At 52.5% G+C, this 100014-nt stretch carries 42 protein-coding genes; 21 read left to right on the top strand and 21 right to left on the bottom strand.

The features are described 5' to 3' along the window. Window positions 1-223 precede the first annotated feature (223 nt). Complete coding sequence (locus P8N76_12535) at window positions 224-1891, top strand: formylmethanofuran dehydrogenase subunit A (GenBank protein ID MDG2382489.1); 1668 nt, start codon at window positions 224-226, stop codon at window positions 1889-1891. A gap of 5 nt (window positions 1892-1896) precedes the next feature. Here the strand turns inward: P8N76_12535 and P8N76_12540 are convergent, their stop codons facing one another. Then, entirely contained in the window at window positions 1897-2538 is a 642-nt protein-coding gene (locus tag P8N76_12540; protein MDG2382490.1) for a molybdenum cofactor guanylyltransferase, read from the bottom strand. Between the two features lie 172 nt (window positions 2539-2710). Here P8N76_12540 and P8N76_12545 point away from each other — a divergent pair, with 172 nt between their 5' ends. The 4 genes from P8N76_12545 (at window position 2711) to P8N76_12560 (ending at window position 8246) form a co-directional block, all read left to right on the top strand. Continuing rightward, a complete protein-coding gene (locus tag P8N76_12545; GenBank protein ID MDG2382491.1) occupies window positions 2711-3406 on the top strand; it encodes a hypothetical protein in 696 nt (231 codons plus the stop codon). A 612-nt stretch (window positions 3407-4018) separates the two neighbouring features. After that, complete coding sequence (locus tag P8N76_12550) at window positions 4019-4864, top strand: formylmethanofuran dehydrogenase subunit C (protein ID MDG2382492.1); 846 nt, start codon at window positions 4019-4021, stop codon at window positions 4862-4864. A gap of 155 nt (window positions 4865-5019) precedes the next feature. Next, window positions 5020-5976 (top strand): ABC transporter ATP-binding protein, encoded by a 957-nt coding sequence (locus P8N76_12555; protein MDG2382493.1) that lies wholly within the window; start codon window positions 5020-5022, stop codon window positions 5974-5976. After that, complete coding sequence (locus P8N76_12560; GenBank protein MDG2382494.1) at window positions 5973-8246, top strand: ABC transporter permease; 2274 nt, start codon at window positions 5973-5975, stop codon at window positions 8244-8246. The genes P8N76_12555 and P8N76_12560 overlap by 4 nt, the downstream gene beginning before the upstream one ends. 34 nt (window positions 8247-8280) lie before the next feature. Here the strand turns inward: P8N76_12560 and P8N76_12565 are convergent, their stop codons facing one another. From P8N76_12565 to P8N76_12580, 4 genes are all read right to left on the bottom strand, one after another. Continuing rightward, window positions 8281-10221: a molybdopterin biosynthesis protein gene (locus tag P8N76_12565; protein MDG2382495.1), complete on the bottom strand. Its 1941-nt coding sequence runs from the start codon at window positions 10219-10221 to the stop codon at window positions 8281-8283. Then, a complete protein-coding gene (locus P8N76_12570) occupies window positions 10211-11461 on the bottom strand; it encodes a molybdopterin molybdotransferase MoeA (protein ID MDG2382496.1) in 1251 nt (416 codons plus the stop codon). Before P8N76_12570 ends, P8N76_12565 begins: the two co-directional genes overlap by 11 nt. Continuing rightward, the gene (locus P8N76_12575) at window positions 11458-13011 is read right to left on the bottom strand and encodes an Hsp70 family protein (GenBank protein ID MDG2382497.1); all 1554 of its coding nucleotides are present in this window, start codon (window positions 13009-13011) and stop codon (window positions 11458-11460) included. Before P8N76_12575 ends, P8N76_12570 begins: the two co-directional genes overlap by 4 nt. A 537-nt stretch (window positions 13012-13548) precedes the next feature. Next, window positions 13549-19026 (bottom strand): tandem-95 repeat protein, encoded by a 5478-nt coding sequence (locus P8N76_12580; GenBank protein MDG2382498.1) that lies wholly within the window; start codon window positions 19024-19026, stop codon window positions 13549-13551. Between the two features lie 576 nt (window positions 19027-19602). Between P8N76_12580 and P8N76_12585 the strand changes: the two genes are divergently transcribed. The 4 genes from P8N76_12585 (at window position 19603) to P8N76_12600 (ending at window position 26151) form a co-directional block, all read left to right on the top strand. After that, on the top strand, window positions 19603-21351 hold the full coding sequence (locus tag P8N76_12585; protein MDG2382499.1) for a dockerin type I domain-containing protein: 1749 nt from the start codon (window positions 19603-19605) through the stop codon (window positions 21349-21351). Between the two features lie 24 nt (window positions 21352-21375). Then, window positions 21376-23223 carry an Ig-like domain-containing protein gene (locus P8N76_12590; protein ID MDG2382500.1) on the top strand — a complete coding sequence of 616 codons (1848 nt, stop codon included), beginning with the start codon at window positions 21376-21378 and terminating at the stop codon, window positions 23221-23223. A 268-nt stretch (window positions 23224-23491) separates the two neighbouring features. Further along, window positions 23492-25180 carry a BBP7 family outer membrane beta-barrel protein gene (locus tag P8N76_12595; protein ID MDG2382501.1) on the top strand — a complete coding sequence of 563 codons (1689 nt, stop codon included), beginning with the start codon at window positions 23492-23494 and terminating at the stop codon, window positions 25178-25180. 314 nt (window positions 25181-25494) lie between these two features. Then, window positions 25495-26151: a metallophosphoesterase family protein gene (locus P8N76_12600; protein MDG2382502.1), complete on the top strand. Its 657-nt coding sequence runs from the start codon at window positions 25495-25497 to the stop codon at window positions 26149-26151. Between the two features lie 59 nt (window positions 26152-26210). On the opposite strand, the gene P8N76_12605 is transcribed toward P8N76_12600, so the two are convergent. The 10 genes from P8N76_12605 to P8N76_12650 all read right to left on the bottom strand — a co-directional run bounded on the left by P8N76_12605 (window position 26211) and on the right by P8N76_12650 (window position 42643). After that, the gene (locus P8N76_12605) at window positions 26211-27677 is read right to left on the bottom strand and encodes a hypothetical protein (GenBank protein ID MDG2382503.1); all 1467 of its coding nucleotides are present in this window, start codon (window positions 27675-27677) and stop codon (window positions 26211-26213) included. Between the two features lie 5 nt (window positions 27678-27682). Beyond that, complete coding sequence (locus tag P8N76_12610; protein ID MDG2382504.1) at window positions 27683-30373, bottom strand: c-type cytochrome; 2691 nt, start codon at window positions 30371-30373, stop codon at window positions 27683-27685. 168 nt (window positions 30374-30541) lie between these two features. Further along, window positions 30542-31381: an amidohydrolase family protein gene (locus tag P8N76_12615; protein MDG2382505.1), complete on the bottom strand. Its 840-nt coding sequence runs from the start codon at window positions 31379-31381 to the stop codon at window positions 30542-30544. Window positions 31382-31427: 46 nt separating this feature from the next. Then, window positions 31428-32366 (bottom strand): aldo/keto reductase, encoded by a 939-nt coding sequence (locus P8N76_12620; GenBank protein ID MDG2382506.1) that lies wholly within the window; start codon window positions 32364-32366, stop codon window positions 31428-31430. 93 nt (window positions 32367-32459) lie between these two features. After that, complete coding sequence (locus P8N76_12625; protein MDG2382507.1) at window positions 32460-32909, bottom strand: RbsD/FucU family protein; 450 nt, start codon at window positions 32907-32909, stop codon at window positions 32460-32462. A 17-nt stretch (window positions 32910-32926) separates the two neighbouring features. Further along, window positions 32927-34210 (bottom strand): tagaturonate epimerase family protein, encoded by a 1284-nt coding sequence (locus P8N76_12630; protein ID MDG2382508.1) that lies wholly within the window; start codon window positions 34208-34210, stop codon window positions 32927-32929. Window positions 34211-34223: 13 nt separating this feature from the next. After that, window positions 34224-35036 carry a sugar phosphate isomerase/epimerase gene (locus P8N76_12635; protein ID MDG2382509.1) on the bottom strand — a complete coding sequence of 271 codons (813 nt, stop codon included), beginning with the start codon at window positions 35034-35036 and terminating at the stop codon, window positions 34224-34226. A 13-nt stretch (window positions 35037-35049) separates the two neighbouring features. Continuing rightward, complete coding sequence (locus P8N76_12640; protein MDG2382510.1) at window positions 35050-36072, bottom strand: zinc-binding alcohol dehydrogenase family protein; 1023 nt, start codon at window positions 36070-36072, stop codon at window positions 35050-35052. Window positions 36073-36470: 398 nt separating this feature from the next. Continuing rightward, window positions 36471-40487 (bottom strand): GEVED domain-containing protein, encoded by a 4017-nt coding sequence (locus P8N76_12645; protein ID MDG2382511.1) that lies wholly within the window; start codon window positions 40485-40487, stop codon window positions 36471-36473. Between the two features lie 551 nt (window positions 40488-41038). Next, window positions 41039-42643 carry a hypothetical protein gene (locus P8N76_12650; GenBank protein MDG2382512.1) on the bottom strand — a complete coding sequence of 535 codons (1605 nt, stop codon included), beginning with the start codon at window positions 42641-42643 and terminating at the stop codon, window positions 41039-41041. Between the two features lie 703 nt (window positions 42644-43346). Between P8N76_12650 and P8N76_12655 the strand changes: the two genes are divergently transcribed. From P8N76_12655 to P8N76_12665, 3 genes are all read left to right on the top strand, one after another. Continuing rightward, window positions 43347-57218, top strand: a complete 13872-nt coding sequence (locus P8N76_12655) for a DVUA0089 family protein (GenBank protein MDG2382513.1) — start codon at window positions 43347-43349, stop codon at window positions 57216-57218. Window positions 57219-57471: 253 nt separating this feature from the next. Next, on the top strand, window positions 57472-60894 hold the full coding sequence (locus P8N76_12660; GenBank protein ID MDG2382514.1) for an Ig-like domain-containing protein: 3423 nt from the start codon (window positions 57472-57474) through the stop codon (window positions 60892-60894). A 402-nt stretch (window positions 60895-61296) separates the two neighbouring features. Then, window positions 61297-63513, top strand: coding sequence for a hypothetical protein (locus P8N76_12665; protein ID MDG2382515.1), 2217 nt, complete (start codon window positions 61297-61299; stop codon window positions 63511-63513). 20 nt (window positions 63514-63533) lie between these two features. On the opposite strand, the gene P8N76_12670 is transcribed toward P8N76_12665, so the two are convergent. The 5 genes from P8N76_12670 to P8N76_12690 are packed head-to-tail and all read right to left on the bottom strand — an operon-like array spanning window position 63534 to window position 74004. Continuing rightward, window positions 63534-64118 (bottom strand): hypothetical protein, encoded by a 585-nt coding sequence (locus P8N76_12670; protein MDG2382516.1) that lies wholly within the window; start codon window positions 64116-64118, stop codon window positions 63534-63536. Window positions 64119-64133: 15 nt separating this feature from the next. Further along, complete coding sequence (locus P8N76_12675) at window positions 64134-65450, bottom strand: hypothetical protein (protein ID MDG2382517.1); 1317 nt, start codon at window positions 65448-65450, stop codon at window positions 64134-64136. Further along, window positions 65447-66934, bottom strand: coding sequence for a tripartite tricarboxylate transporter permease (locus P8N76_12680; protein ID MDG2382518.1), 1488 nt, complete (start codon window positions 66932-66934; stop codon window positions 65447-65449). Before P8N76_12680 ends, P8N76_12675 begins: the two co-directional genes overlap by 4 nt. Before the next feature lie 19 nt (window positions 66935-66953). After that, on the bottom strand, window positions 66954-68495 hold the full coding sequence (locus tag P8N76_12685; protein ID MDG2382519.1) for a tripartite tricarboxylate transporter substrate-binding protein: 1542 nt from the start codon (window positions 68493-68495) through the stop codon (window positions 66954-66956). 28 nt (window positions 68496-68523) lie between these two features. Continuing rightward, window positions 68524-74004, bottom strand: a complete 5481-nt coding sequence (locus P8N76_12690) for a CotH kinase family protein (protein ID MDG2382520.1) — start codon at window positions 74002-74004, stop codon at window positions 68524-68526. A 921-nt stretch (window positions 74005-74925) separates the two neighbouring features. Here P8N76_12690 and P8N76_12695 point away from each other — a divergent pair. Beyond that, window positions 74926-77457 (top strand): ATP-binding protein, encoded by a 2532-nt coding sequence (locus P8N76_12695; protein ID MDG2382521.1) that lies wholly within the window; start codon window positions 74926-74928, stop codon window positions 77455-77457. On the opposite strand, the gene P8N76_12700 is transcribed toward P8N76_12695, so the two are convergent. Next, window positions 77446-78930, bottom strand: a complete 1485-nt coding sequence (locus P8N76_12700; GenBank protein ID MDG2382522.1) for a sulfatase — start codon at window positions 78928-78930, stop codon at window positions 77446-77448. The two genes, P8N76_12695 and P8N76_12700, sit on opposite strands and share 12 nt — an antisense overlap. A gap of 146 nt (window positions 78931-79076) precedes the next feature. On the opposite strand from P8N76_12700, the gene P8N76_12705 reads away from it, so the two are divergent. From P8N76_12705 to P8N76_12740, 8 genes are all read left to right on the top strand, one after another. After that, window positions 79077-81317 (top strand): alpha/beta fold hydrolase, encoded by a 2241-nt coding sequence (locus tag P8N76_12705; GenBank protein MDG2382523.1) that lies wholly within the window; start codon window positions 79077-79079, stop codon window positions 81315-81317. Between the two features lie 380 nt (window positions 81318-81697). Beyond that, window positions 81698-82465: a hypothetical protein gene (locus tag P8N76_12710; protein ID MDG2382524.1), complete on the top strand. Its 768-nt coding sequence runs from the start codon at window positions 81698-81700 to the stop codon at window positions 82463-82465. A gap of 248 nt (window positions 82466-82713) precedes the next feature. Further along, the gene (locus P8N76_12715; GenBank protein ID MDG2382525.1) at window positions 82714-85722 is read left to right on the top strand and encodes an alkaline phosphatase family protein; all 3009 of its coding nucleotides are present in this window, start codon (window positions 82714-82716) and stop codon (window positions 85720-85722) included. A 41-nt stretch (window positions 85723-85763) separates the two neighbouring features. Next, window positions 85764-87854, top strand: a complete 2091-nt coding sequence (locus P8N76_12720) for an alkaline phosphatase family protein (GenBank protein MDG2382526.1) — start codon at window positions 85764-85766, stop codon at window positions 87852-87854. 324 nt (window positions 87855-88178) lie between these two features. After that, the gene (locus P8N76_12725; GenBank protein ID MDG2382527.1) at window positions 88179-91481 is read left to right on the top strand and encodes a tubulin-like doman-containing protein; all 3303 of its coding nucleotides are present in this window, start codon (window positions 88179-88181) and stop codon (window positions 91479-91481) included. 256 nt (window positions 91482-91737) lie between these two features. Then, window positions 91738-93126 (top strand): hypothetical protein, encoded by a 1389-nt coding sequence (locus tag P8N76_12730; GenBank protein ID MDG2382528.1) that lies wholly within the window; start codon window positions 91738-91740, stop codon window positions 93124-93126. Between the two features lie 331 nt (window positions 93127-93457). Then, window positions 93458-99505 (top strand): FG-GAP-like repeat-containing protein, encoded by a 6048-nt coding sequence (locus tag P8N76_12735; GenBank protein MDG2382529.1) that lies wholly within the window; start codon window positions 93458-93460, stop codon window positions 99503-99505. A gap of 310 nt (window positions 99506-99815) precedes the next feature. Continuing rightward, window positions 99816-100014, top strand: a 199-nt coding sequence (locus P8N76_12740) for a hypothetical protein (GenBank protein MDG2382530.1), incomplete at its 3' end; no start/stop codon positions are given.

A 100014-nucleotide genomic window follows, 5' to 3' on the forward strand; every position in this document is an offset into this window, starting at 1 on the left:
AGATTAAGATGAAGATGAAGATGAAGATGAAGATGAAGATGAAGATGAAGATGAAGATGAAGATGAAGATGAAGATGAAGATGAAGATGAAGATGAAGATGAAGATGAAGATGAAGATGAAGATTCTCGTTAGGATTTTCGCTTGACGATTGTGCTAATAAAGTAACTGATTCGCCTCTCGGTTGACCGAGAGGGATTCCTGGGATTGTGAATTGTTTCCACTATGAGTGATTCTCTTTTTAAGATTTCGGGTGGTTATGTCTATGACCCTGTCCACGGCATCGATGGCCAGGTAAAAGATATTTGGATCAAGGGGCGGAAGATTGTCGAACCACCGACGGATCCGCATGTACGACCGAATCGGACGTTGAACGCAACTGGCTTGGTGGTGATGCCCGGTGGCGTTGATATGCATTGCCACATTGCGGGTCCGAAAGTAAATGTAGCGCGCAAGATGCGGCCAGAGGAAAAGCGGCGAGACGAGCCTGTAAAGCGAACTTCAAAAACACACAGCGGTTCGATGGGCAGTGTTCCGAGCACTTTTGCGACCGGTTACAAATATGCCGCACTTGGCTATACGACCGCATTCGATGCAGCTGTGCCACCGTTGTCGGCCCGGCACGCCCATGAAGAATTCGCAGACACTCCCTGTATCGACAAGGGATTCTATGTTTTGATGGGCAACAACCATTTCGTGATGAATGCAATCCACGAGAAGGATCCCGAACGCTTAAAAGCCTTTGTCGCTTGGTTGCTTGGTGCGGCCAAGGGGTATGCTGCAAAGTTGGTGAATCCGGGCGGAGTCGAAGTCTGGAAGCAGCAGCAGGCAGGCAATGTTTCGACGATTGACTCAAATGTGGATTTCTTTGACGTTACGCCACGACAGATTATCCAATCGATGTCCAAAACGGTTGACCATTTGGGACTCCCTCATCCGGTCCACATACATTGCAACAATCTGGGGATGCCAGGTAACTGGTTGACAACTCAGCATTCTATGGAGGCTTTAGATGGTCATCGGGGGCACATGACCCATATTCAGTTTCATAGTTACGGTGGTGGCGATGGTGATGAGGATACCTTCAACAGTAAAGTGGCTCCGCTCGCCGACTACGTCAACTCGCACGAGAATGTGACGGTTGACGTCGGGCAGGTCATGTTCGGTGAAACGACGAGTATGACTGGCGATGGACCGCTTGGTTACTTTCTTTCCAATGTTTACGGTACGAAGTGGTTCAGTTCGGACACCGAACTCGAATCCGGTTGCGGTATCGCCCCCATCAAATATCGCAACAAAAGTTTGGTGCATTCATTGCAGTGGGCGATCGGGCTAGAGTGGTATTTGATGGTCGAGGATCCTTGGCGAGTCGTGATGAGTACGGATCATCCAAATGGTGGATCTTTTCTCGCCTATCCGCAGATTGTGCGATTACTCATGGACCGCACCTATCGCCAGGACATCATGAAAACCGTGCACCCTTTAATTCGCGAACGGTGTAATTTGGCGGATCTTGATCGAGAGTACTCACTCAATGAAATTGCCATCATTACGCGCGCCGGGCCTGCAAGAATTCTGGGCCTGCATCACAAGGGGCATCTGGGCCCTGGGGCGGATGCTGATATTACAATCTATACGCCCCACGAAAATAAAGAAACGATGTTTGAATTGCCCAGGTACGTGATTAAGGACGGCCAAATCCTTGTCGAAGAGGGAGATATTCGGGAGGAGCATTATGGCCGCACGTTACATGTTGGGCCTCAATACGATACCGACATTGAACCGCAGATTGCCGACTGGTTTGAACAGTATTACTCGGTTCGTTTCCGAAATTATCCGGTCGGTGCGCATTATCTACATGATGCAGAGCAGATTCCTTGCGACGGCAGCTGAGTTGTTCAGGACGGATCTCGTAGTTGTTTGTGCAGTTGCGATGGGAAAGGGTATTCCGCGCGCTCTAAGGCTTGGCGATATTCCTCAGCGTTGTTGATATTCACGAGCGAATCAAGTTCCGGGTCGACGCTCCGTAAATCGTTGACGTCGATTCTCCGAGTGCTTGCCTCCTCGAACAAAAAAAATGGCCGCAGGCGATTCTGGCAGAGCAGCGAAGTAGCCAGCGGGAGGACTCGCCGGCGGTAGAGTGCAGCCAGAGGGTGATGGTGGCGGCCATCGACCGGGACGACGATGTCATCCTCATCACGCATCAACTCCAGGAGGCGGTGAACCCAGGTAGGCTTGAGAAAGGGGACGTCGCAGCTGGTTGCATAACAGATCGTGTCGACATTGCTGATCGCCTTCATGCCCGCTGCCAACCCTTCGAGCGGACCTCGTTCGGGCTGTTCATCTCGGACAACTTGGACATCCGCCGGTAGGGTGGGTAAAGGCTGCCCGATCGCGGAAACCACGATTCGAGTGGTTACCGCTGATTCCAGTTGCCGAACTACTCGCTGAAGCATGGATTCTGGGCCAAAGGGCAGATTGGCCTTCGGAAAACCCATCCGCGAGCTTTGTCCTCCACAGAGAATAATTGCTGCAGTCATGGCTTCCTTACACAAAATTTGAATGTTGGACGAAACTGTAGCTTCTGTGCGGTGTTTCACGTCTAATATGCCAAATATTTGCCGAGCCCGCACGTGGGGAGGGGAGCGGCTGCCGTCTTACCCAAATTTGGCTCCACGAACCAATCAAATCAAGATGAACGGGAGAGTTTCGATGTCCATTTTCCGACTCCTGCCAGCTGCTTTGGCGGCCTTTTTGTTAATCGGTGATTTTTCAGTTGCCCAGCCCCCCGCGGCTCAAGATCGTGATGAGCGAGCGGGTCGTGGTGAACGCGGTGCGGGCCGTGGTGAACGCGGCGCGGGTCGTGGTGAGCGGGGTGCGGGCCGTGGTGAACGCGGAACCCGAGAAGGACGATCGATGATTATTATTGCCTTGGACATTGATAGCGATGGTGAGATTTCATCAGAAGAGCTGGCGAATGCCGTGGCGGTCCTCAAGAAACTTGACAAAAACGAGGATGGAAAATTGACGCGAGACGAATTCGCGGGCGAAAATCGTCGAGGTGGACCGCGGGGAAACGAATTCGGCGGCCGTCCTGATGGGCCGGGCCGGGAGCGATTCCAGGGGCCGGGGCGAGGAGGTCCAGGTGCAAGTCGTGGAGCTGAATTCATTGAACGGCTGATGGAAGCTGACACCAATGATGATGGTAAGCTCAGCCAGGACGAATTACCCGAGCGGATGCGGGAGCGAGCAGACCAAATCGATAGCGATGGGGATGGCTATGTCACAAAGAAAGAGTTGGAAGAGATGATCAAGGCCCGTTTCAGTGGAGGCCAAAGCGGGCGTCCTGGCGGTGCGGATCGTGGTAATCGTTCACGTCGTCCGCAGCGGCCCGAGCAGAGGGATTGAAAAGAGCGGTAGGTCTCGCCTTGGTCTGTGATCGCGGGGAACGTTGCTCAGCGGTAGTCTGTTTGGGGCGACATTCGTGAGGCTTCGGCGGCCCTTTTGATCTCCGGGAGAAAAGGTGTCCGCCGAGGTTTGCGGTTGTTCTCTGCAGTGGCAAGGAAGAGCGGAATGCCCTGGCATCGATGCGATTCGTGTCAGGCTGTTTGCACCTCAGTTTGAGAGGCTCAGATTAGCGGATCAGGCCTTTCGCATCGGTGAACCACCGTCTCAAGGAGTGACAACCGTATCGAAAGGTTGGCTATCTTTACTTGTTGCCAGCTTTGTTTGACGAAACGGTTCCGAGTGTTCATTACTAAGCAGCCGCCCCAGGGAGGGCTCACAGCACACTCCAGTTGACCGCACGCGGCCCCCGTTATTCTTTTTCAATCATGTGTGGGGATTCTCATTGGTTGTGACATTGGGCGTCTTTGGGAGCTGTTTAGAGGCCGAATCGCCATCGGGCAGGATTGGTTTTTTTGTCGGATGTTATCGGTGCATCAGATTCCAGCGCTCCGGAGCAGCCTTGCCATTGTTATACTCTTCTGTTTACCTCTGCACTCAAAATGATGGAATGTAATGGCGTTAGAAATTACTTATCGGAATAAGTGTTCTGTTCCCGTCGAGGTCGAGGGGATTGTTCCTGATCGACTGGTAGGAAAAGAGCTTGATGAAATTCGTCGTGAACCAATATTTGTCGGTAATGAGGAAACTACCCTGGGAGATCTATTCGATGTTGCAGGTGATGCTGCCGAACCCTGTATTGAATGGCATGGTGAGCTTGCGGGGGTTCACTGGATAGGTGCCAAAATGAAGTCAGGTACCGTCCGAATTCATGGTGATGTGGGCCGGCATGTTGGAAGTGAGATGGCTGGCGGTGAGATCCACATTTTCGGAGCTGCCGGTGATTGGTTGGGCGGCGAGTTAAAGGGAGGGCTTATTCACGCTCGCGGTGGCGCGGGTCATCTCGTTGGCGCCGCCTATCGAGGTAGTCGGCGTGGCATGACGGGAGGCACAATCTTGGTTGAAGGCGGCGTCGGCAACGAACTCGGGCATACCATGCGGCGAGGTTTGATTGTTGTCGGGGGTGGGGCCGGTGATTTGATCGGATTCAATATGTTGGCCGGCACAATTTTGGTCTTAGGTGAGGTTGGAATTCGGCATGGAGCTGGTATGAAACGCGGGACCATCGGATTTTTTGGGGACGATGCCCCGGAACTGTTGCCAACTTTTAAGTATGCTTGTCGATTTGATTCTCAAGCGCTGACCCTGGTTTATCGAGAGGTGGAACGGTTAGGATATTCACTTCCACCGGAAGTTGAGTTGGCGGAATTGTCACTTTACAACGGGGATTTTATCGAAGGTGGCCGAGGTGAGATCTTAATTCGTTCCAGCGCTGGGGAATCTTCTTGCATCGCAGGTTAGCAGGTTGTTCATGCCCTCGGTCCCTGTTGGCCTGGAAGACGGATGCCGGTTTGTTGGACCAATCAGGTTAAAACAGTTTCTTCGCAGTGTCCCGGCAGCGCGGTTGAAAAGTGAACGCGTTTGACGAGATTTTTGTGATAAAAGGGAGTGAGTCGTTGACTGATCGTCCAGCAATTGAGATCAATCATTTGGGGAAAGAGTATCGCCACGGTTGGTTTGGTAAACGCGTGAACGCGTTGCACGATGTGTCTTTTCAGGTCTTTCCCGGACAGGTTTTTGGTCTTTTGGGTCCCAACGGCGCTGGAAAGACAACACTCATCAAGATTCTTTTGGGCATTGTGCGTTCCACGGCGGGTTCTGCTCGCTTGTTGAATTACGCGGCCGGAGATCGTCGTGGGCGTCGCCGTGTTGGTTATTTGCCGGAACACCTCCGTCTTGCTCGGCACCAAAGTGCGCGAACTGCACTCGAACTCTATGGCAAGCTCAATGGATTGTCGAATCGCCAAATCTTAGAGAAACGCGATGATTTGCTAACGATGGTCGGCCTCGCAGGGCGTGATTGTGAATCGGTACGGCGATTTTCGAAAGGTATGCAGCAGCGATTAGGGTTGGCTCAGGCTCTGCTTCACGATCCGGATGTGTTGATTCTTGATGAGCCTACGGATGGACTCGATCCTGTGGGGCGACAGCAAATTCGGCAGCTATTGCATCATTTGCGAGATCAGGGACGGACCGTATTTTTGAACAGTCATTTGTTGCAGGAAGTTGAGCTGATATGTGACCAAGTTGCCATTTTAGACCACGGCCAGTTGAAATTCGTGGGGACAATCGGCGCGTTGACGCCGACTGCAGAGACCGACTTGAGAATTCAGGTATCGGGTGACGAAAAAGCAATTCATGAAGTGACGAACGGCTATCCGGACGTCACGGTTGTTCCCTTGCCGGACGGCCTTCACTCCATTCATTTGTCAGTACCGGACCAAGTCACTGCTGATTCGTTAGTCGATCAATTACGGCAACATAATGTCAGCATTGTTCAATTGAATCGGAACAAGAAAACACTCGAAAGTGCCTTCTTGGAACTGATTTCTGAGAAAGCTGAACTCGTATGAGACCCTACCTCGCGATTATCAAGGATTCATTTCGCGAAGCATTGGCGTCGCGAGTTTTGTGGATCCTTTTGCTCCTAATCACATTGGTCTTCGTGGCAATCTCTCCCATCGGTTGGCAACGTCAGTTAACGTCGCGCCTCGGGCCGAATGACTTGATGCGTTTGGAGGGGCTGGCGCGGCGATTGGATACGGATGATGGGCCGACTGAGACACCCGAGGGTCGTCTACGGGCAAGATTGAGTGATAATTTGTTGAGTAAACTGGCGGAACACGCGGCCAAATCGGATGACGAGGAACGCATGCGCGTGTTTAAGCTGCAACGAGAGCTTGCAGCCGAACTGGATGCCGAATTTGCGACCCTCGACTTTTATGATCAACAAGTCTGGCGAGGGGCCGAACTCAACGAAGAGGCACGGAAGTTGGCTGATCAGGGACTTGAGAATCTATCTGAAGGTGAGTTGCGACGGTTCAATCGTTTGTCGCTCGAAGCCGCCTTTCCTAGGCACATTCGTACACGCCCCAGTCGTTCTGTTCTGTTTACCTACTTCAACTGGGATGTGGGCTTTCCCTTGCCGATGACCGACGAGCAAGTGAGGGATCTCGTTGAGAATACATTGGCAACCTTTATGAATTTCTTCGTCGGTTTTGTCGGCGTATTTTGTGGCATTTTGGTGACCGCATCGATCATCCCGAGCATGTTTGATGCCGGGTCTATCAATTTGCTGCTCAGCAAACCCATTTCACGTTCGTTGTTGTACCTATCCAAATTCATTGGCGGATGTTCTTTTGTCTTGATCAATGCGACCTATCTCATTCTTGGGTTGTGGTTGATCGTTGGTTGGCGATTGGGGATCTGGAATCTCCGACTGTTATGTTGCATTCCTGTATTCCTGTTTCTCTTTGTCCTCTATTACTCCGTATCCGGATTGGCAGGTCTCATTTGGCGCAACACCGTGGTGTGTGTCACGATTACGATCGTTTTTTGGTTCATCTGTTTTATCGTCGGTAACGCGAAGTTGATGATTGACACGTTGGTACACAATCCGAATCGTATCGTCCGAATTATTCCCGCGGCTGAAGAGCTCTTCAGTAGGACCGACAATGGACAGGTGCGACGGTGGACGAGTGAAGCGACGAGTTGGACGGACGCGTTTTCGACCGATGGGCCATCTTTTGTGCCGCCATTCATTATCACGAAAATCGGGCCAATCTATGATCCAATCAACAAGAGGTTGATCCAGGTTGAGCGGGGTTGGCCAAAGTTTCGTTTGCTGACGGGAACGGCAGCAGATGGTTGGGCCGCTCTCGAAGTCGGTGACGCGCCGTCAGAAACATCTGCCTTGTTGAACGAACAGGATGGTCGGCCGATCGCTATCGCTTCGAGCGGCATCGTTCGATTTCGAGACTCTGTAACGCCTGTTGCCGATCGTCCGAAGATTTTCGGCTTTGAGATACCCTTGCCGGATCAGCAGGGTACATCGGAAGAGGTGGTGTTGGATCCGCGTATTTCGTTAGGCGGTGGCGCTCAGGTCGCAATTTCGCCAACGTCGGGCATGCTTTACGTTTGGAAAGACGGACAGCTTTATGCCTATCAGCGGGAGGGGGCAGATTACATGTTGAGGAATGAGGTTGCTCTGAGCGAAGTTTCGCAGCGCGCAGTGATGGCCGCCGCTGGAAAACTCATTGTTGTAGCGCGTGCCGATGGTTCTGTCGAGGTGATCGATGCAGACTCGTTGGAGGTGAAGCAACAGTATCATCCTGAGGCCAACAATGCGCCTCGCTATGTTGTGGCCTCGCCAGACGGCAGTTTTTTTGCGGTCGTTTTTCACACGCGGAATCTTTGGGTTTATGATGCGGCTGCAGCAGAGCCGCTTGAGAATTCCTGGGTCGGGCAGGGGGATATTTCCGCGGCCAATTTTCTTTCTGATCGGGAAATGGTGGTTGCGGACCGAGGGAATCGAGTCACGGAGTATGAGTTGCCGGCTGGTAAAGTGGTCCGGCAGTGGGCGCCGACTGGGTCACTGATGCAACGGCTGTCTTGGTATTTAATTGATCCGATTTACACCATTTTTCCGCGTCCGGGCGAGCTCCAGCAGACAACCACCTACATTTTGACGGGTAAAGAAGCCATGTCCGTTGGTCGCAGAGCTGATTCATTGGATACCATGTATTTGAAAGCGGATCCATGGGCTCCGGTCTGGAGTAGCCTTGCCTTCACAGGGGTTGTGCTAATCATCTCCTGTGTTTACATTTCCCGCGCTGAATTCTAGGAAACTACCTTAGAAGTCTCTCTCCATCGTGGAGTTATTGGGTGAGTCCCAAAGCTGCAAGACGTTGGATTATTTTATCGGATTGCAGCAGTTGCCGTAACTGCTTGACAGCCGGGCGTTCAAGTCGGCTTTCGGGGGCAACGAAGTCAAATCGTTCGTCCGTGAGGGGTAAGAACCCGAGATTCGCTTGATCGGCAACACGCTGGATCGCGATACCCCAATCGGCGCGTCGTTGAGCAATGGCTGCTGCCACGGCGTTGTGACTGCGAGCTTGGACAGCGTAACCGTCCGGTTGAAACCCAGCGAGCAATTGATCAATTAAGACTCGAGTGCCGCTGCCTTGATTTCGATTGACCATCAGCGTGTTGGCATCTTCTTTTGCCATTGCCACTGCGCTGGCGACTTGCTTTCCTTCGAAACGCGCATCGCCTTGACGAAATACAAGTCCTTGGGAGCGATGATAACCGGAAATGAGGCTCATCCCCGGCTTGAGAAAAGGACTATTGTATTCGCCTGACGCTTCATCCAGTAAATGAATACCTGCCACATCACATTCGCCTCGTTCAACGGCGTACAGACCTGCAGTTGATCCAACAGCTAAAAACTTACTGCGGAATCCGAGCTGCTGGAGTTCGCTCAATAACAAGTCCAGGCCGAGGCAATGGCTGCCAATCACGACCAGATCGGCGACTTCCAAGTCTCGGCCCAAGAGTCGTACTTCAACCGCTGAGCCTTGCTCGATTAGTTCTTCATGACGGTCGAGCGTCACAAAGCCATCCGCACGGCTGAAAGTGGTGACTGAACCAGAGCCTTTACCCATCGGATAAGCCGTGAGTTGTGCAGGTTCCTGCTGCGTGTCAGCACCAACCAATCCGACCAGCAGGTATTCTGTGCGGCCAATTTCTGAATTGATCTGCGTTGCCATATTTGCCTTCACCACTCCATGGCGTTGTGGGGGAAGTCCGGACATTTGCCGGATGACCGGGGCCACGAACTCATGAAAAGTAAACACGGCTGACGTCGGAAATCCAGGGAGGATGACGACGGGTTTTCCCTGGCTGGCTGCCAAGCAGATCGGTTTGCCCGGTTTGAGGGCGACGCCGTGAGCAACGATACCCGGGTCGTCCAGTTGTTGCACAACTTGATAAGAGATGTCGCCTGCGCCTTTGCTCGTGCCGCCTGAAAGCAGCACAACGTCGGCGGTCGCGATGGCGTGCTGAACGGTTTCTTCGAGTGCGGAGCGATCGTCGTGGATGATGCCCAAGTTGACCGGGACGCCCCCGAGTTCGCGAACCGCATCGGACAGAATTTGGGCGTTGGAATCGAATACCATTCCGGGACGCATGGCTTTGCCGGGAGCGATAATCTCGTCACCTGTGGAGGCGATGGCAACACGCGGACGCCTCCAGACAAAAACCTTGTCGGCACCGATTGCTGCCAGGACACCCGTTTCACGACTCGTCAGCAATTCGCCCGCACGGAGTACGGTTTCTCCCACGCCAATGTCAGTGCCAGCGAATGCGACTGCCGTTCCTGGCGTCAGTGAACGGTTGACCCGTACAAGTTTTCCTTCTGTCTCCGTGTGTTCCACCATGACAACCGCATTCGCGCCACGCGGCAGCATCGCTCCGGTGGCGATCGGCACAGCCGTTCCAGAAGTTACGGTGGACTGTGGCACGATGGCCGTTGCCAGCACCTCATCCAATAGGCGTAACGCGCGGGGTATCTCCTCCGTCGCACCAAACGTGTCTTCAGCCCGTAGGGCAAAGCCGTCCACGTTTGAACGATCAAAGGACGGTACATCAATTTGAGATGTCACGTCGCGAGAAAGGACGCGTCCCCAGGCTGTCTCTAGCGATACGACTTCCTCCGCACGAGGTGATCTGCTGATGGCCGCGTGGAAACGTCGCTCCGCTTCATCCCGATCGATCACATTGAGGAATTGTTGTTGTGATGTGCTTGATTTAGGCGTCATACAGGAAGACTTCGGTTTGATGTTCAGGGGGATAACCTTCACTGTCTGTCGGAATGATGACAAATCCATCGGCGCGAGTTGTCGAGCTAAGCAGCGAGGCGCCTGAAATAGCGAGGGGGTCAATGGCCTGATCGACAATTGATACTCGGGCATAGTCGACTCGTCCAACCTGTGATACAAGCTTACGCCGTAGTGGTAGGGTGGATTGCCGATAGGGCCAATCCAAAGAGCCACCCGCGAGGGTGCGAATTGCTCGGCCTGCGAAAAAGTCGTAGGCGCAGAGGCATGAGACGGGATTGCCTGGCAATAAAAATACGAGCCGATCATCCATGCGCCCCATGCCGGTGGGACTGCTGGGGCGCATTGCCACGCCATGGATTGCAAGTTCTCCGTTCTGTGCCAGCAAACGTGGAGCGTGGTCTTCTAGTCCCACGCTTGAACCACCAGAAACGATCACAATATCAACATCGTCCTGCATCGCTGTAAGAATACTTGATTCTGTGTCAGGTGTCAGGCCGTGTTCAACCACCACACCACCGTCTCGGCGGACCAATGCGCTGAGCATCGGACCATTGGCATCAGCGATTGTGTAACCCGTTGGTACGGTGCCACTGGCAACCAGTTCATTGCCGGTGATCACAAGACGAATTTTGGGTTGTCTGATCACCGAGACTTGTCCTACGCCAATCGACGATAAAACACCAAGGTCTTGAGGGCGAAGTCGTCGTCCACGTTCCAGGATACATGTGCCCGTTGGGATATCTTCCCCCCGATGCCCGACGTGCTTTTGTGGCGGAACCTCTCCCTGAGCCAGCAAATGTGACGCCTCGGTTTGTGTGCGTTCAGCAGGCAGCACAGCGTCGGCGCCGTTGGGCATTGGCGAGCCGGTCATAATGCGAACCGTTTGCCCCCGTTGCACATGACCTAGAAAAGGTTGGCCCGGGAATGCTTCGCCGGTAATGGTGAGTTTGAGTGGATTGTAGGGTGTCGCGCCCAAGGTATCCGCCGACTGAACGGCGAAGCCGTCCATCATCGCACGGCGAAAGCCAGGCACGTCAACTTGGCTCGTGATCGAATCGGCTAACACACGCCCAGATGCGTTGCCGAGAAAAACGGACTCGCTGTCAAGCCAACCGCTGTGTTGGTCAATCCACTGCCAGACCGTTGTGACCGTCGAGCGGCTTGTAAAGCCCCTCATACGAACGTCGGAAAAATTACGTGGTTGTTTGGAGTTGTTCATGACGTTGAGTCCAGCGGACGGTTGGCAGAGATTCCCGTGACGAATTCACGCCAAGTCCGAAGCTGTTCACTTGTGAGGCTGTTGACGCGTGTGATCTCGTGTTGTTCCCAGTTCTCTGCAGGGCCGACAAGAACGGTGACGGTTAATCGACCGTTTTCTAGATAGCAAAAGCGAACGTCGATTGGGCTTTGTGCCGGTAGGTCGGCAGGCAGGTTGCGAACTGTGCAACGTCCAAGTTGAACGCACTCATCGGCGGAAGCGCTTTCGCCTTCAACAATTTGCACCAAAACGGACTTCTGACCATCATTTTGAGTTTTGAAGATTCTTTTCGCCGTAATCGGCAAAGGGGTATTTCGGGGGATGATGATTGCGTTACGGGACTGTCGTGTCAGCGGATCGGAGGCAGCGACTCCGAGACTGTGGGAGTTCACATTTTTGACTGAAAATTTTGCCGGCTCTCCACGGCTTTCTGCCAAGAGGCGCTCGGCGTGGAGTGCTGCGCCGTGGGCGACAGCTTCATCCGCAGCGACAGAAGTGTCCGGTTCGATTTGTGACATTTGTTTCAGGAGACCTGCAACCGCTGGCATGCGGGTCGAGCCACCCACGAGCAAAATTCGATCGATGTCGTTCCATCCCAGCCCGGCCGCTTGCAACGTTTGCCGGGTGGTAAAACTGGTTCGATCCAAGAGGTCCTGGGTCGCTTCTTCGAATTGTTGACGGCTTACCTCAAGACGCAAAGCCTTGCCCTGATAATCACAGGGGATTGTCGCCTTTTGTCTCGCAGAAAGAGTGCGTTTCGCATCCTCGCTGTCGCGCCATAATCTGCCCATCGTGTTTGCATCTTCACGCGGGTCCAAATCGAATTGTCGGATGAATTCTTCAGCCACCAGATCGACCAATCGACCGTCCCAATCGAGTCCTCCGAGACGAACGTCTCCGTCGGTTGCTAAAGCTGTAAAATCCGTTCCGCTAATTTCCATGACGGTGACGTCGAAGGTGCCACCTCCCAGGTCATAGACCAATATTCGCAACGGCCGCGTGCGTGTGTGGTGTTCGCGCAGGAAACCTTGTTCGTAGCCAAAGGCGATTGCGGCCGCGGTCGGCTCGTTAATGATGTCAATCACCTCTAAGCCAGCGATGAATCCTGCATCCTGCGTTGCTTTTCGTCGAACCTCGTCGAAGTAGGCAGGAACCGTGATTACCGCTTTTGTGAAGTTACCGATCGCTTGAGCGGCGTCCGTGCGGATTTTGTGTAAGATCCAGGCCTCCAGTGCCTCTGGGGGATAGTGTCGACCGCCCAGTTGTTTGGCAAACGAGCGACTACCGAGTTCTCGTTTCATGCATTGGGCGACTTGTTCTGCATCAGTGGTAATCGCTTTGAGTGCTTCCTTGCCGATTACGACTTCATCGTTTTCAAATAACACGACACTGGGTGTTACTTTGTCGCCTTCGGCATTGGCTAACGTTTGCGGACGTCCGGTTGGGTCAACCCAGGCAATGGCCGAGTAGGTTGTTCCGAGATCGATTCCGATAGCAGGAGACTTTGACATGGCCGGACGTATGTTGGTTTGGTTAGAGAGTGTCTCGAATTGTCTCTGCAGATCGTGATGTGAGAAGACCAGTCCGGCGAGCGACCACGTTGACTCCAGGGAGTATTCGTGCCGGCGATCCTAAAGCTACTGCCTTACAATACGCAGAGTTGCCGCTTTTCGCAATTGGGCAGCTTGGCGAGAGAAGCTCGGCTGAAGGCCATGAGCTTGCTGGCTGCGGCTCAGGTAGAGCTTAACGTTCGAACCGGCCGTTGAATATTTTCCGCTTCCGGGGAGTGTTAGCCTTGAAACGTTCATAACTCGCCAACGGAAAAAAATGTTGCTGGATGTCCGGCTGAACCGAAGTTAGAGCCAGCACGGAAGGTCGGTCGTTCAAGGAGGACGTCGTTTGTTACCTTCAGCGAGTTCTCGCTATGCCTGTCGAAATTATGCACGCAATGATCGCGGCGGTCTTTGCTTTGGTTTGGTTTATGGTGTGGCAAATTCTGTCGGGCGGACAGCGGCCGCAAAAGCGACCGCTGCACCATTCGGAGGTCTCTACCACAGACCTTCCGCGAATACCTGATCCCGAGGTGCCTCACCCTCTCCGCCGCCATTCGTCGGCTGGAAGTCGAAGTCGCCACGCGATCCCTTGATTCGCACGAGTCGGTAATCATCTTCCTTGCCGATAATTCGAACCTGCTCTCGATTGCTCGAATCGATCGTTGTGGTCAATTCTTGGCCATCCTCTGAGATGGTTACTTGCAACGAAGACATGTTGTCGGTGAATTGGATGTCCACCATTTCAACGTCTTCCCAGCCGTCGTCGAACTGAGACCACTCATGGCCGTCGGTTTCGTTGACGGAAGTGTACAGGCCGGAATCGGAGTGGGATGACAAGGTTTCCCAGATGGCGAATTTTGGGTCTAAATTGCGATTGTCGAAATTGTATTCGGTGTCGCCGGTGCCGCTGGCGGTCAATTCGATATCGAAGGTTTCCGTCGAATTGTCCGCAGGTGTTGGATCTGTAAAGTGCGGGTCAGCGGTTCGCAATTTATAGCTGCCGGGTGTGATCGTCTCGAAGCTGAAGTTGCCATCTGAGTCAGTCGTGGTTTCATACGTGACATCGGCTCCGATGTTGTTGACACCGCTCAGATAGACCGGAATGCCTGCGAACTCGACATTTGCGTTCGAGAAGGAGCCTTTGATGCCACCTTCGACGAAGTTGACGACGGTCACGCTGACGGTCGCGGTACTCTGTCCGCCATTGCCATCGCTGATCGTGTAGGTGAAGGTTTCGGTGCCTTCCGTGAATTCTTCAGCCGGGGTGTATTCGATCGTGTCTCCGACGATGCTAACCGTGCCGGCGGCCGAACCATCGCTCACACTAATAATCGAAAGGACTTCATTTTTGTCGGGAGAAATCGTATCGTTCTCGAGTACGAGAATGGAAATCGAACCGGCACCAGTTTGGGCCGAGGCCGTATCCGCAACGGCCGTCGGAGCGTCGTTGACCTCATTGACGAATACTGTCACAACACCGCTTGCGGTGCGAGGGTCAGCCACGCCGTTCGTCGTGCCGTTGTCGGTGACCGTGTATTCGAAGGAGAGCGATCCGGCGAAATCTTGGGCTGGTGTGAAGGTGACGACGTCGCCATTTTTCTCCAGTGTGCCTCCCGATTCTTCGCCGACAGAGACGAGTGCGAGAGTTTGGTCAATCTCACCACCTCCCGGTAGAGCGTTTGCTAGTAGCTCCGCCGCGGTAAGCGTTAGTGTCGTGTCCTCGTTGATCTCCCGATTGACTTGGAAGACGATGGGAGTGTCGTTCACCTCGCTCACGCTGACGGTTACATTCGCGTTTGCCGTACCACCGTTTCCATCAGAAATGGTGTAGCTAAAGCTTGTGCTTCCTGCGAAATCTGGATCCGGAGTAAACAGTGCTGTGGTCCCGTTTCCTCCGATTTGCACGCTGCCGTTTGCCGGCTGAGTGACCTCTGTAATGCTGAGCGTCTCACCCACGTCTGGGCTGCTGCTGTCGTTATTGAGTAGCTCAATTTCAACATCCGTTTGATCTTCGCTGACTGTGAAACTGTCGTCGTTGGCGGTCGGGTCGTCATTCACATTGGAGACCTCTACCGTGACCGTCGCACTGGAAGTGTCGCCTTCATTGTCGATGATTTCGTAACTGAAGGTGTCGATACCCGTGAAATTTTCCTGAGGAGTGTAGACGATCTCTTGATTCTCGTTGATCGATACAGTTGCGTTGCTGGTGCCCGAGACGCTGTTGACTGCCAGCGTTCGCGTTTCCGGGACAGCAAAATCGTTGGCAAGTACATTGAGAATGTTGCCCGAACTGTCTTCGTCGACTTGGAACGTGTCATCGTTCGCAAAGGTCATGCTCGCGATTTCCAAGGATGTACCCTCAAAAACCATCTGGTCGGGTGAGAGTCCAACTCCCAGGCCATGCAGTGTGGTTTCTCGCGATGGTAGATTGTCAGCCGGGTCCGCAGCGAAAACTGCATTTCCGGATCCATCTGCAATCATCGGGATCGACATGAGTAGGAATTCACCTGACCCTAATGGAGTGGTGTCGGCGGTTGCACCCGTGTCGTCTATCAGCCCCGCTGTGTTAAGATCAGAGAATTGAACGTTTTGGAAGTTGCTGCTGAATTCCACGTCGCCATTGACTGACACAGCATTGTCGTCATAAGTGATATCCAGATAGGCCGAGAAGACACCCGCGTTGAGAGCGTCTGTTCGAAGATCTTCGATGTAAACCTGCAACAGGAATTCTTCACCAGCGATGGCTGCGTTGATCAAATTGCCATCGAGATCGGTGAGCTTCAAGCGATAGGTCATCAGTTGATTTTGTTCGACGTCAATGTCGACCGCTTGGGCACTCGTGTTGCCAGCAGCGTCCGTGGCTTGGATGTCGAACGACTGCGTGCCCGCTTCGCTGATCGTGGGCGTCCACGTGAGGAGACCATTGTTGGAGTCGATGTTAGCCGATGATGGTGCACCCGATAACGAATAAATGATGCTGCCCTCTTCCGTGTTCTCCGTATCGAATGTCACGGCAGTTCCCACGAGGGCCGTATTCGGTGGGGTGGCGGTGAAGCCGTCAGGACCTGTTTGGTCTAATTCGATCGTGAGACCATCTGACAGGGAGCTTGTCGTGTCTCCCACCGTTTGCGTCGCAGTGATCTCGTAGACCCCGTCACCAAAGCTGGCCAGATTCGCAGTTGTGATGGTCACTGAGTTGCCTACTGCGGTACCTTCGCCGATTTTGGTCCCATTGCCGAATAATTCGACAAGTGCACCGTCGGCCACATCACTGACCTCAAATTCTAACTCGGTTTGGTTCGTGAGGTTGTCGGAGCTCGAGGAACCGCTGTCGGATCTTGCGGATAAATCGAGACCCACCTTGCCAGGCAAGACGTTGACCGAAATGCGTTGACTGTCGTAGGTGTCTGCCGTATCCGATCCATTCAAGGCTCGAACGCGAACTGTTGCCGTTGCAATACCTACAAAACCTTGGTCAGGAACAATTGTGAGGAGTCCGTTTTCACTGTCGACGGTGAAGTCGGCGTTCGAACCACTGACAACCGAATAGGAAACCGCATCGCCTTCAACATCCTGGGAAGTCAATTGATAAGTTGCTTCTGTGTTCGCTTCCGTCGTGATGTCATTGATGTCATCGAGGAAGGGGCCACCATTCTCAGTGTCTGGCGATACGTTGACTGCGAACGAGTTCTGAGTTGAGTGTCCCTCGGCATCTGAGATAGTGACAGTGACGTTGGCCGTTCCCGACGCACCTTCTGGCGCGCTCAGCATCAACATGCTATTTTCGATGTCGTCAAAAATGTCGACGGATGTCATGGTGACGGTGTAAGTGGGGCGACCACCTGGTTCGACCGCCACGTTGCTGATGCTTTGACGATTACTTTCACCTTCGACAAGTTGTCCCCAGATCGAATGATTGAAGTCGAGGTGGCGTGTAGCGCCTTCGGTAATGAAGAACTGAGAGCCGTTCGTGTCATCTTGTGATTTCGCCATCGATAGCACGCCAGTTTGATTGTGCTGTAGATCGACGTGGTATTGGTCGGCGAAGTCGGGTCGGTCAGGTCCGCCTGTACCGTTACCGATCGGGTCTCCACCTTGAATTACGAAGTTATTCAGAATGCGATGGAAGGTAAGCCCATCGTAGAAACCGTCTTCCACAAGTGACGTAATTTGATCGGTGACACGTGGTGCTTTGTCATCGAACAATTCAAAGACCATTTTTCCATAGCCACTGACGTCAATCTCCATGCTGCGATTGCCTTCGAGGAGCGACGTCATGACGAGATCGGGGTTGTCTGTCGTCACGGTGTAAGTCAAAGGACCATCGTTGTTGGGGTCGTAGCCGTCTAAGGGAATGTTTAGAGGCGATCCCGAAAGTAAATTGACATCTTCAACGGGGAGAATGATTGGAGTGTTGGATTCAGGAATGGCGATGCCCGTTTGCTCGGAAAGTGTTTCCAGAGTTTGGAAGCCGCTTAACCTTGTTCCGTCGGTAAATACCCAGGTGGGAAATGTCGTGACGTCGTTGTCGATTGCTATTTCGTTCGGTGTTCGATCAGAAGATGTAACTTCGACGAATGGCAGATAGGATTGGCCTTCTTCGAAGAGTTCCTTCTGTGACGTGCAATGTCCGCACCAGTTGGCACCATAAAAGATCGCGCCAGAATCGGCGATGTCTTTGGCAAATTGCACTAAATCAGGAGCCGTTGGGGTGTCACTAATGGTTACCGATTGACTGTCAATAAATTCGATGTCGACCGCGTCGACACCAGCGGTTCCACCAAATACGAGTGTCTGATGATTGGGGAGTTCGTCAGCCGGATCGGCAATAAAGGTCAGCTCGCCACTGCCGGTGGCTCGCATGCGGATCTGTGCTACTTCGTATTCAGACTTATCCAAGGGACTGGTGCTCGTGCTGACCGCACCAATTTCGTCAATGAGTCCGGGAGTGATCGTGCCGCTGGTTGCATTCTTGTAATCATTCGAAAAGACAATGTTGCCGTCGGCGACTGCTAGGTTGGAGTCGAATGCGATGTCAAGATAGGCCGAGAAAACGCCTTCGTTGCCTGCTGGGAATAACCCGTAGCCCCGCTTGTCTTGGGTCAACACTCGGACCAAGAACTCATCGTCGAATGACAGTTCGCTGACGGGGGCACCGAAAACGTCGGTGACTTGCAGGCGAATCTTGACCATGTTGTCGCTGAGGGGCGCACCGAAAAGTCGGCCGGGATCGTTCGGGTCAGGAGCGAGAATCGATCCATTGATGGTCAAATCGCTGCGTAGAAATTCTTCGGTGAGTCCCGTTTGGGTTACCGTACCGAAGGACTGATCAAGGAATCCGTTTTGAGCTAACTTGAAAATCTTCGTATCCGTATCGATGTCAAATGATCCACCCAGATTGATGGCATCATCACCGGTGAAGATGCCACTCTTTGAGATCATTTCAAGCGTGGTGACGAGATTCGTGGTTTCAACCCGGAGCGATCCATTCAGCGAGTTGTAGAGCACAAACGTGTCAGCACCGACTTGGATTTCGATGTCGCCGGCCTCTCCCTCGGCGGTCGCCGCCACTGCAGGACTTGCAGCAACCGCATTCAGTGTCCGGATCACCTGATCGGCGTCGTCAATAGTGACCACCTCATCACCATTGACGTCGAAAACCTCAGGTTGTGCAGACAGTGTCCCCTCGTTCGTATAGGGAACGCCTGCGTGCGCCATTAATTCACTGCTGCCGCGACTAAGGGCATTCAGGATTGCCAGAGCGTCCATCGAGGCGAGGTGGCCGTCGCGATTCACGTCCGCAGCCTCTACGGAGTTGTCGATGGAGGCCATCGTGTCGGCAGCGAGCAACACACGAGATTCGAGGTGCTCGTTTGTTGTGAAGCGACACTGCGCGTCCCGATGAGATCGCGTTGAAGAGGCGCGTTTGAAGGGTGGAAAGCCAATTCGTCGCAGTAGCTGGATCATAGTCATTTCTGTTCCGGGTGAGTGAAGACCGAACGACTTCGGGTTGTCCTGCTGTAATTTGTCGATCCGTCATGCTCGCGGCTGGCCACGCCCATCTTTCATTGTGACGCTTGCCGTGATTTTTGTGTCGAATGTGGACTGGTGGTTTTTTAACTTGTCTTCCGGCTGCCAGCTCGTTTTGGGCTTGTGCTGACTTAGCGGCGGTAGGAGCGGGATCCGATTTTGTTTTGCTCTCGACTGAGCAGATAGGATTGGGGTGATTTGCCCCGCCTAATGTTTACACTAGTTACGTTAAGTTTTTTTTTCAAGCAAACCATTCTGACTTCGAGTCGACTGAGACTTGCCTGCCATGTCGTGGGTGGAAATACTGTCAGTAGACTCATAACCGCAATTTTCCGCTTTTGTGGAATGAAAGAAAGTCCCGTCTGCCAAACCACTTAAAACATTGATGTAAATCCAAACCAGTAGTAACCTAGACACTTAGAGATATAAGCGTTCTTTCACGCGACAACCCGCCAAATCTTCTACCTTTTCGGATAAGAATCGCCCCGGCAAGCTTCTCTGTGGATCAGTTTTTCTTCGATGATGCAACGACGACAACGCGCTAAAACTGCCTTTCAACGCCAAGCTGCTCTCGAGTCACTTGAGGAGCGTCGCTTGCTATCTTCAGTACCCTACGGCGCAGGGGCCGAGGATACGGCAGAATATATGCTGGGGGATGTGCTGGTTTCCGTGGTTCTGCTGGAATCGGACGGTACGCTGGATTCGAGTACGGAGAATTGGACGAGTCAGTCAATTCGAGAAACTAAGGAACGAATTGTTACAGGCATGGAATGGTGGTCGGATGCGCTTGACCAACAGTCCTCGGTGCACGATCTGAATTTTTATTTTGATTTCACCTTTGCGGATCAGCCGATTGCGACGCGATACGAGCCGATTTCGCGACCATCCAACGATTTTATCTTCTGGATCAATGATTTTTTCGCCGCAGCTGAGGTACCCAGTGCGACTGGTTTTGACGATCGAATCCTGGACTTCAATCATCGGCAACGGATTGAGTACGGAACCGATTGGGCATTCACAATCTTCGTCGTGAATGCCGAACAGGATTCGGATAGTCGTTTCGATGCGAGCGGCTCATTTCCTCGTGCCTTCGCCTTCGCCGGTGGTCGATTCTTTGTTGCGACCTCTGAGCGACCAGCGAGTACGTTTGCTCATGAAGCGGCTCACATGTTTTGGGCGATGGATGAGTATGCGGGGGGAAAGTCCTATGATGAGCACCGTGGCTATTACAACTCACAGAATACGAACGCCTACGATGGCAACCCGAATCCGGAAGGGCGCGTTCGTAGCATTATGGATTCTCATCTTACTGCTTTTTCAACCCACGCTATCTCGGACTCTGCGATGGAGATGATTGGCTGGAAGGATTCGGATCAGGATGGGATTTTTGACGTGTTAGATGTGCCCCATCACTTGGAAGGTCAAGGGGAGTTCATTTCACCAGAAAACCGCTTTTCCTTCTCCGGGATGACGCAAGTCGCGACGCTTTCCAACCATAATCCGGACGGTAATGGAAATGCCATTACCCTGAATAGGATCAGTCGGGTTGAAGTTCGCTTTGATCAGTCAACCTGGGAAACGGTTGGAACGTATGATGCCCATCAGGTTGATCTGGATTTTGATATTCCCGTTCCCCGAGCCGCACAACAGATCGAGATTCGTTCCGTTGATGACTCGACAGGTTTGACTTCCAATGCTTGGGTAGATTATTTCGATCACCCCTTGATTTCGTGGCAAAACGTGGAATTGCCGACGGATGTGAATGGTGACTCGGCTATCTCGCCGCTAGATGCGTTGATCGTGATCAACGAACTAAACCAAAATGGCTCCCGTGAATTGCTGCCAGCGCCTGCCCCTTCAGTAATCGCTTTTATCGACGTGAACGGGGATGGTTTTGTTTCCGCGATTGATGCGTTGTTTGTGATCAATCAATTAAACGAGGCATCGTCGGTGGTTGGGATGGAGCCCACGAACCAAATATCAGCGAGTCAAAACTCGGGGATCGGAGAAGGTGAATCGCCAGGCAGAAATGCTTTTGCCGCCGGGCGGCAGCAAAACCGTGGTTTTCCAAAACCGTGTCGAGAAGTGGTCGAATCGTTTGAACCTTCCAGCGATTATTTGCGTAAAGCTGCCAATATCGACCTGATCTTTCGGGATTCCTTTTATACTGAACAGGCGAGGGAGAATCCGGGTGGCAGATCTCGATGTTTGAAAAACGGGAACCAAAGCACATCATGGGATGCGTTGCATCTCGATTCCAAGCTCTAACTTTCGGCTAAAGGGTTGCCTAGCGTGTTTGGTACTAAAAGACGGAGATCGGCAAAACTGCAGAGTCGTCGCTTGACGGCGGAAGCTCTGGAAGCCCGTGAAATGCTGACCGCCGTCGATTTGACAGATCGAGACCAATTACTGTTAGAGTTGATCAATCGGGCACGGCGTGATCCGCTTGCTGAGGCGGCTCGTTTTGAAGTTGATTTGAACGAAGGTTTGAACCCTGACACGATCAATGGAGATCCGAAGCAGCCGCTCGCCCCGAGTCAAATTTTGACTGATACCGCTCGAGCCCACTCGTTAGACATGTTAGACCGGGAGTTTTTCGCTCACGTCAATCCGGATGGCCTCGGGCCGGCGGATCGGGCTTGGGCTCTCGGCTATCCCGGCACTGCAGGAGAAAATCTCGCTTGGTACGGGACGGATGCCTTCTTGGATCGTGACGGGGAAATCTACGAACGTCACAAAGCTTTGTTTCTCAGTGAAGATCATCGCGTCAACATGCTCGTCGGCGGTTACCGTGAAGTCGGTTTGGGAATTGAATTCGGATTCCTGTCGATGGGATCTCGAAGCTCGATTATGGTCACGGAGAATTTTGGGAATCCGGGCGGCCAGCATTTCATCACGGGTGTGGCCTACGATGACAGTGTTGAGGAAGACAAGTTCTACACGATGGGTGAGGGTTTGGGGGCGGTTACCGTGACCGCGGTACGCGAATCGGACGGGATGATATTTACGGCCGAAACGGGCGAAGCAGGTGGATACGGGATGCAAGTGCCCGATGGGGTTTACGCCGTGACGGCAACCAATCTCGGTGACAGAGACTCGATCACGTTTAAACAGATTGCGATCTTCGACTCCAATCAGAAAGTCGACTTCAATACCAACACGCCTGACGATTCAGCTCTAGCGGGTACGATTTTTCATGATTTAAATGGTGACGGAATGCAGGATGTTGAAGAGCCCTACTTGCCGGATCTCGATGTGTTTGTCGATGTGGATGGCGATGGTCGACTCGGTCCGAGTGAAGCATCGGTCGTCACCGACACAGAAGGGTTCTTCTATTTTGGCGACCTACGGGCCGGATCTTATGATGTGTTCGTTGATCTTCATCCGGGATGGGTTGTCAATTTTCCGGAAGACGGAAGTCATCTACTTGAACTGAATCCGTCACAACTTCGCTTGAATATCAATTTTGCCGTCCAACTGATCAATCAAATACCGATTGCTCAAGACGACCAGTATGAAGTTCAATCCGAGCAATCGACTGAGTTGGATATCTTTGCCAACGATAGTGATGATGGAACGCTTGTAATTCAAGATACTCGCTTGCTGGTTCAACCCCAACACGGAACGGTCAGTTTAGACGTTTCGTTGGAAAAACTGTTTTACCGACCGACTTCAGGCTTTTCCGGAAGTGACTTCTTCGAATATGCGGTCATCGATGATGAAGGCCTCATATCGGAGTCTGCCCGCGTTGATCTGGACGTGCAGCCGAGTGTCGGAACGGAGTGGCAGAATCCGGTGAATCCAATGGATGTGAACGGTGACTCGTACGTTTCTTCCATCGATGTGCTCTTGATCTTGAACGATTTGAACGCAAATTCTGCCCGTCAATTACCGTTGCCGACGGATGGTGAATCACCGCCTCCCTTTCTGGATGTGAGTGGCGACTCCTTCGTGACACCCATCGATGCCTTGTTAGTACTCAATGATCTTAATCGGGTCGCCATGGAGCAAAACCAGGCTGCGGAGGGTGAAGCCGATGAGGCGGTGTCCCTGCAGTTGTCGATGGCTCCATCATCCTTGGCAGCAGCAGCCATTGATATCGCCTTGGAAGACGATCTTAAAGCCAAGAAACGGCTTTGAGCCGAAATCTCGTCCGGCCGTGCTCCTGCTAGCTGCCAGTCGCGGTCGAAAGAGCTCCTCGGAGCGCTTGCCAGGAGCCACTCTTGTGCTCTTTTTTGCACTGCTGAACGCTTTTTTGCACTGCTGAACGCGCTTTTCGACTGCTTGTTAGGATGCGTAAGCTGCACTGATTTTATCGCTCGTATCGTATTGTCTGAAATTTCGGGTGGTATGCGTCGATCTGTCTCTACGGATCTTCCACATTGTATGGACCCAGCGAGTCATGACGATGAAGGTAAAAATCACACTCTTACTAACCAGCTTGGTGGCAATCACACAGCTTGCCACTGAGCTCCATTCCCAGCAGATTAATTCCGTTGGAGACTTTTCGGCAGGGCAGGCGTCCGTTCCGCCTCAGCCGGTGCCCGGGCCGGCTCACGGCCAGCCGGTGCAGCTCCAGACAGCAGCGGTTCCACCGCCAGCGATGCAGTATTGGCAAGACTCAAATAGGGCGCCAGCCACGCAGGTGTCTGCACCCCGCGACTTGAGCTCGATTGTGACGGCTCCCACATCCGCTCCGGCTGCCGTTTCCGCTCCGGCTGCCGTTTCGGCTCCGGCTGCCGTTTCGGCTCCGGCTGTGGCTTCGGCTCCGGCCTTTCGGGAGACTTCGGAACCGGCCGATAAAGCTGCGGGGCAGGGGTGCAGTGGTGATGCAGGATGCGACTCGTGTGATGCGTGTGATTCCTGCGGAACTGCTTCCTGTTCTTGTCGTTGTGACGGTGGTCTGTTGACAGGTTTTCTAAACGGTGGCATGGCCGCTAAGCTGCGTCACGGAAAGCTTGGGGGGCATCTTTTGGGTGACTTGTGCAACAGCTACTCGGGTTGTTTCGGGATTTCTGACAGCGGCTGTCCACGACCTTCATGGATTTGGGCAGACGGCGAGGCCATGTTGCTATGGACCAACGGATCTGGGAGTGTGCCTGCTTTGGCGACGACAAGCCCCGATGGAACGCCTTTCGATCAGGCTGGCGTTCTTGGTTTGAACACCACGAGTGTTCTCTTTGGGGGCGACTTGGATGACGACGCTGATTTGGGTTACCGCGGTATGATCGGTGTTTGGTTTGACCCGCAGCAAACTTGGGGCATTGCTGGACGCGGACTCTATTTCGATCACGATACGGCTAATTTCTCAGCCCAATCGAGCGGGTCGCCAATCTTGGCCCGACCCTTTTTCGATGTGGATTTAAATGTTCAAGATGCTCTAGTTGTAGCCTACCCGGGCATCAGCAGTGGGTCGATTAACATCGATGGTTCCACCGAGATTCAGGGTTTTGAGCTCTTCCTTCGTAAGATGCTCTATTACGGTTATGGAAATCGAATCGACTTCCTGGGTGGTTTTCATACGACTCGCGTCAATGACTCGTTGCGAATCAATGATGTGATCGTGGTTGAAGACACCGGCGGAGTGTTTCCTGTAGGAACAGAAATTGAAACTGATGATATTTTCAAAACTAGGAACGAATTCTACGGGGGTGAGCTTGGGCTCATGGCACAAGGCTTTGACGGCCGGTTGACCTGGAATCTTATTTCAAAGGTGAGTCTCGGAGCGACACAAGAAACCGTTTCGATCAAAGGCCAATCGACGACGACTATTCCTGGAGGTTCTACGAACACTCGACCCTCGGGGTTGTTGGCCTTGCCATCCAATATTGGTGTTTACGAGCGAGATGAATTTACCATCGTTCCTGAGTTGTCGCTGAATTTGGCCTATAGCCTGACCAGCCGATTTCAGGCAACGGTAGGTTATACATTCATGTACTGGTCGAATGCGGCGATGGCTGCCGAGGCAGTTGACACTAGCATCAACCCGACGCAGATTGATCCACCGATCGTCGGTCCCGAAGCTCCCGTCTATACATTGACGGATGAGAGTTTCTGGGTTCAAGGTTTGACATTTGGTCTCAATGCTCGCTTCTAAGCCGCGTTGATCGTTTTGACTCGCAATCATACGGCCGGCCGTGTCGCCCTGGTTTGGGGTGGCACGGCTGTTGTCGTTAAGTGCGATGTGAAATTAAGGTGTGTGAAATTAAGGTGTGCAAGTTGATCGAATCGATTGATCGGCGATGCTGAGCGAGTTCTCAAGTCAACGCCGACGGGTGCTGTGATTCAGAAAAAAAAGAGTCAAATCGGTCTGCCACCTTGCCAAAGTGAGTTTATTAGGTAGTAATTGTTGTATGAATTTTTCAGCGATCGACACGCTTGCGATTTGAAACCGTACATTTTGGACTCTTCATGCCCTCGAGAATTATAGCTATCGGTGACATTCATGGTTGTGCACAAGCGCTTAAACGCCTCTTACGGGAGCTACAGCCAAATCAAGATGATCTTGTGGTCCCACTTGGAGACTACATTGATCGCGGTCCCGATAGCAAAGGAGTCATTGATCAACTGCTTGTCTTGGAAAGTCAGACGACGCTAAAACCGATTCTGGGTAACCACGAAGAGATGATGATCGGTGTCGTTACTGGTGAAATGCAGCCAAGCTTGTGGACACGATATGGGGGAGTCGAAACCTTGGATTCCTATCAATTTGATGGTGACCTAAAAGTGATTCCACAGGCACATGTCGACTTTCTTAGCCGTTGTCTTGATTACGTCGAAACCGATTCGCACCTTTTCTTTCATGCGAATTACGAAGCCGATGTCAAGCCTGCCGAATTGGGGCCAATGGTTTTGCGTTGGCGATCTTTGGAAGAGGCCATGCCCGGTCCGCACAAAAGTGGAAAGGTGACCGTCGTGGGTCACACGCCGGACAAATATGGCGAGATCATGGATGTGGGCTACCTCAAATGTCTCGATACCTATTGCTATGGTGGTCAATGGCTGACCGCCATGGATCTGCTCTCTGGAAAAATCTGGCAGGCAAACGATCGGGGCGAATTGCGGTAAGCTACTTGATCCTACGATTGAACGGGTGTTATCGGATGCCCTCACTGGCATGATGATCGTTATTCAGGCAGGTAGTTGAGGGTGTAGTAGGCTTCTGCATGCAGCAGCTTTTTACCTGTTGCCGAGCGAACCCCATCCAAGTGCAGTTCGTGCACGTGACCCTCTTGTAGTCCGTCCACCGTCAATCGAACCGTTTTTCGGTCATCGGCGACTTCGATATTTGTGATTTGAGGCGTGGTGTGGTCGACCTCAGGGCTACCATAGCCGGATTGGTAAATGTAGGTGTAGGTACTCATCGCATAGGAAGCCGGATCAGCTGTTGTCACGGGGTCGGCAGGCAGAGTGAAGAGCAATTCAAAGCCGTCGGGTTTTGCTCGCATCTCCCGGACCTCAAAAGGGGTTTTTCCGGTCCAGTCGACGCGTTCCAGGGCATAAGGCTTGCGTCCCCGACTTCCCCAACCCCGATTGGTGCCTCCGACAAACATTTGTCCTTGCGGGCTCATCAGCAACGCGAGCGATCCGGAGCCAAACCCGGAGCGAAATGGAAAACAGGCACCTTGAAAATGTCCTTGGACTTTTTCGAGATAGACCCGCATCACGGTGCTGTGGGTTTGGTCACCAACAAACAATTGACCTTCGAAGGGACCAAAGCGACCCCCGCTTGTGTCACAAGTGATACCACTCGCTGATTGGCCCATTTTTTTATAGGGAAACAGAATTGCCGATGGTTCAAGGCTGGGGAATCGTTTGGCTTCGGTCATGATTCGACTGCCGCTTTTCGGCGAGGGTGGATTCGTACCCGCAGAGTCCGTCAGTTGCCAATACTTGTTGCCTGTCGGATTTCCTTGGAAGGAACCGGGCCGCAGGTGCTTTAAGCTACAGGTTCCATTCCAGGGACCTTGATTGTCTGTGTAGAAGACATCGCCATCCGCGTTCATGCCGATTCCCCCGGGGCTGCGGATGCCGCTGCAGGTAGGCAGAGTGGTGCCATCTTCTGAAACCCGCATGCACCAACCGCGGAATGGGCTGGCGTCTGCAGCGCTGCCAGAACCCGTCAGGCAGAGCACGACCCAAAGTTGTCCCTGCGGATCAAACTTGGAACCAAATGCGTATTCGTGGTAATCACCGTTGATGCCCCAGTTATCTGAAATCGTCTCGAATAGATCCGCTTTTCCGTCAGCGTTCTCGTCGGTCAGTCGTGTTATTTCTCCCCGTTGGGTTGCATAGAGTTTTCCATCACGTTTGGCTAAGCCCAGCACCTCGTGCAATCCGCCGGCGAATTTCTGGAAACGTATGTCTTCGTTGGGTTTATCTGAGAAAACGCCTTCGACCAGGTAGATGTCACCACGACGCGAGCTTACTGCTAAGCGTTCGTCTGGCATCATTTCCATGGCGCCGACTTCCAGGAAAACCGACTCTGGAATTGGCAATTCTGTAATCAGGTAGTATTGGTCTTCGTTGGTTTCGCACCGAGCAGTAGAAAAAGTGCCTAATGCGATGACTGCAAGGAGGATGATTTGTCGCATCGAAATCACCATGAGTATGTTTGAGTAAAGGTAGTGTCTTGATCAGTGAGAGGAATGTACAAGAGCAATTCCTGCTTGCCCTGGCGGTTGCGGATTTGCGGCTGGGTACTCGCTGGGAACTTGATTTGTAAAGTATCGTCGACCACGAACTGATGATCATTTTCCGCTTCGATCTTTTGTCCGACCGCAGCCCGATGCCAGATTCCGGGGGTTGAGCCGTCGGATTTGATCGTGAATGTTCGGGCGAGGCCGACCGATTGTTGATCCTCCATGACGTTGGGAGTGTCTTGGATCGATAGGTTCTTCAGTTGGTACAAAAAGGTGGGGCGGTTCTCGTCGCTGAGCCGATAGCCGCGAAATGTGAGTTCGGACTCGGATGGCCAAGTCGCATCTTGCGAGGCGAGGAGGGCAAATTCAGGGCCGTCCGCCAAAGTGATCAGATTTCCACCTGCCGGCGGTTCAAAGCCTTGTCCGCGACCCGTCCAATGGCGTTTGGCGTCGATGAATGAGCCTTGCCAGATAAGGGCCAGACGGCAGCCTTGGGCATCGAATGCCAAGCTGACCTGCTCGGGAAATCCGACTCCAATCGCACGCGGTCCGGCGCCTTGGATAAAGTTGCGGTAGATGATCGCTTCGTCGGTTGGAACGAGCTCCATCGAGTTAGTGACTAAGCCAGATGGGACACGCGCTCGGTCGCCGTCAGCGAGGTAGTTCCAGACGGCTTGGATTTGACGATCGCTGTTTCCACCCAAGATTTCTGGCAGTAAGCTCTCGCCCTCGGCTGGCCACGCGGAAGGCATGCGGGTGCCCCGGCGATAAATCTGGGGATTGCGGACGTATCTGCGAAACCAATCTTCCTGAAGCCGTTTGTTCATCGTGGTCATGCTGATCGCTTGGATGCCGGTTGCGTTGTATTTCCCAAAGGTATGACACTTAATGCAGGAGAAGCCCTTGTTGCCAACCATCTTCCGGCCCGCCTGCCGAGACTCTTTCCGAGTGAGTGGAATTTCAGGCAGTCCTTCGACGCGATCTAACGTCGCAAAAAGATTTCCCAATTCTTGCACTTCGGGTGCTTGGAATTGCGGCATGCGAGTTTTCATGGAGGGGCGATCTTTGGCCCCTTGGGTCAAGACCGTCGTTAGCCAGTCTGGTTTCAATTTCTCACCAATGTGATCGAGCGTTGGCGGAAGTCGCCCCTCGTCACCCATTTCCGGTTGGGTAGACACAAAGTGAGAGTTGCGGGCCTGTTCGACACCGCCAAGGCCATCTCGCTCATGACATGCGACGCAATTGAAGGTTTGAAGAGTGGAACTCAATTTCTCTGGAGCAGACAATGTTTGGGTGCCGACTCGTTTCCGGATTGCTTGATTGAGTGACTTCCGTTGTTGAGGGCTGAACGCAAAGAGAGGTGCGTTGACGCTCGGTTGTTCTGTCAGGCAGCCTCGTTCCGCATTCAGGGCCAAGAGGTCGGGCGCGGTCGAGGCGGTTTGCGATTTTCCAATCGGATGACAGTGAACGCATCCTTTCTTCTCAAATAACAGCCGACCGTTTGAGACCAAAGACGGATTGGGCAAGAGTGGTTTTTCTTGGTCAAGCACTCCAATTTCTTTCCGAACCAGCTCGTGAGCTTTCCTTCGTTTTAAACCGGGACCTTCGATTTCGAGTTCAAGTTCCTCGCCTCCACCAATTTCGATGTAGTCCAAAGTGATTTGGTGAATACCCGCATCCAGATCAATGGTTTTGCTCAGCCAATTCATGCTGTGCTCACCGTCGTTGTCGATCAGTAGATCTTTATCGACCCAGAGTTTGGATCCGTCATCCGAGCCGAGGTGAAAGTGATAAGTTCCGCTGCGTGGAATCTCCAACTGTGCTTCGAAACGTAGGCCGAAATGATCTCCTCCGCCTGCGGCCCGCGCGTTGAAGGTTTCCGTACCGCCTTGGCTCGTGGGTGTCATTTGACTAAAGTCTGGGATGCGTTTCCAACGACCACGGAACTCCGAAAACGCGATCCCTGCCTGTTCAGGGACGTCCGGCAGCAGATAGCTTGCCACGTCATCGGCCTGCTGTTGGCTCAGGTTGAAGCTTGGCATGCGGCCAGCAGGGCGCGCCTCATGCGGGGTTCGCAGGAAATTGGCCAGGCTCGAAAGGCTGTACTTTGCCGACAAGTCACCCTGTGGAACCGAGGTGGGCAGCGGCTTGCTGTCGGCCTGCTTGTCGTCATGGCAGGCAAGACAACCAACCGTTTCATAAATCGCTTTGCCCCTTGCTTTTGAGCCAATTCTGGCCGTTTGTTGAGTGGGGCGGACATCGGTCAGGGAGCCAAGGTAATGCACGATGGCTTCCACTTCTGCGGCCGTTTTTGTTGGCGATTGATGATGAAATAGATTCGGCATCGTCGTACCCGGTTTAATTCGATTCGGATTCGCGATGAATTGCTGCAGGTATTCATGGGCGATACGACCAGCAGCCGATTGCAGGTTGGGGGCCGGTTTTCCCTTAATCGTCGACGATTGGTGACAGGCCACGCAGTTGAGTTCACCGAGTAGCAGACGCCCAGCCGACAAGCCGTTTTGTTGGGAGGCAAATCGCTCATAGGCGGGGATGATCGGATGATTCAGCTGGCAAGTTGCGAACCGTGTGGAAGTGAGCAGCACAAGAGCAGGAAGGAAATACCAAACGGTTGCTTGGCATAGCATGTTGTGTTTCATGGCAGACTTTACTGGAGTGCGTTCGTCAAACGGTTGAGGAACGAACGGTTGCCAGACGACTCGAGGAGTTCCGATGGCGGGACAGTAATAGGCTAAGATTGTAACGCGCCTGTCGGCAGGCAACAAAGCAAACCTGGCCCGTTTTTCGCATCGTGTTTAAGAAGTGAGTTGATAGAAATGTTGTGCGGTTTTTCCCAAGATGGCCGCCTGTTCGCTTTCAGTTAGCGAGTTGATCGTCGATATGAGCGCTTCATGAACTTGTCGATAGCTGGCTGCCAACTCACAGACGGGCCAGTCTGATCCGAACATGCAACGTTCTGGACCAAAACATTCGATTGCCGTTTCGACATACGGCCGCAGATCTTCAGCCGTCCACGATTGCCAGTTGGCTTCTGTGACCATTCCAGACAGTTTGCAGTAGACGTTCGGGAAACGAGCGGCTGCTCGGAAATTATCGATCCAGTTGTCGAATCGCTGATGTTTGATTTCTGGCTTTGCGAGGTGATCAATCACCATCGGTAGTTCGGGGCAAGCGGTGGCTAACGTTGTGGCGTGCTTTAAGTGTTTGGTGAAAAACAATAGATCGAAGGGGACTCCATGTCGTTCCAAGACTTTCAGCCCCTTGATGACATCTGCTCGAATGATAAAGTCAACGTCGGACTCGTCGTGAGTGACATGACGAATACCGACGAACTTTTTTCGATCCTTAAACGCCAGTAACTGCTCCTCACATTGCTCGCTCGCTAAATCAACCCAGCCGACGACTCCGGCGATGAATTCATTTTGCTCAGCCAGGTTCAACACCCAGTGATTTTCTGCAACGTTGTGTTGGGTTTGTACGAAAATCGTTTTGTCGATGCCAACTTCGTCGATCAACGGTTTTAGATCATTTGGCAGGAAGCTTCGGCGGATGGGTGTTAGTGCTTCGTCATTTAGCCAGTCGTAGTCGAATCGACCGAGTTCCCAGAAATGTTGATGCGCGTCAATTCTTGTCATCTACGTTTCCTTCAGAGCGAAAGGTCGAACGCTGGATCCCAGTTCGTCAGAGTTCGTCATTGTTTTCTGGACGACCTTCGATGTAGAACCAATTGTGGATAGGGCGCAGTATTTCCAGCACTTCGGCCAACAGCTGTTGGTCGAGCGGTTGACTGGCCCAATCGACCCACTGAGCCACTCTTTGCGGGTTGGCAGAACCGGTGACGCAGGTTGTCATGTCCGGATTCGCGAGTGAGAACTGTAACGCCAATTGAGCGATGTCGATTCCCTGTGATCTACAGTGGTGTGCTGCTGATTGGCAGATTTGACGGACCTGATCGGTGGCCTTGTGCCAAGGTGGTAAGGCAGCATTTGTCAAAAGACGAGCTGAAAATGGGGCCGCGTTCATGATGCCTACACCCTTCTCTTTCAAAAAAGGTACCAAGTCCGCCAACATCGTGTTTTGAAGCGTGTAATGGTTGTAGGAAAGGATTACATCTAAGTCGGCGTGATCGAGCACATAGCGAAACATTTTCATCGGATATCCCGAAACGCCGATGAAACGCACCTTGCCTTGTTGTTGGACGCGTCGCAGGGCCGGTAAAGTTTCTTCGACGATCTGCGACATCTCCACGAATTCAAGATCGTGGCAGAGAATGATGTCTAAATGTTCGACCCCCATGCGATGGAGGCTAATGTCAACGCTTTCGATGACTCGACGAGCGGAAAAATCAAAGTGATTCACATCGTATCGGCCGAGCTTTGTCCCCAGGTAATAACTGTCGCGGGGGATGTCACGTAGTGCCAGCCCAAGTAAAACCTCGGACATGCCACGACCGTAAAAGGGTGACGTGTCGATAAAGTTCATACCCAGATCGAGAGCCGTATGCACAGAGCGTAAGGCTTCCGACACATCGACTTGTCGGAATTCCTGGCCAAGTGACGACGCGCCGAAGCTCAGTGTCGATAATTCGATTCCCGTGTTCCCAAGGCTTCGAAATTGCATCGTCAAGTCCTTCGTGTCGTTCTTTTTGCCGAGGGCTTTGTAGCGGTGACTTTACTCAGTGATCCAATGATGTTTGTAGTCTGATCGTCAAGTTCAGGAATCCATGCGGACACCGACCGCAAGTAGCAAGTTGGCAAACCGTTGTTGGTCGGCTGTTTGGATAGTCAAAACGAGATCTTTGGTGCAAACGGCATCATAGAATGCCCATTTTTCGATCGGTTCTAATTCAAGACGAAGGCCTGCTTCGGCGATCGCGGCTTTGTATTCCGCCCAAACGGGCGGATCCTCGCTCAAGGCATAGGGTCCGCTCGTTTCGTACATCATCGTATTAGCGATATCAATTGGAATGGCGCTCAGAATTGCTCGTAGTACCTGGGTGCAGGTGACGATTCCAGGCGATAGATTCAAGCTCACCAATTCGGCATTGGGACCGAGTGTCGTGGAGGCGGGGTAGTTGCCGTCCGCGATCAAGATGCGCGCATGATGGCCTGCGCGCCCGAGTACTTCATTGATTTTAGGGTGAATTAATTGATGATTTAACATCTTGCAACTCCCTGCAATTACAGACCGGCCTGTAAGGCGCGTAGGTGGCGAGCGAAGTGGTCTTCCAAGACTTCGGTGTACGTGTCGAGGTGATTTTCGAGAACGCTGCGGACGGCTGGCCCGTGTTGCTCGTGGGTCAGGACAGAGCCAAAGGTGCAGTGAAGGATTTGGCGTCCGGGAAAGGTGAATCCTTTGCCTTCGGGAACCTCTGACCAGAGTTCAAGATAAAGTCTTTCGAGTTCTCGGTCATCTTGAATGTTGGCGGGCGATGCGACGGAATCAAGTGTCGCAGAAATGTGGTAGGTGGCCTTGTCCGTGTTGAATCTCGCTCGTGAAAAGTCGATCAGCTCACGGAATAAACGGGGTTCGTGTTTTGCGACCACACGCAGGGCTTCTAGGTAACTTGTACCGGCTGTTTTGACGTGGAATTTGCCCTGCGTTGTTCGTGCCAAAGCGGCATACATCGATAGTTTATCGGAGCCGGAGTGCAGACTTAATTTGTACGGGCCAAGCAGGCTGGCGATCGCAGCATGATCGCGCAGGGACGCCTCTAACGCATCAACATCGCCTTTGAAATCTACGCCCTTTTCAAAGTCTCCAATGAATCTCGGCGCCAAGCTCACCAGTTTCATGCCTCGTTGCAGACATTGGTCAGCGATAATAAAGTGTTCGGCCAACGTGGTGGGTTGTTCTGTTTCGTCAACGCTTAGCTCGATTTCATAATCGCGATCCGCCTGATCGTGAACCGTTTTGATATAATCTGCCAGTTCAATCGCATGATTGAGAGCGAGACCATATTTGACGGCGGCACGCATGCAAGCTTCTTCATTGAGTTCGATTCGCGTTCCGGTTGCGAGTTCGACGGTGCGGCCAAGATATCCGTTGGGCCAACTGATCTGATCGGCGATTGCCTCGTATTTTGATCTTAGAGTTGTTTCATCGTAATCATCCGCTTGGGCGTCGACGTGGTCGGAGGGATCGATCGTAAAGAAGGTGAAGCCGGCCTCGAACGTAAGATCGACGTCATCGTTTGTTTTGAGGTGATCCGCGTCGGCCCCAGTAGCTCGTGTCCAGCCCGATTCAGTCATGCCCGTTAACGCTTCCAGCATGACTTGTTTGGCCGTCCGCTGAGTTCGCGTCATCTCTCGGATCGACTGTTGCGGGTAAATGGCTTCGATTCCCGCTCCAGCTTGTTTCATGGCAGCAACGTGGCCTGGTGTCGCTAGGCCGATACGGTCGCCAAAGCCGAAGCTGGGCGCAAGTCCCAGGGTGATGGGTTTTGGATCCTGACGGGTGTTCATGCCTGATCTCCGGCTACGCGGTGAGTTGTTTAAAGGCGTTGATTGTCATCTCTGCCGCTGTTTGCGAATCGGGTATCGGAAAGGCTTCCGCCGAGAGGTAGCCGTCGTAGCCGATCTCGTTCAGTGCCGCGATGATGGGCGGAAAGTCGAGATGGCCCGCACCGACTGGTTGGCGATTTGAGTCGACGAAGTGCACGTGTCCGATCCGATGTCCGCCGGACTTGATGGCAGTCGCCAAGTCGGCTTCTTCGATATTCATGTGAAACAGATCCGCCAAGAGCACCACATTGTCGGTTTGAATCCCGTCGAGTAACTCGACTCCACTCTGGACTGTATTGCAGAGGTTGGTTTCATAACGATTCAGGGGTTCGTAGATCAGCGGGACTTCGTGAGCGGCGGCTTTCGTTCCCAGTTTTTCCAATGCTTGTTGCAAATAACTGAGGGCTGTCGTGCGATCCGTGGCGGCATCCCAACGCCCTTGCATGGATCCGATAATCGCGGATGCTTGGAACGAAGCTGCCAGTTCGATAATCGATTCGACAAACGAAATCGCTTCGGCCCGTTTGTCTTGGCTGGGGTCGGTGAGGGTGAGTCGGTGTTTGACCCAGCCGGCTCCCGTGCCGACTGCGGCCAGCTGCAAATCGTATTCGCCAAGTAGTTGCCTTAGCTTGGCTTGGTCAATCGCTTCCACCGAAGGAGGAAATACCTCGACGGCATCGTATCCTAACTTGGCGGCTCGTTGGCAGCCATCTTCGAGGCCATCCCAAAACACGAAGGGACCACCGCGAGCTTCTTCGACCAAACTAATCGTGACACAAGATTTCATGATGTTCCCTTGTTTAGATTTCCACGATGGCTTTGATGACGCCTGTCTCGGGCTTGGTGTACGATTCGAAAACTTCGATCATGTTATCGAACGAAGTGCGGTGTGTGATCCATGGTCGCGTATCGATCTCGCCATTTTCGATCAGTTGAATGATCCGCTTGAAGTCTTTGGGCAGGGCATTTCGGGACATCAACAACGTGATTTCTTTTGCATGCAAGTTCGGATGTCGGAAGGAAATCTCTTGATTGACGATGCCGACGTAGACGACCTTGCCAGTGTGGTCGACGTAGTTGAATACATTTTGCATTGAGTTCTTGTTGCCGGTTGCATCGACAGCAATCGTCGGCAAATGGCCGTTGCCGATGGCACGCAGTTGGTCCACTTCCGTTCCGTCACCCTGGAATTGGACGGTATGCTTGACTCCCATTTTTTCACGGCAAAACGCCAGTCGCTGCTCATTCATGTCCATCACGACGAGTTCGACCTTTGCGAGTTGAGCAAACTCGATCACCGAAAGACCAATTGGCCCTGCTCCGATGACTAAAAATGATTCCCCCTCACGCGGTGCTGCCCGGTCGACCGCGTGACAACCGATGGCCAGGGTTTCGACGAGCGCCAGCTGTTCGTATTCCAAGCTCTCGGAGGCGTGAAGCTTGCGAGCTGGCACGATGAATTCGGGTCGAAGGCCTCCATCAACATGGACACCGAGAACCTGCAGGTCGTTGCAGCAGTTGGTGCTCTGTCGCTGACTGGCGAAGCTGTCAGGGTTGTTAATGTAGGGTTCGACCGAGCACCGATCGCCGACTTTGACTTCGGTGACGTCTTGGCCAACTTTGATGACTTCAACACCCAGTTCATGTCCCGGGATGCGAGGGTAACTGTAAAACGGCATCTTGCCGAGATATCCCGACAGGTCGGTGCCGCAGACGCCCACACGATGAACACGTACGAGTGCTTCGTCTCGGCCTGGTTCACCCGCTGCGGGAATTTCCTTTTGGACGAAATGTTTTGGTTCTTCCAGAATGATCGCCTTCATAGTTCACCCGTTGCTTCGTTGAAATCGGAGGGAATTCAGCAATAGAGGGTCGTTTGCCTTTTAGGCAAGCCACGAATTATTGTCCGCGAACTGCGGAATCGCAACCGGCCTCCAATTAGATGGAATCAAGGAAGGGAGGGCAGGGCGGCCGAAATTGGCTTTGATTAGCGACTTCATTCCCGAAAAGCGATTTCCAAATAGCTCGATGAGTTCTCGCCGCTGGTCGGAGGAATGGCTTTTGGGGAGTACTTGCCTCTCCGGGTAAAAGCGGTGAGTTGCATGATCAGTGGGTTCTGAATTGCATGCGGATGCTAGAAGGCAGTCGTCTGCCGACAGCTGATGAGGCCGCTTGGTTTGTGCAAGCGGTGAGGGTGAGCGGTCCGCGTTACGTCGGGTTATTAGACGCGGCTGCTTTTGAGGACGTCATCACTGATCAGAGCCAACACCGAATCCAATTCTTCGTTCGAAGCATTCTGGATTGGATCGACATCCTCGATCGTATCGAATAGTGATTCACTTTCCTGCAGGAGTTGAACGCGAACCGTGCCAGTCTCTGCAATCGGCATGCTGGAAATGCCCGCTGTCTCGCTCTTTGTTTGCCGGTTATTGTCGCTTGCCTGAACAGCGGCGGCAATCGCCGAGGCGCCGGTCGTTGTTGATGCCTGATTAAGCTCGTTGATAATCAGCAGCACGTCGATCGGGGAGAGGACGCCATCATTGTTCACATCCAAGAATAGATCGTCACGATAAAACGGTCGAGCCGACGGAATTGAATCGTCATTGAGTTCATTGATCACGAACAGTGCATCGATTGGTGAAACAGCGTTGTCGTGGTTGACGTCACTCGGATTGTCCGGGTTGGTCTTGATGTTGGAGACAACGTCCGTAATGACGACCTCAATGCCTCGATACTCAATCTGCTGAGTAGGCACCGGGTCCGAGGAATCGAAGAGCAGCACATTGTGCTGGGGTAAAACATCTGCAGGGTGAGGAACAAATTCAAATGTACCCTCGGTGGCCGCCCGCATCGGTACGGAAAACAGCAATGCTTCGTCCGGTCCTAATCGATCGATGCCGTCAAAGGCACCGACTTCATCCATCAAGCCGGGTACGGACACGTCGCCAGATTGTCCATTCGGATAGTCGCTCCCATAGAGGATTTGGCCCTGGGCGTTTGCCGCAGCAACGGGATACTCAACGTCGGTGTAGGCGGCGAAGACGCCCGACCCGGGGTCTCGTTGGTCTTGCACAAATGCTTGCAGCAGGAATTGTTCTCCGACCGCGACTTGGGTGATGGGAGTACCGTCGTTGATGTCGGCAATACCCAAGCGAATGGTTGCTAAGTCAGGTTGGATATCGATCACCACGTTGGCCGAATCACTCAGGCCGTTCACGTCTTCAATCGTGTAGCCAAAACTGTCGATCCCGTCAAAGTCGAAGGGGGTTGAGTAAATCAGGCCGAGTCCATCGCCGGTAATTGCAACGCTACCGCCGCTGCTCGGAGTCGTCACTTCGACGATTTGCGGGTCGGTTCCAGGGCGGAATTGATCATTCTTTAGCACATCGAGGAAGACATCTTCCGAGTTGCGACGCAGCGAGAAGGCATCATCATTGGCGACAGGGCCTCCGCGAACGATCTCAACAAAATGGTCTTCGACCTCACCAGCAACCGAAGCACCATCAAAGGAAATGCCTCGATCGTAGCCGTATCGGAAGCGAGCAAAGGACTCACCCAGCGTGGCCCACGCCGGGACGTCGAATCGCAAACTGTTGACACCTTCAACGACGGCCTGGTCGACGAAGATCTGTTCGCCTGGCGTGGTCCAAGCACCATCGCTGTCGAAATCAATCCAGGCCTGCAACACACCAGCGGAATGCTCTCCGTTGGAAATGGTGACGTTAACCCGTGTTTCCGCACCGGGAAGGACATCGGTTACAAAGTTGACGCCGTCTTCGTCAGCCAGATCGTTGATGTCATCACCAAGAGCGAGCAAATTAGGCTGACCATCCAGTTCGCCATCGACCAACATGCCGATTCCGAATCCGGGCAGAATTCCGTGGCGTGCTCCGTTATCCTCGAGCGTTGTCGGGAAGGCAGCCGGTGCGTCGCCGAAGTCGATGCCAGAATTGTCGCCTGAACCTCGTTTGTTTCCAAAGTCAGCTCCTCGGACTTCACCCGCTCCTGAAAAAGTGATCAGATGTTCGCCACTTTCCGGGTAGGTTTGCACCCAGCCAGGCTCGACGATTTCACGAACCGCATAGGTGCCGGTTGGCACATGTCGGATCGCATATTCGCCATTTCGATCGGTGATGGCTGCTGGCTCGCCAATGCTGAAGTCGTCATCGTTGTTCAGGTCCACATAAATGATGACATCAGCCAAGGTTGACTCGCCGGAGTCCAACATGCCATTTCCGTTTGTGTCGTTCCACTTCGTGCCGGATGTGGATGCCGATTGTTTGCCTCGACCTGTGGGAAGTCCGAAAGCAATCGTGTTGAGGGTGTCTTCCAGGCCGGTGAAGATCTGATTTTTGCGATACTGATCCTCTGTGAATTCGACATCGTTGTCATCCTGAGTGCCGAGGATTCCGTCTTGTCCGACTCCAATCTCGGCCCAGAATTCAGTACCCGTATCGACCATGATGTTGGGTCTCTCAACGCTCGGTTCCGTATGGTAGTTACCGAACAAATGGCCCGCTTCATGGGCGATTACAATCCCAACTCCAGCGCCAATGAGATCGTATTTGTCTTTCTCCGGTTCATTGAAGAGGAAGGAGTTGATCGATTGATCATTCCGAAAACCTGTAATTGGATCGAATTCAGGAGCACTCAAACTATCCAGAAGCACGACGCCCGTTTCCGAAGTGACAAAGTTACCGGGGTCGACCGACTGAGCGATCGCAATCGTTTCAATGTCCAATTCTTCGATCGTTCCGCCAACGATCATTCGCGTCACATTCGGTTGGCCGAAGGGATCTGCGTGGTCACGACTGTTGCGGATTTCGATCCCATATTCGCCAGCCTGTCCTGATTTGGCATAGTCACCGTTCAATCCGTCTTGGCCAACTGTTCGGAACTTCTGCTTGACCGTTTTTACGATCGAATCGATCACGCGGTTTTCGCTCTGAATACCTAAACCCCAGTCCCCTAAGAATGTACTCAAAGGAGATAGCGTAGTGATGCGGGGCCTACCAAAAATGCTGGTGTCGATTGTCTCGCCGTCAAAATCCAGAAAGAGAATCTGCTCGGTTCCGGGGTCTGCGTCTTCCAACACCGGACGATGAACATGGAAACGGCCCTCGTAATTGCCGGTGAAGTCACCAAGAACACGGACGTAGTAGCTACCTGTTTGGTTGATCACATACGGGATGGTGGCGTTTCCATCCGACGTGAGATCTGATCCTAGAGGGAAGAAGTCGGGTCCGAGTGGACCTCGACTACCAATTAATTCAATTCCATTCGAGTCGAACAGCGTTACATCATTTGAGGCACCGAGCATATCCAAATTGAAGATGTCACCGGCGGCGAGATCGAAAGTGTAATAATCGATATCACCATAGTTACGGCCGATTGTTGCCTCGTAGTCGCCCGTGGTGGCCAAGATGGCAGGGGTCAGGCTGGTTGAATCGAAGGGATTGGCAGGCAGGTTGTATCCAAAGAAACCTGAGCCCACAACGGCAACGTAGTAATCGTCGTTCTCCGGTGCAACGAGCGATAAATAACTGTCCACGCCGTCTCCGGAATTGTCATTGCTGATCAGCAGTTCGCCAAAGCTGTTGTAGACGGCAACTGCCGGATCGAAGCCCGCGGAGCCCTTCACCCGGACGGTGATCAGGTCGCCTTCCAGGACGTCTTCGAGTTGAAAGAAATCAACGTCACCGTCGGCTTGTGGCCCGTCACCGATCGTTCCGGCGGCAAGCACAGCCTCTTCTGAGGTTAAATTGGTCGCATTGGCCTTCGGAATGGAGCCATCATCTTCGACCGAAAACACCGAACCAGGCTGGTTGGGTTCTTCAATGCTGCCCCTCACCGGTACAAATTCTTGTTGCCCGGCGGCAAATCCCAAATTGATGTACTGGGCATCTTCCGGGATGTCATTGAGTCCCAGCAAGTTGGCGTCCAGCGATTCGGATTCATAAACCCGTGCTGCCGCCCAGTTTGATTTCAAATTCGATCCTTGGCTTCCTAGTCCACGCAGGGATCGGGGCGCTTTTCCCTTGTAGTTGATATTTGATCCGTAGAGCGTGAACTGAGCCGGGCTCTGTAAGAGGCCAGCGTACTGTTGAATCAGCTCGCCTGCCGCTCCTTCTGGAAGTGGCGGTGCGTCATCTCCGAGACCGGCCAAGACGCGCCGAGGCTCTAGCTCTTCCAAGTGGGTTCTTCGTAGGGATATGCGGTTATTCCGAGATTGCTTCATCTGTTTCTCGTATTCGACACTGGGCTGTTCCGTGTTTGTCCTGTTACACGAAGCGTGGAGGGGAGCTCTTCAGGCGCGAACATTACCTGCGTCACTTACTCTCTCAAGTTGGGCGTCGCGGGTTGAACTGGCTTCGGGCAGTACCCGGCCGTTACTGTTCCGCTCCTTGCATCATGTTCCGTTGGCCTGAAGGCCTGATAAGCCTTGTCTTGTCTCGAGTCTAATTACAAGAATCTCAACATGCCACAAATTCGTTAGATATCACGCAAATCACCTAAACGAGCAGGCTTGGATGATGAAGTTGCTTTACACCCACCGCTTCGGAGTTAATTGGCAACGTTGAGCCGTCAAGACGGATAATATACGAAGAGTTGGGAAAGCGGAAGCATCTTTTCTGCCTCTCGATGTCCAAGCCGCCCCTTTTTCCACTTTCGGTACTGTTCTCGGACGCGTTACGCTGGTCGAATTTGGAACACAAAAAAAGCCGGCATTCGTGAAAATGCCGGCTTTTGCTCGATCAACTTGGGGCCATCAGCCCCCATTTGGCTCGCTTACCAGGTCCACTCGAAGCCAAAATTGGTACCGTGAACGAATAGGTCCCCGTCATTGTTGACGAATGCTTGCCGTGCGGTGAACGGCGAGGCCGAGTTAAAGTTGTTTGCCGCCGTGGCAATGCCATCGACGTACAAGACTTGATACCCACCCCGAAGCGTTAACCGTGGTGTGATCCGAAACAGACCGACGATGCCGCCGTCTCCCAAGAAAGCTGCATCGTTGACGCCTTCTTGTTCGTTGAGCGTCGGAGCCGATGAAGTAACCGTCGTTCGTTGTTCGCTGTTGGTCCCGAAAATACCCGCTTTTGCTTCGGCACCGATTTTGAACCGAGGTGTGAGGCATAGATAGCAATCACCACCTGCCTGTAGACCGATTAGGTCGTTGTCGGCCTTCAGGTTATAAGACATGTTCGCCTGAGCGTTCTGTGTGTAATAAACCAAGTCGTCGCGGAAGCGAAAGTAGCGAACGCCTAGTAGGAGTGAACTGTGGATATTGCAACTTGCGGAGACGAAACGGCGACGCAGATTGATTTCTGCGTTGTTCATTTCCGCAGAAATGGCAATCGAGTTAAGGTCTCCATCCCGAGTTTCTGTGAAACCGTTAACTGGATCAGTCCCGAAGTCGCTAAAAAGTGTGAACAAGTCGAAATTGCTCGTAACTGATGCGGAATTCTGCCAGTTGAAACCGCCGAAGTAGCTGAATTCCAAGCCCGTACTGGGACCGACAAGGCAGCTATAGGTGACGCGATAGCCGGATTCCTCCGAGAAATCAATTTCGTTCATGTTCAGCACGATCGGCCCGTCAATTCCTCTGGAGCTGAGTGCGAGCGATTGGTCGAAATCACGCGTCCAGTAGAGCCATTCCGCTTGGACATCGAACCAACGCGGCAGACAGCGGCCGCCTGTTCCGTCGCAACCGTGAAAGCAACCGGCTACGCCGCAGCTTTTGCACATGCTGAAAAGGTTGCCGAGTCCGACGCCACAATTGCCGTTGCGGCAGTTTCCGCCTAGCAGTCCACCGTTTCCGCCTAGCAGTCCACCGCCGCCACAGGAGGGACTGTCACAACCGTCACAACCCCTGTCGCAGGCTTGATGCGCGGCGCGTTGGATGGCTGGGATCGCCGGTTGTCCCGGGTAAATCGCCGGTTGAATCGGGCCCCGCATCATCGGTTGGCCTGGTGCAGCCGGCTGCATGGCGGGCATGAAGTTCTGGCCGGGCATTGGACCGGGCATTGGACCGGGCATTGGCGGCTGCATGGGCCTGCCAGTTGGTGCCATGGCCTGCCGCATCATCGCTTGTTGAGCCATGGCCTGCTGCATCATCGCTTGTTGAGCCATCGCTTGTTGAGCCATCGCCGGCTGCATCATTCCGGGTGGCATCGCGGACATTCCCGGATTCATCATCGGTCTGCCCGGCTGTCCCATCATCGCTTGTTGAGCCCCCGGCATACCAGCCGGGGCCATGCCTGCAAAACGAGGTGGTTGATTCGGCATGGTGGGCATCGCCACGGGGCCATAAGGAGTCTGCAATTGTGCTGACACCAGCTGCGCGGCGGCGAGCATCGTCAGGAGGGTCAACGTGCCTGTGATTGGGCGATTCATTCTTCTGTTTCTCCGCAAGTCGACGCGAGCAGGGCTCGTTCGGTTTTTGGGTTCGGGAACAGACCGGTGGACTGGAAAAAACGGTTTGTCCCATTCGTTCGCTAGAAACTATCGGTCTGGAACAATGCGGATAACGAATACTTTCGGAATGAGCGGTAGAGTTGTCTCAGGATTCGTACGTTGTTCATTCTGCTCAAATTTACACGGCGAATTAAGACACAGGGTGGAGCGTTTCGCTCCACCCTCCTCCTTTGGGGCAATCGACGCAACCTGTTTTTGAGAAGAGGTTTACAACGATTATTCCATCTCTGACGTTCTTTGGCACGACGCTTGCAAAGAGGGCTGGGGGAGGGATCGTCCCTCCAGCAGGCCAAGACAATCAAGCGTAAATGTGTTGTAATTCGGAAAATCGTCAATCTGGGTGTTTTGAGCTGGCAAGATAAGTAGGGTGTTTCTTGCAAAATGGAGGCCTCAAATTATAATCAGCTCGATTGCGATAAATGTTTTTGCCCACAATGTTTACGCCAATTGTCGGCGTCATCCCCCTGCAATTGTCCGTTCCCCTTTCGCGATACTTCTCATCTTCTCGCGCACGTTGGAACCCCAGTTGAGGTAGTAAGTTATGGCTTTTGGGTCCTCTAGGTACTCAGCGAAGCGCACGCGTTTAAATAAGAAAAAAAAGCCTTCTGTCCGAAGCGGTCAAGTGAATTCTTGCCGGAACACGGCGATGGAGGCTCTCGAGCCCCGCGCAATGCTTGCGCAGTTGGTCGGCATTCAGCCGAACGCGGGGGAACTCTTGGAAACCGGTCAAGTTCTGAACGTGGCACCAACTTCGCTCACGTTTCGCTTTGACGAATCGGCACCGGCACTCGATCCGGAGACGATCCCGGATGAGATCCGCATCATGCGTGCGGGTCTCGATGGAGATCTCGACGACGGCGACAATATCTTGGTGATGCCGGGTTACGTTGGCTTGGGGCAGTCTTCGGCGGAGGCGGTTGTCCGTTTCGCCGAGACGTTGCCAGATGATCTCTATCGAATTGATGCTTATGGCGAGAAGCTTGACTTCGAGCTTGATTTGGGAGCTCAAATTGTTGCCGTTGTGCCCCAGCCGCTCACGCGAATCGGCAATCAGCTCCAACAGGCACGCGATCAAATTGTGGTCTATTTCAACGAAGATCGGCTTGATGCCAATTCGGCACAAGATCCTCGTTTCTATCAACTGATTTTTACGAGCGACACGGTGACAAACACCGATGACGGGCCGGCCCATCATCCTACGACGGTGCAATACAACCCGAACGAGCATCGTGCGACGTTGACCTTTGAGGCACCCTTGGATGAACTTTCCACAGGGCCGGGCACTTATCGCTTACGCATCGGCACGGACGAGCAAGCGCCGGTAGCGCCTGTCAACGTCGATATGCCGGTGGACCCAGGTTCCAGCTTTGACACGGCGACGGACGTCGGTGCGTTAGAAGTTAGTCAAATCATTTCGAGTCGCATCGAAGACCTGGAAAATTTTCCGCTGGAGTATCCCGGCGGCAACGATGATCCTGGTCATCGCGACCTACCAGTCGAATCTGAGAATCAACACATTGACGATACGGTCTCCCTGGACGGCAGCGAGCGAATTCCCACGACGGATGAGCAGACCGGCGTGTCTACGATCGGGTATGTCTTTCGAGATGTGTATGGCTCCGATCCATTTGGCGTGCCGCTAAGAAATCTGATCACCGATGCCCAACGTCACCGAACCCGGGAAATCTTCGAGCTCTATGGCCAGTACATTGGCGCCCAATTCTTCGAAGCGGACGAGGCTGCTCTGGAAGATTTGGCCAATTCCCGAGTGACGTTCTTCAGCATCGCTACGGGCGACCTACGAGCGATCAGTCCCACGATTTCTACCGGACCGGGTGGGGTAATTGGCCTTGCCGGCGCTGTGCTCGATCCGGAGTTGGGCGCGATACCGACTGCCATCATGGACAACGCGGAAAGTTGGGACGATTCGTTTGGTGCAGATTGGTTCGAGACGGCGATGCATGAGATCGGCCATCTTTTAGGGCTCGGACATAGCTACGATCTGCCGCCCGGCACGATCATGGGAAATTATCAGGTACCCGGTTATGAGCCTGAACCGTTCTTTCCTGGGGATCACGACATTGTTCACGCTCAGCACTTGTACCGGCCTGAGGTGCGTGACATTGATCTGTACCGCTTTGAGTTGGATGCCTCGGGATTGTTTACGGCTGAAACGTTTGCCGAACGGCAGCGCGAGGTCAGCTTGTTGGACACGGTCATTACGCTCTATCGTGAGGATGACGCGGGCAACCGTGAGTTGTTAGCAAGCAACGACAACTATTACAGCAACGATTCGTTTGTGCAAATGTTGTTGCCTGGCGGTACTTACTATGTGGGTGTGAGTTCGACCGGTAATGACAATTACAATCCGGAAATTGAAGGTACCGGGTTGGGTGGCCGCACCGAGGGCGACTACGAACTCCGGTTTGGTTTTCGACCCGATGTGGCAAATTCGATCGTTGATGCGACGGGTGTTCCGATTGACGGAAACTCGGACGGATTGCCGGGTGGAGTGAATAATTTCTGGTTCCGAGCGCAAACGCCTGAAAAAACACTCGTCGTTGATAAATCAGCCGCCGCGCGAGGGACAGGATCGCTGACCAATCCCTACAACAATATCGAAGTCGCTTTGTCTGCCGCCAGTTCTGGCGACATCGTGCGAATCGTTGCTAACGGCGGTGTCGATGGCAATGTGGGAACGATTGTTGACAACTACGCGTATGAGCTTGGTTTCGATCAGCTCAACCGTCCACTCGCCGATGGACACTCGATGGATGTGCCGCAAGGCGTTACCGTGATGATTGACGAAGGCGCTATCTTCAAAATGCGACGGGCTCGAATTGGTGTTGGTAGCACCGCACCGAGTGTCGATCGAAGCGCCAGCGCCCTACAGATTTTGGGTACACCTAAGCACAGTGTGATAATCACTTCCATCAACGATGAAACGATTGGTATCGATAATGATCCTTTGACGACGACGCCGAATCCTGGTGATTGGGGCGGGTTGGACTTCCGTCACGACGTGGACCGATCCGAGGGTCGATTTGAATATGAACAGGAGGGCATCTTCCTCGACTACGTGAACCATGCTGATCTTCGCTACGGTGGTGGCGAGGTGGTGATCGAGTCGATTCAGCAGGTGGTGACGCCAATTCAAATGGTTGAGGCGCGTCCTACCATTACATCAAACTCCATCTCCCGAAGTGCGGATGCGGCCATTTCAGCCGATCCGAACAGCTTCGAAGAAACGAATTTTCACGCGGCGGAATATCAACGCATTCCGTTCACATCCGACTACACGCGGATCGGTCCTGAAATCCATCGCAACCGTTTATTGGCAAACTCCATCAATGGAGTATTTGTTCGGATCCGCACGCCAGCCGGCAATGATTTGCGGTCCATGACTGTTTCCGGTCGATTCGACGATCCTGATGTGGTGCATGTCATCTCCGAGAACTTGGTGATTGAGGGATCGCCCGGAGGCCCGCTACAACGGGCTACACGCGCTCCGAGCGCGAATGATGTGGTCGTGACGCCGCTCGCAGATGGTAACCTAAGCAGCGGGTTCTATTCCTACAAATTCACCTTTGTACGCAACGATGGGAGCGAGTCAGCACCCTCTGCTGCCACTGATCTCGTCGAAGTACTGGGACGAGGTGAGCAAGGTTCTTTGCAGTTATCTGATCTGCCGTTGAGTTTTGAGGCGGATGTGGTCTCACGCCGTATTTATCGAAGCGCGAGTAGTGGAGTCAGTCCATTCCGGCTGGTTGCAGAAACTCCTCTTGCCACTTCCAGCGTGATCGACAGCGGATCTACCAACAGCGGTATGATGCTGAACGAACAGGGTCTGGATACGAGTGCCAGGTTGAACGCGCGTTTAGCGATCGATCCATCGGTGGTTGTCAAATTGGATGGTTCATACATCGATGCGTCGTTTGGGGCCCAACTGATTGCGGAAGGTCGCGATGGATTTCAGGTCGTGATGACATCGATTCTCGATGATCGATATGGAGCTGGTGGCACCTTTGATTCGTCCAATGATCGGGACGATAGTCAGCCGAATCCTGGAGATTGGGCGGGCATCTTTGTCGGGCATACCAGCGATGCCAGCATCGATTATGGAGTGGTGTCGTTTGGTGGTGGCGTGACCAAGGTGGAGGGAAGCTTTACCGCGTTCAATGCTTTAGAGATCCATCAAGCGACGGCACGTGTAACAAATTCGACCTTCGCTCAAAACGCGACAGGTGTCGGTGGCCAAGCCCCGGCCGATCGATTTGGTCGCGGTTTCAATAATTCGAGCACGGTGTTTGTTCGCGGTGCACAGCCCATCTTGGTCGATAACATCTTCCAAAATAACGATGGACCCGTGATTAGCATTAACCCGGCCGCGTTGAATAACGAGTTGGTGACCGATCATGGACGCTCGACGGGAACCATTGATCTGATCGGCGACTTTGGTGACAACCAAGGTCCTCTTATTCGCGCCAATCGCATTGGTGATAACGCGATCAACGGCCTGGTCGTTCGTGGCGAGATTCTCAATACGCAAAGCGTTTGGGATGATACCGACATCGTCCATGTCGTCTTGGACGAAATTGTTTCACCCGATTTCCACACTCACGGTGGAATTCGGCTGGAAAGTAGCCCCACGGCGAGCTTGGTGATCAAGTTAGAAGGTGAGAATGCCGGTCTGACGGCCAATGGTCGTCCCTTGGATCAAGGCGATCGGATTGGCGGTCGCGTGCAGCTTGTTGGCCAGCCAGGTTCTCCGGTCGTCATGACTTCCTTGCGAGACGATTCGATTGGCGCCGGCTTCGATCCGGCCGGTCGAGTGCAAAATGACACCGATGGAAACGGGGCCGCATTTGGTCCTGGCAGCAGTTTGCCGACAGGCCCCGAGTCCAATAATGGCACGTTGATCGATAATGATGTGCCAACGGATGTGCCTGGATTCTTCCAGGCGAATCCGTCTGCCGGTGGTGCTCTGAACGCTACCGGAGTCACCGTTCAGACACAGACGGGAATCCTCCAGCAGCAAAATCTGATCGCTCAATTCACCAATTACGTCGATGTGGGACGGAACGGTAGCGCCTTCAACTTGGGTACCACCAATGTCACGCTACCCCCGACGTTGGTTGCCGATGATGTTGTTGCGAGCACCGGTAACTTTACCGTTGGTACAGTTGATGATGAGCAAATCATCAATTGGCGAGTCGAAACACGGTTTGAAGATGGTGATCCAACCGTCTTCAATGATGTTAGCTTTAGCAGTGATGACCCGCTCGGAAGTTTGCGCTTAATCAATTATTTGGACCCTGCCATTCTTGGCGGTGCCGGTGACATTCTCTTCACACGCGGATCGGCTGGTGAAAATGAGTTCCGGGCTTATACGGTCGACGACAACCAACGAGTTGGTTTTGGGCACGGCGGAGTGCTCGAGAATACTCCCGGAAACAATACGAATTTTGTCGGATGGGCATCTGATGTGGCAGCTGATTTGAACGCTGCCATTCAGGGTGCGGGTGCGGCTTATTCGCTCACTGGCAATATCGACACGCTCTCTCTTCCTGAGGTTGACGATCCTGATCTCGGCAAGGTCTACGGTCCCGAGGATGTCACGACCGCTTTTGCTTGGGACATTCAGGGCAGTTCGTTAACGGCGAGTGCTACTTCGCTTGTTCAGTTGTTGCCTCGTAATCCTTCATCTTTTGCGGGTGATTGGCGTGGGATTTTACTGGATGAATACAGCCACGATCGAAATGTGGATGTCGCGACGGAGCGAGAATCGATCAACGCCGAGGCTCCGGGAATCAACGCCGTACCCGATACGGCTCAATTCCTGGGTCAATTAGCACCGTTTGAGAAGGGTGGCGACGATAACCTGCGGCTCGGTTTTGAGGTGCATGGTTTTCTAAATGCCCCATCTGACGTTGACGTTTACAGTTTCCGAGCTGAGGGTGGAACGGAAGTCTGGGTCGATCTTGACCAGACGTCGACTTCGCTCGATTCCGTTGTTGAATTGATTGATGCCAACGGTCTCGTAGTGGCTCGGTCCGATGAAGGCTACAACGAGCAAATTGGCGTGGACAGCCTGTTTGGTCCAGCACGGAGTATGGATCGTTCCGTGTTTGACAAAAAAGATCGATATACGGTCAATCTGCACGACGCCGGAATGCGAATTATCTTGCCGGGTTCGGAAGGCAATACGAGCACCTATCATGTGAGAGTTCGCAGCAGCAGTGATGATGTCGCGACAAATATTTCTGGAGGTATCACTTCGGGCGCCTATCAATTGCAGATCCGCTTGCAACAGATGAACGAAGTGCCGGGTTCGACAGTGCAGTTTGCCGACATCCGTAATGCAGTCAATGCGATTCAGGTGTTTGGTCAACCGGCCCACTCGCCACTGTTGGGCGAAGTGACCGAAGTCGACCTCGACAACGACACGCGTGCAAGCGCTCAGCCAATCGGGAATATTTTATCCTCCGATCGAGGTGCGGTGACGCTGGCGGGATCGATATCGAATGACACGGATCTCGACTGGTATGAGTTCGATGTTCAGCTTGAAGGCATTCAACGGATCGATGGTGGTCCGAACAGCCCACCCGTTTATGCGGCCGTGACTTTTGATGTGGACTTTACCGACGGTTTGGCTCGACCAAATACCAAAATTCACATTTTCAATGACGGCGGCCAACTGGTTTACAGTAGTGATGATTCGAGTATCACGGATGATCGACCAGCAATCGCTGGCAGCGATGCGTTGACCGATTTGTCGGCGGGTAGCACCGGTTCGAAGGATCCTTATCTTGGAACTGTGGAGCTCCAAGAGGGAACCTACTACATGGCAGTTTCTACTGCCGCCTACTCCGTCGACGCGCTGTCGCAAAACTCCTTGCTGCGAGCCGAACCGATCAACTCGCTCGTTCGCGTTGTCGAGGATCGTATCGGCTATTCAGGTGGATCGACCATTCCAGATGGGCCGCTTGTGCCAATCTTGTTCTCCGATGCTTTTGGACTGGTTCCGCCCGACGGCGTGGATTTGGTCGATGGGGAAACGTTTACCGTTACCGATCTAGATGGCGGTTCAGTGGTCTACGAATTCGACAATGATAATGCGGTTCGAGGACTCAATGTTCCGATTCCCTTCAGTGATGACGGGTTTTTCGCTGATACTGCCGCCTCGCTGGTTGGCACGATAACGGATGCGATTGTTGCCAATGGACCTGCTGGCGTCACGATTGGAACAAATAGTTTTGCAACTCTGACGGAGGTCGTTTTGGAAGACGCCGCCGGAGTGAAGCAGATATCGGCTCCCGGTGAGTCCGAACCCAAGATGTACATCTCGACGCCGAGCATCGTGCCTTATGGATTGAGCGACATTACGGTCTTTGCCACGCAGGACTTCGGGTTAGATCGCAGTCGCCTGGTTGCGATTGACGCCTTCACCGGTGCCTTGGAAAACACGGTTGGTACGTTTTCTGGGAACGTGGAAGATATTGCGATTAAACCCGATGGACGATTGTATGGCTTCACGGTTCCAGAGGAGGAAGTGACGGACGCGACTTCAGGGAATTACCTCCAAATCGATCATCAGAGTCTTGCGACGACAGAATTAAGCACGGTCATTGGTGACGATGGAATTCAGACGTTTGCGGATGATCCAGCGGCTCCCGATACGGTTCTGCAAACAGAAGATGGTGTTCAATTTCAGGGCGTTACCTTCGGGCAACTTGGTGATCCGCTACGTGGATTCGCGATTGGTAACCGGGGGCTTCGCCAGCCCCTGAACGTGGAAGGTCCCACAACCAACGTGCTCTATGAATTCAACGTTGATTCGGGGTTGGCCTTTAGTATTACGCCTCCTGATCCTGCGGATCGTGAAGATGACGCTCGCCTCGAGGGTGCTGGCACGCAGATCCGCGAACGAGGTCGTTTGGATACGACGACTGATCCGTTCGGTTTGGGTAATTCTGCGATTTTGACCAGTGAGGCAACCGAGATCAGTGCAGGAGGAGCGACCCTGGCTCGGATTACCGATGGTCTTCAGTTCACGCTCGACGATGGCACGGGCAATCTGTTTGATTTCCAGTTTAACAGCGGTCCAGAAGTTCGTTACACCTATAGCCCTGCTAATGGTGTTTTTGTCAGAGATGGTGATACGTTCTTACTGGACGGTACCGCTTTCGAATTCGAAACGGGTTCGGTGATTGTTGTGAATGCCCTCAATGGGAACGGTGTTTCCGATGGCGAAACAATCTCGATTACGGACAGTCAAGTTCCTGCCGTAACCCGCATCTTTGAGTTCGACGATGGGACCGGCGGTCCGATCGGAGCTGGACATGTGCGGATTGCATTCACTCAAAGCATGGACCAAGCATCGCTTGTTAATGCGATCATTTCCTCGATCAATGCTGTTGGGAATTACAACGTCGAAGCATCTCTGTTGCCGAATTCAAATCGAATCTCATTGACGGGTGAGTCCTCCAGTACCGGGGCAACCACATCGTCAACTGGGATTGTGATTCAAGGGACACCGGGGGGTGCGGCGAATCTCATCCCAACGGAAGAAAATGCTTCCTTTGCTGATTTTGGTGATGCGATTGCTACATCCGTGACCGATGCGAGCGTCGATGGCAATCGAATTAACTTCCCTGGTTTTGTCGTCGGAAGTTTCCCGCAGCTTGAAAATCGAGGTATTTTCCAGCCCAATGCGGCCGCCGGTGGAAGCGTGACGCCCGGGTTTATCGGTGTGGATTTTGGAGCGGCTGACACGCAAGTCGAGATTAGCAACCGGATCGCCTTAGCAGTCAACACGACAACACCCATGAACGCGACTGCAGCCGGTGCTTCAGTCACACTGGCCGCACCCGCATTCGTTGAGTCGGTAGACTCACCGCTGCGGATTGGTGGAACGGCTCCAGGCGGCTTGTTCACCGGATTAGCGATGATCGGAGGACGGCTGTTTGGTGTCACTGGACCGGATTTCTTCCCTGAATTCTTCGGTGGTTTAGGCGAAGGGGGTGGTTTATTTGAAATTCGAAGTCCGCTTTCTAACAACGCTGTGGCGGATTACATCGAATCCTCCACCGATTTATTGACTGGCGGCCGGAATGCGTTTGGAAATCCGACCGGCGGCCCAATCGCCTTTTCCGCGCTGCAGCCTGGTCCGAAGAACATGGAGGATGGACGCTATGCTGAAATGCTGTTTGGGATGGACACCTTTGGGAATATGTACGCCTTCAATCTTGAAGGTGAACTGCAGCCTGTCTTCATGAACAGTCAGACAAGTATCAACACGGGAGTGTTCAATCCCACTGGATTCTCGTTCGGTACCCTGGATATGAATCTGTGGCATGTCACGTCGGAACGCCGAGCAGACGGTGGGCACGGATTTGATGAGGCACCCGATGGCAGTCGTGAGGCGGAGAATCCGGATGCGAACAACAGTTTGCGATTTGGATTTGATAATCCGAACGATCAACCTGGTATTTGGGCAGGTGTCGAAAACGATCCTGGAATCCGGGATTCCTACGATTTCCCCGGCGGTGCCAACGGCAGTGTGATCTCGAATTCGATCGATCTGAGTGATTATGATTTGACCGATCGTCCCGCACTTTACTTCAACTATTTGCTCAATACAGAAGCCGCCGAGGGCGATGTAGTTCCTCCTCCATTCATGAGAGACTCCTTCCGTGTCTTCGTTTCAGACGATGATGGCGAATGGCAGCTGATCGCTACGAATAACAGTTTCCGCGGTGGTGACGATGCAGACGATGAGTATGACTATGGCCCGTTTGCCGTCCAGGAGCTAATTGATAACGCGGGTTGGCAGCAAGCACGAATTGATCTTTCACCTTACGGCGGACATAAGAACGTTCGGTTGCGATTTGACTTTTCCACCGCCGGATCGCTTGATATTGGCAATCCGCTCACTGGTGGTGACGAGGTCAGAGCAGTTGATTCGTCTGAGATCTTTGATGGTGATTCGCTGTCGGTGCAAGAATTGTTCGGCTTCAATTCCCAAACCTATGAATTCGACTTGGGTTATACCTTCAATACAATCTCCGGCGCAGGGCTCTCGGATGGCGAGACATTCACTCTGACGGATGGGATTAACCCACCGGTAACCTTTGAGTTGGATCTTGGCAACGGTGTGGCGGATGGCAATACACCGGTTGAGTTCTACCGAGGGATGTCGCCGATTGAGGTGGCTCGGTCGGTCGAGGATTCGATTCTGTTAGGCTTCGGCAAAGGGATTGAGCATCGGGATTTGTCGCAAGAACAAAACGATACCATCTCTCAGCCGATTCGCACATCCTTGATGTTTGGCTACCTGTTGAGCAGTGGCACCATCGGTGATAACCCAACCTTGTTTGGAAGCCGAGCGGGGCAGGATGTGGACATGCTCGAGATTCAACTGCAGGCTGGACAACAGGTCTTAATCGATCTGGATTCCACCGGCGACTTCTCCACTAGTTTGACAGATTCCTACCTGCGACTGTTCGATTCCGAAGGAACTGAGGTTGCGGTAAGCGACAATGATGCAGCTCCTGGTGAGTCTTTGTTCACTTCGGATTCCTACATCGACTATACGTCGCTTGAGGCAGGTTCGTACTACATCGCCGTGAGTGGAAATGCGAATGTTTCGTACAATCCTTTCGTGACGGGAAGCGGTGTTTCCGGTGCGACGGGTGATTACGATCTTCAGGTACAATTGGTCGGTGGCGATTCACCTATCGAAACTTACCTCAGCGGTTCCCGACTCAATCTGCAAGGAGTTACAGGGATATCTCAGCCAGCCGGTGCGTCGCTCGTCGTGGACGGGGTTCCGGGTACCTCGGGTTTCCCCGTTCCCATCAATTTGGGAATGAGCGCGGATGAAGTTGCACTTGAATTGAGACGAGCCGTGGCGACTTCGAATGGTGGGGGTGACCCACTAAGTGTTCCAGGTTATCAAAACATCGTCCGACTTCACGGCAGTTCGGTTGTCGATGCAGGTCCGCTCGGGTTGTCGGTAACCGGCTTCTTTGACTCAGAATTGTTCCCTGAATTCGAACTGAATGGTTTGGACGGCGATCGATTCGGGGCCTTCAATGCGTCGACGTTTCCGGATGGCGAAACCGACGGCGATTTCCCCGGTTTCTTACGGGGGCGTGACAATGCGTTTGAAGGTGTTTACATCGATGATCTCGTGATTGGCTTCCGCGAGCGGGGTGAAATGTACACCTCGGCCGATGGCAACGATGGCTTTACCCTTGTTGATCCGGTACCGGCGGAAGAGATTATTGTCGGTGACTACAGCATCGAAATGCGTTCATCACCGTTTTACGGTATCCGCGATTTCCAGCCGATTCCGACCTTGATCCTAACCCAATCATTTGATCCGAGAGATCGCTTGGCCCCGGCCGTATCAATCAGATCACCTGGCGGATACGAAGTTGCGGATGGCATGAGCTTTGTGGTTGGTGATGGCACATCCGATGTCATCCTCGAGTACAACGAGACTTCCTTGCGGAATGGTGTATCGCCCGGTCATCTGCCGGTTCCATTCACGGCTTTTGACTCTCCTGCCGTTATCGCAAATGCAATCACGACCGTGATCAACAGTATGCCGGTGCAAGCTGCGATTGACGTTCGAGCTGAATCACGTGAGGGTAGCAACCGCATCGATCTGTTCGGGAATCCCGTTATTCAGGCAGGAGCGAATGTGGTGGAAGGGCAGCTGCTCGAGTCTAACGATACCCTGGCCGACGCGATCGATTCCTTGATCCGTTCTGATGGGGCTCAGGGTTTCACCGCGATTGCTAAGATTGGTGACAATCCGGCAATCGGTGCTGGGCTCGATGTGGATCTGATCAAAGTTCAGCTTGTGGTGGGAGATCGAATTGCCATCGATCTTGATTCACTCGAAGTGCCCGTCGATACCGTCGTACGTCTGTTTGATGCGGACGGCACGCAACTGGCCTTTAGTGACGACAACGTGGCACCTGGTGAGGTTGCATCTCGTGACGCCTACCTTGAGTACACGGCCACAATGGCTGGCGATTACTATGTGGGTGTGAGCGGATTCAGCAATATGAATTATGACCCCAATCTGATTGCTAGTGGCTTGAGTGGTGCGGTCGGACCCTATCGGATTGAGCTCGTGGTTGGGGGTGAAAAAGAGTCCGTGAAAGTGAATGCCGAAACCAATTTCGGTGATCGAAACATCAAACGAGATCAGGGACAATTAATCATCCATTCGACGAATATCACGAATTCGTCAGAATATGGAATCTGGCTTGATGCGGGGGCTCGCATTGAGCCTGGTAATTTTGCACATCAAGGCCCGCCGCGTCTCTTGTATGATGACAACTCGGAACAGCTGACCCGGGGTGCCGTAATCAAAAACAATGTGATCGCCTACAACGGTTTGGGAGCGATCTACTACAGCGGTGACGCGCAGCCCGCCGGTCAACCGGACGCCGCCGTACCCTTTGGACGGATCGTCAATAATACGTTGGTAGGCGGTCGGCCAGCTTCGTTACCGGAACTTCTCGAAAATACGCCATTGGGAACCGGTGTGAAGGTGGATGATAATGCCAGTCCCACCTTGCTCAATAACATCATTGTTAATTTTGAGACGGGCATCGAAGTTGATCGTACGTCCCAGTCGACGGTGATTGGCGGTACGCTGTATCAGGATAATATCGCAAATTCAAATGCCGGTCTGGGAGACTTCCCGATCGTGTTGAGTGCGAGCGAGGTGCTGTTTGTTGATCGCGACGACAGCAATTTCAATCTTGCCGAGAGCTCGTTAGCAATCGATAGTTCGATCGATTCACTGCGAGATCGTCCGGCGATCGTCTTTGTTTCGAATCCGATTGGTGCCTCCGTATCACCGATTCTCGCTCCGGAAATGGACAACACGGGTCAGTTGCGAGTGGATGATCCGAACGTGGACACGCCCGCTGGCCTCGGGGATAACGTGTTTAAAGATCGTGGTGCCATCGATCGGGCCGACTTCGTTGGGCCCACTGCCGCTTTGATTGCTCCAGCCGACAATGGTAGCTCGGATCTGAATCCGGTGCTTGGTGTCGTTCAGGTCAATAACCCGGCAATCCGAGCCTTCGAGGTTCAGTTAAACGACGGCTTGAATGAAACTCAGCGACAAGGAGGAACTGGAGTCGATAATGACACAGTGGTGACGGAAGCTTTTGCAGTCTTCCGTAACGGTGTGCTGTTGACGGACGGCGTTGACTACACGTTTAGTTTTGACCGCACTAGCCGAATTGTGCGGCTGACAGCGTTGTCCGGCGTTTGGCAGCCGGGACGCGTCTACGACATTATCCTGGACAACACCGAAGAAACCGGTATTCGTGACCTTGCTGATAATCTGTTGCAGCCTAACGAACCGCTCGGAGAAACACGTTTCACCATTTCGATTGGCGGTGAGGAGCAAGATTTTGGAGACGCTTCGAGCACTTATCCTGTTCTGCTGTTGGACAATGGCGCCAGCCATGTGATCGAACCCGGTTTCCATCTTGGACAATTGGTCGATGCTGAACCCGATGGTCAGCCTTCGCCAAACGCCAACGGAGATATTCCGGATGAAGATGGTGTCACATTCCTTGATCCGCTTGTGCCCGGTCGATCAGCCAGCATTCAAGTCATCGCGTCTCAACCAGGTCGATTGGATGGTTGGATCGACTTTAATCGTGATGGTGCTTGGACAAGTTTCACAGACCAGGTGTTCACTAGCGAATTGGTAGGTTCGGGTGTGAGCACGTTGGAAGTCGCTGTTCCCCAGGACGCATCACTCGGTCGTAGCTTTGCTCGTTTCCGTTTGAGTCATGATGGTGGCTTGGCTCCCACGGGACTCGCCTTGAATGGTGAAGTCGAAGACTACGTGATTGACATCACAAGTGAACTGCCGTGGCAGAACGATCGAAATTCTTTGGATGTGGACGACGATGGCTTTGTCGCACCCCTCGATGCTTTGCTGGTTATCAACGAACTAAACAATCGGCTTGCCAGTGATGAGATCACTGGCTTACTCGATAATCCACCGATTGAACCTAATGATCCCAGTCAGTTGGGTTATGTGGACGTCGATGGAGATGTATTTGCGACTCCCCGCGACGCTTTACTGATTATTAACTTTCTCAATCAATCGGCCGCTTTGCCGGCGATGGCTGCAGCGGCGGAAGCAGAACCGGAAGAATTTGGCGTTCGATCGATTGAGACGGAAGCAGGTTGGAGTGTCCTGGCGGGTGCTGCCCTCCATGGTCGAGAGAAAGTATCAGTTCTGGCGGTCGATGAAGTTGTAAGGGATTCAGCTGCTGAATCGACTGACAAGCGTGTTGAAAAGCTTGAACTTGGCGAAGCAGGAGGCTTGTTCAGTGATCCGAGGCTTGCGGATACCGCCCTGGAGGAATTGTTGGACGACATCGCTAATGACCTTTTGTTAGACGATGCGGATGATGGATTCGATTTAGGAGATCTTGTTTAAGATATGAAGCGCTAAGAGGTTGATACGATCTTGCGATCGATAAGTTGAGTTTGGACGCGCATTCGCTATATCCGAACCGTTCAATCGCTGAAAAGATTGTGTCGCTAGGTTTGCACTTCGTGATTTTGAATCATACTGAGACCAAGCGGAAATCTCGCTCGGTTCAGTTTAAATAACCAGCCCAACGCGTACCGTTTGGGTTACGAGAAACATGTCACACGCCCCGGATTCGAGAATGAAAAAGAGCGCCTCAATGATTCAACGCCTAACACTGAGTGGTAAGCGAGCGCGGAGTCGTCGATCTAGTCGCATCGCACGACCGCTGCTGTCCGAGCAACTTGAAACGCGAGCATTATTGGCCGGCGATCTCATGCAGAATCCGGCCAGCATTACGGATGTGAATGCTGATGGGTTGACGACGCCCGTTGACGTGCTCCTGATCTTGAATGAATTGAATCATGGCGGGGCGAGATCTCTTGTCTCGGGAGAAGATCCCGCTAATACAGCCTTGTTTTACGATGTGAGCGGCGATGCGTTTCTGAGCCCCATGGACGCGTTAATGGTTCTGAATCAACTCAACGCCGAAGGGGAAGACGAGTTGCTCGTTCAAATCCGTTTAGAGGTAACGGATGTTGACGGAGCCGTGATTGATAGCATCGACGCCAATTCAACCTTCGTGCTGAGTGGGTATGTGAAGGATCTGACCGAACGTGAAGATGGTGGTGTCTTCTCTGGCTATCTGGATGTGAACTACAGCAGCGATTTGGCGGCCGTCAGTTCCGATATTCGACACGGTCCTTCTTATGGGAACGCTCCGTCTGGTGACAGCTCTACACCCGGATTGATTGACGAGGTGGGCTCGATCGATGGACTCAGTCCTTTGGGACCTACAGAACGACTTTTGTTCAATGTCGATATGCTGGCTGAGGCGACCGGTAACGTAACCTTTGCTCCTAGCTTTGCCGATGTTTCGCCTCTGCACGACGTACTGCTTTTCGGAGCCGATTCACCGGTTGCCGAAGACGAAATCATGTTCGTTGGAACCTCGTTGCAAATTGGGGCGACGGAAGCGCCGGTGGCAGAAGATGATTTCTATGAATCGACTTGGGACGTTGTGCTGGCAGTCGATGCTGAAAATGGCGTACTCGCCAATGATCTGGATGCTGCGGGTGGCACCTTGACTGCCTCTCTCGTTGATGATGCTGGCAATGGGGTCGTCGAATTAGCTGCGGACGGCTCCTTTAACTACACGCCAAATCAGGGATTCGCTGGAATCGATAGCTTCACTTACGTGGCAAACACGGCTGGTGCGGCCTCGAATGTGGCGACTGTTCAGATTGATGTAAAGGCCGTCAACCGACCCCCTGTTGCCGTCGATGATGAATACGCGACCCCTGAAGATTCGGTGTTGAATACAGTCGTTGGCGTGTTGGCCAACGATTTTGACCCTGACGGTGACGCGTTGAATTCACGATTCGTTACCTTGCCGTCGCACGGATCACTCCAGCTCAATGGAAATGGGAATTTCACTTATACGCCGGACCAAGACTTTTTCGGCTTCGATTCCTTCATCTATCTGGCTAATGACGGATTGCTGGACTCCAACGAGGCGAACGTCACCATCGAAGTTACGGCGGTCAATGACGGGCCTGTGGCCGTCCCTGATTTTTACATGACCGGTGCAGGAACTCAGCTCACGGTGGCTGCTGCCGATGGTGTGCTGGTCAACGATGTTGATCCCGAGGGCGAGGGCTTATCGGCATCGGTCGTCGAGTTGCCGCAGAATGGTGCTGTGCAGCTAGAACTTGACGGGTCGTTTGTCTACACGCCGAACGCCGATTTCGTGGGCGAAGACACGTTTACCTACGTGGCGAGTGATGATGTGGATACATCGAATGTCGCAACAGTAACCATTACTGTTTCGGATGACATACTGATGAATTTCCGCTTGGAAGCTACCAATGCAGAAGGCACTCCTGTGACGGCTGTGTCACCCGGGAGTCAGGTGAATCTGAATGTCTATGTCGAAGATGTTCGTAGTACATCGCCTGACGGCGTGTTTTCGGCCTACTTGGATGTCGTCTATTCTGATAATGCCATGCTCGTTAGTGAGCAGCTGTCATTTAACGAGATTTACGCCAATCAGCGATCGGGAGATCTTTCGACCGCCGGAGTGATCGATGAAGCGGGTGCCTTTGATGGTCTGGCGCCACTTGGCCCCGACGAGCTACTTCTGTTCAGTGCCTCGTTCGTCGCCGGTGGAGTTGGCACGATGGTGTTCGCGTCGGATCCGGCCGAATTGCTACCGGCTCACGAAGTCTTGCTCTACAACTTTGATGATCCAATTCAGTCTGAATTTATCAACTATGGCTCGGTCGAAGTCACGATTGAGCAAGGCGATCCACCGATTGCCGTCGATGATCAATACGAAACACGCGAGGATGCCGTGTTGGTCGTGTCAGCCGAGAATGGAGTGTTGGCCAATGACTCGGATCCCGACGGAGACGTCTTGACAGCGATCTTGGTGGACGCACCTTCTCATGGTGTTTTGGAACTCGTCGATGATGGTAGCTTCCGCTACACACCCGAAGACAATTACTTCGGATCGGATACCTTCACTTATCAGGCCTCCGATGGAGCCAATTTGTCGAATGTGGCAATGGTTACGATTGATGTGATTCCAGTCATCGACGCTCCTGTTGCGGTCGATGATTTCTATGTCATCGATGACATGGATCCATTGGTTGTCGATGCTGAATCAGGAGTGCTCTCGAACGATTTCGATCTTGAAGGCAAAACGATGAGCGCCGTGCTGGCCGATCCACCCCAAAACGGTACGCTTGATTTGCAAGCAGACGGGGCCTTTGTCTACACACCCGATACGGGATTCGTCGGTCGAGATACTTACACCTATCGAGCGGAAGCCGATGGCGAGCTCTCGAATCTCGCCACCGTCACGATCGATGTTGGTAATCTGCTTCCAAGTTCGGTCCAGGGAATGGTTTACTTCGATACCAACGATGACGGTCAAGTTGGTGAGGCCGAGAATCGTATTGCAAATGTGAAAATCACTCTCAGAGGGACCAATTTGCTGGATGAAGAGATCTTCCTGGAAACCAACACCGCCACCGATGGGACCTTTGCCTTCGATGGCTTGTTGCAGGGAAATTACATCCTAACTGAGTTCCAGCCAGCGTTTACTGTGGATGGGAAGGATACAATTGACGGAGAAGAGTCGTTACGAAGCGATCGCTTCAGTATTAAGCTCCCGGCGGGCGTTGACGCTGGGCAATACAATTTTGGCGATCGAGGCCTGGACTCCAAGTACATCGTTAATTCGCAATTCTTCGCCTCACGTCGACTCGAAGGTCTCTGGACCAGGATTGCCCCCAACGGACAATCGGATTGGTACAACGCAGATTTGGCCTGGAGTGAATTCGATTCGATTTCGGTCAAATTATCCGAGAGTGGCACCAGTGCTGAAATTCGGGCACGAGCGGATGGAGTCGAGCAGTTGTCGACTGTTTCATTGACCCGAAGTCGAACCGTGCATCTGACAGGTGATGAAAATGGCTACATCTTCCAGGTTGATGGCCAACCGGAAGACCACGGCATTCAACGTCCGTCGTCATTGTCGGCTTCGGCAGTTGATGAGCTGTTCGCCAACGACCAATAAACGCGTTTCACCGTAGACAAGCCGCGGCGGTTCCGAGTGAATCGCCGCGGCTTTTTTTTGGGGTCGGATACTGCTCGGCGCTGTATTGCTCAACCTATTGAACCGGTAACGCTTGCGGGGCTCTCCCAATTTGGCCGCATGTTCGACCGGCATGAGCTTCTGTAATCAGAAAGATTCGGGGCTCGCTCATAATGATGACAGAGGTCGTTAAAAGGGTTCTGTTTTTCTTTGACCCATTTCGCAGCCCTGGCCAATTCTGCCGGTTTATCGTCATAATGATTGGCGGCTCGTCAATTGCGCTGTTTGGCGCGGGGTTTGCTATCACTACTGGCTACGCTCGCGAGAAAATGAATTCTTCCCAGCATGGCGAGCAATGATTCAATATGAGTGAGGTTAGATGTGATGAAGAACTTCGTCGCTTTGCTGCTTTCGTTGCTCTGGATTTCCGGGGTGTTCGCTCAAGATGACGGCTTCGTTCCCGATGCCGAGATGGAGCCGATGATGCGAGGACCGGTTCACGAAGCATTTGCAGAGCCGATTCCATTGGCACCCGAAAGCAGGATGATCGTTCCCAAGGCACCGCCTCCTCGCGTCGAAGAAGTGGCTCCGACGAATCCTCCCGCGGGCGACGATGTGCAGTGGGTGTCCGGTTATTGGGCTTGGGATGATGATCGTCAGGACTACCTGTGGGTCAGTGGTGTTTGGCGTCGGACACCGGTTGGCCGCGAGTGGATTTCCGGCGAGTGGCAAGCTTCCGATCAGGGATATCGTTGGATTCCAGGACGTTGGTCGGCAGCAAAAAATGACGTCGCCAATGAAGTTTTGCCTGTTCCGCCGGAATCATTGGAAGAAGGGCCGACGAGCGAGCCGCTTTCGGAAGATCAATTTTGGGTGCCCGGAAACTGGCGATATAAGGGAAATCGGTATGTTTGGCGTCCCGGATTTTGGACCGGATGTCACGAAAATTGGGTGTGGGTTCCTGACTATTACGTGGCCATTGGCTCAGGTTGTCGGTACGTCTCAGGATACTGGGATTATGGCTGGGATCAGCGGGGCACATTATACGCGCCTTGTTATTTCACCCATTATCGCGCTGGTATGCGCTACCGTCCGAGCTTAGTCGTGGATTGTGCTGGAGCCTTTACGCATCTCTGGGTGCGTCCCGGTTATTGCCACTATTATTTTGGCGACTACTACGATGACCTTTACACAACACGAGGATTCCAACCGTGGTATCGCTACCATTCTCATCACCGTCGAGCCTATGACCCGCTCTATGTGCACTATCGATGGAAGTACGGCCGTCATCAAATCGGTCTTCATCGCTCCTTGCACGATCGACACGCTTTGTATCGCCACCACAAAGATCGTCGACCTGCTCACAAGTATCATGAGAAATCTCATGGTGGGCGTTCGCGACATTCGGATTTGGTACATCGTTCTAGAGACTTGAGACGCGGCGAAGAGCATCGGAATCGAATACGTGGTGATGTGTTGCAGTTGCGTTCTCAGTCGAACTCCAAAGCGTTAGCTCGCAGTCGAACCCAACAGGGTCGATCGAGATCCGAAAACGAACGCGCCAAAGATCGTTTGACAAATAGATCGAATCGCGTCGCCGGTTCGAGCGAATCTCAGACCAATCGAGGTGCAGGTACCAACCCCTCGAATCGGGATCTTTCTCTGTTAAGACAGCAGCGGTTAAAACAACAGGCTAATGCCGACGGTTCCCGTCGTCGGGGAGCTGGTCGTGGGAATCAATTATCGAATTCTCAAGAGAGAGGCCGGCGATCAGAGAAAGCTGATTTGGGGTCGAAAAAGAATCCACGAAACCGTACCGCAGGAGCGATCGAAAATCGAATCCCCTCCGTGCAACGGCGGAACGGTAACTCCGAACGCGTAACAACTCTGAAAAATCCGATCGGTCGTGAAACGACAGGAGAACGTCGACAGTCCAACGGTAGTCGTCGTCAAGAGACGGCAAAGGGATCATCTGACGCGGTTCGGAATCGCGGTTCGGTATCGAGTCAGGCTCGCTCTGCGTCTTCGGAGCGGACGGTCGATTTGCCTTTCCGAGGATTTCAAGATTTGCCAAGTCGCAATTCCCCCAAGGGTAATGCGACGCCGGACGCGACGATGGCCAGATCGCCTGATTCGCAAGCAGACTCGTCACGGTCCGAGTCGAATGTTTCCCCAAGTCGTCGCGGTCGCACGGTGTCAGGCGCTCCGAATGTATCGCGGACTTCGCCGGGATCAGGAAAGTCGAGTCGATCACGGTCCGAGTCGAATGTCTCCCCAAGTGGTCGCGGTCGCACGGTGTCAGGCGCTCCGAATATATCGCGGACTTCGCCGGGATCAGGAAAGTCGAGTCGATCGCGGTCCGAGTCGAATGTCTCCCGAAGTGGTCGCGGTCGCACGGTGTCAGGCGCTCCGAATGCATCGCGAAGCAGCAGTCCCTCAAGGAGGAGGAGTCCCAGTGTTTCTCGGAGTCCCAGTGTTTCTCGGAGTCCCAGCCCATCACGCGGAGGGCGTGCCAATTCAATGTCCCGATCCTCAGGCCGAGCGGGCGGCGGTTCGATTGGCCGCTCTGGCATGACGACACGTAGGGGGCGCGATCGATAGGGCGAGTTGGTTTTGCGGATTTAGTGTTGGCTGAGCCACTCCGCGTACCCCATCGAATTTTCCAGGTTGAATGGTTGCTGCCTTCCGCCAGCCTGTTCCACAAATCGCATGACGGTGAACAGATTACTTTCGAGTTGATCGACGTTTCCCACGGCTTCTAGCCCCACGGTCCAAAAGATACCTCGTGGAACCGTGAGTCGAGTTAACTCGAATTCGCAGCCATTTTCGGGTCTTGTTGGGCTGTGATGAATGTCTTGCTGATCATCGACACGGAATCGGCGTAAGTTTCGTTGTTTCCCGACCTTTACCCAGCCGGCGCGGCCGAGATCGTCGATCGTGAGTCTGTCTTCCGAGGGGAATTGCAGGCTCCATTTTTTGTAGGATTCCAGTCTTCCCATTAGCTTGCCCGATTGTTGAACTGAACCTGCGTGGCAGCGGATTTTGGTTTCAAGTTTGCCTTCACGAAGCTTGATTCCGCAATCGGCGTTACAAGGAAACGCATACCAGTCTGTGCGAGATTGTAATTCGGATTCGTTGCCGAAATGGACTTTAAGTTCGAGCGGGCACTCGGGGAAAAACCAGCGTAGCTCGTAGGTGTGCAACATGATTTACCTTGTCGGTTATCTTTCGAATCGTCCAAGGATGCCGACGGCAGGTTTGGAGTCAAGCACGCGATTCGTGATCGGGTCAAACGTCGCGATGATAGTCGGCTTTTCCGGTTCAGCACCCAGGGCAATTAACAACAGCGGCCGATCGGTACCGATCCGTGTGACTCGCATCGCAAAGTCGTCGGAGATCGGTGTGGTCGTAACGGAAGCGGCTGCGACATCACCGGAGGTGAAGTCAACGCAATAAAGGGATTTTTGCGGATGGTAAACTTTGGTGACCTTTTTTTTCTGTCGGATCTTTATTTTACCTGAACAGACCGAATACGCTTTTTTGAGTTCTGGGATGAAGACTGGATGTTCCAATCCTGGTGGAACGGGTTGCTTCCAGACGAGGTTGCGTTGATTGAGGTCGACCAGCACGATTCCTCCGGCCTCGCCTGCATTGCAAACAAGAATTCCGCGAAAGTTCCCCAATGAAACTGGACAAACTCGATCGGGAAAGGCAACTCCCCAGCGACCGTCGAGGGAGGTTGGGAGATCGGTCCAGTTCTGCATGCGATTGATTTTTGCAGCGGACCAATCCATGAAGCCAACTCCACCATACAAGTCAAGCGTCACCATCAATGTGTTGCCAGAAACGAAGGAGATTTCCGGGCCGGGTCCCTGTTCTTTTCGATTGGTCTTGATGTGGACTTCCGGCCGATTGCGTGGCAGTTGGAGATCGGCCACGCGAATCATTTTGGGAAGCTCATAAACTGCCAATCGGCTGCCTTTTTTCTTTCCCGTTACACTGTCCTTCTGGAATGAAATCACGGCATATTGTTGGTTAGCTGTGATGAAGATTCCCTGAGGACTGTTGGCAGCGGGTCGATAGACCTTACTGACGTCCCAACTGGATTCAACACGTGCTCTCGCAATGTCGACAATCGCGAGGATATCTTTTTCACAAGTCACGATTCCCTGGTTGTCAACGATCCGCAATTCGTCAGGTTCAGCAGGCAGCCTGACTTTTTGAGCTGTTTTCGTTTTTGAGAGACTAACGATAAAAAGTTGAGGATCTTTCTTAGAGTAGTTTGTGACCACCAATTGACCGTTGGGTGTCCGACGAACCTTCAATGGTCTGAGGCATTTTGGCGAGTCCAATAGGGTCCGGTAGCCGACAATCTTGCCCGTGTCGGGGGCGACGATCGCGGTTGCAATTCCACCGGAAGATTTCTTGCGAAAACTGTAACCAACCTCGACGAGTTTGCTGTTAGCAAGGAGAGCGGTTGACCATTGAGCGAGAAGTAAAAATGCGACGAAAGCCGAGTAGGGTAGTATCGACTTCATTGAGCCTTACTCCGATTTTGGATTCGACGTTTCCACACGGGAATTGCAATGGAAAAAACGGATATAGCAAGGATGGTCGCGCAGACGGGACTTCGGAAGAAAATACTGTAACCATCGCGAATCACAGCTCGACGAAAGTTTTCTTCGAGTACGTCACCGAGCACCATGGCGAGAACAATGGGTACGACGGGGTATTGATGTCGTCTCAAGATCCAGCCCAATAGGCCGAAAGCCAGGCAACAGCCCACATCGAACATCGAATAGCCGACGGAATAACTTCCCACAACTGATGCAGCCAAAATGAGAGGGAAGAGAATCCGTTTTGGGACTGCCGTTACTGCAACCCACAGACGGCTGCCAAACAGTCCCAGGACTAGGAGTATCAGATTGGCAACCAGCAGGCTTGCGAACAGTCCGTAAACGATTTCCGGATGCGTTTCAAACAATTGAGGTCCCGGCACGACGTCATGAACCATCAATGCACCGATCAAGACCGCTGTTGAAGCGCTGCCGGGAATTCCTAAGGTGAGCAGTGGAACGAGCGCCCCGCCGACAGAACTGCTGTTGGCGGCTTCTGCTGCTGCAACACCTTCATGAGCACCGTGGCCGAATTTTTCCGGTTCTTTGCTGAGCCGTTTTGCGGCGTCGTAGGAAACAAAGGAAGCGATGGTTGCGCCCGCACCTGGGAAGATTCCGATGACCGTACCAATGAATGAAGAACGCACGATCACCACCTTAAGTTTCCAATACTCTCGAAGTCTTGGCCAATGGTTTTGCGTTTGATCGATATGGGTGGCCGCAAGATTTTGGGCCTCGATTTGCATCAAAACCTCGCTGATGGCAAACAGTCCGATTAATGCAGGGATCAGCGGGAATCCGTCATATAACTGGGAGATGCCGAACGTAAACCGTCGCACCCCTGATATTGGGTCCTCGCCAACTGTATTGATGAGCAATCCCAGTAAGGCCATCAGTAAAACCTTACCCCAGTCCTTACCACCCACTGATGCGAGGCTTGACAATCCGAAAACAGCGAGCGCGAAGTAGTCCTGTGGGCGAAATGAAATCGCAACTTGGGCGAGCGGTACAGAGAAGAGGATTAGGATCAACGTTCCAATCAAACCTCCAACGGTGGAAGCGATTAGCGAGATGCCGAGTGCAATGCCCGGTTTGTCGGCTTTCGTGAGCGGATAGCCGTCGAATGCGGTTACCGCAGCCGATGGCGTGCCGGGCGCGTTGATGGTCACCGCGGTAATGGAACCGCCATAATCGGCCGCCAGATAAACGGCTGCGAGGAAAACCAGAGCCAAGGTCGGTGACATTGGATAGGTGAAGGGGACCAACAAGGCCACCCCCATCGACGGTGATAAGCCAGGCATCGCCCCAATCAGGATTCCAATGCAAACGCCCGCGGTGATTGTCAGCAAGGGGAGTAAGCCAATCACGAACTCGAAACCACCGCCAAGATTCTGTAATAAGTCCATTTTTTGATCCTAGAACTCGTTACAGAAATGGCTCAAAGAGTCTGCCTGTTGGCAGGGGCACATACAACATTCGAGCGAACGCGAGATACGCAAATACAAGCCACGCCAGCGTGACTCCTAAAGCAAGCCGGAAACGATTTAATCCAAGCATCGACATCGCGACCAGCAAAAACACAAAGGAACCGAAATAGTAACCGGTGTAGATTATGATTGCCACATAAGCAGCCAGCAGTGTGGCGAACTTCCAGACAAGATCGATTCGTTTCGATTTTTCAATCTGATCTTGATTGCGAACTGTTTGACAGATCAGCAAGATCGCGAATGGAACAATGAGGACGGACCACAACTGAGGTACGGCTGCAGCTCCCACATCGTCTGTTTGGGGGAAACGCATTGCGGCGGCGAAAAACAAAAACGCGACGCTTAAGGTAAGGGAAGGAATCAGGATGTAGCCGAGCCTGGCTGTTTGCCCTCGAGCGATCAACCCGATGGCGATCATGCCGTTGGCAAGTACGGCGAGCAGAAGCATGATTAGATTCGTCGATTCGCCTCGCTGTTTCGTTCGTTTCGCAAGGTCGGGTGATTCGGCATTTTGCAAGATGGATAGGTAGTGTTGGAACTCATCGCGATCGCTCTCGACGATTGGAGTGAATTTTTTTTCGTCATAGTACACAACTTCAATCCCATCACGTTCCCAGAATTTTCTCCAATCGGTATCCTGATTGACTTTGCGGAATAGTCGGCGATACCATGCTAAGACGTCTGGCGGAACGCCCGATTTGATGGCAAAACCTCGCCACATGAACTCGCGGTCCAGCCCTTGCACACCGAAGTCTGAAAAGATTGGCGTGTCGGGGTATTGCGGCAGACGCGTCGGGTTTGAAATGACGGAGATCTTCAATTGAGGATTGCCTGCTGCGTCACGAGGGTTTCCGACGTAGGCCACTCCTTGATCCCCCAGGAGTGCTGCCTTGGCTACACCGCCGCCACCGAACGGAATCCATCTCGCACTGATGTCGAATTTTTTCCAGGTTTTCAGAGCCATGACATGATCCAGACCGCCGAAGGCCGGTCCCAACCACACTTGTTTGCCAGGGCGCGCTCGAGCATCCTCGACGAGAGTTGACCAGTTGGACCTCGGGTCATCGGCTCGGGTGATGATGCACTCTGGATCCGCCATCAACATGGCGATCCAGTCAAAATCGTCGATGTAGTTGGTGCGATTGGACGAGACGATTTTGGCGATGTTCGACTTGGTGCAAGCGTAAAGTGTGTACCCGTCCGCAGGCAGTTGGATCACCTTTTCCATCGCCACGATTCCACCTGCACCGGGCTTATTCTCCACGATGAGTGTCGCGTCGACATACTTCTCTGCGATCTCTGTGAACTTCCGAGCTGTCGTGTCGATCAACCCACCCGGGCCAGTGTAGACAATGATTTTGATCGGCTTGGCTGGGAAATCAGCGGCGCGCGCCGATGGGGCGACAACAAAAAAGCAGCTGAGGAAGCAAAGCAGCTGACCAATACGAGAATGGCTGACGATAAGTCTGAGGTGGATCATCGAATTCAATTGTAACGGATCGCCAGCCTCATTGTAGGGCTCGTTCTATCAGCGATAAATCATCGTGAAAATGAAGGTCTGAGTGGGCCGGATCCTGGCCACGTGGTGCGGATGAACGGGAGCTGAAAAAATAGGAGTCGTTCCAGCTAAACTGTTTTTCGAAGACAAAATCGAGTGCGTTGTGGGGAGTCATGAATGGGCGATTCAAGCTGTTCGGGGTGCTGTGATCGTTAAACTTTCTCAGTATCGGATGGGGGACGCGATTTGAGTTGTTACGGCTTGTGCTCGATTCTGTCGCCAATGCTGCTGCGATTTCGTTTCCATCGATCGACGCGAGCTTGACTACGGCTGCGAATTGTCCCAACTGAAATGCCTTGATGAGGTCGGCGGAGTCGAAATCTTGGTCGCAATTCCAGTCGCCCTCGGACCAGGTCGAATTGTTGCTCGTTGAGTCCTCATACTCACCGGCCTGAAAAACCGACACCAAATCACGCGAATCAAAACGTCCATCCAGATTGGCGTCTCCAAATGAAGTTTTCAGAATGTCTTCAATCAAGACCGTGAGGTCGGATTCGTCGAGCTGGCCATTGTTGGATAAATCGAATCGGATTTCATCAGAACCATTTCGAATCATGTTGCAGAGTAAGTTGATGTCGGCCCGGTTCACGTTCCCTGATCGATCCAGGTCACCGAAAGTTGCTGCCATCCGACCCGGCGTACCGCCCGGATGATCGCTGGGACGCCAGTTGGAGCCATCATTCAGGTCGTTTTGCGGATTGATAAGCTGCAGTGTGAACCCCCCACCGTCCGCCAGGGTCGGCCACGGCGCACTGTCGTCGTATTTTAAGTCGATGATTGGCAGGCTGTTTGCGTCGACGATGCGGATGGTCTCTCCAGTGTTCGCTAAGGACCCGCTGAATTCACCGTCGATCCAAACTTGACTTACATGCGGATAGGCTTGCATGAATGCCTGTTGGTTTTTTACGACTAACCGCGATTCGCCCGGTCCGAGCGTGGTGCCTGGTGCGAAAACGTAAGGGGTGCTTGGACCGTCCGTAATGGTAACGTTAGCTAAGTCCAAGCTAAACTCAGTACCCACATGACTGAATTCGATGAATTCGGTCGAATCATTTTTTTCAGACGGGTTATAGTGGATTTCTGAGATTCGTAGCGAATGGTGCAGCGGATTGCGATGATCGATTGACTTATGCTCGTCGACCGTTTGTCCCCAGTCGTCGACTAACTGTGTGGACAAACCACTCGTGTTCACCGATCCCAGGAAGGGGCCTTGCACGGAGAGGCCGATTTGATCTTGGATGACACGCTGGTAGTCACGAAATGCGGCGACGTTCGACGTGACAAACAACGATCCATGAGCCGGAATCACTGTTCCTGGACGGAATTTATAGTCGATTCCCTCCGTTAACTGCCAGCCGGTCAGATCGACTGCAAACGCTTCCTGATTTACCAATTCAATGAATTGAACGGATTCGAAATCCTCGCCTGTTGAAGTGTCAATGACTCCGAAATCGACATCAAAGTCTCGTCCGATTTCTCGCCGGCGGATCATCGACGGTTGGATGAGCAGATCCGGACTATTGCGTTGGGCGTTGATTCCGATGACGGCTAGCACATTGGTGCCCTGCATCACCGGGACAATGCCTGATTGGATGAGTGCTGTGATGTCGAATACCTCGAACTCACTGTTTGCCTCATGGTTTCCAGAACGCGATATGGAGTTCCAGTCAACTTCGCCGGAAATGTTTGCGCGGGCAATCTCAACGCCGTTGAGATACGCAACAAATGCGTCATCGTAGCGCATTTGGAGTTGGATGCGATCACCTGATTTGTAATCGTCGATAGAAAATGGGAATCGTGCGTAGACAGTCGATGAAATGCCGTGGCCATCACCATCGGGGTCGATGTCGTCCAAAAGATTGACTCGCTGAGTCTGCTCTTTGTCCCGATAGAGTTCCCCCAAAAACGGTTCGTAGTCGGTGGCACGATCGTAGCCGACGCCTCCCTTACCAACTCGCCATCCAGCCGCTACCGAATCGTCGAATATGGGGGCACGCCATCCGATCGCATCCTGGTTAGAGGTTGGCACGAAGACTCGCACGATGGATTCCGCAGGCAATAATTGTCGGATTTCAAAGGCTTGATTTGATCCGGGTAGATTTGAATCGTTGGAGAGTTGTTTGCGCCGGTAGCGTAAATGGTCTGTCAGACGTCGGATACCGGCAGTTGGGTCACCACTCTTCCAACGCGCATGGTCCCGGGCAGCATCGCCGCTTATGAGAATATCGTATTCTTTGATTTTGGTCTCAAAGTAGTCGCCAGCAAGATACTCGTCGAACAGCGTTCGCAAACGTCGTAGGTACATTTGACGGGTGCTTGGCGTATCGAGAATCGCGTCCAGTAAGTGATTCTGATAGACGGGTTGACCGGGAGCTTGAGGATGTTGTGTATCACCATAGAAAACGCTGGAGAAGTTTGGGTCTGTTCGCAAGGCAAATGCTTGGTCCATGTCCCAAGGGAATTGCCACCATTCTTCCGTTGTCGCATCACGATAGATGTAATAGTTTTTGGTTAAGCGGTCGTGATTCGTGAGGATTGTGTTGCCAGCCATGTTATTGATGACTTCGGGCAGATTGACATGATCAAAAATGTAGCTTGATCTGTCCTGGTCCTGGATGCGATTGTTGAGACCGTTAGTGAATTGGATCAAGTCGTCAAAGGGTTTTTGCTTTTGCGTGACTTTTTGATAGTCACTGCGAGTTGGATTGAGGGCTAGGGTGGATCGGGCTGACGGCGAATTCGCTTTGTACAATGCGCCGCTGGTATCGAGCTGATGTCGCTCAAGAAACGATTCGTCAATTTGCTCAACGAAGGAGGCGAGCGAGTAGAATTGCCCGTTTTGACGGACCTGGTAATGTTGTGTGATCGGCGCAGGGACGCCAATTTCGTTGAGAAATCCGAACGCCAGATTTTCTCCCATATAAGAGGTTGCGCCCTTCTCGCGATAATGCGATTGGAGATTGAATTCATCAACCGCAGGGTGGTCATTGGAATGTCGAAACGGATCCCCAGGGTTAAACTCGAATTTGAATTTTGGTTTTGGCCAATTCGTCGTTGAAATGCCTCGGACTTTTACCTTGAGGTTGTCGTAGAATTGTCCAGCGAAATACACGGACGCGGGTGACCAACGTGTGCTGTTCCCATTTCGATTTTTATGCCAAGTTGGATCCGGAACGAACCAATGCAACGTGGGTAACGCTGTGTCGAAATTGTCCTGTTGGATGATCGTACCGAAGTATTCGGGGTGCCCTGTCGAATCGCCTGGATTCGCTAAATAAGGCGATCGTGATGTGCGCCCTGATTCATCACGTGTTGTGATAAAGTAACGCAGCATCTTTCCCGGCAACGACTCAATCGATCGGCTGTCTGATGTCCAGAGTTGATGGAAGGTATCGGCGGGCACGTTGACGGTGTAGACATCATCATTCGCCGTGAGGTCGGAGTTCATTCCATCGTCTCGCAGTGGCAGCGAAATCGTCGATCCGTACGCCATGCGGAGATGGACCTCGGCCGTGATTTCCTCCGTCAGGCGATCGGGAATGGTCGCGGAAATAATGAAATCCTCCGTCAAGGAAGGGCGCTCGGGTTGATGCGTAACCGCGGTGATGATTGGACCGATTGAAACATCGATCGAACTGTTGGCACTGCCAGGTGTCGCTGTCGAAAGGTAATGGTATTGACTGGGTTGGATCAGGGTGCTGGATTGTCGCGGTAGACCAAATGACACGTCTCGCAGCTGAGGAGGGAACTCAAGCGGGCGAGCCGTTGTGATCGTCTCTCCATCTGGCATGACGATCGCCAAGGTCTCACCTGCGGCACTCAAACGGAAGTTCGTGTGAAGTTCGCGGTCCGGTATTCTTCGGTCTTTGCCGGATGCGAATACAACCAGGAAATCTTCGGGGGGGATGACCGTCTCTGCTGGAAAGGTCCAGCGTCGTAAATTGTCTTGCTGGTCGGTAAGGTGCCATCCGGCGAGATTCAAAGGCGACTGGCCGAAGTTGAAAATTTCAATCCAGTCAGAGCTTTCTTGGTCGGTGTCCTGCAGTGACTGCCAATTCGTCGCCATGATTTCGCTGATCAAAACAGTTGCGGACTGAACTCGAATTTCTATTATGGCTTCGTGTTCGCTTCCGAAACGATCAGAGATGCGATAAGAAAATCGATCGACGCCGGTAAAGCCAGGCTGCGGAGCATATTGGAACGATCCATCCGTCCGGAAATCAATCTGGCCTGAATTCGGCAGCGTTGAAAGCTCCGCGGTGAGATTGCCTTGGTCTGGATTCATGTCATTGACGATCGGCGACTGAGAAGCGGTGACTACCAGTGTTTCGTCCCGCATCGCGACGTATTCGTCGTCTACGGCTTTGATCGGATCTCGTTGATTGACTACCTCGATGGTGACTTGAGCAGGGGCGGAGTCGCGCCCGTCTGTGGCTAAATACTCGAATCGATCCGTGCCGAAGAAATTCGGTTGCGGTTGATAGACAAAGGATCCATCGGGGGCAAGTGTCAATGCACCGTGCTCTGGTAAGCTTTCAAGGATCGCCGTGAATGAATCTTGCTCCAAATCCGCGTCGTTCGTCAGTAGACCATCCGCTCTTGAGATGATAAGTACTGTGTCTTCGGTCGTCCTGTAGGAATCCTCATGAACCTGGGGAGGATAATTGACATATTTGGCGCGAAGCGTCTTTGTGAGCGAAATGGCTGCTTCGGGAAGTAAGTCACCAGCAAAAAATTGTATCTCTGCGATAGTTCCATCAAACGCGGCCCCACCACTCCCGAATTTGATTGTGCGGGCGTCTCGAGGTTCGTTGCTGACGTCCGTGCGACTCGTGGCAATTCCATCAATGTACAAAGAGAGACTTTCGCTGGTGCGACTCAGAATCGCCACATGGGCGATGCCATCGTTGTAGTTGGCTTCAGCTGAAAACAAGCTTTTGGCTGGAGTGCCTGTGCCGGCTGACACAGTACCATCGCTTGAAATTGCGATACCCCAGTCACGAGCGAAACCGAAGCTGCTGGCGTCTACGATGCCGGAATTCAAATACCACTGATTCTTGTCACCGATCAGCGAATTTGAATCTGTCGAAAAGACCGTCGCGATCGCGAATTCTGAGAGGCCTTGAATTGGATCCGCATCGGCTGCAATTCGGAAATAGTCTAACGGGTCGAGCTTTACCGCAGCATGACCGTTGAGTCGATTGGAGATAAGTTGCGGACTGCCATTCGCAATTGCAATCACGCTCCCGGATTTGTCGGGCCATCTGGTAATCACTGATTCGTCGCCGGGTGCTGTGATTAAATCCTCCGCACTCCAAGCAGCGATCAGGTCAGCTGCTAATAAGGTGCGCGGTTCGAGTCTTTCAACGTTGAAATGAAGCGATTTTGAAACGCGGCGCTGTCGAGGGTTGTGCTTATAAAGAAAGGTCATTGCGACAGTCGCTGTCTTGTTAATTCAGCAATATTATGAAAGGCGATGGATGTTGTGAGGAGAACAACGGCATGGTGTCAGTTTTGGGACGGCGATTTTGCGACGGTTTCAGCGGATCTGATTTTAACGAGAATTGGGCTTTCAAGAACCATGTTTATTCTGCGAAATCTTGTTCGGAGCCCGTGCGGTTGCGGGAATGACGACCTTTTGTAACCCGTGTCTTTGAGATGATTTCGCGGAACTTGTTCCACGAAGAACGGTCCATCGTTGTGATAGAGTCCCGAGATAACCCGACGCAGTGTGGCTCGCCGATTCGCTCACCTCAATGTTGATGTGAATCGAGCGAATTGGTTTGTTAACTCAAAGAAAAAACTTGGAGGAAGTCGTCGGAAAGGTTGCTTGACAGTAAGATTCGAACGCGGTAGTTAAAAGCCGTTTCTCGCCAAGCGGAACACACGGATCAGGGCAGGTTGCTGCGAGGACTTCTCGACTACCAGAATCGACACGTTCGTGTTCAAGCGTCAAATCGTTTTGATCGACACAAAAGGCTCGGCATCTTCCGCGCATTGTGCAGTTCTATCAACTTCAGCCTTGCGACGGCACGACGAGGTTGGCTCTTTGTGTGTGAGTTGCTCGAAAAAGCAGAGTTTGGAACCTAGGTTTTCTGCTGAAGTAATCTTTGAAGCAATCGTGGTTCTGTTTGTTCCCGGAATCCTGGTGAGTTTGTGATTCAGGTGACGTGACTTCGGCCGAGTGTTCGACTTGGCATGTCATTCGAGTCGTGCTTTTGTTTAGCGAGAAGATGGGCTTGGCGATAAAGACAGGGAACTTCGTTGAATTATCTGCGCCGGGGGTAATGGCGATCATATTAATGATTGAATTTTGGGATCGATAGTCAGCGACTGCCGAGGGTAAATGCAAATGTTTTCGATGCGATTTCGGGTCGCGCTTGGGTTGGTCAGCATTCTGATGATGATCATGGTGCTCGGTAGCCTACTCGGCTTGATGCCGAATCAACCTCATCATCAGATGTGGATTGGCCGACGTGATGTTGGCGATGCGCTGGCTTTGAACGCCCGGCACTGTGTCATGCGAGACGAGTGGGATTCACTCGGAGAAATGCTTGGTACTGCTGTTGAGCAGAATGGCGATCTGCGGTCTGTTGCAGTGATACAATATCCAAATCTTACTCGGATTCAACACACGATCGACTGGAAGGATCGTGCAGCGGATGATGGAAGTCAGTATCGCATCCCTTTGCAGAGAAATGTCGGCATCACGGGAATTCCAGAGGCCTGGGGGGAACTGCAGTTGCAGTTTCGGCCTACTCGTGAACTATCCGTCTGGGGAATGGCAGACACTTCCTGGTTTAAATATTTTTTGTTTGTGGGCGGTAGCGTTTTTCTGATCTATTTGTTCAGTCTCGACCGACTGTTGGGACTTGTCGATCCGACAAAAGCGATCATGGCTCGTGTTGGCTCCCCGCTTGATTCCCTTTCAGAAGGGTTAATGGTGTTGGATAGCAATGGAATGATTCTTCGAGTGAACAGCGTGTTTGCCGAAATCCTGGAGTGTTGTTCGGAAGATTTAGTTGGATTGCCCGCGACGGGATTGCCTTGGGTCAAGGTTGATTCGGGCCAGAAGCCGGACATGTTTCCCTGGGGGAAAGCGTCGAGTCAAGGTGGAGTGGTCGAAGGTGTTACTCTGGGTCTGATCCGAGATTTCGATTCGCAGCTCCGGACATTTCGCCTACAAATGTCGCCGTTGATTGGCCCACATGGGAGTAATACGGGTGTTCTTGTTAGTCTCGAGGATGTGAGTGAACTCGAAGCCACGCGAGCGGAACTCACTTGTGCCAAAGAGGAAGCTGAAGCGGCTAATCAGGCTAAATCGACGTTTCTCGCAAATGTGAGTCACGAGATTCGAACGCCCATGAATGCGATTCTTGGTTTCACGGATGTGCTTCGACGAGATATCGTTCGCGACGAGGCCAAACGAAGACACCATCTCGATGCAATTTACACCAGCGGTACGCACCTGCTGAATCTCATTAATGATATTCTCGATTTTTCGAAAGTCGAGGCAGGTAAACTGGAGGTTGAACAGACCGACTGTTCGCTTCGTGCAATCGTAGATCAAGTTGTGACTGTCTTGAAAGTTCGCGCTGTTAGTAAAGGCATCTCACTCCAATGTCACAGCCTAGGCGAGATTCCCGATTTGATTCAATCGGATCCGATGCGGTTGCGTCAAATACTTACGAACCTTGTCGGGAACGCCATCAAGTTTACGGATGAAGGCGAGGTGCGGATTACTGTCGGATTTGAGCATGAGATTGAATCCCAGGTTGTTATTGATGTTTCTGATACGGGAGTTGGAATCCCTGCTGATGCGTTGGAGAAAATATTTGCTCCGTTTACTCAAGCAGATAGCTCTGTAACTCGGAAATTTGGTGGTACCGGTTTGGGCTTGTCGATCAGTCGGCATTTTGCACGTGCTTTGGGAGGTGAGATAACGGTTGCGAGTGAAGTCAGCGTGGGAAGCACATTCTCCGTCTCGCTTCCGACAGGCCCAGTGGAACATGTTTTATTCTCGACTTGGGATGATTCTGATTCATCAACAGCTTCGAAAGATCTGCCACAAGAGAAGGGGCTTTCCTCGATGCGTTTGCTCTTGGTGGAAGATGGAGAGGAAAATCGCGAGCTGCTGACGCTTGTGCTACAGGCAGGAGGCGCAATCGTTGACACCGCAGAAGATGGATTGATTGGTGTCAGGAAGGCCTTGGCAGAAGAATATGATGTGATCCTGATGGACATGCAAATGCCAAATATGGATGGATACGAAGCGAGCACTTTGCTCAGGCAACAGGGTTTGACCGCGCCCATCATCGCGCTGACAGCGCATGCGATGGAGGGCGACCATCAAAAATGCTTGGCAGCAGGCTGCTCCGATTTCTTCGTGAAACCCATTGATCTTGACGCAATGGTTCAAACTCTCGCTGAAACGTGGCGTGGGACAAACCAGTCGTGTGGTTTGCCCTTATCTGAATTGACTTTAACTTCTGGAGAGGAAGCCGCAGCTGAAATGACGCAAACAGAACAAAAAGCACCGTTGGTATCCCGGTTGCCTATGGAAAAACCTCAGTTTCGGGAAATCGTAGAACGCTTCATTGGTCGGCTTGACGAACAATTGACTTCCATGCAAGCAGCCTGGGACTGTCGCGATTTCGACGAGCTGGCTGGACTGGCTCATTGGTTGAAGGGTACCGGTGGGAGCGTGGGCTTCGATGAATTTGGCGATCCATCGGCGCGGCTCGAAATAGCGGCCAAAGATCAACTGGCGGATGACATCGAAGCATCGATTCTTGAATTGAGGGAGCTTTTCGATCGCATTCAATTTCCCACCGAAGCCGCAAAGGCGTCTGGTGTTGACGGGATGGCCACTTCACCAAGTTAATCGATCGTCGTCTTTCGTGAGCTTGCCAGCCGGTCGGATGTGTTCTCCCACCTGCTTGGTCAAAGAATCACCTAACTCGGTTCTCGCAGCGTCTGCCATGCCTTGCAAACGCTGGACGATTTCCGGGTGCTGCTCCGATACATCCAACTTTTCCGCAATGTCCGTTTTTAAGTCGAAGAGCGTCAATCCAATCTCGGTTTGTGAATAGGGCGCTGGGATTCCTTCCTTCCCACCAGGTCGACCGGCCATCGTACGGAAACGGTGTGGGAAATGAAGCTTCCAGCGACGGTCACGAACCGCTTGTAATTGTCCGCCTGCGTAATACATCAAAAACGATTCATGAGGCGATTGGGTATTTTCTTTGGCGAACAAAAGATCCGAGATGTCTTTGCCATCGATCGGATGAGCGGGTAAGTCTGCGCCAATTAAGTTCGCGACGGTGGGAAGGATATCAATTGTCGATGCCAATTCGTCGCAGGTCGTTCCGGCTGGAATACGGTTTGGCCATTGCACGATTGTCGGAACACGGGAACCTCCCTCGAACATGGTTCCTTTTCCTTCACGAAGCGGACCGGACGACCCTGCATGATCGCCATAGCTTAACCACGGTCCATTGTCAGAAGTGAAAATCACGATCGTGTTGTCGTCGATCTGATGTTTTTTTAACGCCGCGATAATCTGACCAACCGACCAATCGACTTCCATCACCACATCGCCAAACAAACCACGTTCACTCTTGCCCTTGAATTTGTCGGAAACATAGAGTGGGACGTGCACCATCGAGTGTGGCAGGTAAAGAAAGAATGGTTTGTCATGGTTACGGTTGATAAACGAGACAGCACGCTCAGTGTATGCCGTTGTTAATTGGGTTTGATCTTCGCCCGTTACGTTGGAGTCGATCACGGTCGTATTTTCAATCAGTGGCAGTGGCGGAAACCCTTGTTTTCGACGAGGAGATTCCGGTGGTAAATTCAGATAAAAGGGATGAAATGGCCACATGTCATTGGAATACGGTAGCCCGTAGTATTCATCAAATCCATGATTGGTTGGTAAGAATTTTGGGTGATGGCCAAGGTGCCATTTCCCAAAGCAGGCCGTTGCGTAGCCCTGCTGTTTGCAAAGTTCTGCCAGGGTTATTTCTTCGCTGTTGATACCACGATCGGATTTCGGACCAAGTGCACCTGAAATTCCCACTCGCTGATGGTAACAGCCGGTCAGCAGGGCAGCGCGAGAGGCAGAACAAACGGCGGATGAGACTTCAAAATCGGTGAATCGCATGCCCGCTGCAGCCATCGCTGCGAGGTGAGGCGTTGAGTAGCCTTCTGCACCAAACGGTCCAATGTCAGCATAACCCATATCGTCAATGAAAATGACGACAACATTCGGTAGACGCTGCGAGCTTTTTTGCGCGAAGCAGGGGAGGGCAACCGAGAACAGAACAACCAATAAGAACCATGAATGGACTTTTTTCATCTTGCGGCGTGCTTTCGGAGGGAAGACGCAATAAACTGCTGTTGTTGATATAACGATCGATTCTACTGCGATTCTATCGCATTGCGCGGCGCATGGCGCGGCGGGTTACGGGTGGATCTCAGAAAACTTGTTGGGAGTGGCAAGCGATGGACTTTCGCCGACTTTTGTTCTGTGCCTGGATTGCGTTACTTTTTTCGGGATTTAGCGAGGACTGTTCCTCTGCAGAAATCGTCTTTCGGCGCCATCTGATCAATGCGGATTCTCGGTTTAGCGCTTGCGCTGCGATTGATGTGAATCGTGATGGTCGACTGGACATCTTTTCAGGTGGCTTTTGGTATGAAGCACCGGATTGGCAACGCCGTCGAACGAGAAATGTACCGGAGATTCGTGGTCGGTTTGACGACTACTCGAATCTGCCATTCGATGTGAATCGCGATGGTTGGGTTGACATTATTAGCGTCAACTACCGGAGCAAGTCCCTGTATTGGGTGGAGAATCCTGGCAGTCATCCCGGGGAATGGAAAACGCATCTGATTGACACTCCGGGACCGAGTGAGACCGGACGTCTTGTCGACATTGATCATGATGGGATTCTGGATGTATTACCGAATGGGACCAAATACGCTGCCTGGTACCAACTTGATCCCGCTGGACTTTCAATCAACGGTAAGTTGAATCCCAACTGGCTTCGCCACGACTTGCCCTTCGAACTAGCTGGACATGGAGTTGGTTTCGGCGATATCGACGGTGATGGTCGCACTGACTTAGTGGGACCTCAGGGCTGGCTGCGGGCTCCCGAGGATCCAATTACCGGTCGATGGATCTGGCAGCCTGAGTTTTCCACACACCGTGATGCAAGTGTTCCAATCCTGGTGCACGATGTGGATCGTGATGGGGATGCTGATTTGATTTGGGGACGTGGGCACAATATTGGCTTGTATTGGATGGAACAGCTTCGCGTTGGCGATCAGCGACGCTGGCAGTTACACGCAATTGATACAAGCTGGTCTGGGGCGCATGCCATCATGTTAGCCGATATTGATGGCGATCAACGCCAGGATTTAGTGGCTGGAAAACGATATCTGGGGCACGGGGGGAAAGATCCCGGAGAATATGATCCATTGGCGGTCTATTGGTACTCGTTCGCTCAAGGCTCGAAGAGTTGGACGCGACACTCAATATCTGTCGGAGGAACGTGTGGCTTTGATCTGGATCCTAAATGTGTTGATATGGATGGAGATGGTGATGTTGACATCCTCGCGCCAACGCGCGCGGGTTTGCACTATCTTGAAAATCTTGGCCACGAGAATCTTGGCCACGAGAATCTTGGCCATCAGACAGCTGATTTGTTAGCTCTTGCTGAAGATCGATCCATTTCCAAAGGTGCCAAGGGCGAATCGCTCCTGTCGCTACAAAATCATCAAGGGGAATCCCAAACCGTGAAGTCCGAATTGGATTGGGGGCTGAAACGCTGGCAGATTCTTCGCGTCTTGGAGCAGGTCATGGGGCCACTTCCCGGACCGAGCCGACGTGTCCCGCTCAAGATTGAGCGAATCTCAGAAGAGGAAACCACGAAATACATCCGCCGAAAGATCCTGTTTTCAGCCGAAGCAGGAGATCGAGTACCGGCCTATTTGTTAATCCCCAAGTCGGTTCGAGATTCTCCCGGTAACAAACTGCCTGCCATGCTCTGTCTCCATCCTACGAGTCCACTCGGGAAGGCACAGGTTTGTGGTCTTGGAGGCAAGCCGAGTCGCTTCTATGCACACGAGTTGGCTGAGCAGGGATTTGTTTGTCTCGCTCCGGATTACCCCTCGTTTGGAGACTATCAGGATTACGACTTTGAGAGGGACCAGTACGTGTCTGGGACGATGAAGGCGATTTGGAATAATATTCGAGGGGTTGATTTACTTGAATCGCTGCCGTTCGTTGATCGCGACAAGATTGGTTGCATCGGACATTCGTTAGGTGGACATAATAGTCTATTCACGGCTGCGTTTGACCAGCGGATTCGTGCTGTGGTGACCAGTTGTGGATTCAACTCATTCAAGCATTACTATGGTGGCGACTTGAAAGGTTGGACGAGTGCTCGTTACATGCCTCTAATTCAGACGAGGTACGGGTTAGATCCGGCCCAAGTTCCGTTTGATTTTGACAGTGTGCTTGCGGTTATTTCACCACGCCCCGTGTTTGTCAACGCGCCTTTACACGATGCCAATTTTGCCGTCGAAGGTGTGCGACTGTCTCTGGCCGGTGCGCAAGAAGTTTTCAAACTTCATGATGCTTTCGATCAAGTCACCGTTGTCTTTCCGAATGTCGGACACGAATTTCCATCTGAAATACGTCAACAGGCTTACGAATGGTTGAAACAAAAGTTGGATCCTTGAAGCAGATCGTCAAAGGAAGTACACACGGCTCGTGACACAAGCTTCTTATTCCAGTCACCGGATCGACGATCGGGAAATGTCCGATCACTGTTTTGCTGACTTCAATTGCATTTGTCTTGCCACCCACGGGTTTTATAAAACGTCGGTACGGCACCATCGGTAGGCGGTCTTTGAAACTCCCATTCTCGAATCGAGATGTTTCGTTTTTTTAATATCTCTAGCACTGTCTTTCAGGTGGTGTTTCGGGTTTTTTTTAAGATTTCCGGTTGAACTCGTCGTTTCGGCGTTGAGAATAGACTGTGTTATTTATCCTTTATCCTCTAGTGACCTTGCTTGCTCCGCAATAGCCGATGGTCGTTGTCTGATTTTCGGAACCCGTGATGCCTTTGAATGATCGATTGAAAACTCGCGTCAAGCGATTTACAACGGCTGCAACGGCCGCCGCCGTCACCGGAAATCTTGCCACCGATGCCGATGCAAGTCTCCACATTTGGGACGTTGGCCAAACCGGTACCCCTTGGAATGACGTAACGTTAACGGCTTCTTTTCAACCCAACTTCCAGTTGGAGTTTCGGGGCTCGAGCTGGTCGTACAACAAGACCACCTCATCCGTGTCCGCGTCGTTCTCTGGTTGGGAAGTGAATATGGATTCAAGGTCAAACCTGTCGCATATCAATTCAGCCAAATGGAACTCAGGGGTGATGATTGACGCCGACGCGAACAACGGTGTGGCCTCCGCAGGCATCGACAGCAAAACGGCGCACTCATGGAAGACAACACGTGCGGCACTGGAGGGATTTAGTAGCATTTACTTGACCTCCATGGTGCCGGGCATCGGAAGCGGCTCATTTCGGTGGGGCCCATGGCGACCTACTCCGGCAAATGGCTACTTGGGCATCCGTTTTGAGGAAGAGGGTGAGTATTACTATGGTTGGGCGGAACTTACCGTCCGAGACAGGGGACAAATCGACATCGTGAGATGGGCGCTGGAAGACGAGGCAGGTGTCGCGGCAATGACCGGTGACCCCGTCGCCCCGGAAACGATTCCCGAGCCAGCGTCGATCGCCATTTGGGCGATAGGAGCAGGTGCGGTTGGCCTTCGAGCCCTCAGACGACGCCGGCAAAACGCAAACGATCAAGTATCTTAGCGTTAACTTTTATCAGGACCGATATAAGGTTGTCTATCGCGGCAAGTCAGTCCAAGATTCGAACGATTCATTCCGACGCATCGATTCTTTTGAGGGGGCACATCTTCGTCCCCTGTGATTATCTTAGATAAGATGGCCTCTGAGATATTCTCATTGATTCCTGAGGGCGCCCCGTCGATTCGTTTGAGCGGATGCCCTCCTAGTAGCCCTCCTTTTGGGGATCCGCAAGAAGGTTTTTGCAAGTGCCAATGTCTCGCAACGTCAACAGCGATTGTCTTATCTCACCGAATCATTCAAAGGTGCTCGTGATTGGCTGGGATGCTGCCGATTGGAGAGCCATTCGTCCGCTCCTCGAACAGGGCAAGATGCCTCATCTCCAACGAATGATGGAGGAGGGTTGCCACGGTAATGTCTCAACTCTCAACCCAATCCTGAGTCCGATGCTTTGGACATCCATTGCCACGGGCAAAAGACCGTCGAAACACGGCATCTGGGGCTTCTCCGAACCGTCACCGGACGGCAAAACCATTCGCCCCATCACCAATAGAAATCGCCGTTGCAAGGCGATTTGGAACATCCTGAGTCAGGTTGACAAGAAGTGCAATGTCGTGGGCTATTGGCCATCTCATCCGGCCGAACCCATCAACGGTGTGATGGTCTCCAATTGGTACCATCGTGCCATCCCGATCAAAGGCTGGACACCCACCTCGATCGCTGACCGGCCACAACCTGGACTGCAGGGCTGGACTCACGACGAATGGCCGATGCCTGAGGGTACTGTGCACCCAGAGCATCTGTCAGAAAAGCTGATGGAATTTCGCATGCATCCATCGGAATTAGAAGCCGCGCACATTGGCCCCTTTATTCCGAACTTTCTCGAGCTTCAGGAGAAAGAAGATCCCCGGCTGGTCGCTTGCTCAAAGGTGCTGGCAGATGCAACGAGCGTCCATGCTGCAACGACCGCGCTCATGAGCCTTGAACCGTGGGATTTCACGGCCGTCTACTATGATGCGATCGATCATTTTGGACACGGCTTCATGAAGTATCATCCTCCTCGCAATCCTTGGATTCCTGAAACGGATTTTGAAAACTTCAAACATGTCGTGGAATCCGGCTACCGTTTGCACGATCTCTTCCTGGGAACTCTGTTGCAGCTCGCTGGGGAAGACACGACGGTCATCCTGTTGAGTGATCATGGTTTCCATCCGGATCATCTACGACCGTCAGCCATCCCAGCAATCCCGGCCGGTCCGGCCGTTGAACATCGCACGTACGGCATTTTTGTCGCGAAAGGTCCGGGCATCCGAAGGAACACTGAATTGACCGGAGCCAGCGTCCTCGATTTGACCCCAACCGTCTTACAGATCTTCGGTTTACCGGTGGGCAGTGACATGGACGGTAAGGTACTCGCCAACCTCTTCGACCAACCAGCCATACCCACGACCGTCCCATCGTGGGATGACATTGAGGGGCCGAAACCCGCTGGGATGCACCTCATCGAGGATGAACCTGACAACCAGCAAGACGCTGAAATGATGAAGCAATTGGTCGAGTTGGGATACATTGAAGCACCCGACGAAGATCAAAATGAAGCCAAGAAGCAATGCTTAGGCGAGCTGCATTACAACTTGGCAGAATCCCATATCGATGCGGGCGAATACTGGGATGCCTACTCTTTGCTAGATACGCTCTGGTCAGATTCGCCGCGGGAACATCGCTACGGTTTGAATTTAATCCGATGTCTGGCCGCATTAGAACGATGGCCTGAACATGCAGAGGCGATTGACTTGCTCGACAAAAACGTCGAGGAAACAACGCAATGGGCTCAGGAGTCCCTTGATGAATTGACACCCGAACTCAAGGAATTCGGTCTCATCGAAGATAAAGACAACGCTGAAGCTAAAAGCGAAGCGACGGTCAACACCAAGGAAGAGGAAAAAACCCGCCCCCCCGCCGAGCGCCGGAGACGGGCTGAAAAGAAGAAAAAGCTCGAAGCTACGCTCCGCAAGCTTCAATGGTCCCTGGCCCCCATGGACCTGACGATCCAATGGTTGCGCATCCAACATAGATTGGCAACCGATGATTTGTCCGGAATTCAGACCGATCTAGAATCGTTCGAAAAACATGCGGAATCCCAATCAAACGTTTCCATGTATAACATACTGGCGTTTGCCCATCTGAAACTCAAGAATTATCCAAAGGCTGAGATCTATTATCGGAAGCTGCTCGAATTGGATTCCGAAAACGCCATTGCGGAACGCGGCTTGGCCGAGATTGCGGTCGTCAAAGAAGATTGGGAAGAGGCGGTCGAAAGGTCATTGTCTGCGATTGACTTGCAATTCAACGACGCCCACTCGCATTTCTTATTAGCAAAAGCGTTAGCCCAATGTGACGAACCTGAATTGGCGCGCCCGGCTTTTGAATCGGCGATTCACCTCCGTCCCAACTCGACTGATTATTCGGAGGCTTACATCCAACTACTCGATACCCAAGGTAACTCAACAGCAGCCGAACAGGAGCGTCAACGAATCACGGAGCTTCGCGAGAAGCTTCGCCAGGCGACCGATGTCGACCTGATCGCACAGCAGGAAATGGCAGAACAGACTGTCCGTCGTCAAGAATTGGGGCTCTTTGTTTCCGCCCCCCAAGCTAATGCAACCACAACAGGTGACAATGCGATCACGATCGTCAGTGGTCTGCCTCGGTCGGGTACCTCAATGATGATGCAAATGTTGGCGGCTGGCGGGCTCAACGCCGTCACTGACAAAGGCCGTGAAGCCGACGAAGATAATCCGCACGGATATTTCGAAGACAAACGTGTGATGGGGCTGATGCGAGATAACGATTGGATCCCCTCGGCGCACCGACAAGCACTCAAGGTCGTCGCCCCTCTCTTGAAACATCTGCCCAGCGGCTCTCACTACAACATCCTTTTCATGGATCGCGACTTAAGGGCCGTCGTTAAAAGCCAAAGAACGATGCTGCAACGAAACAATCGTGACGGAGCAAGGTTGCCTGATTACCGTTTGATGCATGATTATCGGCAACAACTGGTCGAAATCGAACAATTGATTGCTACTCGTGAAGACATGACGGTGCTATTCTTGAATTACGATCGTACGGTCTCCACTCCACGAGAGGCCTCCGAGCAGATTGGGCAATGGTTACTGATGCAGCTCGACCAGAAACGCATGGCCGCAGCTGTCGACCCCAGCCTTCAGCGCCAACGGCCAGAAACCGCTGAAAACGATAGCTGATTCAATGAAATCGATCGCCGCTTTTTGATGGTACATGTATCGTGTCGACTGAAGAATGTACGAAACGTCGAGTGCTGCTTGTGGCGTGGCCAGGAGCTCATTCACAGATCGTGAATTCGATGCTCGAACAGGGACGGCTGCCAAACCTGTCAGGTCTCATCAAGAAAGGCGTCGTCGGCCGCCTGGACAGTCCGCCACCGTACAATCTCTCTAGCATGGCGACGTCCATCGTGACGGGAAAGCCACCCGGACTGCATGGCATCGTTGGACCTGCAATCCCCTCCGCAGATCGTTCTAAAATGCAACCCGTTACGTCGGCCCATCGTGAGTCTGCTGCAGTTTGGAATATGTTTTCAACGCGTCATCGGCGCAGCATGGCGGTTGCGTGGCCGGTAAGTCACCCTGCCGAACCCATTCTGGGAAACATCGTTTCTAATCGATTTGCCCAAGGATTGATGGATCGACGCATTCCGATGCAGCCAGCCACCATTCATCCCCAACCGTTGAATGAGAAACTTGCAGAATTTCGAATCTTTGCAGATGAATTGAAGGCGGAAGACCTTTTGCCTTTGCTGCCATTAGGACATGAGATCGACCACGACCACGACCCGCGAGTTGCGTTTTGCGCGAGATTAATGTCACAGACCGCTACCGTTTCTACCTGTAGCCAGCAACTGTTGCCGGAGGAGCGTTGGAGCTTAATGGCCATTTGGTTTCCCGCGATGGCAAGCTTCAATCGTCGCTTTCTCAAATTTCATCTTGCCGACTCCGACACAGCGGAATCGAACGATCATCGACTCTATCAAAACGTCCTCAACGCCGCCTACCACTACCATGACCTTTTGCTGGGCCAGTTGATTCAACAGACGGGTAATGATGCTACCGTCATTCTAGTCTCACCGGTCGCTGAATCTCCCGTCGTGAAAAAACGATTTGGGGAAAGCCACGGCATGCTGGTTATCTCCGGCTCCGACATTCACCAGGACGAATTAATCCATGGTGCTAATCTCTTGGACATCACCCCGACCATTTTAACTGCATGTGGCTTACCCATCGGCAAAGACATGAAGGGGCGGCCTTTGTTGGACGCCTGGCAGGTAGCCCCGCAGGTCGACATGATTGACAGCTGGGACACTCAAGCAGGGCCCAACCCTGAGCAAGAGGAAATTTCTCGCCATCCAAATGCAACGTCGGTCTCTGCCGCGGCAAGACCGGTCGAATCCGACCCGAAACAACTCGGGCAAGACCAAAATGACGCCCAAGTTTCCCGCGCAGCCGACCTCTATGAATATCGCCGAACGAAATCCCTGATGCACAGCGGTTTGTATCGGAATGCGATTTCCAACCTGGAACGACTAGCTCAGGTCGAACCCTTCCAAGTATCGGCAACCCTTGACTTGGCCCAATGCTTATGGCGTCTCAGAAACATCGAGCAACTGGAACCCTTGATCGATCAATTCGTGAAAGATAGGGGGTCGAATGACGGAGAAATCCCGGCCTACATTATTTTGCTCCAGGGGCGCCTGAAGATCATTCAAGGGGATGAAGAAGCAGGGAAATCTTTACTCGCCAACGCTGCCTCCGCCGCAAACCAAGATCACTATTTACTCACCCAGATCGGAGAGACCTATCTCAGCTTCAGGGAAGCTGAACATGCTGCCGAAGTGTTCCGGCGAGTCTTAGCGGAGCACCCCCACCATGCCGCGGCTCACTTGGGATACGGGCGTTCCCTCCTGCAACAGAAGAGACCCCAACAAGCGGCCGACAAATTCACCGAAGCGATCGTCTTACGATATCATTACCCCGCTGCTCATTTTTGCCGGGCTGTTGGTCAATTGCGACTGAGAGATCCAGAAGGTGCTCTCGATGCGGCATCGATATGCCTCAAACAAAATCCGTCGTTTGCACCTGCTCATCGGCTGATGGCGCGCGTCTACAAAAGGTTTTATCGGGACGATCACCTGGCCGCGCAACATCTCCGACAGGCGAAACAGTTAAGAGAGAAGAAGCTGCGCGAATCCGATTCTAAGTGGGGGAGCCATCTGCCAGCGGAAGCAGCCGGTTTGGGACCGCTGGACGTGCTGGCCTCGGTTGCTAACCGCCGTCGCCAGCGGGACCCAAATCAGCGTTGATCTCTTGTCTGTTTTGGGGCCATCAGCGGATCGGGTCCGCTGTTGATCTGACTCGGCAAAAGCCGATTAGTCCGCGCCGGCAGCACGGTCGGTAAATTCGGTCTTCCAGCGATTTTTTGTCGTACCGCCGCGGATTGGTTCGGTGGGCTGTCGTAATCGTTTCTCTCGGCTAACTGCGCATGGATTTTCACGGTTTCATCGGTGGCGGTGGGGGTGAGCGGTCACCCGTTGTTCAAGTGCTAGAATTTCAAGACAGGGTCGTATTCTGGACGGTTGGATGCACCTGTTGTCGCACTGCTTCTTCTGCTCTCAGGTGTTATCCGCATGCCGAATGATTCTGGTAAATCACAACAGACTCTCCTGGGATACAGCTTGCAGGCACGAATCGGAAAGGGTTCGCAAACTGAGATTTGGCGAGCTCAGTCTCACGGCGGATCTATGCGAGCTATCAAGCTGATTTGGGGGCTTTCAGATGAAAAATCAACTCGGCTTCAAATCGACCAACTTAATCGTCTGAAGGAATTGCGACATCCTTTCTTGTTGCCTCTTGAGTGTGTCGAATTGGTAGACGACTGTTTGGTACTCGTCAGTCAATTGGCAGATAAATCATTAAGCGATCGGTTTCGGGAATGCGTCGAGCAGGGATTACCCGGGATTCCTCGGGATGAGTTACTTGCTTACCTTCAAGATGCGGCGGATGCGTTGGATTATGTCAGGGAGACTCAGGCAACGCAGCACTTAAACATTAAGCCAGAGAATCTTTTACTCGTTGGTGAAGATGCTAAGGTTGCCGATTTTGGCATTTTCGCATTCGATCCCGTCACGGGTAGGCCAATGATGGTCGAATCAGATTTGATTTATGCCTCTCCCGAATTGCAGTCAGGTCGTCCTAGTATTCACAGTGACCAGTACAGTTTGGCAGTTGTTTTTTATGAGATGTTGACGGGAGCAACGCCGTTTTCAAAAACGCCATTGGGTCAAGCGGCACTTGACGATCCTTTTTTGACAGCACAGCTTGGAGGTGGCCAAGCTGTTATACGGAAAGCACTATCGCGAGATCCTGCCGACCGTTTTGGGAGTTCTCGTCATTTTATTTCAGCTTTAAGGAAATCAGCTGGGCAGTTGGCATACGAGTTGAAACGAAACGCACTTCCGTGTGGCTTATGGGACGCAAATCCGAAGCAGGCCATGGCTAGTCCGGATTTTGTCTGCGTCGATGCGACTTCAGAAAACAAAGTGCGAGAATTGCCGCCGCCGCCCGAACTGGAGCATAAGGTCGTTCGACCTACGTTGTACATTGGCATCGGAGAGACCGGCACAAAAGTAATGCGGCGGTTACGGCATCGATTGGGACAGCGTTTTGGTGAGCGAGACGAATTGCCAGCTTTGCAGATGTTGTGTATCGATACCGATGTTCAAAGTCTAGCCAATGCCGTTCAGAAGGGGCAGGATGACTCGCTAATCGAGGACGAAATTCTGCCCGTGCCGCTGCGGACCCTTGAGGAATACCGGGATGATTCCAATGTTTATTTGTCATGGATTGATCGCCAATGGATCTGCAATATTCCTTCGAGCCTGCAGACAGAGGGACTTCGACCCTTAGGACGTTTGGCTTTTGTGGACCATAACGAAATCATTTTTGAACGCTTGCATCAGCTGTTCGACAAGATGACGCTTGCTGAGTCTTTAGCACAGACCGCCGAAACGGTGGAACTGGATCCCGGTAGCTTGGAATCGCCGCGAGTCTTTATTGTGGCCTCGATTTCCGGAGGCGTGGGCAGTGGGATGGTGTTGGATCTGACCTATGCGGTCCGCACGGTGATGTTGGAACGCGGTTTAAACGATAACGCCGTCTGCGGGATATTGACTTATGCAGCTGGTCGAACCACTCCTGATCGAGATCTGACCGTCGTGAATACGGTCAGTTGCCTGAATGAAATGCACCATTACAGTCGAGCCACCGGATTTCCCGGCGATGATACCTGTGGTTTACCTTCTTTTGATGAAGAAGATGGTGATACGTTCTCAAGGACTTATGTGGTCGATCTGGGGCAGAATCTAGTAGCCAATGATTTTGACTCAGCCGCTGATCACGTGGCCGATTACGTTTATCTTTGTTCCGTGACGCCTTGCGTCTCATTCTTTGATGCTTGTCGTGAGCAAGATGATGTCACGGCCTGTATGACAGTTTCTAGCTTTGGCGTCAGATATTCCGACCTGCTTGAAGATCGATTTACCAACCTTCCATTTTATCAGCTGAAAACATCGTTAATCGATACTTGGCTGAAAACGTCAGTGGACGGGTCACTAACTTTTGATGGTCAACAGCTTCTTACGCAAGTTGAGATAACGGTCGATACCGTTTTGGAACAGTTTGAGGTCGCTCTGGGTGAACGATTTGGCCTTTCGTCGGACTCCATCGTTGAGGCGGAAATCCAGGTTCTGATTCACGAATCATCGGATGTGATCGCTGGCAAACGATCTTCCTCGAACCTGGCTCAAATCGAAAAACGACTCTCTCGACTGTTCGATTCGTCTGCAGCCGATCTGACTGACCAGCCAACTTTATCGAATTCACATCGCTCGTTTGCGGATCTGATTGTGTCGCAGCAAGCGTCTCAAACCACGGTAATCTCTAAGTTGGCAACCAAGGTCATCTCCCATGCGTTAAATGGACCCGGTCAGCGTATCGCGAAATCACGTGCGGTCCAACGTGCTTTGGTTGATCACTTGGAATCACGTCATGATGAAGTGATGTTGTTGATCAACCAAGCTGAATCCGATTGCGAAGCCGTTCGTGAGCAACTTGTTTTATCAGAAGATGATTCAAATCGTGATCTGTCGGAAACCTCCGCTGCGGAACGTGCCTTCGCCAAGCTCAAGTTGAAAATCTATCTGTTAAAAGCCACCGGTGATGTGTTTATCGCTGTTCGTGATAGGTGTCTTGCCGTGGCTAAAACGATCGATCGATTTGCTGAGCAGTTGGCGGAATTGTCAAATTCGAACGCAAAAGGTCACCAGCAAAGGGTTGCCGATCTGGAATTTTCGACTGCTGGGAAAGGTTGCTCGTTGCCACAATTAATCAGCAAGAAGAATCCCGCAGAACTCGATCGACTTTGTTGGGTCGCTGATCGAATTTTTCAGGACGAAATGACAGATGGTACTTTGTGGCAACTTGTGGCGACTTCTAAAGACTTTAGTGAGCAATTCGAGTCAATCCTTGATCGGGTCGTCAAGCGAGTTCTTTCGACTGACACTCGATACGCAAACTTCGAATCGATCATTAATGAAGTAAGTTCGAGTGCTAAAGAGGGGGCAGGCCGCTTGCAACACGAATTCGAAGAGGCGACTCCGCCCGTTCTGTACACCCTCGGTGGTGCGACACGTTTGTTGACAATCGTTCCTCAAGGCGTTTCGATAGAACAACTCGATCAAACTTTGCGAGAAAATCTGCAGCAATCAACCATCGTGCCGAACGCATCGGGTGACCTGGCTTTCTGTTGTGAGGTCTCTCAAATATCCTTGGAACGACTAGGAACGCAACTCAGGCAGGCTCATTCTCACGTCACCGAGGATCTGGCTCGGTTTCACACACGTACCGATGTGAACTGGATATCGCTCATCTGATTGAATGTTTCTTCGGAAGGAAGGGCGACCGAGTCGATCGGTGCCGCGGAGGCGGCTGCCGTTGTTTCGGCAAAAAACGGCAGCCAGCGGTCTCCCGCTGGCATTAACAGTTTGCTGTGGAAATCATGCTCGATCGACTTCATGGAAGACTTTGCGGATTATACGGCTTGCGGCTCAAGGGTTGGGCTTGACGAATCCGATGAGTGGGTAGGTTTGGGCTGTTCCAGTCATGGGGTGCTAGCGGGGGATCTGACGCATGCGGCAACCATTGGCATTGATCGTTTCGCTGTTTGCCACATTGGCCGTGGGAATTCTTGTGGCAGATTTGTCAGCGCAGCTGCAAAGCGGCCCACCGCATCAGCCTCCAATGGTCGGTGACGGATTGGGTGGGGGCTCAACGCTCACCAGTCTCTTTGAACAGGTTACCAACCGGTTCCATACAACGGGCTTCATCTTAAGTGGAACCCCGGGAGACCCCAACGCAGTCTTAGGGTTCGAGGTGAACGGTGGCGCGCCCAACGACTTTTTTACGGTTGGCAGCGGATGGGATCAGTCTGGCGATGGAAAACCCGACACGTTTTCGATGTCAGAGCCTTTGCCGCCCAACGAGGTGCCAACTCGCCCTCCTGGATTTAATTACGATGGTGGAACGGTTGTCTACACGAACAGTCTAACGATTACTCAGCCGGTTAACGGGACATTCGAAGACGGACAGCTGTGGTATGCGGATTACAGCTTTTCGCGACAGATCGATATGGTGAGCGGGCCCAACAGTGGCGGGGTAACTCGGCGACTAAAAATTTCTGAAAACAACAGTCCACTTCCACAGGATCGTCTCTATTTTGACTATCGGTTTTTCAACGATGTGATGCTCGGATTCGGCGACATCAATCGATATGTCGTCGGGATCGAAAAAATGTGCGGCTGTGGATTAAGCAGCTTTAATTTGAGAGTGCCTTTTGCTGCCACGCTTGATAGCGACCAATTTTTTGAAGGAGCGATGGGGCGAGATCTTCAAATTGGAAATCTAACCGGCTCCTACAAACGGGTTCTTTGGCAGGAATACGGCAGTCTTTTGTCGGGTGGTCTGGGAGTAAGTGTTCCCACTGCAGACGATGCAAGAATCTACCAGCTCGGTGGACCACAGATTTTCGAAGTCAGAAATCGATCTGTCCACTTGAAGCCGTTCTTGGGGTGGTTTTCCACCAACGGCATCAGCACACTACAAATGTTCTTTGAGGTCGATTTTGACTTGAATGGAAATGGTGTCTTCGGGGATCTAAACGGAAGTTCCCTGCCAAAACTGGGTGATCTGAACGATTCCAACTGGATGTTTTTGGATATCGCCTACACGCGTTGGTTGTATCAATGCGAATCGAAACATCATCGTGGCATCACGGGTTTCGCACCGCTTGTTGAGTTGCATTATTCGACGACATTAAACGACACCGATGAAATTCAAGAGAATGGTTTTCATATTCGTTCGACGTCGCGTCGCTACAATGTCCTGAATTTGACGGCCGGTGCCCACATTCGTCTTGGTCGATCAACATTCATTACTCCAGCCGGTGTCGTTCCTCTTCGTGAAAGCGATGATGAACAATTTCGCTATGAATTAGCTTTACTCGTTAATCACATGTTTTAGGTCACGTGGCCATTCTTGCGCAGACGACAATCGCATTTCTCAGAGTGATTGACCTCTGTCTGCCACGCTACGGTGATAAAAGTGAAATCTGCGTTGAATAAACGCCACGTTTTCTTGCTTGGCTTTCGCTGTCTCTTTTCTGATTGTTCAGATTTCTGAATGCAAATCGGGATCTCCGCGTGATATCGTAAATCAACTGAACTGTTTTGACGGCGATACGATAGAATATTAGGTTACACCTCGTTGGATTCCGTTCGGAGTCTGGCACCCATGTCGATGTAACTGCGGGGAACGCATCGGCACAAACCCTCGATGCGGATTGTTAAATATCATGAACCAAGTTCTTGGATTCAGTGCGCGCTCTTTGAACAAGACTGGACGGCGCTTTGCAAGTCGTCGACTATCGCTTGAGTCATTGGAGTGTCGCGCCCTGCTTGCCGCCGACCCGTTGATGCTGGCTTCGGTCGAAGTGCAGAACTCACCGCCCGTTGCGAACCCCGATTTTTACATCATCGATGATGACGATCTCTTGATGACCGATGACGTGACTGGTGTGTTAATTAATGACGTTGATCCAGATGATGATCCATTACACATTTCAAAAATTGTCGAACCGCCGACGCGAGGCAGTTTGACGATTGAGGAAGACGGTGGATTTACCTATCGGCCTCAAGCGATTGGTATCGATACGTTTGTCTATGAGGTGTCTGATTCGATCGGCGGGACTGATAGCGAGGCAGTCACGATCATCATCAATCGATCTGCAGGGACTCCGCCGCTGGCTGAGAATGATCAGTACTCATTCGTCGAAGGTTCCAGGATTTTTATCCGTGCAGCAAGTGGCGTACTTGCCAATGATGTAGGGCAGTCCACTGGATTTGAAGCCGTCCCGACTCTTTTGCCCAGCAATGGCGAATTAGATCTGAAAACTGACGGTGCCTTTACTTACATTGCTCGACCTGGATTTATTGGCACAGACCAATTTCGCTATCGGTTAAATGAAAACGGCATTGATCTGGGGGAAGCGACGGTAACGATCGAGGTTAAATCGGCGGGTGAGACTCCGACGATTATGGGACTGCTGGCTCGCGATCAGAACGACAATGGACTCTTTGATCCCGAAGAGGTCGTTGAAGGCGCCATCGTTCAGCTTTTCGTCGATGATGGTGACGGAGTTTTCGACCCGGCATCTGGGGATTTAGAAGCAGTACACCCGGTGATCACTGAATTGGGTGGCTACTACGGTTTTTCTGCCCTCAATCCCAATAAGGGATATTTCGTTGTGCAGCCTACACAACAAGTCGAAGGGCTTGTGCTTCCATCGCAAGTCAGTCGGCTAATAGAGCCCGGGGCACACGATCTCTTGTTTGACAGTTTTGAATCGACGCAGACGGTGACTGCTCAGCCACCAGCACCGGTGCAGGATGCTTCCGCACGATCCTTTGTGACGGGGGAAACCGAAGTGATTGGGGGCGAACGGGATTTGTTCGTCGCGTTAGAAGCAGGCGAGGGTTCACTCCTATTGGCCGCAAATCGTGGCGATTTCAATGGGGTGCTGCATTACCAATCCGCAGCGAATTCTCAAGGATTTGCGCGGGTGACGTGGGACGGGGAAGACAACGATCCTAGTGGACTTGGGAATGGTCTTGATGGTCGTGACTTGACGCTGAATGCGACGCAAAAAGGGATCGCGTTTTGGGCTGGAGCGGGCACGACCGGGGGGATGGTTGAAATTCGTTTACTGGAAGGAGAAAACTCTTCCGTTGCGGAACGCCCGGTCTCTTTTGAAGGACTTAGGTATCAGTTTGTTCCGTTTCATGAGTTTTTCGGTGACGCTGATCCGTCCCAAGTCGATGCGATTGAATTGTTAATGAAAACGGATGCGCCGGGCGGTGATGCGATTGAGTTCGACTCGTTTGGAACTGCTGGACCGAAAATCGTTGACTTGTTTTCGACGGAAACGGTCGCAGAAGTGTCCGTGTCGACAACCAATGATGTTGAGGCCGTTTATGTCGGAGATGATGTCAGCTACACGGTCGTCGTATCAAATGCTGGGCCGAACGATCTGGTTGCTGCGAGCTTTCTGAATGAGACTCCCCTCGGTCTGACGGATGTCACCTATACCAGTGCAATTCAAGGGTCTGTGACGGGCCATACGGAATCAGGTGTCGGGGCGATCAGCGATAGCCTGAATTTGTCTGCCGGAAGCTCTGTTACCTACAATTTGGTGGGAACGGTTGCTGCAAGTGCGATGGGGCAGTTGCTGAGTGAAGCTCGCCTGCATCTGCCTGCCGGAGTCACGGATTCTGATTTGAGCAACAATACGGCCACTGATGTGGATGAGGTCATCCGCGAAGTCGATGTCTCGGTTGTTAAAATTAACGGGCAAGATTTCGCAACGCCTGGAGATGTGATTGACTACACCATCTTTGTCACCAATCGTGGTCCAGCTGACGTCAGTCAGGTTTCCATCGTCGACGAAATGCCGGAGGCACTTGTCGACGTGCAATACACAAGTGAAGCCTCGCGCGGAGTGGATGGAAATACTACGCAGGGCAGCGGCGACATTCGCGATCTTGTCAATATCCCGAAGGGCGGTAACGTCACTTACCTAGTTACAGCGACCGTTCGACAAGAGGCACGCGGGGAATTGTTGAATGTTGTATCAGCTCAAACGACGGACAACGTGATTGAACTTAATCCCGTCAATAATGTTGCAACCCACAGGGATGTGTTGTTTCCAACCTCGGATCTCGCTGTTAGCATTTCGACGACACAAACGGAGTTTGTGCCAGGGGAGGAAGTCGCTTTTGTGGTGGAGGTTCAAAATGTTGGTCCCACGGATGCTGAATCGGCGACGGTCCTTGATGCGTTTAGCTCGCAGTTTGTCGACGTGACCTATTCAAGTCTTGCGACGCTCGGGGCAACGGGGAATACCGAGAGTGGATCCGATGCCATCGATGATCTTGTGTTTATGCCGGCAGGAAGCACGATTCGGTACGAAGTTCAGGCAACCATCGCCACCGCTGCGACCGAGACTCTCTTGAATGAGGTGTCTATTATTCCTGGTGTTGGTGTGATTGATCCGAATCCTGTCAATAATCATGCCCAGTTCGAAGGGGCGTTGACCCTCCTCAGCGACCTGTCGATTGCGATCGATGACGGCGTCGATACGGTACCGTTGGGAGCATCGCTCACCTACGTGATTGTTGTTGAGAATCAAGGGCCGAGTGACATTGGGGGTGTCCGTGTTTTTGACTCGCTGCCGCCTCAGTTGGAACAAGTGTCGTACGTTACGGACACGACCGGAGAGGTCGAGGGGAACTCTGATAACGGCTCGGGACCCATTGATGAAGTGGTGTCGATGGCTGTTGGTAGTAGCCTGACTTATACCCTGTCGGCTGTCGTGGCAAGGGCCGGTTTGCTTCGGTATGAAGTCGAAGTTGAGCTGCCTGAGTCTCATCAAGATCCAAGTTTGGAAAATAATATTGCCTTTGATCTGACCGAAGTTGTTCTCCCCGACCGAGCCGATCTCTCTGTCGATGTGATGGCCGAGCCAATCGAGGTTGTGGCCGGTCAGGCGGCGGATTATCGAATGATGGTGACCGTGGCCAATGCGGGACCGAATCCAGCACGACTCGTACGAGTTGATGGGCAATGGCCTGCCGAGCTGGAAATGGGGCTGCCGGCGGTGCCGCAAGGAGGACTCGCATCCACCGCGGAGGGATATCGCTGGGAAGTCGAGTCGCTCTCGGCAGGGGCTTCGTTGACGCTTGAATTGCCCTACACGGTTGCGCCCTCGACAGCCCCTCAAGTCTTGGTGCATCGGGTGCTTGGAGTCACCGATTCCATCGATCGTGATTTGGGAAATAATCAAGCAGAAGCGACCGTCGAAATTCAGGCTGTTGCGGATCTACGCCTAGCGATTGATGATGGTGTCTCAGAAGTCATTGCGGGTGATGCTGAGCCATTGACTTATCAAGTCAATGTCCAAAATGCAGGACCGTCGCGCGCACGCGGGATTGAAACGGAGATCAATTTACCGGCCCAATATTTGGTCGGAGATCTCGTTCCGTCGTCAGGTAGCATCGATCAATTTGGCAATCAACTCGTTTGGCGAATCGATTCACTTGACGCTGAAGAAGCGGTCGAATTGGTAATCCGTTATGACGTTGCCGACGACGTAATAGCGGGTTTGTACCAAGTCGAAGCAACGGTTGGGTCCGACACGACCGACAGCGATTCGAGCAATAATTTGGCAGTCGACGTGAACCAAGTCAGATCCGTGGTTGACCTTACGGTTGCAATTGACGACGGGGTTCGTGAAATCATTGCCGGGCTGTCTGAACAGTACACCTTTGAAGTAGTGGTCGCTAATCGCGGCCCTTCCATCGCTCGTGAACTGCTCATCACCGATCGATTGCCAGCCGATTACTCAATCATTGAGATCACTCCAGCAACCGGTGAAGTGGTCGAAAGTATCGATGGATTTGAGTGGCGCGTCGAGCAGTTGGGAGTGGATGAAGAAATATCGTTAAGTGGCACTTATACAGTGGCCTTCGATGCAGAAGGTGGTGAAAAAACGAATGTGGTCCGCGTGTCGTCGGCCGGTGAGGAAGCGAATGAAGCGGACAATGTGGCCGAAGATAAAAACCTGATCCAAGTATCGTCGATTCGCGGTACTGTTTGGAATGATGGGAATGGAAATGGAGCACGTGAGACAAATGAAATGCCGATTCAGGATTGGTTTGTCTTCTCCGATGCGAATCAGAATGGGGTTCATGATCCGGGGGAGGCAAGTGCTGTTGCCGATTTGCAGGGAGAGTATGAGTTCGCGGTGACTCCAGGCTTGCACCATGTCACGCAGGCCGCCCTGGATGGATGGGAAACCACCTCGCCAGCTCGTTTCGCGACAGCGGCTGCCTTTGAGTCGCGTCGTGATGCTGAAGTTGTTGATTTGGCAACGGACCTTACGACGGCTGACTTTAATCAGGACGGTCGTTCGGATCTGGCGATTCTAAATGAGTACTCGAATCGTTTAGTTGTCTATAGTCGTTCTGAGCAAGGGGTTTTCGAAGAAACATTTTCTTTGACGGTTGGCGTGCGACCTCGTTCCTTAACTGTCGTTGATTTCGATAAGGATGGCGACCTGGATCTTGCTCTGACAACGCTAGGCGGGCGGCAGAGCGGGCCGGTACGCGATCACGGAGTCACGATTTTATCGAACAATGGAAACGGTCAGTTTGCAAACTATCAGACGATTCGCGCCGGAAATGGCCCGCAAGATGTGGTGGCCCTGGACGCAGATCTGGACGGAGATTTTGATCTTGCGGTCGCGAATGTTCATGCGGGGACTTTGACACTACTTGCGAATCGCAACAATCGATTTGTCTTTGACAGGACGGTAGAGGTTGGGCACAGTCCAACATCTGTCAGTGTCGGTGATTTGAATCAAGACGGATTAATGGATTTGGTCGTTTCCAACTTTGGAAGCGATAGTGTTGGGGTTTTAATCAATCGTGGTGGTCGCTTTATTAGCCGACAGGAGATTTCTGTCGGTGATGGTCCGGCTGGCGTGGCCCTGCTGGATGTCGATCATGATGGGGATGCCGATCTGGCCGTTGCCAATTTCTTGGGCGATGATGTCTCGATTTTAATGAATGATGGTAATGGTAATTACGACGCAGGATCGAAACTGTTCCTTGATCGGGGTGCACGTCCTCTGTCGCTTGTCGCGAACGATCTGAATGCCGATGGTGAGGTCGATCTGTTGATTTCCAACGCTGAGCTTGAAAAGACTGACTGGGCATTGGGGGTTGGAGGGGGCTCCTTTTCGACTGGGCCAAGAATTGATGCCGGCTTGGGCCCCCAGGCTTTGACGCTCCTGGAGCTCGATGACGACGACACCGCTACCGACGGCATGGTTGATTTTGCAACGGTGGTGGTTGATGTCGATACCGCCAAGGCCGGTTTGGCTGGAGGGGTAGCCGTTTTAGAAAATCGCCCCAACCGAGTTCAGCTGGTTGAAGTCGCAGCTGGCGAAACAAAGCAGGATGTCGATTTCGGAAATTTACAGTACCGCGTCGTTCCGCCAGTTACCCATAGTCGCACCTTGTCTTCCGTTGTGCCAGAAGGCAGGTCGTGGCAACGCGCGCCTCGTCAATTGCTTTCAAGTTCGAGTGGTCGCCAAGCGGCGTTTGCGAAACTACGTCAGGATTTGACGCCAACTCGCCCAAATCGACAGCACCGCATGCAACGACAACGACGTTTTCTTGAGCAGAAGAGACTTGCTGCAGTTGATCAGGCTCTGGGGGCTCTGATTGACGACGACCGATTTGGTTCCGTTGTCGATCAGTTGCTGGGCGATGGCGAAGTTTAGTCGAGAGGCAGCGCTGAGGGAATCGCATCGGAGCGATCAGGGGACAAGCGATCACGGTATTGCAGGCCTAATCCCGTGTGCGAATTAGATTTGCAATCAATTGCACTAAAGCATCTAGCAGTAGACAACGCAAGATACTTCTACACGTGTATACAAGGCCCAAAATGACCCCCTACCGACATAGGGCCGAAATAGCGATTCCAGGTACACATTTCAGACGGTGTACCTGGAGGCGATTCTGCTGGACAGCTTTGCGGAATCCTGCTGTACTGGTGGACGTGCTACACAATCCAGAACGACAGGGGGAACGATGAAAACACTACTCACGATTGCCATGTGCTTCGCTATCACAACAGCGGCCAACGCTGACATCATGTCGTTGGGTGGTAAAATCCATTTGAGCGACTGGGTCGGCGGCAAAGTCATCTACGAGCCGGACACCGGAGAGGTAGTCGGGGCTCGGATGACCTACGATCACTATTTCCGAACGTGCAAGAACGACGATGCCA

Source organism: Pirellulaceae bacterium, assembly GCA_029243025.1.
Classification (GTDB): domain Bacteria; phylum Planctomycetota; class Planctomycetia; order Pirellulales; family Pirellulaceae.

What these genes read in the sequence shown, in the direction of transcription:
- P8N76_12675 (MDG2382517.1), bottom strand. Translation starts at nt 65,450, where the DNA reads ATGAAGTCGATACTACCCTACTCGGCTTTCGTCGCATTTTTACTTCTC.
- P8N76_12645 (MDG2382511.1), bottom strand. Translation starts at nt 40,487, where the DNA reads ATGAAGCAATCTCGGAATAACCGCATATCCCTACGAAGAACCCACTTG.
- P8N76_12710 (MDG2382524.1), top strand. Translation starts at nt 81,698, where the DNA reads ATGCCTTTGAATGATCGATTGAAAACTCGCGTCAAGCGATTTACAACG.
- P8N76_12550 (MDG2382492.1), top strand. Translation starts at nt 4,019, where the DNA reads ATGGCGTTAGAAATTACTTATCGGAATAAGTGTTCTGTTCCCGTCGAG.
- P8N76_12540 (MDG2382490.1), bottom strand. Translation starts at nt 2,538, where the DNA reads ATGACTGCAGCAATTATTCTCTGTGGAGGACAAAGCTCGCGGATGGGT.
- P8N76_12545 (MDG2382491.1), top strand. Translation starts at nt 2,711, where the DNA reads ATGTCCATTTTCCGACTCCTGCCAGCTGCTTTGGCGGCCTTTTTGTTA.
- P8N76_12600 (MDG2382502.1), top strand. Translation starts at nt 25,495, where the DNA reads ATGCCCTCGAGAATTATAGCTATCGGTGACATTCATGGTTGTGCACAA.
- P8N76_12585 (MDG2382499.1), top strand. Translation starts at nt 19,603, where the DNA reads ATGATGCAACGACGACAACGCGCTAAAACTGCCTTTCAACGCCAAGCT.
- P8N76_12620 (MDG2382506.1), bottom strand. Translation starts at nt 32,366, where the DNA reads ATGCAATTTCGAAGCCTTGGGAACACGGGAATCGAATTATCGACACTG.
- P8N76_12560 (MDG2382494.1), top strand. Translation starts at nt 5,973, where the DNA reads ATGAGACCCTACCTCGCGATTATCAAGGATTCATTTCGCGAAGCATTG.
- P8N76_12630 (MDG2382508.1), bottom strand. Translation starts at nt 34,210, where the DNA reads ATGAACACCCGTCAGGATCCAAAACCCATCACCCTGGGACTTGCGCCC.
- P8N76_12735 (MDG2382529.1), top strand. Translation starts at nt 93,458, where the DNA reads ATGAACCAAGTTCTTGGATTCAGTGCGCGCTCTTTGAACAAGACTGGA.
- P8N76_12685 (MDG2382519.1), bottom strand. Translation starts at nt 68,495, where the DNA reads ATGATCCACCTCAGACTTATCGTCAGCCATTCTCGTATTGGTCAGCTG.
- P8N76_12535 (MDG2382489.1), top strand. Translation starts at nt 224, where the DNA reads ATGAGTGATTCTCTTTTTAAGATTTCGGGTGGTTATGTCTATGACCCT.
- P8N76_12625 (MDG2382507.1), bottom strand. Translation starts at nt 32,909, where the DNA reads ATGTTAAATCATCAATTAATTCACCCTAAAATCAATGAAGTACTCGGG.
- P8N76_12730 (MDG2382528.1), top strand. Translation starts at nt 91,738, where the DNA reads ATGCGGCAACCATTGGCATTGATCGTTTCGCTGTTTGCCACATTGGCC.
- P8N76_12575 (MDG2382497.1), bottom strand. Translation starts at nt 13,011, where the DNA reads ATGTCAAAGTCTCCTGCTATCGGAATCGATCTCGGAACAACCTACTCG.
- P8N76_12665 (MDG2382515.1), top strand. Translation starts at nt 61,297, where the DNA reads ATGAAGAACTTCGTCGCTTTGCTGCTTTCGTTGCTCTGGATTTCCGGG.
- P8N76_12690 (MDG2382520.1), bottom strand. Translation starts at nt 74,004, where the DNA reads ATGACCTTTCTTTATAAGCACAACCCTCGACAGCGCCGCGTTTCAAAA.
- P8N76_12640 (MDG2382510.1), bottom strand. Translation starts at nt 36,072, where the DNA reads ATGAAGGCGATCATTCTGGAAGAACCAAAACATTTCGTCCAAAAGGAA.
- P8N76_12695 (MDG2382521.1), top strand. Translation starts at nt 74,926, where the DNA reads ATGTTTTCGATGCGATTTCGGGTCGCGCTTGGGTTGGTCAGCATTCTG.
- P8N76_12570 (MDG2382496.1), bottom strand. Translation starts at nt 11,461, where the DNA reads ATGAACAACTCCAAACAACCACGTAATTTTTCCGACGTTCGTATGAGG.
- P8N76_12565 (MDG2382495.1), bottom strand. Translation starts at nt 10,221, where the DNA reads ATGACGCCTAAATCAAGCACATCACAACAACAATTCCTCAATGTGATC.
- P8N76_12670 (MDG2382516.1), bottom strand. Translation starts at nt 64,118, where the DNA reads ATGTTGCACACCTACGAGCTACGCTGGTTTTTCCCCGAGTGCCCGCTC.
- P8N76_12580 (MDG2382498.1), bottom strand. Translation starts at nt 19,026, where the DNA reads ATGACTATGATCCAGCTACTGCGACGAATTGGCTTTCCACCCTTCAAA.
- P8N76_12635 (MDG2382509.1), bottom strand. Translation starts at nt 35,036, where the DNA reads ATGAAATCTTGTGTCACGATTAGTTTGGTCGAAGAAGCTCGCGGTGGT.
- P8N76_12700 (MDG2382522.1), bottom strand. Translation starts at nt 78,930, where the DNA reads ATGAAAAAAGTCCATTCATGGTTCTTATTGGTTGTTCTGTTCTCGGTT.
- P8N76_12605 (MDG2382503.1), bottom strand. Translation starts at nt 27,677, where the DNA reads ATGCGACAAATCATCCTCCTTGCAGTCATCGCATTAGGCACTTTTTCT.
- P8N76_12680 (MDG2382518.1), bottom strand. Translation starts at nt 66,934, where the DNA reads ATGGACTTATTACAGAATCTTGGCGGTGGTTTCGAGTTCGTGATTGGC.
- P8N76_12725 (MDG2382527.1), top strand. Translation starts at nt 88,179, where the DNA reads ATGCCGAATGATTCTGGTAAATCACAACAGACTCTCCTGGGATACAGC.
- P8N76_12595 (MDG2382501.1), top strand. Translation starts at nt 23,492, where the DNA reads ATGAAGGTAAAAATCACACTCTTACTAACCAGCTTGGTGGCAATCACA.
- P8N76_12615 (MDG2382505.1), bottom strand. Translation starts at nt 31,381, where the DNA reads ATGACAAGAATTGACGCGCATCAACATTTCTGGGAACTCGGTCGATTC.
- P8N76_12610 (MDG2382504.1), bottom strand. Translation starts at nt 30,373, where the DNA reads ATGCTATGCCAAGCAACCGTTTGGTATTTCCTTCCTGCTCTTGTGCTG.
- P8N76_12715 (MDG2382525.1), top strand. Translation starts at nt 82,714, where the DNA reads ATGTCTCGCAACGTCAACAGCGATTGTCTTATCTCACCGAATCATTCA.
- P8N76_12705 (MDG2382523.1), top strand. Translation starts at nt 79,077, where the DNA reads ATGGACTTTCGCCGACTTTTGTTCTGTGCCTGGATTGCGTTACTTTTT.
- P8N76_12660 (MDG2382514.1), top strand. Translation starts at nt 57,472, where the DNA reads ATGATTCAACGCCTAACACTGAGTGGTAAGCGAGCGCGGAGTCGTCGA.
- P8N76_12650 (MDG2382512.1), bottom strand. Translation starts at nt 42,643, where the DNA reads ATGAATCGCCCAATCACAGGCACGTTGACCCTCCTGACGATGCTCGCC.